Genomic DNA, 115,343 nt, shown 5'->3' with positions numbered 1-115,343 from the left:
CCAAAACGATAGCAATTAAACGGAATTGTAATGTTTGAAAGAACTTAGAAATTTTCATAAATACCTCAAATTTTTTGGTATTCAGATCGTGAAAAAGTGAACGCCACTATCTATTATATACTATTTCAATTTTTTTACAATTTTATTTTAAGTTTTTTAGAAAGGAATTTAAATATTTAAAATAAAAAAACCGCCCCTGTATTAAGGAGCGGCTACGCATAATCAGATATTAATTATTATGCTTCAGCAGAAGCTTCTTCTGTTGCTGGTGCTGCAGCAGCTGCTGCGGCTTTGCTAGCTCTAGCTTCTTTGCGTGCAATGTTCTTCAACTGAGCGTTGCAGAATTTGCAGATTTTTACAGTGTTTCCATCAATTTCTTTCTCATAAAGAACTTTGATGTTTTCGTTTCCACAGCGTGGGCATTTTCCACGACCGTGATTAGGTTCAGTGCGAACTCCAGTTCCACGATGTGCCTTAGACATACTTAACTCCTTATTTAGCTTCTTCAGCAGGAGCTGCTTTCTCTGCAGTCTTAGCCTTTGATGCAGCTTTCTTTGCAGGAGCTTTTTTAGCAGCTGGTTTCTTTTCTTCTTTATCAGCTTTCTTAGCCTTTGCTGGTGCTTCATCTTCGCTTGATGGCAACTTGTAGTCAACCAATTCAAGGATTACAACATCAGCGGCATCGCCCTGACGGAAACCGAGTTTAAGAATGCGTGTATAACCACCATTGCGATCCTTCATGCGAGGACCAATTTCTGTAAAGAGTTTGTTCAAGATTTTCTCGTCCTGAATAAACTTTGCAGCAGTACGGCGGTTGTGTACAGAATCTACTTTACTGCGTGTAATCAACTTTTCAGCAGCCTTACGAACTTCCTTAGCCTTTGCTTTTGTAGTTGTAATGCGCTCAAATCTGAAAAGTGAAGTAACCATGTTTCGCGACATTGCACGCTGATGAGCGGCAGTTCGTGAAAGTGGATTAAATCCCGTCTTATTTCTCATTGGATTCTTCCTTTTGTGCTGGCTTTGTCAAATTGACTGAGTTTTTCAAATGGCTGTAATCAGTCATTCCCAAGTTCAAGTTCCATTCGAGGAGCTTTTCCTTGATTTCTGTAAGTGATTTTTTACCAAAGTTTCGTGTCTTGGCAATATCATCTTCAGTTTTTCTAGTCAATTCGCCGATTGTGCGAATATTCGCATTTTTGAGACAATTTGATGAGCGAACTGAAAGCTCAAGCTCCTCTACAGGAGTGTTAAGCAACTGACGAATCTTTTCATCGCCTTCATCAAAATCATCACCACCAGAAATATCACTGTCATTGAAGTTTACAAAAACTGAGAAGTGATCTTTTGCAATTTTTGCAGCTTCAGCCAATGCATCTTCTGGAGCTATAGTTCCATCAGTCCATACTTCAAGAACAAGCTTGTCATAATCGTTACGCTGGCCTACTCGGCAAGGTTCGATCATGTATTTTACTTTTGTTACAGGTGTAAAGATTGCATCCATCGGAATTGTACCAACAACTTCGATATAATGCTCGTTTACTTCTGCAGGGACATAACCTCTTCCCAAATCAACCTGAATCTCAATTTCGACATGAGCACCGTCCATCATTGTGAAGACTGGTACATCTTTTGTAAGAACTTCAAGCTGTCCTTCTTTTGCGAAGTCATCAGTCTTGACTGTGCCAGGACCTTTGAAATCAAAAAGGATTGTATCCTGCTCAACGTCTTCCGGCAATCTCAAACGCATAAGCTTGAGACTGTTCAAGATTTCCAAAGTGTCTTCTGAAACGTTAGGAATTGTTTCAAATTCACTTGAAATAACATGCGGAACACCGTCAGGATCGTAAGATGTAATTCTTACTGAGGAAATTGCGTATCCCTGAATAGAAGAAAGAAGTACACGTCGGAGTGTATTTCCAATTGTAGTACCAAATCCTGTCTCAAAAGGATAAGCTGTAAACTTTCCGTAATTCGGGTTTGTTTCAAGAGGATCGAACTGAACGGTTTTTGGTTTTTTAAAACCTTTCAGCAAGTTTTTTCGAGCCATCTGAACTCCTTTTTCAAACTTAGAGCTCATACAGGAGCTACTGTTTCATTCAGAAGATTTTCACCCTCTGACTTCACAACTATCAGATAGTAACCATGCTTTTTAAAGCACAATAATTCACTAAGACAGGAAGAAACTCCTGCCTCGGTGAAATAAAGTTACATACGGCGTGTTTTGCGAGGACGACATCCGTTGTGTGGAATTGGTGTTGTATCAGCGATTGATTTTACTTTCAATCCCAAAGCACCAAGAGCACGTACAGCGTTCTCTCGACCCATTCCTGGACCTTTAACAAAAACATGGACTTCACGAAGACCATAGCTTACAGCCTTCTGAACTGCTGTTTCAGCAACAGTCTGAGCTGCAAATGGAGTTGATTTTTTTGCTCCACGGAAACCGAGTCCACCTGAAGATGCCCATGAAAGAGCATTTCCGTTCAAATCTGTAATAGTTACGATAGTATTGTTGAACGTAGCCTGGATATAAACATTTCCCTCGTATACGCTCTTCTTTTCCTTTCGCTTTTTTGCGGTTGCCATTAACTATTCCTCCGTCTAATTAGACTGCCTTTTTCTTGTTAGCAACAGTCTTCTTCTTACCTTTTCGTGTGCGTGCATTTGTGCGTGTACGCTGGCCACGGCATGGCAAACCTTTTCGATGACGAAGACCACGGTAACAACCGATGTCCATCAGACGTTTAATGTTAAGACCGATTTCTGAGCGAAGATGACCTTCAACCTTATACTCTGTGTCAATCAAAGTACGGATTTTAGCCAATTCGTCCTGATCCAAATCATTCATCATTTTGTTTGGATCAATCTTTGTCTTTTCACAAATTGTCATTGCTGATGAACGACCAATACCGTAAATGTAGGTCAATGCAACAAAGACATGTTTATTTGGGAGATCAACTCCCGCAATTCGAGCCATCTGTTACTCCTTAACCCTGCTTCTGCTTATGTTTTGGGTTTGAACAAATGATACGGATGATTCCGTTTCGTTTGATAACCTTACACTTATCGCAGATGGGCTTTACGCTGGTTCGTACTTTCATAAAAGTCCCCCTGGGGATATAGTATACTTCGCTTGAATCATGGCAGTTCGCAATGAACTACAATCCAAGTCCGATGAGTATACCATAAAATCCCTATCTTATTCTACAGGAAAACCAAGAAAATTCGGAAAATTCTTGCAAATTCTTTAGAATTTATTTTACAAATTTCTTGATCTCAATTTGCCTTTCTTAACAAGACCATCTGCATGGTGCATTTTAAGAAGAGCTTCAACCTGACTCATTGTATCCAAATCAACACCGACCAAAATCAAGAGCGAGGTGCCACCCATCAACATAGAAATTGACTGTGGGAAGCCAAACAGATTCTGGATGATTGTTGGAAGTACTGCGATTGCAGCGAGATAAAGTGAGCCTGGCAATACAAGTCTATTCAGAACTTTCTGCATATATTCTTCTGTTTTGTCTGTTCTGATTCCAGGGATAGAACCACCGTTCTCACGGATATTCTTTGCGATTTCAGTAGGGTTCAGTGTTACCTGAGTGTAGAAGTAAGCAAAGAAGATAATCAACAGAACGAGAAGGATATTGTAGAGCCAACCTGTTGGATTGAGCTTTGCAGAGAGCGAAGCGATCCAGCGAGCTGAATTCTGATTGTTACCAAGACTAGAAACAATCTGCAACGGGAAAGTCAAGAACGATGATGCGAAGATTACCGGAATAACTCCCGAAGGATTGATTTTGAATGGAATGTATGTGCTCTGACCGCCATACATTTTTCGACCAACTACACGCTTTGCATAGTGCACTGGAATTTTTCGTTCGCCAGACTGTTCGTAAACAACAAAAGCGATGATTCCGATGAACATAAGCAAAACAATGATTACGAATACCGGGTTGAGAGAGCCGTCTGCAACTCTGTTACGGAGCTCAAGAACAGCGTGTGGCAATCGGGCAACGATACCTGCGAAAATGAGCATTGAAATGCCGTTTCCGATACCGTGTGCTGTAATCTGATCACCAAGCCAGATTGTAATCATTGCGCCTGTTGTGACAGTGAGCATTGCGAGCAACTTAAATGCAAGCTGATTCTCAAGTGCGATTGCATTTGGAATACTTGCCGCATAAACAGTTACAGCCAAAGACTGAATCAGACATACAAAAACTGTACCGATTCGAGTCCAAGCTGCAACTTTGCGCTGACCGCCATCTTCCTGAGCTGCACGCTTAAGAGATGGGAAAATGATCAACGCAAGCTGCAATATAATCTGTGTTGATACATACGGCATTACACCGAGCATGAACACAGAAAAGTTAGAGAATGCACCACCGGCAAAAAAGTCCATGTAGCTGGCAAACGCGTTTTTGTTATGCTTTGCAAGTTCCTCGAAGTAATTTACGAGGACCTGAGCATTGATTCCCGGAATTGTAAGAACGCATCCGAGACGGAAAACTACGAGTACAACAAAAGTAAAGAAGAGGCGATCGCGCAATTCTTTAATTCTGAACATATTTGCAACTGGATTGTTTGCCATGAGTGTCTCCAAAGCCTACTTTTTTTATTTTGCTTCTTCAGCAGACTTTACAGAACCACCAGCCTTTTCGATTTTGGCTTTTGCAGAAGCAGAAACCTTATCTACATCAACTGTAAGGTTCTTAGTCAAGTCACCGTTTCCGAGGACTTTAACCAAGCTTTTTGCTGATCTAATCAACCCCTTTGAAAGGAGTGAAGCTTTGTCTACTGTTTCTCCAGCAGCGAATTTCTGCTCGAGAACTTCGACATTAATTACATCATACTCTTTCTTGAAAGGGTAGTTAGAGAAACCACGGTGAGCGATGCGGCGGTAAAGTGGCATCTGACCACCTTCGAAGCCTACATACGGAACAGCAGAGCCTGAGCGTGACTGCTGACCTTTGTTTCCCTTACCAGCTGTTGTACCGAGTCCAGAAGAAGAACCACGTCCTACTCTCTTCGGCTTTTTGTTAGCGCCCTCTGGTGCGTGCAAAAGAAAATCAGACATTATTCAGCCTCCTCTACTTTAACAAGGTGAGCAACAGCATTTACCATACCAAGAACGGCAGGTGTTGCTTCGTGAACAACTGAAGAGCTAATCTTTTTAAGACCAAGACTGCGGACAGTTGCCTTTTTCTCAGGTTTCTGACCAATAACGCTCTTTACGAGAGTAACTTTAATTTTCTTAGCCATAATTAACCCCACATATCCTGCAGAGATTTACCTCTGTTAGATGCGATCTCTTTAGCGTCCATAAGATTCTCAAGAGCGTTGAATGTAGCGCGAACTACGTTTACCGGGCTTGAAGATCCCAAAGACTTAGAAATAACATCAGTAGCTCCAATTGCATCCATGATAGCACGAACTGTACCACCAGCGATGATTCCAGTACCTGGACAAGCTGGTTTAAGAAGAATTGAAGAACTCTTATAGTTACCAAGCATCTCGTGTGGCAAAGTTCCGTTCTTTACTGGAACGAACATCAAGCTTCTCTTTGCCTTGTCAATGCTCTTTCGAATTGCCTCAGATACATCGTTAGCTTTGCCAAATCCGTATCCGACGCGGCCTTTTCCGTCGCCTACAACTGTAAGAGCTGAGAAAGACATACGGCGTCCACCTTTTACAGTTTTAGCAGTACGGTTCAGTCTTACGAGTTTTTCAACGAACTCTTTCTGTTCTTTTTCAAACTTATTCTGGCGTTCCATAGACTCTCCTAGAAAATGATACCTGCTTTGCGGGTTCCATCGGCAAGGGCCTTTACAACACCATGATACAGATAACCGTTGCGGTCGAAGACTACTGTTGTAATCTTTTTATCCTGCAAGCGTTTTCCGAATGCTTCACCAAGCTTTGCTGCGCCCTCAGTGTTTGGCTTGAGGTCAGCAAATTCTTTTTCCAATGTAGAAATTGAAGCAAGGGTGTGTCCCTTATCATCATCAATAACCTGCATATAAAGATTTGTGTTGCTTCGGTACACAGTCAGGCGTGGACGAGCAGCAGTTCCGTAGATTGATTTACGGATGTGAATCTTACGATGCATGCGTTTTCTTGCTTTATCATTCATCTTTTTAATGAACATTGTGTTACACCGCCTTATTTAACGCCGGTTTTACCGACTTTGCGTCTGATGACTTCAGTTTCATAGCGGATTCCTTTGCCTTTGTATGGCTCTGGAGCACGCAATTTACGAATCTGAGCGCTAAATTCACCTACCAACTGCTTAGAGATACCGCTGATAGTAACTTTACCAGCAGCGTCTGCTGTAACAGTAAGACCTTCAGGAATAACTGCGATGAAGTCAGATGAATATCCGAGGTTCATTACAAGTTCTTTACCTTTAACTTCTGCACGGTAACCAACACCTGTGATAACAAGTGTCTTTGTGAATCCAGTTGTAACACCTACGACCATGTTATGAATGAGGTTGCGGTACAAGCCGTGAGCTGCACCAGCATTTTTTGACTCATCAACTGGTTTTACCAACAACTCTGAACCGTTAACTTCAACAGTTACGAGGTTGTTGATTTTCTCTTTGAGTTCGCCTTTTGGACCTTTAACAGTAACAAGGCCCGGGTTTACAGTGATTGTAACTCCCGCTGGAATAGCAACAGGAAGCTTACCAATTTTTGACATACCTTCCTCCTATTACCAGACTTTGCAAACCAATTCGCCGCCGACCATCTTTTCGCTTGCTTTCTTACCAGTTGTAACACCAGCAGAAGTAGAAACAATCAATGTTCCCAAGCCATTGTAGATACGTGGCAAATCTTTGTAACCAGAATAAACACGGCGACCTGGTGTTGAGATTTTCTCTACACCGTGGATAACCGGATTATTTGAATCATCATACTTCAAGAAGATGCGGATGATGTTTTTTCCCTCTTCCTGAACTTTCTTGAAATTTTTAATGTAACCTTCTGTTTTCAGGATCTTAACAATTTCCAGCTTAAGTTTTGATGTTGGAACATCAACCTTTTCGTGGCGAGCCTGAACAGCGTTACGAACCTTAGTCAGCATGTCTGCGATTGGGTCTGATACACTCATTTCTATTCCTCCACTACCAGCTAGATTTTGTTACGCCTGGCAACAGGCCTTCACTTGCCATTTTGCGGAAGCAAATACGGCACATCTTAAACTTGCGCAAATAACCGCGAGGGCGACCGCAAATCTGACAGCGATTGTATTCTCGTGTCTTATATTTTGGTGTGCGGGCAGCCTTGATAACCATTGATTTCTTAGCCATGATTCCTCACTACTTTCTGAACGGCATGTTGAACTTAGTAAGAAGTGCCTTAGCCTCAGCGTCAGTTTTTGCACTAGTTACGATAGAAATATTCATACCAGCAATCTTAGTGATTTTATCAAAGTCGATTTCTGGGAAGATAATCTGTTCAGTAATACCAAGAGAGAAATTTCCGTGTCCGTCAAAACCAGTAGCCTTGATTCCGCGGAAATCCTTAACACGAGGCAATGCAACATTGATGAGGCGGTCCAAGAATTCATACATGTTGTTACCGCGCAATGTTACCATTACACCTACTTCGTTGCCCTCACGAAGCTTGAAGTTAGCAATACTCTTTCTCGCTCTAGTCTTTACAGCATGCTGTCCAGTAATCTGACTAATATCAGCTACTGCGGCGTCAAGGAGTTTCTTGTTAGTGAGAGCTTCGCCAACACCCATGCTGACAACAACCTTTTTGATGGCTGGAATCTGCATTACGGATGTGTAACCGAGTTCTTTGAAGAGCTCTGGGGCGATTTGGTCCTTATAGACTTTCTTAAGCCGTGGTACGTAATTATCCATTACAGTGCTTCTCCACATTTGCGGCAGACACGAATCTTTTTGTCGCCGTCGATTTTATAACCAACTCTAGTAGGGCCACATTTTTTGCAAACGATGGCTACATTAGAGATGTGCAACGGAGCCTCGACCTCGACGATTCCGCCCTGGTCCTGCTGGCTTCGCTTTTTCATTGCCTTTTTGACAATGTTGATTCCTGAAACGATAACTGCATCTTTTTTGCTGATAACGCGAACGATTGTTCCGCGCTTACCTTTGTCTTTTCCTGCAATTACCTGGACGGTATCGTCCTTATGGATTTTGAATTTCTTGTTCATTATTCAATTCTCCTTACAGAACTTCCGGCGCAAGTGATACGATCTTCATACAGTCCATATCACGAAGCTCACGGGCTACCGGTCCAAAAATACGTTTTCCTTTCGGGTTTTTGTCTGCATCAACGATAACGCAAGCATTGTCGTCGAAGCGGATGTATGTTCCGTCTGGGCGGCGGTATTCTTTCGCAACACGAACGATTACAGCCTTTTCTACTGAACCTTCTTTGATTGTAGAAGTAGGAATTGCTTCCTTAATAGCTACTACAACAACATCACCGATTCCGGCATATCGGCGGTGTGAGCCACCGAGTACCTTGATTACCTGAGCTCTTTTAGCTCCGGAGTTATCGGCAACTGTCAAATTTGATTGCATCTGAAGCATGTCTTTAACTCCTTAAGCTTATTTAGCTCTCTCGATGATTTCTGCAAGTCTCCAGCATTTATCTTTGCTGATTGGACTGCATTCTACGATGCGAACTGTGTCTCCAATGTGAGCTTCGTTCTGCTCATCGTGTGCCTTACACTTCTTTGTTCGTGTAACATATTTTTTGTAAAGGGTATCCATTTTTTTGGTGTTGATTGAAACAACAATGGTTTTATCCATTTTGTCGCTTGTTACAATCCCAACAAAAGCTCGTTTACCACCCTTTGTCTTAACCTGTTCTGCCACGGGTCAGCTCCTATTTGTTTTCTCCGGCAAGTTCTTTTGCACGGATGAAAGTGTTCAAGCGGGCAATGTCGCGACGCATTGTGCGCTTCTGCATAGGGTTATCTACATGGCCGATTACCATCTGGAATCGAAGATCCATGTATTTCTGTTTAAGTTCATTTCGCTGTGCAACCAACTCAGCGTAAGAAAGTTCTTTTACATTCTTTTTTGATTTCTTTGTATCAGCCATTTCTTACTCCTTAGTCTTTAGTTGGTTTGAAAGCGATTTTTGTTTTGATAGGAAGTTTGCTGGCAGCAAGCTCAAGAGCGCGCTCTGCAAGCTTAATATCAATACCACCGACCTCAAACAAAATTACGCCTGGCTTAATAACAGCTGCCCAGAACTCTGGAGCACCCTTACCTTTACCCATTCGAGTATCAGCAGGCTTTTTTGTTATCGGTTTGTCCGGATATACACGAAGCCAAACGTTACCTTTTCGTTCAAGCTTACGATTGATTGCAACACGGGCAGCCTCGATGTGCTTTGCGCTCAACCAAACTGGCTCGAGAGCTACGAGAGCAATCTCGCCGAAGTCGATTGTGTTGGCACGTGTTGCGTTACCTTTAATTCTACCGCGCTGTACCTTGCGGTGAATAACTCTTTTAGGACTAAGCATTTACTTTACTCCTTTGAAGCATTTGCCGCACGGGCAGGCTTTTTAGCTCTTGGTTTCTCACCATCACCAGAAGCCTGTGAGCGCTCATGGCGTGGCTTGCGAACAAGCTGACCAGCATCTTCGTTCTGCTCGTGACCATATTTCATGCCATTGAAAACCCATACTTTGATACCGATTTTACCGTATGTTGTATGTGCCTCGAATGTGCCATAGTCGATGTCTGCACGAAGAGTGTGGAGAGGAACGCGTCCCTCTTTGTGTTCTTCAGAGCGTTTCATATCTGCTCCGCCGAGACGACCTGACAAGCGAATCTTGATTCCCTGTGCTCCGCCTTTCATAGCGTTTGCAGAAGCCTGCTTGAGAGCCTTGCGGAATGAACCGCGGCCAGAAAGCTGGCGTCCAATATTCTGTGCGATGAGTGATGCATTGATGTCAGCGCGTTTGATTTCCTTGATCTTAATCTGAACTTTTTTAGTCAGTTTAGACTGGATCTCTGCGCTAATTTTCTCAATGTTAGCACCTTTTACACCAATAATTACACCTGGGCGTGCTGTATGAATAACAATTGTAACACGCTGCGGATGACGAACAATTTCGATTTCTGCAATGTCAGCATTCTGACATTCTGGCAGAGCTTTTACCATATTGCGGATTTTCAAATCCTCAATAACGAGGTCTGCATACTCACGAGGATTAGCATACCAGCGTGACTGCCATGTCTTGTTAATTCCAAGACGCAAACCGATTGGATTTACTTTCTGACCCACTTTATTCCCCCGCCTTCTCGTCAACAATGACGGTGATATGACACATGCGTTTCAAGAGTTGATCAGCACGACCGCGAGCGCGGAACCAAACTCTCTTGAGTCTCGGACCTTCGTCGATACGAATTTCTTTGACATAGAGCATATCTTCATCAAGCTTCTTGTTTGCGAACAGAGCGTTTGCTACAGCTGATTTAAGAGTACCTTTAATCAACTTTGCACCTTTCTGTGGCATGTTCTCAAGAATCGCCATAGCTTCTGAGCATGACTTCTGATTGATTACACGAGCAACAGGACGAACCTTTGTTGGTGATGCAATCAGGAATTTAGTAGTGGCTACATAACCTTTCTTTTCAGCCATAATATCCACCCTTACTTACCAGCTTTTTTGTCTGAACCGCCATGTCCCTTGAAGGTACGTGTCGGAGCAAACTCGCCAAGCTTGTGGCCTACGAGGTTCTCTGTTACGTAAACAGGAATCCATGACTTACCGTTGTAAACACTAATTGTGTTGCCAACCATCTCTGGAATGATTGTAGAGCAGCGAGAATATGTTTTGATCATCTTCTTGTCTGACTCTTTATTCATTTCAATAACTTTCTTGTAAAGACTCTTTTCAATGAAAGGTCCTTTCTTAACAGATCTTGACACCGTTAACTCCTATGCAACTACTTCTTGCGGCGTGAAATAATGAACCGGCTAGAAGTCTTTCTTCTGTTGCGGGTTTTGTAACCACGACATGGCTGACCCCAAGGAGTAACAGGAACGTGTCCTTTACCAGCGCCTTCACCACCACCAAGTGGATGATCGACTGGGTTCATTGCCATACCACGAACTGTTGGACGAATACCGAGCCATCGTTTGCGACCAGCTTTACCAAGCTGAGTATTCATGCGCTCTTCGTTGCCGACAATACCGATTGTTGCATAGCATTTGCCATGGATACGGCGTGTCTCACCTGAAGGAAGGCGGATGATTACGTAGTCACCATCTTTACCCTGAACGGTTGCACCTGCACCAGCAGAGCGAACAAGCTGTCCACCGCGACCGAGAGTGAGCTCGATGTTATGAATAGTGAAACCTGCAGGAATTACTTCGAGAGGAAGTGCATTTCCAACTGTTGGAGCTGCATTCTCACCAGCCATAATTTTCTGTCCTACGATAAGTCCTTTAGGAGCAATAATATAGCGTTTTTCGCCATCTGCATAAGCAATCAAAGCAATGTTTGCACTGCGGTTTGGATCATATTCAATTGTCTTGACTGTTCCAGGAATACCATGCTTATTGCGTTTGAAATCGATTACGCGATATTTTCTTTTGTGTCCGCCACCCTGGTGTCGTACTGTGATACGACCAGCAGAATTGCGTCCAGCTCGAGATTTTTGACCTGATACCAGTGTTTTCTCGGGTTTATCTGTTGTCAGTTCATCTCTTACCAAATCAATGCGAGTACGAGTACCTGCTGAATATGGTTTAAAAACTTTAAGAGCCATCTGGTTCCCCTTAATTCACGAAGGCTTAAACGCCCTCGAATACCTTAATGGTTTCGCCAGGAGCAAGGCGTACAATAGCCTTCTTCCAGCTGGCAGTTCTACCAGGTTTACCACGAACCCGTTTTTCCTTGCCACGAACGTTAATAGTTGTGCAGTTCACAACCTTTACATTGAAGAGCTTAGCTACAGCATCTTTAATCTGAAGCTTTGTAGCAGCAGGCGCAACTCTGAATACATATTTACCCTGCTCACGCAAAGCAGTTGCACTTTCAGAGAGCACAGGCTCAATAAGAATATCATGTAAATCAATCATTATTTAGCCTCCGCAGTTTTCTCTTCAACTTTATAGAATTCTGAAAGATTCTTTGCAGCACCCTCGAGGAGGATAACCTTTCTTCCGTAGAAGAGGTCATGTGCGCGAAGACGGTTGAACGACAAGAAGTGCAAGTTTGGAATATTTTTTCCAGCCTGGCGAAGCTTTTTGTCATCGTCTTTCAAAATAAGAACTGTGCGTTCATCTTTAGCGAAGTTGCTAAGGATTTTAACCAAGTCCTTTGTTTTTCCGCTTTCTACAGTGAAATCTTCAACAACTGTAAGACGGTCGCTCTGAGCCTGGAGACTCAAGATTGATTTCATTGCAAGGCGTTTTTCTTTCTTTGGAATTGAGTAGCTGTAATCGCGTGGTTTTGGTCCAAAGATTGTGCCGCCGCCAACATTGATTGGTGATTTTTTATCACCACGGCGAGCATGACCAGTACCCTTCTGTTTGTACGGCTTAGCATTTGAGCCATGAACTTCAGCACGAGTTTTTGTACAAGCAGTTCCAACGCGCTTATTTGCTAATTCATTTGTGATGGCATAGTAAATGACATCTTCGTTTACAGGAAGTCCGAACACTTTATCATCAAGATTGATTGTGCGGAGTTCTTTACCATCGACTGAATAGACTTTCTTTTCCATCTTATCCCTCGACCTTATTTCTTAACCGCATTCTTGATAATAAGAGTTGCGTTTTTATTTCCTGGCACTGCGCCACGAACCAATACAACTTTGAGTTCCGGATCGATTTTAACAACTTTGAGGTTCTGTACCGTAACTCTTTCAGATCCCATGCGACCAGCCATTTTAATATTTTTCATGCTGTGTCCAGGTGTTGTACAGTTTCCTGTACCACCAGCTTCACGATGGAATTTTGAACCGTGTGATGCACGACCACCATGGAAGCCCCAGCGCTTCATAACGCCCTGGAATCCTTTACCTTTTGAAGTTGCTGTAACATCAAGGAATGCAGTTTTTTCAAACAATTCAAGACCAATCTGGTCTCCAACTGCAACTTCTTTCTCGAAGTCTCTGAACTCTTTCAGATGACGTTTCGGTGAAACATTCTCTGGAAACTGACCTTTGTATGCTTTGTTGACTTTAGATTCTTTCAAATCTTCAAGACCAAGAACAACAGCATCATAACCGTGAGTTTCCTTGTTCTTTGTAGCAATAACTGTATTCGGTTCTACATGGATCACGGTTACTGGTGTCAGATTACCGTTTTCATCGAATACCTGTGTCATTCCTACTTTTTTTGCAATCAGACCTTTCATTCTGATATAACTCCTATAGAAGAAATCCTTTGTTTTTCTGTAAAAAACTCAGATTTTCTCCCTGTCGGCCGCCATCCTGGATCCACAGGACCGTTACCGTTTTTTAACAGTAATCCAGCTGCAACGCAGTTTAAGACTTACTGTTTGATTTCTACATCTACACCGGCTGGCAATTCAAGCTTCATCAATGAATCCATAACGTCTGTTGATGGATCGATGATGTCGATAAGGCGTTTGTGTGTTCTCATCTCAAACTGCTCACGTGACTTTTTGTTAACGTGTGGTGAGCGGAGAACTGTTACCTTATTGATTCTTGTAGGAAGAGGAATTGGTCCTGAAACCTTTGCCCCTGCCTTCTGAACAGTCTGCACGATGGCTTTTGCACTCTGGTCAATCAACTCTACATCAAATGCTCGAAGTCTGACACGAATTTTGCTGTTAGCCATTTTAATTTTACTCCATTAGAAGTTTTGTAAAAGAACTTTCAACAGAGAGCCATAAAAATGACTCCCTGTTATTGAATCGCTAGCCTAATAAAAGACTATTCGATGATTTTTGTAACCTGACCAGAAGCGATTGTGTGACCACCTTCGCGGATAGCAAGTTTAAGACCCTCGTCCATAGCGATTGGGTGGATAAGCTCACCAATGATCTTTGTGTTGTCACCAGGTTTTACCATGTCTGTTCCAGCTGGCAATTCAACTGTACCAGTGATATCAGTTGTACGGAAGTAGAACTGTGGGCGGTAACCTGTGAAGAATGGTGAGTGACGTCCACCTTCTTCCTTAGAAAGAACGTAGATCTGAGCCTCGAATTTTGTGTGTGGGTGGATTGAGCCAGGAGCTGCAAGAACCTGTCCACGAACAACGTCTTTCTTCTCAACACCACGGAGAAGGATACCAACGTTGTCACCAGCCTGTCCCTGATCAAGAGTCTTCTGGAACATCTCGATACCAGTTACAGTTGAAGAAGCTGTTGGGCGGATACCAACGATTTCTACTGGGTCGTTCATGTTGATTACACCACGCTCGATACGACCAGTAACTACTGTACCACGACCAGAAATTGTGAAGATATCCTCGATTGGCATCAAGAATGGTTTATCAGCGTCGCGAACTGGATCGTCGAACCATGTATCCATAGCCTCAAGGAGCTCATCGATACATTTTGTATCATCTGCAGAAGCACCGTCAGCCAAAGCTTTGAATGCTGAACCTTTGATGATTGGTGTGTCTTCTGAGAAGCCATACTCTTTAACTGTATCTTTTACCTCTTCAACAACGAGCTCGAGAAGATCTGGATCGTCAACGAGGTCAACTTTGTTCAAGAATACGATAATCTTTGGTACACCAACCTGGCGAGCGAGCAAGAGGTGCTCACGAGTCTGTGGCATAACTGAGTCTGGAGCAGAAACAACGAGAACAGCACCGTCCATCTGAGCAGCACCAGTGATCATGTTCTTAATGTAGTCAGCATGTCCCGGGCAGTCGATGTGAGCATAGTGACGTTTGTCTGACTGATACTCCAAGTGACGTGTGTTGATTGTGATACCACGCTCTTTTTCCTCTGGAGCGTTATCGATTTCATCATACTTGAGAGCCTTATCACCATACTTTTTAGCACAGTGCATAGTGATAGCTGCAGACAATGTTGTCTTACCATGGTCAACGTGACCGATAGTACCAACGTTCATGTGAGGTTTAGTTCGGACGAACTTCTCCTTTGCCATGTTTTTCTCCTTTGCCGTTCCTTTTACGGCAGATTAAAATTTATGTGTTGCACTTTAAGCCAGAATATGAACATTTTCAACTGAAAAAGCCACATTCGCAGACACACTAATTACCTATAATAATGATTTTGATTGAAGATAAGACGGAAGAAATCAACTAAAACACTCCATAATCTCGAAATGCTTTTACCGGAACCACCGAATCATCATCAAACAAACTCGACAACTGGTCTGGAATCCAGAAACTTTTGGGAAAACCTCCGGAACCAGAATGTTCTTTTTGACAGAGGTACGATAACCTGAAAGCGTTTTGCGCTAACTTTACGGCACCGTCAGACTTAACAGGAAATTGAAGTCTGCCCAACAATCTCAAAGAACCTATTATCATCTGCACATATGCAGATTGCAAGTTCTTTATTTATATAATATTTAAGATTTTTGTTCAAGTGACTTAAAAGAATTTTTGCAGAAAAAGCAAAGTTTTTCTAAAGTTTTCAGATAAAGCGGATTATAATCACGCCGGAAATTTTTACATATATATAGAAGAAATAAAAAAAACTCCCGCGCTAAACGGGAGCCTTGTAAGGATGCCGGGCAGAAAACCCGACATGATACATTCTACCAGCGGTAGTGAGCAAAAGCTTTGTTTGCCTCTGCCATCTTGTGTGTATCTTCCTTCTTTTTGTAAGCAGAACCTGTGTTGTTGAATGCGTCGAGCAATTCAGAAGCAAGTGTATCTGCCATACCGTGACCGCTTCGAGCGCGAGCAGCAGCGATAACCCAACGCATAGCGAGAGCTTCTTTGCGTGCATCACGGATTTCACAAGGAACCTGATATGTAGCACCACCAACGCGGCGAGATTTAACCTCTACCATTGGTTTTACATTGTCAAGAGCTTTGAGGAATACCTCGAGTGGATCTTTGTCAGTTTTAGCTTTGAGCTGATCCATTGCTTTGTATACAATTTTTGTACAAGCGTCTTTTTTTCCGTCCAACATCATGCGTGAGACGAATTTTGTAACAACCGGGCTATTGTATTTTACATCAGGCACAATAGGACGATTTACTGATTTCTTATGTCTTCCCATAGTAATTCTCCTTTATTAAATTATGCCTTTGGTCGTTTTGCACCGTACTTAGAACGAGCACGTTTGCGTCCGTCTACACCGAGAGTATCTTTTGTACCACGGATGATGTGATAACGAACACCTGGAAGATCCTTTACACGACCGCCACGGATAAGAACAACTGAGTGTTCCTGCAAGTTGTGTCCAATACCTGGAATGTATGCAGTAACTTCAATTCCATTTGACAAGCGAACACGAGCTACCTTTCGGAGAGCTGAGTTCGGTTTTTTTGGTGTAACAGTCATAACACGTGTACATACACCGCGTTTCTGTGGACAAGACTCAAGAGCAGGAGCTTTTGTAGTGTTTGCCAAAGACTGTCGACCTTTTCGAACAAGTTGATTAATTGTAGGCATCGCCTATTCTCCTATTAGTTTGCCGGTCAGCACTCCGGACAAAATTCTCGCATTAAAACCCAAAATGCGATAGGTCTATATATCTTATAGAATTCCGAAAATGAATTCAAGCGAATTTGCGATAAAATTTGAAAAAAAAATGTCCCGCTTTTTAGGGCGGGACACTTATTTAATTATTCCTGCTGAAGGATGCTTGAGTAGTCGTCTGACGGCGGCTCAACAACAGCGTGTGCCATTGCCATTTCAAGCTCTTTTTCTTCTTTACGACGCTGGAGGATTTCTTCCATCTGGATGTCCAAATCCTGATCAGAATCGTCGAAGAGTTTAACATCGCGGTAATCACGGATACCAGTTCCTGCCGGAATCATGTGACCGATGATTACGTTTTCTTTCAAGCCGTGCAATGTATCTGTTGAACCAGAAATTGCGGCATTTGTAAGAACGCGTGTTGTCTCCTGGAATGAAGAAGCCGAAATGAATGAGTCTGTTGCCAAAGCTGCTTTTGTAATACCCTGGAACATCGGGCGGGCAACTGCTGGCTGACCACCTTCTGCAACGACACGTTTGTTTTCTTCGTGGAAGTGATATTTATCAACCTGCTGACCGAAGATGAAACGTGTATCGCCAACTGAAACGACCTCAACTTTGCGGAGCATCTGGCGGACAATAACACCGATGTGCTTGTCATCGATTGCTACACCCTGTGCAGAGTAAACCGACTGGATTTCTGACATGAGGTAATCCATGAGGGCGTTTTCGCCAAGGATTGCAAGAATGTCGTGTGCACTTGGTGCGCCGTCACAAAGCTGCTCACCTGCCTCAACAATGTCACCGTCACGAACGAGCATGCGGCGTGTCATTGGAACGAGGTGCTCATATGTCTTGCCGTAAGCGTCTTCTACGATAACAATTCGTTTACCTTTTGTAACACCGTTGAATTTAACGACGCCGGAAATCTGTGCGAGAACACACGGAACTTTTGGCTTGCGGGCTTCGAACAATTCAGAAACTCGTGGCAAACCACCAGTAATATCGTTTGTCTTAGCAGCAGCAACTGGAAGACGAGCAAGTGTGTCACCAGCCTTAACCTGCTGTTTGTCATCAACGTCAAGGACTGCATCAGCCGGGAGGAAGTAAGAACCGAGTTCGTTACCAGCCTCATCAGTGATAAGGATTCGTGGCTGTTTAACATCAAGGTGCAAGTCAGAGATGTGGCGCTCGATGTTACCGTTATCAAGAATCTTCTCAACCAATGTTGAACCGAGGATGATGTCTTCGTAGTGAACGTATCCTGAAACTTCGGCAATGATTGGCTCTTTTGAAGGATCGAATGTACCGAGAACTTTTCCAGCCTCTACGATGTCGCCTTCTTTTACGACGATTGTTGAACCGTTCGAGATTTCAACTTTCTGCTCATTACCACAGAGATAGAGTGTATCGCCGAGGATGATGATTCGTCCGTTTTCTTTTGCAAGAACAGCCTTTTTGCCTGTTGTAAGAGGATTACCCTTAAGGATTCGTTTTCCGTCCTCTACATTTTCTGCAAGGTCGCCCTTTGAAACTTTGAGGGAATCGATGATACGAGTTACCATCATAGAACCCTTACGAGTGAAGAGCATGTTGCCGTCATCAGTAGGAACGTTTGTACCTGCGATTTTGCCTATAATGACCGGATATTTAAGAACGATTCGGTTATCTTCTGTTGCCTTAGACGCAGTACCACCGACGTGGAATGTACGCATGGTAAGCTGTGTACCTGGCTGACCGATTGACTGAGCTGCGATAACGCCGACAGCCTCACCGATTTCAACAAGCTTGTTGCGTGCAAGGTTCTTTCCATAACACTTAACACAAACGCCGTGCTCAGCCTCACAAGTAAGAACTGTGCGGAGCTTAACTTTCTCAACGCCAGCGTCTTCAATCTTTTTAGCAAGCTCGTCTGTGATGTAGTCATTTACGTCACAGAGCAATTCGCCAGTAACAGGGTGAATTACACGTTCGATTGTGAAGTGACCTGCAATTCGAGCTGAGAGCGGAGTGATGATTTCGTCACCGTTCTTGATAGCTGTGTAATCAATACCGTTGATTGTACCACAGTCGTCTTCGTTAACAACAACGTCCTGAGCAACATCAACAAGTCGTCGTGTCATGTAACCAGCGTCCGCAGTCTTCAAAGCAGTATCGGTAAGACCTTTTCGGGCACCGTTTGAAGAAATGAAGTATTCGATAACCGAAAGACCCTCTTTGAAGTTTGAGCGTACAGGGAGCTCGATGATGTCACCGTTTGGTTTAGCCATCAAACCACGCATAGCTGCAAGCTGAGAAATCTGTTTTTTAGAACCTCGCGCACCAGAGTCAGCCATCATGTAGATTGTGTTGAAGCCGTCTTTGTCAGCCTTGAACTGATCCATCATGATATCGGTAAGTTTTTCGTTTGTTCGCTGCCAAACGTCGGTTACTTTGTTGTAGCGTTCGTCTGCAGTGATGACACCCTTAGAGTACTGAGAAACAATTTCCTCGACGATTTTGTTTGACTCGTCGACCATTGCCTTCTTTTCTTCTGGAATGATGATGTCATCCATAGAAAGTGTTGCACCGAAGAATGTAGCGTTTTTGTAACCACAAGCCTTGATTGCGTCGAGCATTTTGATTGTGACCCAAGGACCTTTTACCTCGTAAACAGTCTTGATCATCTTCTTGAGGTCTTTGTCGCCCATACCAGTTGTAATCTTCTTTGCAAGGTCAGCCTCTGTGATGTGCGGGTTGATGTATCCAACCTCATCAGGCATTTCTGCATTGAAGCGGATTCGACCTGCTGAAGTAGAAATCAAGTCACCAGCCTTGAATTCGCCGTCTTTGAATGAATCTTTTGGAGCCGGAACTTTGATAAGTGCCTGCCACTCGATGAATCCATTCTCAGCAGCCATTGAAGCTTCGTCTGCGCTAGAGAATCGTTTGCCAGTTCCCTTTGCGTTAGGCTTGATTGAAGTCATATAGTAGATACCGAGAACCATGTCCTGTGACGGAAGAACGATTGGGTTTCCGTTTGCAGGGTCAAGAAGGTTTCGGGCAGAAAGCATGAGTGTCCAACATTCCATCTGAGCAGCCTGTGTCAAAGGAACGTGGATAGCCATCTGGTCACCATCGAAGTCGGCGTTGAAAGCCTTACATGCGAGCGGGTGAAGTTTGAGAGCTTTTCCTTCGACCAAAACAGGCTCGAATGCCTGGATACCCAAGCGGTGCAAAGTAGGAGCTCGGTTGAGCATAACCGGGTGCTCGCGGACTACTTCGTCGAGGATTGCGTAAACTTCAGGAGCTTCCTGCTCAACAAGAAGTTTTGCCTTTTTGATATTGAATACAACGTCTTTGTCGACAAGCTTTTTCATGATGAAAGGCTTGAAGAGCTCAAGAGCCATTTTTGTAGGAAGACCACACTGCCAGAGTTTGAGCTCCGGACCAACGACGATAACCGAACGTCCTGAGTAATCAACACGCTTACCGAGCAAGTTCTGGCGGAAGCGTCCCTGCTTACCTTTGAGCATGTCAGAAATTGATTTGAGCGGACGGTTTGAAGCACCCTTAACAACACGCTTGCGCTTTGAGTTGTCGAAGAGGGCGTCAACTGCTTCCTGCAACATTCGTTTTTCGTTGCGGATGATGATGTCAGGAGCAGAAAGCTGCATCAATCTCTTGAGACGGTTGTTTCGGTTGATTACACGGCGGTACAAGTCGTTCAAGTCAGATGTTGCGAAACGGCCACCATCGAGCTGTACCATTGGTCGCAAATCAGGCGGAATGACAGGGATAACGTCGAGAATCATCCATGAAGCTTTGTTTCCAGAAGAGCGGAAATCTTCGACAATCTGAATGCGTTTGAGCAGGCGTTTGTCTGATTTTGCGCCCTTTTCAATCATTTTAGCGCGAAGCTCTGCTGCCAGTTCATCGAGGTTGAGGTTTTCGAGAAGAGTTTTAACTGCTTCTGCACCCATACCTGCTGTGAATGACTGACCGTAGCGGTCTTCTGCTTCCATGTACTCGTCTTCTGAGAGGAGCTGGAGTTTTTTAAGGTCTGTGTCGCCCGGATCGATAACGATATATTTCTCATAGTAGAGAACTGAGCGGAGAGCTGCAACCTGAAGGTCGAGCAAGAGACCCATGCGGCTTGGAACTGAGCGGTAGTACCAGATGTGGCTTACCGGAGCTGCAAGCTCGATGTGACCTGTACGCTCACGGCGAACCTTGAAGTGAGTAACCTCAACGCCACAGCGGTCACAGATTACACCCTTGTAACGGATAGACTTGAATTTTCCGCAGTAGCATTCCCATTCCTTTGTAGTACCGAAAATGCGCTCACAGAAGAGACCGTCTTTCTCCGGACGGAGTGTACGATAGTTGATTGTTTCTGGCTTCTTAACCTCGCCGTAAGACCAGGCGCGGATATTATCCGGTGAAGCCAATTTTATTTTGATTGAGTCGAAATCCTGAATATCACGCATCTTCATTCTCCTTGTCGAAACCAGAATTAGCCTTGTCGATCAATTCCTGGTCACGTTCGGTAAGAGCAATTCGTTTGCCCTTTGCGTCATAAATTGTGAAGTCCAAAGCAAGACCGCGCAATTCCTGAACCATAACGTTGAATGACTCTGGAACGCCAGCTGGAGCTGCCGGATCACCCTTAACGATAGACTCGTAAATCTTTGAACGACCGTTCATATCGTCAGATTTAATTGTCATCATCTCCTGCAATGTGTTTGCAGCACCGTAAGCCTCGAGTGCCCAAACCTCCATCTCACCAAGACGCTGACCACCGAACTGAGCTTTACCACCGAGTGGCTGCTGAGTAACGAGTGAGTAAGGACCTGTTGAGCGGGCATGCATCTTATCATCAACCAAGTGGTGAAGTTTGAGATAGTAGATGACACCTACGAAAATCGGATTGACGAACGGTTCACCTGTGCGGCCGTCGCGTACAATCTGTTTAGAATCTGGTGAAAGACCAGCTTCCTTGAGTTTTTCTGCAATCATTTCCTGAGAAGGAGTCTGGAATGCAGGACACTCGAAATACTGATTGAGGTAGCGGCCGGCGATACCGAGCTCAGATTCCATAATCTGACCGATGTTCATTCGAGAAGGAACACCAAGCGGATTCAAGCAGACGTCAAGCGGAGTACCGTCTTCGAGATATGGCATGTCTTCCTCTGGAAGGATTCGGGCAACGACACCTTTGTTTCCGTGTCGACCAGCCATTTTGTCACCTTCGCGGAGTTTTCGTTTGTTAGCGATAAGAACTTTAACAACTTCGTCAACGCCTGGGTTCAAGTCGTCGCCTTCGCTTCTCTTGAGTCGCTGAACGTCGATTACAACGCCTTCAACGCCATGTGGAACGCGGAGTGAAGAATCACGAACTTCCTTAGCCTTCTCACCGAAGATTGAGTTAAGGAGCTTGAATTCTGGAGTTGTTTCAGTTTCTGATTTTGGTGTGACTTTTCCGACGAGGATGTCGCCAGAGCGGACTTTTGCACCAACGCGGATGATACCTTCAGCATCGAGATTATCGAGAGTCTTTTCTGCTGTGTTTGGAACATCGCGAGTAATTTTTTCTGGACCAAGTTTAGTCTCACGGATTTCAACCTGGAACTCTTTAATATGGATAGAAGTGTACATGTCTTCTTTAACTACGCGGCGGCTGATAAGAACAGCGTCCTCATAGTTGTATCCATTCCAAGGTACGAATCCAACGAGAAGGTTGCGGCCGAGAGAAAGCTCACCGTTAAATGTAGCAGGACCGTCAGCAAGGACAGCGCCTTTTTTAACCTTTTCGCCACACTGAACAGTTGGTCGCTGGTGATAACATGTATCCTGGTTAGTTCTCTGATATTTGAGCAATGGATATTCATCAAGGAGACCATCTTCGTCACGCTTGATTTTTACCATGTCGCTTGTAACCCAGACAACTTCACCGTCATGCTTAGCCTTAACGAGAACGCCTGAATCATAAGCAGCCTTCTGCTCCATACCTGTACCAACATATGGTGGCTCCGGGAAGAGCAAAGGAACGCCCTGACGCTGCATGTTACAGCCCATGAGAGCACGGTTAGCGTCATCATGCTCCAAGAACGGAACGAGAGAAGCTGAAACAGAGATAACCTGACGTGGTGAGACGTCCATGTACTGAATGTCTTTTGCAGCACGGGTTGTATAGTCGCCTGTGTGGCGGACAGAAACCATTGTGTCCGGACCGTTTGCAAAAGAACCATCCTCTTTCATGCCTTCAGCAACCTGACCGATGTAGTAGCGGTCTTCGTCCATAGCAGAAAGATATTCAACTTTGTCGGTTGCCTTTCCGTTCTCAACCTTGCGGTAAGGAGTTTCAAGGAAGCCGTAGTCGTTGATTTTTGTGTAAATAGCGAGAGAAACGATAAGACCGATGTTCGGACCTTCAGGAGTCTCGATAGGACACATGCGTCCGTAGTGAGTGTAGTGTACATCACGAACTTCGAAGCCAGCGCGGTCACGAGAAAGACCACCAGGTCCCAAAGCGTTAAGACGTCGTTTGTGTGTAAGCTCTGCAAGAGGGTTTACCTGATCCATGAACTGAGAGAGCTGTGAAGAACCGAAGAACTCTTTGATAGCCGCAACGATCGGTTTGATAGAAATCAAATCCTGTGGCTTCATTGTCTCAGTCTCTTTGAGGCTCATGCGCTCTTTTGCGATTCGCTCCATACGAGAGAATGCAGTTTTGAGCTGGTTTGTCATCAACTCACCAACAGATCGGATTCGACGATTGCCCAAGTGGTCAATATCGTCGATTTTTTCGTTTCCGTTGTAAACGTTGATAAGGTGCTTCATTGTCTGGATGATATCGTCTTTTACAAGAGTGAAATCCTCGTACTCAGAACCATTCAATTCTTTGTAGTTGAATTTTTTGTTGAGCTTGTAACGACCAACACGACCCAAATCGTAGCGGCGGATTGAGAAGAACATGCTTGTCAAATCTTTCTCAGCGTTCTCCACAGTCATTGGCTCGCCAGGCATAAGAACTGCATAAACTGCGCTAAGAGCATCTTCTTTTGTTGGCTCTTCGTTCTCTGCACCTTCTTTTGTGTATTTGATGTCCTCGCGCTCGAAACAGTTGATGATCATCTCGCTGTCGAGTGAAGGATTCCATTCATCTTTGTCGCCGGCATTTTTGCGTGCGTCAAATTTGATTACGCAGATTTCTTTGATGTTCTGAGCAAGCAAATCATCGATGTCATGCGGATGAAGTTTTGTACCTGCACGGAACAATTTCTTTTCTTCGTCGCCGTCTTTAATGATGACAGCTGAAGCAAGAACTTTGTCAACCAAAGACTCTTTTTTTGCTTCGTCAACAGTGATATTTTCTGTCTGGTAGAAGCAGCGGATAATTTCTTCGCGGCTAGAATATCCCAAAGCACGAAGGAAAATTGTGCCGAGGATTTTCTTTTTGCGGTCGATTTTTGCATAAATGAGTTCTTTTTTCTGATCGATTTCGAACTCAAGCCAAGAACCACGATACGGAATGATTCGGCTTGAATAAACGCCTTTTTCGTGGTTGAAAATTACGCCTGGAGAACGGTGAATCTGTGAAACAACGACTCGCTCTGCACCATTGATGATAAAAGTTCCCCGGTCAGTCATGAGCGGAATATCGCCCATGTAAATGTCTTTCTGCAAGATTGCGCCTGATTTGAGGAAGTTGAGGTTAATTCTTGCTTTGAGAGGAACTGCGTAAGTCTGTCCTTTCTGCTTGCACTCAAGCTCTGTGAATTTGATGTTTTCTTCGTCGAGCTCATAGAACTCATATTCGAGAGTCATCTCGCCATCCGGGCTTTCGATTGGGAATGTAGATGTAAATGCTTCCTGCAAGCCCTCGTTGAGCAATGGCTGTTTGTGGTCTAATCTGTCTTTCTGAAGGAATGTTTCGTAAGACGATGTCTGGATGTCGATGAGGTTAGGAATCTCCATGAAGTTGTGGATATCCTTACCGTAATACTGACGATTGATTGTTCTGCTTTTAGCGAACATTCATCACTCCTAGGTGGGATTTGCCTCGCTTATCTGCTACATCACAGTTCTATTTGTATGACATACAAGGAGATAAAGGACAGCACAGGATAAGGATGCGATTATGTAAAAAAACTAGTACCAAAATGCACAAAAAGCCTACTCATACGAATCGCTCCGTACAAGTAAGCTTTCTTTGCCACACAGAAGTTTTTTCCTGTGTGGCTCTATTAATTACGCCGCTACAAACGGCATAAAGTTATTTCTTAGAAGCTTTTCCGCCTGCTTCTTCGATCTTCTTGATGATCTCGTCAGCATCTGCTTTAGAAACACCCTCTTTGAGTACTTTTGGAGCACCTTCAACGAGAGCTTTTGCTTCACCAAGGCCGAGACCTGTGATTTCGCGAACAACTTTGATAACTGGGATCTTTTTAGCTGCGTCGAATGACTCGAGAGAAACTGTGAACTCAGTCTGCTCCTCGCCACCTGCTGCTGCACCGCCAGCTGCTGGACCTGCTGCAACTGCAACTGCTGCTGTTACGCCGAATTTCTCTTCCATTGCTTTAACGAGTTCTGAAGCTTCGAGAACTGTCATAGAAGCGATTGCGTCAAGAATCTGATCATTTGTGAGAGCTGCCATATTATCTTCTCCTAAATAGGCATGTTCAATCTTTTGATTGAACTGAAATTTTTGCGCGGGCGGAACAAACTGAACCGAATTTCCGCACTTTATATTGTTGCAAGGACAGTCGACAGCACATGAAGCCTGACCTTGCCAGCTAAAGGGCTATATTAGTTAGCACCTTCTGCTGATTTTTTATCAACATATGCCTGCAAAGTAGCAGCGAGCTTCTGTACAGGGCCATTGATTGTAGACATGAGCATAGCGATAAGCTGTTTTTTGCCTGGGACTTTTGAATAAGCCTCAATTTTAGCCTGATCGTAAATCTCATTCTGGATGTAACCGCCCTTGATAACAAGAGCCTGGTTGTCTTTTGCGAAGTCGAAAAGAACTTTTGCAGCTTCGTTAGAATCCTCTTTAGCCATTACAACAGCTGTAGGTCCTTTAAGATAGTCTGCAACATTCTCGATTTTGAGTTCTTCGAAAGCAACACGAGCGAAGTTATTTTTAACAACCTTGAGTGGTGCCTCGTGCTCACGGAGCTTGTTACGGAGAGCTGTAATCTGCTCTACTGTCAAGCCACGGTACTCAGCGAAGATGAAGTCATTATATTCAGAAAATGTCTTTTTTGTTTCTTCGATAGCCTGTGTTTTAGCAGGCTGGAGTGCTTTTGCCAAGATAGCCATAGATTATGCCTCCTCCTTTGTCTCTACCCAAACACCAGGGCCCATTGAAGAGCTTACTGATACTGAGCGAACGAAATCAGCTTTTGCATCTGCAGGCTTTTTGCGATCCAATTCTGTAAGAAGAACTTTTACGTTCTCTGCAACTTTTGCAGCGTCCATAGAAACTTTACCTACAGCGATGTGGATGATACCTGTTTTGTCTGCGCGGAATTCTGTACGACCTTTTTTGAGCTCGTTGATTGCAGATACGATGTCATTTGTTACAGTGCCTGTTTTTGGGTTTGGCATGAGACCTTTGCGGCCCAAAACCATACCAAGACGACCAACATCTTTCATCATGTCTGGAGTAGCAACTGCGATATCGAAATCAAGCCAGCCGCCCTTTACTTTGTCGATGTACTCTGCAGCACCTGCATAAGCGGCACCTGCATCGAGAGCCTCTTTAGCGCGCTCTTCTGGACAGAATACGAGAACTTTCTTCTCTGCTGTGAACTGATTTGGGAAAACCAATGTATCACGAACAGTCTGGCTCTTGCCGAGTTTGAGAGCTACGTGGAGCTCAACAGTCTCGTCAAATTTTGCAAAATGAATGTCTTTTACAATCTGGCAAGCTTTCTCAACATCATAAGCCTGTGTAGAATCAAACTTTTTGAGAGCGTCAGTATATTTCTTACCGTGTTTCATTAGTTAGCCTCCACTTCTACGCCCATTGAACGAGCAGTTCCGGCGATGATTTTTTTAGCTGCCTCAAGGTCGTTAGCGTTAACATCAGGCATCTTTGTTTTTGCAATTTCTTCAAGCTGAGCCTGTGTAAGTTTACCAACCTTGTCGCGGAGAGGATTTCCAGAACCCTTCTCGAGTTTGAGTGCTTTCTTGATAAGAACAGCAGCTGGTGGAGTTTTGAGGATGAAGGTGAATGATTTATCCTGGTAAACTGTGATTACAGCTGGGATAACCAAACCTTTTTCCATGTTCTTTGTTCGTTCATTGAACTGCTGACAGAACTGTGGTGCAGAAACACCTTTAGGTCCGAGAGCTGGTCCAATCGGTGGAGCAGGAGTTGCAGCTCCAGCTGGCGCCTGAATTTTGAACACTTCAACAATTTTTTTTGTAGCCATTTTATAGCTCCTATATTGGTATGAAAACTGAATCAGTTTTCTAGCGGAATACAGAGATCCAACGGACTTATATTCCTCCCAAAATTAAAAAGCGCACCAAAAATTTGATGCAGCTCAATTTTACTAAGAAATCAATTTTTCAACTTGTGTGATGTCAACTTCAACTGGTGTAGCACGGCCGAAAATCTGAACCATAACACGAAGCTTACTCTTATCAGGGTAAATCTCTTCGACAGAACCGCTGAATGAAGCAAATGGTCCTTCGTTGATTTTAACCTGATCACCGATAACGTAAGCCTGCTTGATTCGAACAGCCTTTTCACCCTTGATGTCGCCAGACTTCATGAGAATGTTTCGGGCTTCATCATTTGAAATTGGTCGTGGTCGCTGATTAGGATTTGTTCCGACAAAACCTGTTACACCCTGAATGCTTCGGATTGAAGAACAGATTGCCTTCCAGCCAATATCAGGAAGATCCATTTCAAGCATGATGTAACCAGGAAGGAATTTATTTTTGCGTGAACGCTTTTTGCCGTCTTTAATTTCGATAAGTTCTTCAACAGGAACTTTTACGTCCGAAATGACAGAAGAATCGATTTCGCCTTCTTCAAGCTTCATTCGGATTGTTCTTTCAATCTTGTTTTCGTAACCAGTGTATGTATGAACGATGTACCAGCCTTTTGCCATACAACGCCCCTATGCCTTGAAAATGAGACTCATTCCAGCGCTGAACAAGAAGTCAAGAGCGCCAAGGATAATAGCAATAACAATTGTAGAAACGAGAACAACCTTTACTGATGCAACTACATCATCGCGTGTTGGCCAAGTAACTTTCTTGAGCTCTACACCGCATTCTTTGAAAAATCCGAAAACTTTTGCCATGACAAAACCCCAATAAACAAAAGGCTTTTCAGAGAAAGCCTTCGACTTAAAATATCAGGCCCGGCAGGACTCGAACCCGCGACACTCGGTTTTGGAGACCGATGCTCTACCAACTGAACTACAGGCCTATTTATATCAAGCTGCCAGAACTGACAGCCTAATTATCTTATTTTAACAAGGCTTATTTTGCCTTTGTTTCTTTGTGCAAAATCTCTTTGCGACAGAAAGGACAATACTTGTTCTTCTCAAGTTTTCCCTGAATATTCTTGCGGTTCTTTGTAGTTGTGTAATTTTTGCGTTTGCACTCTGTACACTGAAGAGCAATAATATCAATCGATGTCTTTTTCTTGCTACCCATTCTATTTACTCCTAAATTATTTTAGAATTTACAGCTCCCGAGCGGAATCGGACCGCTGACCTCAGCACTACCAATGCTGTGCTCTACCAACTGAGCTACAAGAGCACACAAAGATGTGTTTGAAAAATATATCTAACAAGATAATTTGTGTCAATAGTGCAGAGCGATAAAAGAGCAATAAATTAAAAGAATTGTAGTATTTTCTTTTGATTTATGCTAGTCTTTTTGAACAAAAAGGAAGCGAAAATGTCAGAAAATATGTGCATAGATTCACTTGTAAACAATATCCTCCAGTCTTACGAAGAAGACGGGGGCATAAACAAGGCCGGAAACGAAAATTTCCCAAACAGAGAGAACGTCGTATCTATTTTGAACGACATCCAGTGTCTGATTTTCCCTGGTTACAAAAAGGCGGAGGAGCTCGACAACATGAACCTGCGCTATGTAACCGGGCAGAGAGTCAACAGAATAATCGTCATGCTCACAAAAGAAATTCAAAAAGCCCTTACCTACAAGTCAATCCAGCACGACGAAACTTCCCAGGTCAGGCAGTCACACTGCTTCGGACTTGCGGAAAAGGCAGCCTTCGCCATGATTGAAGCCATTCCCCAAATCCGCAAGATGGCCATGCTGGACGCAATCGCAGCCTATAACGGCGACCCTGCGGCAAAGAGCGATGACGAGGTAATCGTTTCTTATCCGGGCCTCCAGGCTATCATCGTCTACCGTATCGCACATTTCCTTCATGAGTGTGGAGTTCCTGTAATTCCACGAATCATGAGCGAGCACATTCACTCAAGGACAGGCATCGACATTCATCCGGGCGCAAAAATCGGCAAGAGTTTCTTCATTGACCACGGAACAGGCGTCGTTGTCGGCGAGACATGTGTAATCGGCGATAACGTCAAGATTTATCAGGGCGTCACTCTGGGTGCCCTCAGCGTCAAAAAATCCCTGCAGAATAAAAAACGCCATCCTACAATCGAAGATAACGTTACCATTTACGCAAACGCAACGATTCTTGGCGGAGACACTGTAATCGGAAAGGGTTCTGTAATCGGCGGAAACTCTTGGATTACGGAATCTGTCTCAAATGGCAGATAAAACCGCCGTTTGCTTACGAGAAAACCTATGGTTTTCTCGTAAGCAAACGCAAGAGCCTTGGAAATAAAAAAAACAAGGCTTCCTTGAAGTGACACTTTAAGGAAGCCCTGCCGTCCAGCAAGCTGGACATCGGAGAGAGTTTATCAGCTTTTTACAAGCTGAGATAAATATAATATCTGTGATAAAAATTGTCAAGATTTTTCGGTGGATACATGGCAAAAAGTAAGTCAAAAACAACAGTTTATAAATGTACGGAATGCGGCTACACTCAATCACGATGGCTGGGCCGCTGTCCCCAGTGCGGAGAATGGAACACTCTTGAGGAAGCCATTCTGGATCCCAATTCAAGCGCGGCAGCTTTTGGAAGCCCCACGACCGAAAAAATAAAGCCAATTCCTCTGGCTCAGGTTTCAGCACAGGAAAATTCCCGGCTCAAAACAGAGATTTCAGAGCTTGACCGGGTTCTTGGCGGCGGAGCGATGAAAAGGAGCGCAATCCTTCTGGGCGGAGAGCCCGGAATCGGAAAGTCAACCCTGATGATTCAGGCCTGTTCAGCCATTCACAAAAACACAAAGGGAAAGATTCTCTACGTTTCAGGCGAGGAAAGCGCGGGTCAGATTAAGGGTCGTGCCGACAGGCTTGGTCTTGATACGGACGGAATTGAAATCCTCTGCACCATGCGGCTTGAAGACATAAAGGATGCCCTTCTTGCCCTCAATCCCCTTTTCGTCATCATCGATTCGATTCAGACGGTTTATTCAGTTGAAGCCGGAATCGTGCCCGGAACCGTAAATCAGCTTAAATACTGCGCAAATGAACTGATTGGCTGGGTAAAGGAGAGGGACTCGGTTCTCGTAATGAGCGCCCACGTCACAAAGGAAGGAACCATTGCAGGCCCGAAGAGCCTTGAGCACATGGTGGACACGGTAGTTTCCTTTGAGCGAAATGACGATGAAGTAAGATTTTTGCGGGCCATTAAAAACCGTTTCGGAAGTGTGGACGAACTTGGAATCTTTGCCATGACTGAAAAAGGCTTGGAAGGAGTGGGGGACCCCAGCACCATGTTCATCACAAAAAGAAGCGGGGACATTCCTTCGGGAATTGCAAATTCATGCGTTTTTGAAGGAAGCAGGGCCTTTCTGGTCGAGATTCAGGCTCTTACGGTTCCGGCTAAGGCCAGCATCAGCCGGGTTTATTCAGAAAAGATTGACTCAAACCGTGTCGCACGCGTGGCAGCCGTTCTTGAAAAAAAGACCAGACTTAAATTTTCTGACCAGGACATCTATGTAAACGTAGCAGGCGGCGTAAAGCTCACAGAAAGCGCAATAGACGCAGCTTTGGCAGCTGCCCTCTACTCTGCCCGCACAGACCTGCCCCTTTCAAACAGCAACGTGATTCTTGGGGAAATGAGCCTTGCGGGAGAAATTCGCCCTATAGCACGATTAAAGCAGAGAATCAAAACAGCCCGCGAGCTGGGCTTTAATCAGATTGCAGCCCCGGAAAAAGAAGACGGTGCCCAGAAAGTGAGCACCGTCGGTGAAATGATAAAAGTCGTATTCGGAAAGTAAAAAGCGGCTTAGACCTTGAACTGGTCAATCTGGTTACCGATTCGGTAGATTGAGCCGTTGATTGACGTAGTGATATTGAGAAGGGAGTTGTCCGAGTCTTCCATCTTCTGGATGTTGCCCGACATATCCTCAATCTGAGTCTGAACGATATCAGAAGAAGCCTTAAGCGAGCCGATGTTACCGATAATGCCCATTCTTGACTGGTCAACGCCGTCGCTGGCAGTACGAACCTGAGCCGTAGCATCGTTCATATAACTGAGGGCGTCACCAATCTGCTTAGAACCTTCGCTCTGCTCTTCCATTGCATGCCTGATTTCGCGGACGAGATTTCCCGTGCCCTGAATCTTTTCGGCAACGGCAGTGAATGAACGGTCAGCAAGGCTTGAAGCCTCAACAACGCCTGAAATTGCTCCCAGAATGCCTTTGAGCTGGGCAGAAATCTTCTTTGACTCGGCGGCAGACGTTTCTGAAAGCTTACGGATTTCATCTGCAACTACAGCGAAGCCCTTACCCGCATTACCAGCATGGGCAGCCTCAATTGCGGCGTTCATGGCAAGAAGGTTGGTCTCCGAAGCGATTGACGAAATGACCTTGTTTGCCTCGTTAAGCATCTTTGACTGAGACTCAATTTCCTGAATCTGAGTGTTGACTTCATGCTGCTGTGAAATACCCTTGTCAACGTCTGTCTGAAGGTTTTCAAATTCTCCTGCCATTTTTTCGACGGAATTCGAAACGGAACCGATGTTTCCAATCATCTGGGTGACGGCCGCACTAGCCTGCTCAACGCCATGCTCCTGCTTTTGAAGGACATCGCGCAAGGTTTCTACAGAGCGGGAAATTTCGTCTGCGGCGGCTACTGAGTCATCAACCTTGAGGTGCTGGTTGGCAATCTCACCGTTTACGCCCTTGATTGAATTTACCATCTGACCAAGGAAGTCCGCATTGTCCTGAACCATTTTGCCCAGCTGCTCGCCGTATATATGAAGGTCGTCTTTTGAGCCCTTGAGCTCGGAAACGATTGAATTGAGCTTTTCAGTGAATTCGTTGAAGCCGGAAGAAAGGCGGCCGATTTCATCTTTTGAACCTACCGGAAGTCGCCTTGTCAAATCCGCATCACCACTTGCAATTTCCTTGATTGCAGAACCGACCTTGTTGAGAGGCTTGATTGCCATGTTGACGACAAAGAAACCTACGATAAAGGCGATTACCAGAGTGATGAGGGCGATACCAATCATGCTGTGGAAAAGAAGTGTGATTCCGCTGTAGAAGTCTGAATATGGAGCGCGACAAATTACAACCCAGTCAGAATCATAAACAGGATAATAAGCTACGGAAAACTTTTTGTCTGCAATTTCATCGTAGTAAACGCCGGTGCCGACGTCCTCACCGTTACAGACCCTGTCGATAATCTCCTTGAAGCCGTCGGAAATGCCGTCATAAACTGACTGGCCTTCCATGACAGGATCAATGTCGTATGTGGCGACGTATTTTCCTGTGCGGACGTTAATTACAAAAGGATGGTCGTAAACACCGACAGTGATGTTCTCAACCGTGCGGCAAAGTTCCGTGGAATCAAGAACTGAAACAACCTCGGCAATCTGCATTCCGTCTTCGTCATAAACCGGTACGGCATAGAATGTTGAAAGCTGGCCGTTGATTGATGACATGATAGGATCCATTATGGCCTGCTCGCCGCCCATTGAAACCTCAAGATACTCCCGCTCATGAAGGTCCTTGTATTCTTCGGTGGTTGTCCAGCCAACGCCGTTTTCATCATAAATCGCCATGCCGATATAGCCGTCGACGTCCCTGATACAGCTGTTGATGAGCTCCCACTTGTCGTGCAGGTCAACTTCCGGGTCACGGATAACTGAAAGCTTACTCAAAGCCTGAAGCTGCTTGAATTCGCGGTCATTTACGTTAAAGACGTCGGAAGCCGTGGCTCGGGCCAGAGCCATGTTGCCTGTATCAACGGCAGTCTTTAACTCGCTGGAAGATTTTCTATATGAAAAAAGAACAATTCCCGCAGAAGCAAGAAAAATTACGCTCAAAAACGCAAGATTGATTTTTCCTTTTATACCCAACATTTTTTAATCCCCTTGATTACTTTTCTGCAGCCCTGAATGCTGACTGAAGTTTTTCTGTGTTTTCGTTCAACACAATCTGATAAATTTTCTGATTTAGAATCTTCTCCGTGTCTTTATCCAAATCCGGCGTGTCATCACGTTTGATGAACATGAAGATACAGAGGTCCCTGTCATTCATAGTTCGCTTCATGATGAGGACAGCATCGGAAACAAATGAGATGCCGTTTACAGTAAGGCTGACGTCACGGATTTTTTCGAAAATATCGATTGTGCTGGTGTTTTTCTGCAGGTCACAGCGAAAATAAGATATGTTTATGTCCAGAAGGTTTGCCGTGCAGCTTTGACCCTTGCGCTCAAATTTTACGCAGCTTGATGAATCACAGAAAGCGCGGACATGATTGCGCCGGCCTCGTGCTCCCGCATTTTCGAGGACTTTAAGGATTGAATCAAAATTGTTGTGGTTATGTGCCGACAGGGCGAAACAGCCTGCCTTAACACGAATGTCGTCCACATAAAGTTTTTTGATTTTTTCTTCGTCCTGAGGATTTTGACGTGAAAGATAGAAAATTCCGATAAGAATTTCGTGCCCCAGGTATTCCTGGAGTTCGGAAATGTAGCTCTTCCAGTCGATGCCGTCAATTGAAGCATCGATGTTAAAATATAGAATTGAGTCTGGATAAAGCCGGGTGATTTCCCGAACCTTCGTTTGCATGGGACAAACATAATCATCATTGATTACATAAGCCTGATACCCCAAAAGCATGAATTCTTCCAAATAAGCCTTTGGAATCAATGAGGTGTCAGGAGCGATGAAAAATGTCTTCCGTCCATAAAGTTCAACTTCTGATGATGCCATAGTAGACATTATAAACCGAAAGTTCGAGAAAAGCGAGAATTTTAATAACAAATTTAAAAATTTCTTAAGAAAGGGGAAGTCTCCCCCTGCGGTCGCACTTCGTTGCGCCCTACCCCCTCGCCTAAGGGCACGGTTCAGGCATAGCCTTCACCGAGACTCCTAAAACCCAGTCAGCTCTCTGGCCTTTGCTTCGACTTTTTCGGCGAGTTTTGCAGCATCATTCTTGTTTTCGGTGATGATTCTGACGAAAACTGAACCTGCGACGATTGCCTCAACCGAGCTTGCAAGGGCTTTTGCCTGCTCTCCGTTTGAAATTCCAAAGCCGCCGTAGACTTTTGAACCGCCCTCGCTTACTTTTTTGAGGAAAGTAAGGGTTGCATCGTCGATTTTGGTGTCAGTTCCGGTGATTCCGACCCGAAGGGCTGCGTAAATGTAGGGGAAGCCTGCGTGTGCCAGCTTGTGAAGGCGCTCTTCGCTCATGCTTGGAGCTGCGACAGGAATGTTTACCATCCCGTTTGCCTTGCAGGCTGCGGTAAGTCCTTCGTCAAAGTCAAATGGCAGGTCAGGAATAATCATGCCCTTTACGCCGGCCTCTGCGGCTTTTTTGCAGAAATTTTCTACGCCAGGTGTGTAAATCAGGCTTCCGTAGCTCATGAGGTAAATCGGAACCTCAGGGAATTCCGAGTGAATCTGGGCTATGAATTTAAGTCCGTCGGCTGTGCGGTAATTTCTGTTCAGAACTTCAGTACAGGCAGTCTGAATTGCAGGGCCGTCCGCGCTCGGATCAGAAAATGGCAGCTGGATTTCAAGTATGTCGGCACCACCCTTGATTAAGGCGCGGGCAGCGGTAAGTGCAAGTTCATCGGTCGGGTAGCCTGCAACGAGGTGGCTCATCAGTTTTATTTTGTTCATTTTCTTTCTCCCATTACTTTTGCATCGTGAATGTCTTTGTTACTTTCCAAACGTTCGATTTCGGCGTGAAGGAACTGGAGCCATTCTGCAGGGCGGAAAACCGGGCTTGTGATGAAGACGTCCTTGTCACCGCGGCCGCTCATGTTGATGATTACAGCCTGGTCAGGCGGGAGCTCTTTTGCGATTTTCATTGCGGCAGCTCCGGCGTGGGCAGATTCAAGGGCAAACATGATTCCTTCGTTTTTTGCAAAGAAACTTACGGCTTCCAGGGCATCCTTGTCGAGGACTGAAGTGAACTCAACGCGTCCGCTTCGTCCAAGGGCTGCAAGCTGAGGGCCGATTCCGCAGTAGTCGAGTCCGGCTGAAATTGAGCGGGTCGGCAGGGCCTGTCCGTCTTCGTCGAGAAGGAAGCGGCTCTTGTAGCCCTGCATGATTCCGTCGCGGGCAGCGTTTCCCGTCATGCGGCTTGCGTTTTCGCCAACGTTCGGGCCGATTCCGCCAGCCTCTGCTCCGATTAAGCGGGGTTCCTTTTCATTGATGAAGGGCTCGAAAAAGCCGATTGAGTTTGAGCCGCCGCCTACACAGGCAACCATGGCTCCGATTTTGATTCCGCGCTCGGCAGCCTGTTTTTTGACTTCGCGGCCGATTACGCTTTGGAATTCGCGGACAATATCTGGGAAAGGTGCAGGACCAAGGGCTGAGCCTAAAACATAATGCGTAGTGTCTGGATTTGCAGCCCAGTCGCGCATTGCTTCGTTTACTGCGTCCTTGAGGGTGCGGCTTCCCGATGTAACCGGGTGAACCTTTGCCCCGTAAAGCTCCATTGCGGCAACGTTAGGCTGCTGACGGCGGACGTCAACTTCGCCCATGTAAATCGTGCAGTCAAGGCCAAGTTTTGCACAGGCAGCGGCAGTTGCAAGACCGTGCTGACCGGCTCCTGTCTCGGCTATAATTCGCTTTTTGCCCATTCTTTTTGCAAGAAGGCACTGGCCGATTGCGTTGTTGATTTTGTGGGCACCGGTGTTTGCAAGTCCCTCAAGCTTGATGTAGATCTGGGCACCGCCAAGCAGTTTTGTCGCCGTTGGGGCAAAATAAAGAGGGGTTTCGCGGCCAATGTAGTCGCGGCGGATGATTTCAAGCTCGTCAAGGAAGGCTTTGTCAGCCATTGCTTCCTTAAAGGCGACCTCAAGCTCGTCAAGCGGGCGGCGTAAAACTTCCGCTACGTATTTTCCGCCGAAATTATCAAAAAATCCTTTATCACTCATAAAAAGCTCCTGCATTTTTTATCAATTCTTTTACTTTATCTTCGTTTTTGATTCCGTTTTTGTCCTTGTCCTCGACTCCGCCTGAAACATCGACCAGCTCAGGCTTGTATTTCTGGACAAGTTCTGCGACATTTTCAGGACTGATTCCGCCTGCAAGCCATTTTGCCTCGTAAACAAAGCCGCTTGAGCGCGCATCACCTGTAATTTTAGAAAAATCTCCGTCTCCGTGCAAATCAAGAAGAACCCGCATTTCGCCTTTTGAGACGAGTTTTTCGTATTCCTCAAGGCTGTTTGTCGCAAAATAATGGGGCAGTTCCAGAAGCTCCGGGCTTACGTCCTCGTAACGGACTTTGTGGAACTGAATCAAATCGAGCATTCCGTCCTTTACAAGCTGAATTGCTTTTTTTGCCTCGGAAGAAGTTACATCGACAATGACGGCAACTTTTTTTGCCTTGATTTGAGAGAAAGCCGGAAGAAGTTTTTCAAGCCGTCCTTCCTTTGTAAGGCTTCTGGGGAAAGCGTCTGCAAAAACAAAGCCTGTGAAAGCCGCTCCAAGATTCTGGGCAAGAACGGCGTCTTCGAGGCGGGTCAGGCCGCAGATTTTGATTTTTGGGCCAGCCTGCACGGCAGAGCAAGCATAGTTTTTCCAGAATTCTGAATTCTTTGTTGCCTTTGAGTTTACGAACGAGTCTACAAGATTCTTTCTTATTGAAGGATTTTTTGCAGCCGCCTCGCCGAGTAAAAGGCCCGAAAAGCCCATTGCGGCGACGGAAGCGGCACATTCTGTGTTTGTGACTCCGCTCTCAAAAACGATTCTCGCATCACTGCCTACAGCCTGGCGGATTTTTTCTGTCATCATGCTGGGGTGAAGAAGGTCAATCTTGAAGGAAGCAAGGTCCCGGCTGTTTACGCCGAAAACGAAATTGCCCTTTGAGCCGGAAAGTCCTGCAAAATCAGGCTGGGAGAAAACAAAGGAAAGCTTTTCCAAATCTTCCTGAGCACGGACTTCGACCAGAGCCGACATGCCGAACTTTACCACAGTCCGGGCCATATCAAGCAAAAGGTCTTTTTCAAGGATGCGGGCAATCAAAAGGACTGCATCAGCGCCGGCCCGGTAAGCGACTTCAACTTCATCGGCACTCAAAAGAAAATCCTTGCGTAGAACGGCCGGTGCAGGCATTCCTGTCTGGGCCTCAAAATCATCAACCGCACGGCAAACCTTCATCAAATCAGCTAAAGTGCCTTTGAAATAATTTGTCTCGGTGAGGCAGGAAATCGCGCGGGCTCCGGACTGGGCGTAGGAAAAGGCAGTCGCATAGGAATCCAGATCCGGTGAAATATCGCCCTTGCTTGGAGAGGCTCGCTTAACTTCGAGGATTACGCCTTTTTGAGCGAGAAAGGGATGAAGGGCGCGCTCTCGCCTTGCAGGAAGAGAAAATCCAAAATCAAAACCGAGCCGGGAAATGTCAGCACGACGTTTTTCTATAATTGTATCAAGAATGTTCATATCAATCTCGCTGGGGTTTTGGGGACTTAAACAACCCCCTTTTTTACGTTTCTATTTATAGTATCAAAATTTTAACGTTTCTGTCAATAGTAACGCTAAAATTTTGATACTCAGATTTTGTTGCAGAAAAATCACAGGTTTTGCCAAAGTTGGGATTTTAAGGGCTTGCCCTTAGGAGATGGGGGTGTGTGAGCAATGAAATGCGAACCAGGGGGAAGGCTTTCCCCCTCTTTTTTAAAGGCGAAAATCCTACCAAAATAAAGCGGATATACGCCAAGCACTAAAATCAAGTTCCGGTTAAAATAGTCTTGCTATGCAAAGAAATATATTTAAATCGGTTCTTTTAGTTTCGTTTGCTTTTTTTTCTGCATGTACGCTTCCTTCCAATGAAAATGAAAAATCAAAAGAATCTCAGTCTGACTATTACGAATGGACCGGCGACAAAAACTACAAAAGCCCGGTCGCTCTTCCCGAAATCACAAATCAAAGTGAAAATCTAAGCGCAAACTGGTGGAAAACTTCTGCATTTTACCACATCTGGATTAAGTCTTTCAAAGATTCTGATTTGGACGACTGCTCAAAAAACTGTGGCGACTTCAGGGGAATCGAAGACAGCCTCGACTACATTCAGAATGATTTGGGCTGCGACGCAATCTGGCTCAGTCCGTTCTGGGATTGCTGGTACAAAGGCGGATCAAATGCCGAAAGTGCCGGAATCAACATGCACGGCTATGACGTCAACGACTTTTACAAGGTCAATAAATTCTTCGGAACTGGCGACGGCTCGAATGCCGAAGCAGAACTTGAATCGCTCATTGAAGCTTGTCACGCACGAGGAATGAAAATCATATTCGACTTCGTTCCTAATCACACTTCACATGAAAATAAGTGGTTTCTGGACAGCTCGAACGGCAAAAACGGAAAGTCAAACTGGTATTTGTGGAGCAACAGCCCGAACAACTGGAAAAACACCTGGGGTGCAGACGCATGGCACTACAAGAACGGCAGGTATTACTATGCGGCATTTGCAGATACACAGCCCGATTTGAACTACCGGAATTACGAAGTCCGCGAGGAAATGAAAAACGTAGTCCGCTACTGGCTCAACAAGGGTTTTGACGGCTTAAGAATTGATGCGGTGCGTTATCTTATCGAAAGCAAGTCTTCTCAGACGGACACAAGCGAGACTCACGAGTGGTTCCAGGAACTTCGCAAGGTCATTGATGAATATGAAAGCCCAAAATTCATGGTCTGCGAGGCATGGATTGAATACAACCGCAAGCTGCTCAACGATTATTTCGGCACGGAAGCAAATCCTGAATTCAACATGGTCCTTGATTTTGATCAGGGCAAGACATGCATTACAGACGTCAGAAAGTGGTGGGATGATAATCTGACTTCAAGTCTTTTTACGCCTGCAAAAAGCGAATGGTCTTACGGAACATTTTTGGGAAACCATGACGAATATCAAGGGCGGCTGGCAGACACCTTCGGCGAAGGCTCTACAAAAGGCGCAATTCTGGCGACAGAACTTTCCCTTCTCCGCCCGACAGTTCCCTTCATTTATTACGGAAACGAAATTGCACAGAAATCTGGAAGTCAGGACGGGGATTTCAGGCTCAGGCAGCCATTTAAATGGTCGATGGCAAATTCTCAAAAGACAGAGGAAAATTCCATTCTGAAGGTCAACAAAAAATTGCTGGAACTCAGGCAGAAAGATGAATACAAAAAGCTTTTTGCAAAGGGAAAGGTACAGGCCCTTTACAGCGACATGATTGATAACGCCACAAGAAATCACTGGAAAGGTGCCGTAGCCTACACGATTTCATACGAAAGCCAGAAAATTTTAGTCGTAGCGAATTTGACAGGAAAAGAACAGCTGAAATTCTGGTTTGAAGACTTCGGACTTTCAGACAGCAGCAAGTGCAAACTGATTTTTGGCGATGAAAATTCTAATTATAAGATAGATTTTGAAAGATTCGAAAACGGAGCCAAGAACCTGGTTTTCAAAAACTTCGCTTCTTACGAAATCCGTGTTTATGATTTAGGAAAATAATATCAGCCAAAACGCAAACCTTGATTCCGCATGATTTGCGTTTTGGCAAATTTTCTATAATCTATGCGTTATGCGCTCAGGGCCTGGCTTACGTCCTGGATTTCCTTCAGTTTTGCGAGGGTTTTTCCAGAATCGATTGCTTCAAGAGCCATTGCGTAACCGTCTTTAAGGGTGCGGGCTTTTCCGCAGAGGTAGAGGACTGCTCCCGCATTGAGGCCGACTGCATAACGGATTGTCTTGCGGCCGGCTCCGTTCAAAACTTCCATTGCAAGCTTTGCATTGTCCGGACCGTTTCCGCCGTAAAGCTCATTTTCGTCTGCGCCAGAAATTCCAAAGTTTGCAGGATCAATCACATACTGATTTTCGTTGCCCTTTTCATCAATCTGATAGACATAAGTTTTTGCACATGGAGAAATCTCGTCGTATCCGTCTTCTGAATTGACGACCATGACTCGCTTTGCACCCAGGGATTTTGCCGCATGAGCGTAATCCTTGAGCAAATCCTTTGAATAGACGCCCAAAACTTCATATTCTGCGTTTGCAGGATTCAAGAGAGGGCCCAGGACGTTGAAAATCGTTTTGATTCCCAGTGCCTTGCGGATTGGAGCCGCAAAACGCATTGCAGAGTGGTAGACCGGAGCCATGAGGAAGCCGAAGCCGGTTTTTTTGACAAGTTCGGCAGTTTTGTCTGGAGCCGCCATGATGTTGACTCCAAGGGCCTCAAAGAAGTCCGCAGCGCCAGATTTTGAAGAGACAGCCCTGTTTCCGTGCTTTGCCATAACCTGACCGCAGCTTGAAGCCACGAGAGCCGACATCGAAGAAATATTGAAGCTGCCCTTTCCGTCGCCGCCAGTTCCGACGATTTCTGCCAACCCATGATTTTCCAGCGGGAATTTTGTCTTTTTGGCAAGCATTACGCCCGCAGCTCCTGCCATTTCGTCCGCAGTCGGTAAGCCACGCGCCGCCATTGCGGTAAGGACTGAAGAAGCAACTTTTTCGTCCATCGTACCGTCAGTAAGCTCACTGATAAAACTTGCGGTCTGCTCTCGTGAAAGAGGTTCTTTTTTGTCAATCAGCTGGTTCAAAAGCAGGACTGATGAAATGTTTTCGCGGCTGTAATTCAAGAATGCCTTGAAAAGATTGTCGCCCTTTTCGCTTGCGATTGATTCCGGGTGGAACTGAACGCCCTCGATTACGAGCTCCTTGTGGCGGATTCCCATGATGTCGCCGTCTTTTGCCCGGGCAGAAACTTCAAATTCCGGTGGAAGAGTGCTTTCATCAACGACAAGCGAGTGATAGCGGGTGAAGCTGCCTTTAAGTCCGATGTTTCGGAAAATTCCGCGTCCGTCAGTCTTAATTTCCTCGACGATTCCGTGGCGGATGTATTTTGCTCCAACGATATTTGCCCCGAAAGCCGCACCGATTGCCTGATGTCCCAAGCAGATTCCCAAAATCGGAAGTTTTCCGGCAAAATATTTAATTGCTTCTATAGAAATGCCTGCCTCAGCCGGAGTTCCAGGTCCAGGTCCTACGACGATATGACTTGGCTTTGCGGCCTCAATTTCAGCCACAGTGGCTTCCTCAGAACGGAAGACGCAAACCTTGTCTCCAGAAACCCGCTCCAGGCTCTGAACGATGTTAAATGTAAAACTGTCTTTGTTATCGATAAATGCAATCATATTTTTCTCCTACTTTCTAACTTCAAAAACGCTTCTGAGCGCACCCAGCTTTTCGTTGGTTTCTTCCCATTCGCGGTCTGCGTTTGAGTCGTACACGATTCCACCGCCCGCCTGCAAGGTCCAGACCTTGTCCTGCTTGAGGGCACAGCGGATTGCGATACAGAAATCCAAATCGCCGTTTGACTGAATGTAGCCGACTGCCCCCGCGTAGAACCTTCGCTTGATTTTTTCCAGGCGGCTCAAAATCTGAATTGCACTGATTTTTGGAGCGCCTGAAACCGTTCCAGCCGGGAAGGCAGCGCGCAAAACCTGAATCGGCTTAAAGCCTGCTGCAACTTTTCCCTGAACATCAGAGACGATGTGCATTACATGGCTGAATTTTTCGACTTCCATAAAGCGTGTGACTTCAACGCTTCCGTTGGCACAGACTCGGCCCAAATCGTTTCGGGCAAGGTCAACGAGCATCAAATGCTCAGCCCGCTCTTTTCCGTCGTTCAAAAGCTCAGTTTTAAGAGCTTCGTCCTCGGCATTGTTCTTTCCACGGCGGCGGGTTCCTGCAATCGGGCGGATCGATGCGACACCCTCACGGACACGCACAAGGCTTTCCGGGCTTGCACCAATCAGCTGTCTCTCGCCAAAGTCAATGTAGAAAAGATATGGGCTTGGATTTATTGCCCTCAGTCTTCGGTAAATTTCCAGAGCCGAATTGTCACATTCAAGCTGGAGGCGGCGGCTCGGAACTGCCTGCAGGAGGTTTCCGGCTATGATTTCCTTTTTGATTGCCTCGACCTTTTCCTTGTACTCACGCTCGCTCTGCTCAAGGTTTGTGATTGTGCGGACTTCGCAAGGCTCTTCCGGTGCCGAAAGATAAGAGAAGTCCATGTCGTTGAGGCGTTTTTTCAAATCAGCAACTGCCTTGTCCAAATCAATCTGGTGCTCGTTGTAGTTGAGGGCGAAAATGTGGAGTTTTTCAGTAAAGTGGTCAAAAACGACGTAAATGTGGCCTGCAACGAATTCGCTTTCCGGGATGTGAAGCTCGTCTGTCTGAGGAGCCATCATGATTGTGTCACAGCGGGCAGAAAATTCGTAGCTAAGATAGCCCAGGCCGCTGGTCGGAACAGGAATTGCATTGGGACTTTCGCTTCCGTCCTCGTTGTGGACAACGCTTGTGTCGTTCTGCTGGGCGACATACAAAAGTGCATCCAGAATGTCAGGAGTGTGAAGAACGCGGCTTCCAGGTGCGATTGTCTCGCCGGTCGTGTTCTTTTCTTTATAAGGAAGTCTTCGGCCGTCAATCAAAAATGCAACGCCCTCTTCGTCCTGAACGATACGGAAGGCCGGTTCAAGCAAGAGGATTGAATATCTTTCCTTGCCGCGCGCAAAACTCGCACTTTCCAGAATTGCCGAAGCTCCGATTTTTCGTGCCAGTGAAAACGGCGTGTATCGGTCAGAAGGAAGTGAAAAATATATTGAATCTGTTCGTGTCATAACTGCCTCTTTCTAATTGTTACTGTTTATAGAAACAGAATATCATGTCTTCATGTTACTGTCAATAGAATCATATAGATTTTTTTTTATTGATATTGTATTATTTAGCCATGTCAAAACCATTGATCTGTCTTTGTCTTACGGCATCAACCGTAGAAAAAGACCTTGCTCTTATCGAAAAATATCGTAAATACATTGACCTTGTTGAACTCAGGGTCGATTTGCTTGAAGATGACGAAAGGCTTAACATCCGCGATTTTCCTGCAAGGGCCGGACTTCCCTGCATCCTTACAATCCGACGAACTGTTGACGGCGGCAAATTTTCAGAAGGCGAGGCTTCACGCTCCATGCTTTTTGCGCGCGCCCTTGCTTTTGCCAGCGAAGATTCCGCAAAAAACTTCGCCTACGTTGACTTTGAGGAAGACTTTCACATTTCTTCCCTTCAGGATGCGGCAATGGCCTACGGAACAAAAATCATCCGTTCCTTCCATGACATGAAAAATCCGGTCGAGAACATCAGCGAAAAACTCCGTTCAATGCACGGGTCTCGCTTTGAAATCCCAAAAATCGCTTTCATGCCCCACAGCCTCAAGGACGTCACAAACCTTTACAGGGAAATGCAGGATTTCAAGCATTCTGACCAGATTGTCTGCGCGATGGGTGCGGTCGGTCTTCCAACAAGAATTCTTGCAGAGCGCTTCAATTCTTACCTCAGCTACACTTCACCGGCAGACCTGGATTTGAGTCTTTCGGATATCGGTCACACTGATCCAAAAACCCTCGAAGAAATTTACCATTTTCACGAAATCAATTCGGACACCCAGCTTTTTGGAATCACAGGCTGGCCGCTTAAATACACTTCGAGCCCAAAGATTCACAACGAGCGCTTCCTTCATACAAAGCAGAACGCCGTTTACATTCCTTTCAGGTCCGAAAAAGCAAGCGAAGCCTTTGAATTTGCAAACGAGCTTGGAATCAACGGATTTTCAGTCACGATTCCCCACAAGGAAGACATCATCAAAAATCTTTTCTCTGTGGACAAAAAAGTCGAGGAAATCGGAGCCTGCAACACGGTAATCAACGAAAACGGTCTCTGGATTGGCTACAACACTGACTGTACAGGCTTCACAAAGGCCCTCTTAAAGTTCACTGGCCTCAAAAACCTCAAAAAAACTAGGGTTGCGATTATCGGTGCCGGTGGTGCCGCAAAGGCAATTGCCTACGCCGTCAAAAAACTCGGCGGAAAGGCCTGTATTTTCAACAGAACTATTGCAAAGGCCCGCACTCTGGGCAAGCAGTACGGATTCGACTACGCCCCTCTTGGAGCTGAGTCAATCATCACCCTCAAAAAATACAACGACCTTATCATCCAGACAACGTCAAAGGGCATGGGAAGCACGGAGCTTTCAAATCCCGAAAACGATCCGCTCTGGTTCTACGATTTTGCCGGCACAGAAATGATTTACGACATCGTTTATGAACCGGAAGTCACACCGATCATGGCAAGAGCCGAAAAAGCAGGCTGCAAAGTCCACAACGGCTACACCATGCTCCAGTATCAGGGCGAAGAACAATACAGATTATTCAAAACTGTAAAACAGTAAAATAGAGGAAATTATGGCACTTACACAAAGCGAACAGAAGACTTTGGCGGCAAAAACCGCAGTTGACACTTTGATCGAGCAGAAAAAAATCTTTTCTGGAATGAAAATCGGTTTGGGCACAGGAAGCACGGCTCTTCCGGCAGTCAAAAGACTTTCAGAGCGAATCGAAGACGGTACCCTGCATGACATCAAGGCAGTCGTAACAAGCTTCCAGACTGAAAATTACTGCAAGGACCTGGGAATCCCGGTTTACACCCTCAATGACCGCGAAATCGACGGCCAGCTTGACCTTGCAATTGACGGAGCCGACGAAATCGACCCGGAAAATCACCTGATTAAAGGCGGTGGAGCTGCTCACCTTCTCGAAAAAATCGTTGAGTACAATTCAAAGGAACTCGTAATCGTAGCTGATGAATCAAAATCAGTTGCCCACGTTGGAACAAAATTTCCTCTTCCGGTAGAAATCGTTCCTGGAGCAAGAAGGGCTGTTGAAAAAGAGCTCAAAAAGCTCGGCGCAAAATGCGTTCTCCGCGAGGGCGTCAGAAAATGCGGCCCTGTAATCACGGACAACGGCAACCAGATTCTGGACTGCACATGGGAAAGCCCGGTAAACCCGGTCGAAATGGAAGACAAAATCGACAGAATCACAGGCGTTGTTGAGGTAGGATTCTTCACAAAGCTCAAGCCAACGGCATTCATAGCTCACGCCGACGGAAGCGTGGAAATTCGATAATTAGCCTGAATCTGAATGTCGAGTTTTGCAAATTTCCGGATATTGCAAAAAAAACGGCGCGAAGGAGTGAAACGGCTTACGAAAACACTCGTTTTGTGCTGCCGCGCAAGCGGCAAACGTATATAGTTACAGGCACAAAACGCGTGTAGCAGGCTAGCCTGCGGTTTCGATAAGCCGTTATCACGACTGGAAGCCGTTTTTTTGACTCAGCCAATTAATTTGTAAAACTACTTCAAAAGTTTATTCAGCGTGGCGTCGCGCTGGCGCCAGTTTTTATCTACTTTTACCTGCAAGTCTAAGTCTATTTTGTAGTCGAAAATTTTTCGGAGGGCTTTGATGCTTTCTACGCGGATTGTTTTAATCATCTGGGCGCCTTTTCCGATTACTATTCCCTTCTGGCTTTCTTTTTCTACGCAGAGGAAGGCACGGCACCACATTTTTGTGGGAGACCGCATTTCCATGTCTGCAATCTGAACGTAAACGGCATGAGGAACTTCCTGATCGAGACGGTTGATTGCCTGCTCTCGGATTACCTCTGCAATTCGGAAATCAACTTCCTGGTCAGTGTAAAATTCTTCGCTGTAAAGATGAGGACCCTCTTTTGCCATGTCAAAAAGGGCTTTCAAAACCTCATTGATTCCCTGGTCATTTTTAGCTGAGATTTCAAGAATGCGTTTTTCCGGCACCTTCGGCAGATTTGCCTTGATGAATTTGCGGGCATGCTCACGCAATGGCTGGGGAGCATCGATTTTATTGAGGGCGATGACGACTTTGTCCTGATGTGCTTCCAAAAGCTCGGCGATAAGACGCTCTTCTTCGGCACAATTTCGCGTGCTGTCTATGATGTAGAGGATTAAATCAGAATCTTTGAGCTGATCGGCGACGATTCCACGCATCTTGAGGTTCATTTTCTTTTCGGAATCGTGGTAGCCCGGTGTATCGACAAAAACGAGCTGGCCTAGCGAAGTATTTACGATTCCGCGGATTGCGTTTCGTGTAGTCTGAGGCATTGCGCTTACGATTGAGACAGGCTCACCTGCCGCCGTATTCAAAAAAGTTGATTTTCCGCTGGACGGACGGCCGATAATTGTTACAAGTGCTGTTTTTGGGCCTACAGGCGGCTGAGAATTTTCAGATTCAGTTTCGATGATATTTTCTTCCATAATTTGATTTTAATGGAAATGAATTTATTTTTAAAGAGAAAAAAATACCGCTTCACAGAGGGCAGGGAGCCATCCATTAACTGCCAATCAAGTCTTTACCCCACTTGAATAAAAAATCTTTTCATACTAAATTACTAGGTAATACAAAAATCGGAGGCACTTGCATGAAAAAATTTGCACTTCTTTCAATTCTCGCAGCACTTTCTTTCCTCGGCTGCACAAACAATCAGTCTCAGGAACTTCGCGTTTACTCAATCATCCACGACGAAGAAACAGAGGCCCTTACAAAACTTTTCACAGATAAAACAGGAATTCCAGTCAGCTATCTTCGAGCAACAACAGGCGAACTTGTAAACCGAGTCATCACTGAAAAAAATGACCCGCAGGCTGACATTCTTCTCGGCGGAGCTTCAAGTTACCACATTCAGGCTGACAAAGAAGGTGCTCTCGAAAGCTACACTTCACCGCTCGCAAAAAATCTTCCTTCTTATGCAGTTGCCAGCGACAACACATGGACAGGCTTCTGCGTACTCACACTCGGAATCGGCGTAAACACAAAGCGCTTTGCCGAAAAATTCCCGAACATACCTCTTCCAAAAACATGGGAAGATTTGCTCAATCCGGCTTTCAAAGGCGAAATCATTTTGAACAATCCTTCGGCTTCAAGTACAGGCTATATTTTCGTTCAGAACCAGCTGCAACGACTGGGAGAGGAAAAGGGCTGGGAATATCTTCTTGCCCTCACAAAAAACGTCGGTCAGTTCCCGGATTCAGGAAGCGCTCCTGCAAAACTCCTTGGAACCGGCGAATATGCTCTTGGTGTTTCATACCTCCACGCACTGGCAAAATACAATGCACAGGGCTTCAATGTTCAGCCAATCGCACCGCCTCAGTCAGCAGGAGACGTTGACTGCGTTTCAATCATGAAGAATTCAAAAAATCTTTCTGCTGCAAAGAAATTCGTAGATTTCATGCTTTCAATTGAGGCTCAGGAACTCATGAGCGAGTTCACTTTCACAGCTCCGGTAAATCCAGAGGCAAAGGCCATCAAGGGAAGCATCTCGGTTTCAGACATCGATTTAATCGACTACGACGTTCAGAAAGCCGCTTCAGAAAAAGCAAAAGTTCTTTACACTTGGGCTAAGGATGTCAAATAACCGGCAGCCAGCGGGGGGAAAGCCCCCTGCACGAATCAAATTTTCTTCTATAAATGCACTCTACCTTGCCGTGATTTTTCTGCTCACGGCTTTTGTTGTTTTTCCGCTTGCCTGCGTTTTAATTTCACCACGCACAAAAGATTTTGTTTCGGTTTTCACTTCAAGCGTCTGGCGGGGAGCCATGCTCAACACCCTGCTTGAATGCCTCTGCTCAACCACGCTTTCAGTTCTTGTCGGCTACCTTTTTGCCTACGCCGTCATCAAGGCTGACATTCCTTTTAAAAAGTTTTTCGGCTTTATTCCGATTCTCCACCTGATGACACCACCTTTCGTCGGCGGTCTTTCCTTCATCCTGCTTTTCGGCCGCCAGGGATTTTTCACAAAGACACTTTTGGGCCTCGACGTGAGCCTTTACGGATTCCGGGGACTTTTGATTGCCCAGGTTTTATGCTTTTTCCCAATTGCCTATTTAATTTGCGCCCAGGTTTTAAGACGGGTTCCTCCAAGCTTAGAGCAGGCGGCAAGGGCTATGGGAGCATCAAAGGCCAAAATCGCCCTCACAATCACCCTTCCCCTCTGCGCAAACGGAATCCTTTCGGCTGCCCTTTTTATTGCAGTCTCAGTCCTCAGCGACTTCGGAAACCCAATGATTGTAGCGGGCCGTTTCCGGGTTCTTGCCGTTGAAGTTTACACTCAGCTGACTGGCTGGGTCAGTGCGGGCACAAGCTGCGTTCTCGGAATAATCCTCGTGCTGCCCTCGGTCGCCCTTTTTATCGCACAGAACCACTTCATGAAAAGGCAGAATGCAAAATTCGCAACGGTCGGCTCAAAATCTTCAGCCCTGCCGGAAAAAAAATCTTCTCTTGTGACCCGAATTTTTCTCTTCATTTTCTGCGCTTTTATTTCACTTTTGATTCTATCCCAGTTCGCTTCAATTTTAATCGGCGCCTTTCAAAAACTCTGGGGAATCAACACCGCTTTCACCACCAGTCACTTCAAAATGATGGGAAAATACAGCCGGGAGCTTTTCAATTCAATCACTTTCGCATTCATAGCCGCAATTTTCAGCACCCTTCTTGCAAGCCTTTCGGTTTTCTTCGTTAACCGCACAAGCCTGCCCTGCAAAAAATATCTCGACATCTGCGTTCAGATTCCGGCGGCTGTTCCGGGCTCACTTTTCGGTCTGGCACTTTCTCTTGCATCAAATCTCCTGCACATCCACGCATCAGCATTCATGATAATCGTCGCAATGACCGTGGCTTTCATGCCCTTTTCATACAGAATCATTTCAACGGTCTTCTCGCAAATCAAAAGCACCCTCGACGACGCATCCCTCTCTCTGGGAGCCAACAAAATCCAGGTTCTCAGCACGGTTTTGCTCCCCTTGAGCAGGGGCGGAGTTTTTTCTTCTTTCATCTATGATTTTGTTCGCGGAGTCGGTACAATCAGTTCGGTAATTTTCCTCGTCTCTTTCAAAACGCCGCTTGCTTCAATAAAGATCCTCAACCTTGCAGAGCAGGGAGAATGGGGAAAAGCCGCTGCCCTGGCCACAGTTCTCACGACACTGACCTTTGGCCTGCTCCTTATCGGAAAGGCAGTAATCAAATTCAAAATAAAGGGAAGCAGATGATTTTATGAAAAAAGGTCTGGTAATGGAAGGCGGAGCAATGCGGGGAATGTTCACTGCCGGCGTCTGCGATGTTTTGCTTGAAAACGGAGTTGACTTTGACGGTGCGATCGGAGTTTCTGCGGGAGCAACTTTCGGCTGCAATTTTAAATCCAGACAGATTGGCCGGGCCATCCGCTACAACAAAAGATTTTCCCACGACTGGCGCTACTGCTCTTTGCGCTCCCTCATTTTGACCGGCGACCTTTACGGAGCTGATTTCTGCTACAATGAGCTTCCCAACCGACTCGACCTTTTTGACTATGAAACTTACCGCTCAAATCCCCTTAAATTTTACGCCGTCGCCTCGGACTGCCGCACGGGAAAACCTGTCTACAAGGAACTTGCTACCTGCGACGAAAATGATTTAACCTGGATGCGGGCCAGCGCCAGTATGCCCCTTGCTTCCCATGTGGTAAAAATTGACGGCTACGAGCTTTTGGACGGCGGCATGACTGATTCAATTCCCCTCAAGGCTTTTGAAGACCTGGGCTACGAAAAAAATCTCGTGATTCTGACCCAGCCGCGCGAATACGTTAAAAAAGCGTCATCCGCCCTCAAACTGATTAAATTTTCCCTGAGAAAATACCCTAAAATTTATGAGGCAATGCTTCACCGCCACGAAGTTTACAATTCCCAGAAAAAATATGTTTTCGAACAGGAAGCGGCCGGCAAATGCTTTGTAATCTGCCCGCAAGAAGGACTTGGAATCGGCCGCACCGAAAAAAATCCCGACGAGCTTCAGCGGGTCTACGACATAGGCCGGCTGACAATGCAGGAAAATCTTACGAAAGTCATGGAGTTTTTGAAATGAAATCAAAGCTTGAACTGAAAAACCTCTCATTCTCCTTCGGAAATTCACTTACCGTAAACGACATTTCCCTCAAAGTCGAGGAAGGAAGCTTTACTACGATTCTGGGCCCGTCCGGCTGCGGAAAGACAACCCTTCTCCGCCTTATCTCAGGATTTTTAGAGCCCCAGTCAGGCGAGATTCTTATTGACGGCGTAAATCAGGCTGGTGTCGAAGTAAACGAACGCAAAGTCGGCATGGTCTTTCAGGATTACGCACTTTTTCCCCATCTTTCGGTGGCTCAGAACATAGCATACGGCCTAAAACTCCAGAAAAATCTCTCAAAGGCAGAAATAAATCAGCTGGTATCAGAAATTTCGCTTTCACTTGGAATCGAAGAACTGCTTTCACGCTATCCCAACGAGCTTTCAGGCGGCCAGCAGCAGAGGGTTGCCCTTGCCCGGGCCCTTGTCCTAAAACCAAAGATTCTTCTGATGGACGAGCCCCTTTCTTCCCTGGACACAAAACTCCGCTCAAAAGTCCGTGAAGAGCTCAAGGAAATCCAGCAGAGGCTTAAAATCACGACCATTTACGTAACCCACGACCAGGAAGAAGCCCTCTCCCTTTCCACAAAAATCGCAGTCCTCAACGAAGGAAAGCTTTTGCAGGAAGGAAGCCCGCGAGAAATCTACTTTGAGCCGAAAAATAAGTTTGTAGCGGACTTTGTCGGCAAGGCAAATTTCATCAAAAAAGACGGCAAGACACTGATGATCCGGCCGGAATGGTTCAAGCTTGCCCAGGGCTCCCTAAAATCTGACCAGAATCTTGTCCCGGCAGATGTAATCTTGGTCGGCGGAAGGATTTTGTCCGAAGAATTCCTTGGCAGCAAGACCCGCTTTGTGATTCAGACCAGCACGACCGAAAGCAAGGAAATTGTAACGGCGGATTTTGAGACGATTTTCTGCGATAATCTGCGGATAGGCGACACGATTCTCCTTGAAGCCGCAAAAAAGTGGCAGATATAAATAATACCGCGAAATATTCCATACAATAGTGAATAATTCAAGATTATTCACATTTATTTCATTTTACAGTATTATACTCGCCTATGAATATTACTGAAATCATCACAGAGCTGGTTTTTCAGCTTGCAATCATAATTTTTATGGCCCGCATTTTCGGCAGGATGGCTGCCCGGGTCGGAATTCCTTCTGTTTTAGGCGAGCTTGTCGCAGGCATTTTAATCGGACCTTTCGCGCTCGGCGGAATAGCCCTTCCCGGCTTTCCCCACGGACTTTTCGGCATAACAGACTCGCTTGCAGGCGCCGTTTCCCCGGAACTTTACGCATTCGCCCAGATTGCTTCCATTATCCTGCTTTTTGCTTCCGGCCTTGAAACAGACCTTTCACTTTTCATCAAATATTCTGTCTCAGGCGGAATCATCGGTTTGGGTGGAGTCGTTATTTCATTCTTCTTCGGTGCAGTCTGTGCCTATTTCATTCTCCCGGTTCTCGGAATCGAGTGTGCAGGCCTTTTTGACGTAAAATGCCTTTTCCTTGGAATCATGTCCACTGCCACATCAGTCGGAATCACGGCCCGCATTTTGAGCGACAAAAAGAAAATGGATTCTCCGGAAGGCGTTACAATTCTTGCGGCGGCAGTTTTCGATGACGTACTCGGAATCGTCCTTCTCGCCGTCGTCATGGGAATCGTCTCGGCCCTGGGAACAGGCAAAGCCCTTTCCGGCGGCGACATCGGAATCATCGCCCTCAAGGCATTCGGAATCTGGCTCCTTGCAACAGTCGCATTCATCCTTCTTTCCAAAAAAATTGCCCGCTTTGTCCGCTGCTTCGGCGGTGCAACAGATTTTTCAATTGCAGCCCTGGGCGTTGCCTTCCTTCTGGCAGGATTTTTTGAAAAAGAACACATAGCCATGATTATCGGAGCCTATACGACAGGCCTGGCCCTTTCAGGCACAGATATTGCCCCGGTCATTCAGGAAAAAATTCACTCCCTCTACAAATTCTTCGTACCGATTTTCTTCGCAGTCACAGGCATGAGCGTCGATGTTACCAAACTTTTCAGCCAGAATGTCCTGATTTGCGGCGGAATCTACACACTGGTCGCAGTTCTTTCAAAGCTTTTAGGCTGTGGACTTCCGGCACTGGGCCTGGGCTTCAACCTCAAGGGCTGTTTCCGCATCGGTTCGGGCATGATTCCGCGAGGCGAAGTCGCTTTGATTATCGCGGGAATCGGTCTTACGGCTCATGATGCGGCAGGACTTCCAATCATAAATCAGGATTTGTTTGGCGTCGTCATTTTGATGACACTTGTAACAACCCTCGTTTCTCCGCCAATCCTCAACATTTCACTCTCAATCAAGGGACGCGGCACCAGAAAAGAAATCGCAAACGAAGAAAGCCAGATTTTCGAATGGGACTTCAACAATCAGGAACTCACACACCTGGTCATGGATATTCTGCACCGTGACTTGCGGGCAGAAGGCTTCTACGTCCAGATGATGAACATCACCGACGGAATCTGCACGGCCCGACGCAGCGACACGGCAATTTCACTCCGCGAAGAGGGCACAAAACTCATCATAGAAACCGACGAAAAGGACATGGGCTTCATCAAGGGCGAACTTTACGAAATCATGATTCGCCTCGACAAATCAATGCGCTCACTCTCAGCCCTTAAAAACACAGAAACCCTGCAATACGGCTTTGCCTGCCCTGAAAACCGGGTCACAAATTCGCTGACAAGATTTTTGAAGGCAAACTGCATTTCATGTGACCTCAAGGGCAATACAAAGGACGAAATTCTCGAAGAAATGCTCACACTTTTAAGCCAGTCGGGCAATGTCGAAAACCGGGCAATGGTCATGGCAGCCCTCAAGGAACGTGAAAAATCAATGAGCACAGGAATCGGCAAGGGAATAGCAATCCCCCACACCAAGACAAAGGGCGTAACCGAAACCTGCGTTGCCATCGGAATCAAAAAAAGCGGCGTAGATTTCGGCTCCCTCGACGGTCAGCCGGCAAAAATCATAGTCATGCTGGTCTCTCCTGTCGAAGGTGCAAATCCCCTCATGCGGGCAATGGCGGCTTTCTCAGGCTCCCTCATGCACGAAGAAGTCCGGAATGCCCTGCTCCAGGCAAAAAATGCGGATAAAGTGGTAGAAATTCTAAAAGATTCAAAGAAGATGTAATATCTTCAGGCTCCCCAGTCCACCTTTCTTCCAAAAGCTCCATACTTTCTGTTATACTTTTCTCATGATTAAAAATGAATTGACCTCATCGCTCTTGGAGCGCTTTTTGCGCTATGTTCAGGTTTGGACTACTTCGGATTCTAATTCGGCTGGCAGGGGAAATCAGCCTTCTACTAAAAATCAGTTTGACCTGGCTGGCATCCTCGAATCAGAACTGAAATCACTCGGTCTTGAAGACGTTCAGGTCACGGACCACTGCTATGTTTACGGCCGTCTCACTGCTTCTAAAGGGCTGGAAAAAATCGAGCCCTTCTGCCTGCTTGCCCACATCGACACGGTTGAGGAAGTCAGCGGAAAGGACGTTAAGCCTCAGATTCACAAAAATTACGGCGGAGAAGATATTGTCCTCAAATCAGGCGACATTCTTTCCCCGCAAAAAGACCTTGCCCTGGCAGAAAGTGCCCGAAATCAGGAGACAATCATCACAAGCGACGGAACCACTTTGCTGGGAGCCGACGACAAGGCTGGAGTCGCTGAAATCATGACTGCCCTCGAATATTTTTCAAAAAATCCCCAGGCTAAGCACGGCCAAATCGAAGTCTGCTTCTCCCCGGACGAAGAAACAGGCCACGGCATGGACAATGTTCCCCTCAATCTGATTAAGTCAAAATACGCCTACACCGTTGACGGGGGCCACATCGGCGAGCTTGAGACAGAGTGCTTCAACGCATTCAAGTCAGAGGTCACTTTTACAGGCGTTTCAGTTCACACCGGCACGGCCCGAGGAATCCTTGTAAACGCAATCACGATGGCCAGCAATTTTGTCACAAATCTTCCACGCCACGAATCCCCGGAAACGACCAGCGGCTACGAAGGATTTTACGCCCCCATGTCAATCGAAGGCTCAATCGAAAGCGCCAAAGTCGTAATCTTCCTGCGCGATTTTGATTCTGAAAGCATGGAAAAGCGAAAGGCACTTGTGGAAACTCTCGCAAAAGCAAGCGCGGCCTCTTTCGGCGGCAAGGCAGAAGTCTGCCACACCCAGCAATACCTCAACATGAAGGACGGTTTCAAAAATCGCCCGGACGTTATCGAAAATCTCGTTGCAGCCTACAAAAAAGCCGGAGTCCAGCCGGTCTTTACGCCAATCAGGGGCGGCACGGACGGTTCTCGCCTCACGGAAATGGGAATTCCCTGCCCAAACATCTTCACGGGCGGCCACAACTATCACTCTCGCACTGAGTGGGCCAGCCTTGAGCAGATGGAAAAAGCCATGACCGTGCTCGTGAATCTGATTGAAAAGTAAATTCCGCGCCGGGATTGGAAGCCCGAAGTTGCCGGAAAAGCTGGAAACTTTTCCGGCAATGAGCGTGAGCGAAGGCTGGAAAGCCCCTAGGAAGTAGATTGCGCCAAAAATAATACTATTTTTATAATAATAGCTACTTTTAACTATAGTTTTCTGATATTTCAGGGAATATACTTTTAATCATGATTAATAAATTCAGATTCGGTAATCCGATTATCCAGACCGACGCAGTCGTAAATGACCTTTCTTTGAGCACAAATTCTCTCAGCCAGGGAGCTGTAAAATCAGACTGGCCTTTCGCTTTTGAATACAAAATGGCCAAAGAGGACATGATTTTTGGTCTCGGCGAAAATGTCCGCGGAATCAACAAGCGGGGCTTCCACTACACAAGCTGGTGCTCAGACAAGCCGGGCGGAAACGAATCTGACTCATCACTTTACGGTGCCCACAATTTCATCGTCATTTTTGGCGAAAAAATCTCCGGCCTTTACTTTGACACTCCTGGCAAAATCGAATTCGACATAGGCTGGACAGACTACGACACCCTTACAGTCAAGTGCGATGTCGAGGGCATTTTCCTCTACGAAATCACAAGCAGCGAGGGCGAAAAATCAGCAGCCCTCAAAGACATAGTCCACCAGTTCCGCCAGATGATTGGTCAAAGCTACATTCCGCCTTTCTGGGCTTTCGGCTTCCAGCAGAGCAGATGGGGCTACCGCACTGAAAAAGACGTCCGCGAAGTCGTAAAAAAATACAGGGAAAACAAGCTACCCCTCGACAGCGTCTGCCTGGACATCGATTATATGGAAGAATTCATGGATTTTACCGTGGACAAGGCAAAATTCCCGGCCTTCAAAAAGCTCAATGAAGACATGGCAAAAGAGGGAATCCACCTGATTCCAATTATCGATGCCGGAATCAAGCAAAAAGAGGGCTATGAAGTTTACGAGGAAGGCAAAAAAGCCGGATATTTCTGCAAAAAAGCAGACGGAAGCAATTTTGTCGCCGCAGTCTGGCCTGGAAAATGCGTTTTCACAGACTTTTTCCGCGAGGATGCCCGAAAATGGTTCGGAAGCAAGTACAAGGCCCTTACTGATGCGGGCGTAGAAGGCTTCTGGAACGACATGAACGAACCTGCCCTTTTCTACACGGAAGAGGGACTCAAAGAAGCATTCGACAAATTCGAGTCTTTCAAGGGCAAGGAACTCGACATCAACACCTTCTTTGAATTTACCCCGGTTTCAGGAAGCACATGCAACCGATTAAAGGACTACCAGAGTTTCTATCACGAAGTAATGGATTTGAATGGCAAGAAAGTGAGCGTAAGCCATGACAAGCTTCACAACATGTACGGTGCCCTCATGACAAAGGCAGCCCGCGAAGGCCTGAACGAAATCAAAAAAGACAGGCGCACGCTTCTCTACTCACGCGCTTCTTGCATCGGCTCTCACCGTTACGGCGGAATCTGGATGGGCGACAACCTTGCCTGGTGGAACAATCTGGAAATGGAGCTGAAAATGCTTCCTTCCCTCAATATGTGCGGATTCTTGTACACAGGTGCTGACATCGGTGGTTTTGGCGATTCAAGTTCCCGCGATTTAGTTCTCCGCTGGCTCGCTTTTGGCGTTTTCACACCGCTCATGCGAAACCATGCAGCCTGGAACACAAGAAATCAGGAATGTTATGCTTTCGGCCAGAGTGAGGATTTCAAGAGCGTGCTCTCACTCCGCTATGCCCTTCTTCCATACATTTACAGTGAATTCATCAAGGCCAGCCTTAAAAACGACATGATGTTCCGCCCCCTCTCTTTCGATTACCCGGAAGACAAAATTGCCCGCGACATCGAAGACCAGCTTATGCTTGGAAATGAAGTTCTTGTTGCCCCGGTTTACAGGCAGAACGCAAAAGGCCGCTTCGTCTATCTCCCGGAAGACATGATTCAGGTCACTTGGAAAAACTGTCAGGCAAGTCAGGCTCCGATCGAAAAAGGCGGACACTACATCGACATTCCTGAAGACACGGTTGTTTTCTTCATCAAAAAGGGGAAATCAATCCCTCTTTGTGGAAAAATCGCCCAGACTTCAAGAGACGTGGACTATTCTTCCATTATAAAGCTGGGAGATTCAAGCGCAGGCTACGAGCTTTACAGTGACGACGGATTTACGACTGAGATCAGCCTGAAAAATATCCGGACAATCTAAAACTCGACTTTAGCCATTTTTTCTGCTATAATTTGATTTATGCATAAATACAGAATCGAAGGCGGTATTCCAATTCGCGGAACAATCGCCGCCAGCGGAAACAAAAATGCGGCCCTGCCTTGTATCGCAGCCACACTTTTGAGTGAAGAACCAGTAATTTTACGAAATATTCCAGAAATAGAAGACACAGGCGTAATGCTTTTGATTTTGCAGGCACTCGGAGCCAGCGTTGAGAAAATCGGCGAACACGAGTGGAAAATCGACGCTTCCCTTATCCGGAGCTCGGACATTCCTGCAGCCTTAAGCAAAAAAATCCGTGCTTCAATCCTCTTTGCAGGTCCTCTTGTAGCCCGAACAGGCAAGGCTGTTATGCCGCCACCGGGTGGAGATGTCATCGGCCGCCGCCGCGTGGACACTCACTTCCTCGCATTGCAGGAACTTGGTGCCCGAATCGAAGTCGAAGGCCCCTTTACTTTCACGGCAAACAAGCTGGTTGGAGCCGACATATTCCTTGACGAAACATCCGTCACCGCCACAGAAAACGCTGTAATGGCGGCAGTCCTTGCAGAAGGACACACAATCATCAATAACGCCGCCAGCGAGCCTCACGTTCAGGATCTGTGCAACATGCTCGTCGCAATGGGCGCAAAAATCACCGGAATCGGAAGCAACATCCTTAACATCGACGGAGTTAAAAAGCTCCACGGCACGGATTTTGCAATCGGCCCTGATTTCATGGAAATCGGCTCATATATCGGTCTTGCAGCAGCCACAAAAGGCTCAATCACAATCACAGGCGTAAATCCTAAGGACATGCGGCCTCTCCGCGTAGCTTTCGGCAAGCTGGGCATCCGCTGGACAATCGAAGGAGACGCCCTCACAGTAGCCCTCGGTCAGGAAATGAAGGTCAACACAGACTTGGGCGGCATGATTCCAAAAATCGACGACTCTCCGTGGCCGGGCTTCCCGCCAGATTTGACATCAATCATGACTGTCGTTGCAACTCAGGTTGAGGGCACAGTCCTCATTTTCGAAAAGATGTTTGAAAGCCGCATGTTCTTCGTAGACAAGCTCATTTCAATGGGAGCAAGAATCACCCTCTGTGATCCTCACCGGGCCGTAGTTTCTGGTCCATGCACACTCCACGGCGACAAGCTCGTTTCCCCAGATGTACGAGCAGGCATGGCCATGGTAATCGCAGCCTTAATCGCACACGGCGAAAGCGAAATCAGCAATGTCTATCAGATTGAACGTGGTTACGAGAACCTGGTCGAAAAACTCCGCTCTCTTGGAGCCAGAATCGAACAGGTCGAAATCGAAGATTAGTAAACGAAAAAGGGAAAGCTTTTAGCTTTCCCTTTCTTTTTAGTCCGCTGTTCTTGATACGAAGTTAAAGCAGACGATTATAAAAATCAAAACCAGGACGGACAGGCTCACATACACGGCGCCCGCCCCCAGCATCACCACCAGAGCATAATTCAACATGCGGCAGATGTAGAGTCCGCACTCCAGAACAAAATACAAGATGAAGGTAATTGCCGGCATGAGGAAAATCCACTTGAACTTGAAGAGCTGGGAATTCTTGAGCCTGTAGTTCCAGGCCATGCAGGCCATGAAAATACAGCAAATCAGCATTACCAGAGGATAAGAAATTCTGTGAATAAAGTCAGAATTGTAAACCTCGTAAGAATAGCCGTACTGCCTTGTCTTGGGCAAAAACTTAATCAGGGCAATCAAATTCATCTTGAGGGAACCGGCCGTCGTATCGCACAAAAGGTTAAAGTCCTTCATCGGCAGGCCAAGAACGAAGTAATTGCTCAGGAATGGCTCGTTCTTTTTTACATAATCCGCATCATATTCATAAACCGGCGAAATTCTTTCACTACGGTCGTTTTTCGAGATGCTTTCCAGCATGAGGTAAGGAACATTTTTGAATTCCTCTTTGATTCCAAAGGCAGCTTTTGCGCTAGAGTCGAACATAGAAGCTTTTTCTGAAAGCATTTTGGCATATGGAACGAAAATCGAGCGCTGGAAGCGACCTTCCTTTGAGTAAGTAAAGAGGGTAAAGCCACGGACATACTGAATGGTTCTGCCGGAGTTTTTGACAGGCGTTATTCCGCGGATATAAACAATGTCCTTTGAGCCGTCATCATGAGGTACAGCAAAGTAAATATTATTGTATGCCTCAAAGCGGCGGAGATTTTCAACTTCCTCGACAAAGAAGCACTGGTTTTCTACACGTTCCCTTGCAATCTCCAGGAATTTTGAAACGTCCGGGTCGCGGGCAGCCACGTCAGAGAAAGCGGCAATCTCCAAAAACTGATAATAAGCCTCAATATTGTCACCGCTGATGAAAGTCTTGTAGGCCTCACGCTTTTTCCGGAACAAAATCTGTTCGTCAGTCTCTTTAATCACAGTCGGGTCAAAAAGATGATTCCAGGCCTCGCTTGCCAGTCGGTTCGCATCATCAAGATTAAGGTCCTTTTCGCTGCCAACTTCAACAGCAAGATAAGCGTAGTAATGGGCATCAAACCAGTTTTCTTTTTCGGCGGCTTCCTTTGCCTTTTTGAGCAGGGAAGTAATCGTCTCGCCCTGAGTTTCCTTGATCGGAGTAAAGACGAATTTGGGCTCTTCCGGCCGGTCAAGCACCATCTTCAATGAATTCAACTCAGCGCCTGAATGTTCATTGATATAAAGGGCGTCCTTGTCCTTGGGATTTAAAAGAAGCGCATTGTAAGAATACTCAAAAGCCAGGTTCATCTGCCCCTTGTCGAAATATTCATGGCTCAGGCTCATAAATTCTGCAAAAAGAACCGGCTTAATCCGGGCCTTGGCCTGACGCTGCTCAAAATAAGGCACGAAAACTTCGATAAGAAGGGAAACAATGAAAACGATTACAATAGAAGAAATCATCATGCGCCTGAAATGAGACATAATCAGCGGCGAATACTTGATTCTAGCCTTTTCAGCATTCTTTCCGTAGGCAATGGCACAGCCAATCAAAAAAGCACTGAAAACCAGAGACGGCAGGAAGCGGCAGAAAAAGAGAAAGGCACGGGAAATGATGTAAGATTTTTCTTCGCCCGGAAGCAAAACCGGAAGATTTTTCATCAAAAAAGAAATCAGCAGACAAATTGCAAAGGCAAAAACTGCATAAACCAAAACTATAATGCTTGTCTTTTTCATTCTTCGCTCTCCACGCCCTTAAGACGGTAAATTCCCATGAAAATTCCAATGCCGATGCAGAGCAGGGAAATAATCAAATTGATAAGGACAATCAAAGGATCCTTGAGGCCGGTAAAATTTGAAAGCTTCCCGGCGAGTTCCTTAAAAATTCCAGGCATGATGTTCATGTAATAAAGATAGTTGATGACCAAAACCGCGACCGCTGAAATAATCACGCAGGCTACGTTAGCCAGCTTCCATGAACTTAAAAACTGAGTGCCGTAAACTGCAAGCAGGGCCAGCCCCATCGAAGCAAAGGCCAGCCAGGCCAAAAAGCCCAGGGAAGCGCTGTATTGAGCCGCCGTAAGAAGAGCGTTATAAACTGAAAGAGGATAAGTGACCAGCTGACTTGGCAGCAGGGAATTTTTGATGAGGATGTCAGAATAAGGGAAGGCAGATTCGTTTTTGACCGGCAGATTAAAGAGAGGAACTACAGAACCTTCCTGACCGAGATAGCCGCTTGTGTCAAAAAAGAGGCCGTCGGCACAGCCGTCCTCACCAATCCGGGTGTAATAGTAAACACCGTTGGCTTCCTTTCGGAAAACTCCAGTCGAAGAAGTCTCAACCCGGGTCAAAAGGTCATCGGACTCGTATCGGGAAATAAGCTTTAAATCCATCGGAATGAGGAAAAGCCATGAAAGCAGCCCGAAAACTGAGTACATAATCAGGGAAATCAACTGACACTTTGGATGCCTGACAAGATACAAAATAAGAAGGATTTGAATCAGAATGCAAACCAGAGGAATTGAAAGGAGAACGCCCGTCATAAAAAAATGAAGGGAAAAAAATGATACTGGCAGCCCCGTAACGAACATGTTTAAATTGCAACTGAACATAAAAAGAGTTGCAAAGATGAGGGTACCGACCAGCATTGCTGCCAGATAAATTATGGCAAAATATAAAGCACGTTTCATTATACTATAAGAATAACACGAATAGATAAAAAAAACCACTTCTTTTTGAAGTGGCCTTAAAATATTCTGATTAAATTTGCCCTAGCCCAGGAAAACCTGACCGTGCTGATCGATTGCAAGAATTGATTTGCACTCTGAACAGCGGAAGCGGCCTGCACGGGTAGCCTTGAGGCGTTTTGAACAAACCGGGCAGCTGAAAATCTTTGGGAAGATGCTTTCTGAAACAGGAGCGCCCTGCTTGAAGAAATTGATTGCATCCGGCAAAGAATCTTTGATATTGAAGAACTGAGAGAATCCCAAAAGCTGGAATACCTCGTATACCTTTGGCTGAATTTCGAGAAGAACGATGTCTCCCCCCTTTGGCTTAATGAGTTTGAGGAATGCAGTGAAAGAACCGATACCAGTTGAAGAAACGTAGTTAAGGGCTGAACAATTGAAAATCAGGTTAACAAATCCGCTTTCTACAACTTTGGAAATTCTCTTTTGGAAGAAACTTGAGTTGTAAGTATCGATATATCCGTTTAAATAAATAACGAGACCATTATCAACATCATTAATTTTTTCAAGGTTAATCTTGAGACTATCGTCTTTTTCGTCATTGAATCCCGGAACAAGATCATTGTTGTTGCTCATGCTACCTACCTCAATTAAAACTTTTATAACAAAGCCATTATATGATACACCAAAAATCAGTGTTTAGTCTAGTTTTTTTTTATTTTAAAGTCATTTTAACGCAAAACGCTGCAGAAGTGCTCTTTAAAACTTTTTTATAAAACGATTATAGCATAAATCCTTCAAAAAAAGTAGACTGTTTTTATGAATTTTTCAAATGTCGTAATAATTTTGTGCCGCCCCGAAGAAAGCCGGAACGTAGGAGCCGTCTGCCGGGCAATGGCAAATAATTCCCTTAAAACCCTCAGAATCGTGGGCAAAAAAGAAGATTTCGACGAGGAGCGGGTGCGGATTCTTGCAATTCACGCCGCTTCAATTTGGGAAAATGCCCAGTTTTTCGACTCAATTACCGAAGCATCAAAAGATTGTACGATTGTAGCAGGAACGACCCGCCGCCGGGGAAAAAAGCGGGGTAAACTTCTGCTGCCTGAAGAATTCGCAGAAAGCGCTGACAGTCTTTCAGCCAGTGGAAAAGTTGCCGTTGTATTTGGAAATGAGAGGACAGGTCTCGAAGAAGAAGAACTGGACGAGTGCACCATGGGCGTAACGATTCCTTCCAGCGACGAATTCGGCTCCCTCAACCTTTCTCACGCCGTTCAGATTATTTCCTATCACATTTTCAGAAAGTCTCTTGAAGGCAAAAATAAATTCTCGCCGGGCTACACTCCGGTTTCACTTGAAAGACTGGGAAAAACGGTGACTGAAATCGCCGACAACCTGCAGAAAATCGGCTTTTTCAAGCTGGCAGGCCGGCCCGACATGGAAAAATTCTGGACGGACGTCCTTTCAAGAGCCGCCCTCAGCGAAAGCGAAGCAAAATATATAGAAAAGATTTTCGACAAGGCAGCAGGTCTGGCAAGCAAGCGGCAGGCAGATAATTAAGGAGGGGAAAGCCTTCCCTAGGGAGCCGGTCGCCAAAAGTCCCTCTACAGCTTTATATCTTTTGGCTCAATAACGTCGCCTTCACAGTGAACGACTGCGGCCGCACAGAGGCATTTTTCCAGCTGGCGGACGTTACCCTTCCAGTGAAAGGTCTGCAGCAGGCTGATTGTTGTGTCAGAAATTTCCTTCTTTATCTTTTGATTCTTTAAAATCATCCGGCAGAGTTCAGGAATGTCTTCCAGTCTCTCACGCAAGGGCGGAAGCCTGAGGACTATATCATTTATCCTGTAATACAAGTCTTCCCGGAAAGTTCCCTCAAAGATTTTCTTCTCAAGATTCGCGTTAGTCGCATAAATCATTCTATTATCGACAATTATGTCCTTTTGCGAGCCGATTCTGTTGATTTTGTGCTCGCTTGAAACCTGCAGCAATTTTGTCTGGATATTCATGCTGGTTTCACCGATTTCATCCAAAAAGAGACTGCCTCCATTGGCTTCCTCATAGACTCCGGCAGAATCAAGGGCACCGGTAAAAGCCCCCTTTACAGTGCCAAAAAGCTTTGCCTCAACAAGCGTTTCATTTGAATTTGAAAGAACGCAATCCCTGTAGGGCTTGTCACGGCGGGCAGAAAGGTCGTGAATTGCCCTTGCGACAGTCGTTTTTCCTGTTCCGGTCTCGCCCAAAATCAGGACTGCAAGGTCACAGGAAGCAATTTTAAGTATTTCCCGGCGGAGTTTTTTCATTGCCGGAGAAGAGCCCACAAGATTTTTAAAAGCCGGCAGATTTTGGATTGAAGAGTCATCGACAGACTCCGAATCTGTTTTTCCGGCCGGCTCAGATAAATAAGGGCAGATTTCTTCGATTTTCTGATATTCGAAAAAGTTAAAAGATTTTTGCTTTACATAGGAAAGGAATTTTGAATCAGCGAGCTTTTTGGAAACGAAGATTTTCTCGGCGCCAAATTTCTCGCAGATTTTTTCAAGCATGGCAAAATCAGATGCAAAACGCAGCTGCAAGTCAGAATTCTCGCGAAGAAAAGTAAAATCTGAGGTTTCATCTGAAAAAAGAAGAATCACGAAGGATTTTCCGCCTTTTTTTCCATGCTCTCAACATGATAGATTCCAGACTCACCTTTTACCTTGGGTTTGCCGTCTTTGCGGAACAATCTGTAGAAAAGCAGCAGCAATTTATATCGCATGTAAGGGAAAATCAGGAATACCTTGAAAGGGCTGTGACCTATTTCGTTCCAGATTTCCTTGCCTGCGTCGAAAGTCTTTTCGCTTACCCGGCGTATTCGGCCTGCAAAAATACCTATGCAGTCCCGGTAATAGAGGAAGATGCTCGATGAAAATTTGTCGCGGCGGTGATAGGCCCAGAGATTTTTCTCCTTGATACCCTCACTCAAAATGACCAGGGAAGGAGAAGCCTTGTAAATCGCCTGAACGACATCGGCCTCAGAAGATTTTGGAAAATATCCGACGTAGCGGCCGACGATTCGAAGACCTTTGAAAGTGTCGTGAACGTTGTGCTCGGCTTTTTGAAGGGTCTTTTTGCGGGCTCCGAGAAGATAAAGCGACTTATAATGATGGTCGAGGGCGTTGAGAATCTGGATGACCGCGTTAAAAGGATTGTAGCGGACAGGAACATCAAGCTTGAGGAAGCGGGCGCCTTTTAAAATGCTTTTTGAGATTGGAAGAATCAAATCCGCATTGCGCAGACAGTCACCGAAATCCTTTTTTTTATTCCGGGCTTTGAGCAAATCCCATACCGTAAGGAAAACAATCTGTTTGGTGCCAGGCTTTTCAAGGATTTTCATGATTTCTTCTTCAAGATTTTCCGGCCGGCACACATCCACCGGCACGCCCAACAATTCGATTCTAGTCATTTTGATTCTCTATTCTAAAATTAATCAAAGATTAACATAAAATTAAGCGTATTACAATAAGCAGGCAGGAATCTTCCCTATCTGCTCGTTTCCACCTGGATTGCGGCAATGCCGTAAAGGGCGGCAGTTTCACAGCGGAGGATGTTTGTTTTCAGATGGACGGCCGTAAAGCCTGACTGGCAGAGGGCTTTTACCTCATCCGGGGAAATTCCGCCCTCGCTTCCGCAGAAAAGGGCGATTTTTTTGAGATTTTCTTTTTTTCCGCAGGCTTCCGGGATTGGGACCGTGGAATCGTTCCGCTCGTAAAGGACCAGGGCCAGTTTTTCTGAGTCAGGCAAGTTTTCGGTCTCCCTTTCCCAGATTTGGCAGGCTTCGTTTAAAGTAACGCAGTCTTCGATTCTGGTGCTGACCGGGCTTCCGCTCTGCTGGCGGGCTTCCTTTATGATGCGTTCAAACCTCTCGCCGCGGAAGTTCATTTTTTCGCCGCCGGTCTGAGAGAATTCGGTCTGAACTGGAATGATTCTAGCCAAGCCGCACTCCGTCGCCTGACGGACAATCAGGTCAAATTTTGAGGATTTTGGAACTGCCATGAAAAGAGTGAATTCCGTTGATTCAATTGACTGGGTTTCTTCCGGCTGATTTTCACCCTCTTCCCCTTCAAGAGTGTCGCAGGCCTGCAAAGTGATTTTTTTGGTCTTTTCGTCAATCTGGCAGACGGTCATGGGCTGCAATTGGCCGCTTGCAAGGCGCACATGAATCATATCACCGGTCACAAGGCGCAAGACATTGCGCAGATAGCGATAGTCCTTGCCGATTATCGTGAGAAGTCCTTTTGAATCAAGATTTTTCTGAGAGATATATTGCCGCATTTCTTTTTTGCCAGACTTGCGTGGCAGTTTTTATTTCTTTTCGTCAAGAACAGCCAGATCCTGAAGTTCCTTGAGGGTCTTTGTGTTTTTAATCAGTGTGACAAAGTCTTCTTTTTGCAGAATTGAAATCGCTTCGTTGAGCTGGATGTCGTAGTCCAGATCGTAGAGCATGGTTCCCTTTGTTTTGTTGACTTCATTTCGAACCAGTTTGCGCAAGCTTGCGTCATCAATTTCCGGGTACTTTTTCTTTAATTTCTTTGCAAAATCAGAAATCTGCTTTTCGGTCAAGTCAGAGCGGCCGTCAACAAAGTCAGCAATTTCAGTAGACTTGTAGAGCTCGAGATACTGCTTTTCGCCGTCTTCGCTCAAAACCGGGAAGAGGACTTCCCTGTCAGGCGGAATTCCGATTTTATCGATATTTACATCGCTCGGAGTGTAGTAGCGGGCCATGGTAATTTTAATTCCGTCAGATGATGAAAGAGGCAAAACCTGCTGAACGGAACCTTTGCCGTATGTTCGCTGACCGACCAGGTAAGCCAGGTGATTGTCTTTGAGGGCACCGCTGACAATTTCTGAAGCAGATGCACTTCCCTTGTTGATGAGGACGACAATCGGCATGTTTCGGACTGTGGTCTTTTTTGGTGTTGCAGTAAAGACTGAGTTTTCAAATGAAAGACGGCTTTTTGTTGAGACAATCGGACCGTTATCGATGAATTTGTCTGCGATGTCAGCCGCGCTTGTAATCAAGCCGCCCGGATTATTTCGCAAATCGATAATCAGGCCTGTGGCTCCGTTTTTCTGGAATGAATCAAGGGCTTCCTGAGTGCGCTCAACCGTGTGGGGAGTAAACTCAATCAGGCGGACATAGCCGATTTTTGTTCCTTCGATCATGCCGTATTTTACGACCGGAACTTCGATAATGGCACGGACAAGAGTTACAGGGAATTCCATGTTCTTGCCGCGGCGGATAATCAGGTCAACGCTTTCACCGACCTTTCCGCGAAGCATATCAAGAACCTGCTCCATCGTGATTGTAGAGGTGTCTGTTCCGTTGATGGAAATAATCAAATCACCAGCAAGGATCCCGGCCTTAAAGCCAGGAGTGTCCTCGACCGGGGAAGCGACTTCAACAAAGGCCGGCTTTTCCGGGCTGTTTTCAACCGGTTTTGAAATCTGCAAGCCGACGCCGCCAAATGAGCCTGAAGTGGTGTCATTTATATTTCTGAAACTTGATTTGTCGAGGTAGACAGTGTATGGGTCTTTGAGGGCTTCGAGCATACCTTTGAGGGCACCTTCATAAAGAACCTGGGGATCAATCTCATCAACATAGTTACGCTGAACGAAATCAAAAACGCCGTTCATCAATTCCATGCACTGGCGGGATTTTGAAGTTTTTTCAGTGGCAGAATTTGAAGCGGACTGAGCAAAACACTGAGAAGCAAAAAGGGCAATTATAAAAATCAAAAGAATAGAATTTACACGTTTCATAATAGAATCAAAATTTTTCATATTAATTCTATTTTATGTTTCTATAAGAGAAAAATCAATCTTTATAAAGAAAGAAAAGTGTGATATAATCAATTTTATGCAAATTATTCCAGTAGCAAGCGGTAAAGGCGGAGTTGGAAAAAGCCTTCTTTCCGCAAATTTAGCAATCGCACTCGGTCAGGCGGGCAAAAAAGTCATTCTCGCAGACCTTGATTTGGGAGCATCCAATCTTCATCTTGTTATCGGACAGAATTCTCCCAAAAAAGGAATCGGCACTTTTCTGACAGGCGAGTCAAAATTCGAAGAAATCATTACACCAACTGACTACAAGAACGTCAGTTTTATCGCAGGAGATTCAGAAATTCCCGGACTGAGCGCACTCAAAGTAGCTCAAAAAAATTCCCTGATTAAAAAATTCCATAATGTTGACGCAGATTATCTTATCGTCGATTTGGGAGCGGGCACACATCTTACGATTCTTGACCTCTTCCTCATTTCTCCACAGGGAATTATCGTCACGGCGCCTACAGTTACGGCAACCTTGAACGGCTATCTTTTCCTTAAAAACGCAGTTTTCCGCCTCATGGCTGCCACTTTCAAAAAGAATTCAAAGGCAGCGGACTACATCACAAAGCTCCGAAACGATTCAGCTTCCCTGCAAAGGCTTTACATTCCAAAACTGATTGAAAAAATCACTGAAATCGATCCGGAAAGCGGAGAAAAGTTCAAAAAACGACTGGCCCAGTTCAGACCCCGTCTGATTATGAACATGATTGACGAGCCAAAGGATGCGGACAAGGCACAGAAAATCCGCCGCTCATGCCAGCAGTATCTTGGTCTCGACGTTGAATCCCTCGGCGTAATGTACCGCGATTCAATGCAGGACAAGGCCCTTTCTTCAAGCCTGCCGGTCACTGTCTACAAGCCAAATTCCGTGCTTGCCCAGGCTATTTTCCGCATCGCAGAAAAAATCATGCAAACAGAGTCCTTGAGCTTCGACGAAAGCTTTGAGCAGGCCTCGGAAGAAGCCAGCGACGATTACTCAGCAAAAATGTCTTACGTTGAGGATTTGGTCGGAAGCGGCGCCTTGAACGTCGGTGAACTTGCAGAAATGATTAAAACCCAGCAGTACGAACTCAACCAGCTCAAAAACGAAAACATCATGTTAAAGTCACGGCTGGTCAAAGCGGCAAAACAAGGATTCAAGTTATGATTCTTCCATTATACATCAATTATCCTTCCTGGATTCACCCGGAAATTTTTCCCGGACTGCCCCTGCTCGGCCTTTTGCGCTGGTACGGTCTCATGTACATCTTCGCATTTGGAACGGCTTTTTTAGTCCTCAAGAAATTGCTGCGTGAAGGAGCCCTGGACGGCCTCAATGCCGACGGAACCATGCGCAAGGCAAGTGAAGACGATATTTTCAGCTTTATTGCGACAGGAATCGTATTTCTTTTGATTGGAGCCCGCGTTTTTTCAACACTGATTTACGACACTTCCGGAATCTATCTCAAAAAGCCCTGGCTTATTTTCTGGCCCTTCCAGAACGGCCGTTTCACAGGACTGGCAGGAATGAGCTATCACGGAGGCTTCATCGGCGGATTCGTCGGAACAATTTTCTGGTGCTGGAAGAACAAGGTTTCATTTTTGAAATGGACAGACTCAATGGTCACGGCAATTCCGCTGGGCTACACTTTCGGCCGAATCGGCAACTTCATGAACGGCGAGCTTTACGGACGAATCACCACAGCTCCCTGGGGCATGGTCTTTCCTCACGCCGAAAAATTCTCAGCATCAAAGGCCTGGGTTCAGGACTTCATGGCTAAAATCGGCATGGAAGCCAGCACAAACCTGGTAAATCTTCCCCGCCACCCAAGCCAGCTCTACGAATCTTTTTTTGAAGGTCTGGTTTTGTTCTCAATCATCTGGTTCTTCCACAAAAGAAAGCCCTTTGACGGTTTTTTAATCGCCCTCTACTCAGGCGGTTACGGCATCTTCCGCTTCTTCATCGAATATTTCCGCGAACCGGACGCAGACATAGGCTACAGATTCGCCACCGAATCCAACGCCCCCCTCTACATGAACACCAGCCTGCTGAACATCTCCACCGGCCAGATTCTATGCTTTTTAATGATCCTGGCAGGAATCGGCTTCGCACTCACCGGCTGGCTAGTGAATAAAAGAAAATCTAAGTAAGGAAGATTTTTCCACAAAGGTGAAGAAATAAATATCCGGAAAATTTAAGCTAAGCTCATAAACGCAAAAAAAGCAGGCGTGAAGGAGTGGGACGGCTTACGAAAACACTCGTTTTGTGCTGCCGCGTAAGCGGCAAACGTATATAATTACAAGCACAAAACGCGTGTAGCAGGCGAGCCTGCGATTTCGATAAGCCGCTTCCACGACTGGAAGCCTGCTTTTTTGTTTTATCTAGTTAATTCTTAATTTAACCGGTATTTTTATTTCTTCAACATCTCTGCAAAATCAGCTGCTGTGAAATGGAAGAACTCTGCAACTTTCTTGGCCGGGCCAGATGTGCCAAAGTTATCCAGACAGAAGCAGTTTTCTTTGCTTGTGAACTGGAGCCATTCCATGCTGATTCCGGCTTCTGTACAAACGATGCGTTTTGCATTTCCGATGATTGCGTCACGGTCAGCCTTTGAAAGCTGAGAGAACTTCTTCAAATCTGGAACTGAAACTACGCGGATTGTTTTGCCAGAAACAAGTTTTGCTGCATCCAAAGCCATGCTGACTTCTGAACCGCTTGCAAGGATTGTGATGTCAGGGCTTGCGTTTCCTTCGAGAACGACATAAGCACCTTTTTCTGCCATGTTTTTCTTCCAGTTTTTGTCAGCCTTCTCGTAAACAGGGAGAGCCTGGCGGGTAAATGCCATACAAACCGGATGATCTTTTGAAGCGTAAGCGATTTTCCAAGCCTCAACTGACTCTTCTGGGTCGCCCGGGCGGATTGCCTGAACGCCTGGAATAGCGCGCAATGAAGTCATTGTCTCGATTGGCTGGTGTGTAGGACCATCTTCGCCAACGTAGATTGAATCGTGTGTGAATACATAGATTACAGGCTGTTTCATCAAAGAAACAACGCGCAAGCTTGCACGAAGGTAATCAGCAAATACAAGGAATGTAGCGCAGAATGGGCGCAAGCCGCCGTGCAAAGAAATACCTGCACAAACAGCGCTCATTGCGAACTCACGGATACCGTACTCGATTGTGCGGCCCTTGCGGTTTGCAGGAGAGAATGTTCCCTCGTCGCAAGCCTTGAATGCAGTTTTGTTTGGTCCCATCAAGTCAGCTGAACCACCGACGAGGTTTCCGTAGCGGGCAGCGATCATGTTGAGGCCTTTGCCTGATGCGTCGCGTGTAGCACAAGCATCACCGACTTTGTACTCAACATCAGCAACTTCTGCTGTAGCAGCGTCTGAGTGGAATGCATCCCACTGTTTTTTGAGCTCTGGATTTTCTTTTGCCCAAGCTGCGAACTCAGCGTTCCAGTCAGCCTCAGCCTTTGCGAAATCCTTTGCCTTTTCCTTGAAGAAGTCGTATGCAGCTGGCTCTACGTAGAAGTCTTTGTCTTCCGGCAAGCCGAGTGCTTTTTTGGCAGCCTTAACGCCGTCAACACCGAGAGGTGCTCCGTGAACGTCAGCTGTGTTTTCTTTTGGAGCGCCCTTTCCGATTACAGACTTGAGCATAATCAAAGACGGTTTGTCTGAGCATGCTTTTGCTTCATTGATGAGCTTAACCATGCCCTCAACATCGTACATGTCACCTTTGAGAACCTGCCAGCCGTAAGCTTCGTAGCGTTTTGCGATGTCATCAGTGAATGTGATGTCTGTGCATCCGTCGATTGAAATTTTGTTCTGATCGTAAAGAACGATGAGTTTACCGAGTTTGAGGTTGCCGGCGAGAGAAGAAGCCTCAGAAGCAACGCCTTCCTGGAGACAGCCTTCGCCAACCAAAGAATATGTATAGTGGTCTACGATTTTGTGGTTTGCAGTATTGAAACGTGCGGCAAGCATTGACTCAGCAATTGCCATACCGACAGCCATTGAAACACCCTGACCGAGCGGACCTGCAGTACATTCAACGCCGTCTGTTTCACCGAATTCAGGATGACCTGGACATTTTGAACCAACCTGACGGAAGCTCTTGATGTCGTCCATTGAAACTTTGTAGCCAGCAAGATGAAGGATGCTGTAAAGAAGCATTGATCCGTGACCAGCAGAAAGAACGAATCGATCGCGGTCTACCCATTTTGAATTTGCCGGATTGTGCTTTAAAACTTCGCCATAAAGAACGGCTGCTGCTTCGGCAGCTCCCATTGGCAAGCCCGGATGACCTGAATTAGCCTTCTGAATCGCATCCATAGAAAGACTGCGAATCGACTTTGCAACAGCTGCAATACCTACACTGTTCATAGTAAAACCCTACCTTTTAAGAGTAAATTTTTTGAATCTCTGAGATTTCCTGATTGGATTTTCAGAGATAAATTAATGCTCTTGCCCAGATTTTGTCCGACTGAACGCCATCTGCTAGATAACATTAAATCTATTCTTTTTGACCTTATCCAAGGCCGAAATTAATAGCGGTTTTATGTCCTCGAAGTTCATCTCCATGCCCTCAAGGGAAAGCTCCATCGCACACGCCTCTTCTTCTTCACATTCAGAATCCTCAGATAAAATCTCCAGGATCCGTGATATATGCGTGTACAACTGGGAAAGCGTGACAAGTTCCTGCTGAGGAAGCATGTCCAGTTCTTTATTATCGCAGTCAAGTTCAAAAACAAGAGAACCAACTTCTCCAAAAAGCTTGAGCGCACGATGACGGAGTGAACCATTCGCAAAGTCTGCAAACCAGTTATATTGCTTGCGAAGTATAGCATTTCTATTCTCTATTTGCAATGCGAGCATGTCCTTTTCTTCTTTTGATATAGGCAGCTCTTTTGGAATGATTTTTTCGATGATTTCCTTGATGTCGTCCTTTTTTTCGTACATCTGATCCTTGATGTAGCAGTCGATTACAAAGTCCGGAAGGGCGAAGAATGGAATTGCCCTGCCCGTTTCCTCGTACAAGCCCTGATTCCACTTGCCGACAGCCGGAACGTCCTTGCCCTTAAACCAGAGGCGGGTTTCAACACCGAAAAGCTCCATGCCAACCTTTTTTGAAATTTCGAGGAATTCATGAATGGAACCGCAGTTTGGCACGCAGAGTTCCTTGCGGTTTTCGTAGAAGACGTTTGCCAGCTGCTCTTCGATGCCCGAACATGGCCCCATGCTGTCAAAACTGGCAATCAAGGCCTTTTCGAGATTTTCGTACCACTTGTGGCGCTCCATGTCGTCAGCGCTGATTTGGAAAGGATTGAGCTTGTGCTCAAGAATCGGGATGACTTCGATGACGCCCTTGTCCCAGTCATAAACCCGGCACAAAATTCTGTCGCCATATTTGAAGTCAACCTTATCAAAAATCGGCTCAAGGGAAACGCCGGTGAGGTTCATTTTTAAAGGAAGCTCGAAATCCCGCTCCGCTATGTGCAAATCCCTGCAAGCCGGGTCTGAACTGATATATTGAGCAGAAAATTCGTCACCGTAGAGGCAGAACATGTCCCTGGCTGTATTGCAGTCAGTTGCGAAGAGTTTATGAGGAAGAGTCTGTCCCATAAATTCGAAGGTGAGTGAAAAGGATAAAAGATCCAGATCTACGAAAGGCATGCAGCGGTCGCCTGGAACAAAAACCTTCTGCTCAACTTCACGCTGGGTGGGAACGAAACTGAAAAGCTGGCCGGTAAATGCTCCGGCACGGGTTATGTACATTTTTTTCTGCAGGGCGAAAGCACGCACATCGTTATCAAGGAAGTCAGTCAGTTCGGCAAGCGTGATTTTATGTCCAAGCCCACACAGCATTGCCAGCAATTCCTTGGCGGAAAATGGCATGGGATAGGTTCTGAGGAAATTAGTTAAAAAATTTTCAATTGAAATTGCCACGATATAAAGATACCAAAAAATCAGCGAAAAGGCAAAGTGAAACATAAAAAAAGATAAGTCTTAAAGAAAGTGAGTAAAATTGACACAGTTTTACAGGAAATTTTGACACAGTGAGGAATATTTATCCAAGAGTTAGGGACTGTAGTGGCATAAGTTACCGAAGGTAATGGAGCGCGGCTGCGCGGAACCACGAAAGGCCCGACCGCGAAGCGGGAACTCCCCGAAAACCTAAAAACAGAACAGAATTTTCTCGGTAGAATCAAAATTACAGGAGGTATTTTTGATTCTTGGCACGCTTTCTGCTATATCTTTAGTGTCAGACGAAAATCTGATACGGGAACGGAAGATTCCCGGAAACTAAACTAAATTACAAACAATTGCTCCTTCAACGCTGTTAGCGCGGAGCTAATCATAGGAGGTTTTTTATGAACGCACTTTCACTTTTTAACGACTGGCTCAACAACGATTTTTATGGAACTGAGGGACTTTGCAACAGCTCTAATGTTCCTGATGTTGACGTAACTGAGAACAAAGATTCTTATGTCCTCGACATGGATTTGCCTGGCAGAACTGAGAATGATGTAAGCCTTGAGCTTAACGATGGCGTACTTACAATCTCTTCTGAAAAAGCAGCTGCAAAACAGATTGAAGACAAGAGCGACAAGCACGAAAAACATGAGGATAAAGAGGAAAAACCACAGTATCTTCTCCGTGAGCGTCGCCGACCTTCATTCCGTCGAAGCTTCACATTGCCGAAAGACATCGATGCTGAGGGCGTAACAGCAGGATTCAAAAACGGCGTCCTGACCATTAAGATTCCGCGAAAGGCAGAAGCCGCACCTCGCAAGATTCAGATTAACATTGCGTAAGTCCATCAAAAAACAGGCTCCCATCTGGAACCTGTCCCGAACATCGCAGTGAGCAAAGCTCAGGCGATTTCGTGCCAGAACCCAGATTCCGCCTGTTTTCTTGCTATTCAGAATCGGCTTATGCAAAAAGGAATTCAATCGTAAAGCCTGCACCGTGGGGAACCATGTTGCGGGCTTTTATTTTGGCGTTTAGGGCCGTGCACAAAGTTTGTGCGATTGCAAGTCCCAGACCGGATCCCGCGACTTTTCTTGTGTGGGATTCGTCTCCCCGGTAAAAACGCTCGAAAATATGGGGAAGAGTTTCCTTTAAGAAGCCCGGGCCGTCATCGTTTTCTTCTATAATAATCACGTTTTCTTTTTTATAGGCCGTTAAATTGATTCTGCATGTCTGACCGGCGTATTTTATGCTGTTTGAAATCAGAACCGTTAAAACCTGATGGAGCATTTCTTCGTCCGTGGAGATGACGATTCCGTTTGCCTCGGAAATAATTTCTGCCCTTGGTGCAATCTCGCTGAATTCTTCGGTCAGCCAACTGAACATATCCGCCAAAGAAACCTGTGAAATCTGAGGCTTGATTCTGCCGCTTTCGATCCGGGAAATTTGCAGGAGATTGGCTATGATTGCCTGCATGGTCTTGGACTCAGTTTTGATTGCGTTCAGTGACTTTTCCAGCTGCTCAGGACTATCCTTGCCCCAGCGCAGAAGAAGGTTCGTCTGCCCCGAAATTACCGTAAGAGGCGTGTTAAGTTCATGGGAAACATCGCTTGAAAACTGGCGTTCCCGGTCAAAATCCTGCTTGAGCCTAAGGAAAAGCGAGTTGAAGGTCTCGGAAAGCTCGTCGATTTCGTCGTCATTGCCGGAAAGAGGCAGCAAATCAGAAAGATTTTCGATTGTTACCGACTGGGCAGCCCTTGTGATCTTGACGACCGGACTGATTATTTTTTTGGTGATGAAAAATGAAATCAAGAAGGAAAGAAGAAGGATTGGAATCGCCATGAAAAGCAGGGCAAATGGCAAATTCGAAAACATTTTTGCCATCGTGTTGAAATCCATGTTTATCGCGACGGCTACGATAATTTCATTCTGGGACTCGGCGTGTTTTTCTGCATAGTAGATGATGTTCAAGTCTCCGTCGAAAAAGTAATTCTTTTCAAAGTAATGATTTACCTTACCTTTGGAATCTTCGAGATAAGGCAGGAAGGGATCGTTTGTGGCAAGAAGGGTAAAATCCTTTGCATCGTAAATGATGTAAGTTATGTAATAAGGAAGGGCCTGAATTGAGCCCAGGGACTCGCCCAGTTTTGAGCCGAATTCACTCGTTAAGCGGGCTTCTTCCAGTTTTTCAAAAACGACATCTTCAGCAACCATGAGCTCCATATTCTGATTTTTATCAACGAGAGACTGGACAAAAAAGAGAAAGGCAAGAGAAAGGAAAACGACAGCTCCGGTCATGATGAACATGAATCGGAGGGAAAGTCTGACTGAAAATGAATTAAGAAATTTTGGCTTCATCAGAATCGCTTGAGCCTATTCCATGAGATAGCCGACTCCGCGCACGGTTTTGATGAATTCTTCTTCGGAAACTTCGGAAATTTTTGAGCGGATATAGCCGACATAAACGTCAACCGTATTTTCGTCGATGCAGTGGCCTTTGCCCCAGATTACATCGATAATGTCCGTGCGGGAAAGAACCTTGCCCTGATTTTCAATAAAGCACTTGAGCATGAGGAATTCTGTTTTGGAAAGGACGATTTCATGCTCGCCGATGCTGCAGCTCATCCTGCTTACATTGAGGGAAAGTCCGCGTACAGAAAATTTTTCTTCGGCAGGCTTGAAGGAATTGATTCTTCGGAAAAGGGCGTTGATTCGGGCCAGCAGCTCTTCGATTTCAAAGGGCTTGGAAATGTAATCGTCGGCACCAGCATTGAGGCCAGTGATTTTGTCGATTGTTTCGCCGCGGGCAGTTTCGAGGATAATAGGAACATTTGAAACGGCACGAATCCTGCGCAGGACTTCAAATCCGCTGAGTTCAGGCAGCATGACATCAAGGAGGATTAAATCCGGCTTTTCTGTCTCAAACTTTTCGAGCGCCTGACGTCCGTTTTCAGCAAGGCAAACGACAAAGCCTTCGTATTTGAGCTCAGGGATGATGAAATCGGAAATTCCCTTGTCATCTTCTACTACTAAAACCTTGATGCCTGCATTTTTTTCGCTATTCATTTTTGCCCCCGGCCTTCTTGAGATTCTTCACCGTACTCCCCGCATTTATGTTCTTTAACTCAACTGGATTTATTTTTTTACCGCCAAAAGACTCGACATTTTGCACCAGAAGAGAAAAACTTTTATTTTCAAATGGAACGGATATCTTTAAGGTATCGCCCTTTTTATTGAAAACCAGTTTTGCTTCATTACAAATATTTTCACCGTCAAGAATAATAGATTCGTCTTTAAAAGACAATGGATTTACGCTCTGATTGAAGCGAATCTCAAGAGTGAGCATGTCATCATCTGAAAGGTTGCTTTTTATGCTCTGAAGGGAAAAATCTTTTTTATTTGCGGCAGTTCTTGTACCGCGATAGTTCATTATTTCGTAGTCGGGTAAATTTGATGGAGCTGAATGGCCAGGAGTATGCGAATTGGGAGCGGAAGGGGCTGAAGGAGAAATGTGGCCTCCAAAATCACCTGCATGGGCTGAAGCAATGCCTGCTATTGAAGGACCGCCAGAAGGAGCACGGCCGCCGATACCTGGACCTGAAGGACCAGCAGGGCCACCGGAAAAACCGCCTGCAGGGCCGCCAAAGCCGCCAGAATGACCAGGACCTCCGGAAATACCAGAAGGCTCAGCAAAAATATGCGCTGACAGGAAGGGCAACAGCAAAAAAACAATGTAACTTTTCAAAACTCTCATACCTACTTACTTTTATTATACAATTAAGTATAACACACTTTCTCAGCAAATCAATTTGAGAGTATTTTTTCTTAGTGTTTTCTTATAGAACTTCCCGCATTGAATAATCAATATCCTCATCAATCATACGGAGCATGACGTTGGCGATGTCCGGGTCAAAGTAAGTGCCTCGACAGCGCTCGATTTCCGCCCTGACTACTGCCTGGGGTCGGATTTCTGAATAAGCCCGCTTGCTGGTCATGGCATCGTAGACATCGGCCACGGCGATAATTCGGGCAACTTCCGGAATCTGATAGCCTTTGAGGCCGTCCGGGTAACCTGAGCCGTCAAAGTGCTCGTGATGATATTTTGCTCCCAGAGGAAGATTTGGAAGGACTGTAATTGTTTTGAGGATTTCGTAGCCTGCCATGGGGTGTTCCTTGACTTCTTCAAATTCGTCTTCGGTGAGGCGGGCATTTTTGCGGATTATGCTCCCTGCGACTCCGATTTTTCCGATGTCATGAAGGAGTCCCATGTAATAAATTTCCTCCTGCTCTTTGGGTGACTTTCCCATGCGGCGGGCGATTTCTGCCGAATAATTTGCAACCCGCTGTGAATGGCCCCTGGTGTAATGGTCTTTGGCATCGACGGTTTTTGCAAGGGCTTCGGTAATTTCTCGGGTAAGGACTTTGATTTGAAGGGTCTGCCGGTTGACTTCTTCCTGAAGCTTTTTCTGAAGCAGGGTAAGGGCCAGGGTATTTTTGACACGCTGAAGGAGGACTCCGGGAACCAGAGGATTTTTTGAAATGAAATCTATTGCTCCGTCATGCAGGCTTTGTATTTCTGTTTCGTTATGCTCGTCTCCGGTCAAAAAAATTACCGGAATCAAATTTGTCTCCGGATTGCTTTTTAAACGGTGTAGAGTTTCCAGTCCGTCGATTCCCGTCATGTGAAAATCAAGGAGAATCAGATCCGGTATGTGTGACTGCACGAATTCAAGGCATTCTTCGCCAGAAGCAACAGCATGAACGATGTAGGTTTTATCAAGAATCCGGCGCATCAATGAAAGAATCATGCTCGAATCATCAACGACCAGAACTTCAGCCTGACTGCCAAAAACAACTTTTTCCATGGAGTTAAGCCTATCTTAAATAAAAAAACATGTCAATTTGAGAAAGTATTAAAGAAATGTCCGCAATTTGCCATTATTTGTCTTTTCTATCCCGCGGATTTCAAAAAGTTTGGGCACGGTCACAAATTCATAGCCCTGGGACTTCAAAAGAGGGATGGCGCGTTCAACCACCTTGAGGGTCTTGGTGTTGCCGTCGGTTACATGAAGGAGGAAAATCGTTCCGTCCTTAACGCCGTCGAGCAGCATCTTGAGTCTGTCTTCCACGCCAAAATCATCTTCCCAGTCACGGCAGTCTTTTCCGCAGATGAAGGGGGTTTTTATTGAGTCGAAGACAGTCTGATTCACGGAAATGTAGGGCGGACGAAAGAATTCCGGGATTTTACCGGTGACTTTGCTGATTGCCCGGTCAGTTTTTTCGTATTCTTCGATTATCTGGGCGGCCGTCAGCTTTGTCATGTCCGGGTGGGTCCATGAATGATTTTCGATGTCGCAGCCCATTTCGAGGGCCCGCTTTATGACAGGAATATTTTCCTCAGAGATTTTTTCCCCAATCAAAAAAAATGAGGCCGGAACACCCTGCTTTTCAAGAATATCAAGCATGTCGCTCATTGTTGAATCGCCTGCGAGGTTGGGGCCGTCATCAAATGAAAGGGAAAGATATTTTTTCATAATTATTCGAAATACATTTTGGCGAAGTTGTAGAAAAGCACCGGATAAACGTCAAAACCGCGGACATCCTTTCGAAGCAGGACTGTGTTGTTTGGGTCAGCGATGAAGACAGCCGGAGCTGATTTTGCCAGCAATTCCTGACAGTACTTGTAATATTTGATTCGCTTGTTCAAATCTGTCTCAAGCCCTGCCTTTGTGAAGGTCTCGTCGAAAACAGGATTGTTGTAGCGGGTAAAATTGCGCTTGTAAGAAGAAAAATATCTCTGCAAGACTTCGCCCGGCTCAAGTTTTCCGCCAAAGGCAATAATCGTGGCCTGATAATCAAATTTGGTGTAAACCTGATCAAGCCAGTCAGCCCAGTCAACCGGCTTGATGTTGCAGCGGATTCCAATCTGCTCAAGCTGCCTTGCGACAATCTGAGCTGTATCGACGTGAATGCGGTAGTTGATTGGAACAGTGATTTCCAAATCAAAACCGTTGCCGTAGCCTGCAGAAGCGAGAAGACTTTTTGCAGTCGCCGCATCATTTTTGTAGATTTCTGAAAGGCGGTCGTTGTAATATTCGCCCAAAACCGGAGAAAAATTGCTGTAGAGCTTTGTTCCGAAACCGTCCATGGCGCCGTCAATAACTTCGTCCTTGTTTATAGCCATTGTGATTGCCTGGCGGACAAGGGGATTGTCAAAAGGCTTTACTGAATTGTTGAGGCCAAGAACCTGAACCATGTTCTGAGGGGCAGAAAAAAGCCGGAATTTCTTTTCGAGGGATTTTGCGTTTTCAGCTGAAAGCATCTGACCGATGTCCAGTTTTTTTGCCTGCAAGGCCGAAAGAATTGCCTGTTCGTCACTCATGACATAGATTTCTATGCGGTGGATTTTGGGCTCATTTTCAGAATTCCAGTAATTTTCGTTCTTTTCCAGAACGACTTTCTCATGGGGCTGGTATTCCACGAATTTGTAGGCACCTGTTCCGATCGGATTTTCAGCGTGATTCGTGTAGCCAACAGGCAGAATCGGACAGATGTTGAGGGCAAGAAAACCGCCCAAAGGATTTTTGGTCTTGATTACAAAAGTGTATCTGTCAGGGGCTTCGATTGATTCAATCGAACTTGCCATCATGTCAGATTTAACGGCCTTTCCATTTAAGCCTGCAAGATTTTCGTAAGTGTAGAAACAGTCAGTGCTGGTAAAATCAGCACCATTGTGGAATTTAACGCCCTGACGAAGACGGAAAGTGTAAGTCAGCTTGTCGCTTGAAATTTCATAGGATTCGCAAAGGGCCGGATGAATTTTGCCCCTCTCGTCAAAAGAGAAAAGTCCGTCAAAAATATTGTAATAAATTGCAGCCGTATCAGCCGCCGCAGACTCCCAGGGAAAAAAAGAATCTGGCTCGGAAGCAACGTTGATGCGCAAAACATCTTTGGACATTTTTTGCTCACAAGAAGAGAAAATTAGAGAAAAAAGCGTAACAAGAGAAAGAAAAGCAAATTTTTTCATACAAATAAAATACTAGCATGTGGAAGAGATTTTAACAACACGCTAAAATACTCTTAATGAAAATCGTAATTGTTGGCGCAGGATTCACAGGAACTCAACTTGCAAAGCGTCTTATTAATGGAAAGAATGATGTCGTTCTCATCGACAATGACGAAACTACTGTCCGGCACGCATCCAACAGACTTGACTGCAATGTAATTCAGGCCGACGGAAACAACCTCGACACTCTTGAAGAAGCCGGAATCGAAGACGCGGACGCCCTTGTCTGTGTAACTTCAAACGATGAAGTAAACATGATTACCTGCTCTCTCGTTGATTCCGTTTATCCGAATGTTCTCAAAATTGCCCGGGTACGAAATTACGCATATTACATGAACACAAGCACGGCCACCCAAAAGCACGCCACCAAGCTTTCAACCGAAAACCGTCACCTCTACGGAATTGACTTTATGGTTCACCCTGACGTTGAGGCGGCTGAGGCCATTGTTGCGGCAGTTGAGCACGGAGCCATCACGGATTCCCTTCAATTTGACAATTCTTCTTACGAACTGATCCGCGTGACCGTCGAAAAATCAAGCCGGCTGGACGGAATTGCCCTTCAAAACATGCGTAAAATGACTGAAAAGCAGTTTCTGGTCGGCTACGTCGAAAGCAACGGCGAAACAGAGCTTCCAAGCGGCGGCACGATTTTGCACGGCGGAGACTGCCTGGGTCTTCTCATGCGCCGCTCTGACTTGCCGGAAATGCTGGCCCTCTGCGGCTCAAAGCTCAAGGATGTCAAAAAAATCGCTCTTGTGGGCGCAAACCGAATCGGCATGATTGTCGCTGACAGGCTGATTAAAAAAGAAAGCTCAAGCCGAATCAAAAAACTCTTCGGCTTTAAGTCACGCATTTCCCAGGATTTCGTGATTGTCGATACAGATGAAGTCAACGCAAAGGCAGCCAGTGAAAAATTCCCAAACACAAAGGTTTTCTGCGCGGACATCACCGAAGAAGGCTTTGTTGAGGAAGAAGGAATCGACAAATTTGACCTGGTGATTTGTGCCACCCAAAACTACGAAATGAACATGGTCATGGCGGCCTACATCGAGTCACTTGGCGTAGAAAATTCAATCGCCCTGGTAGCAAACTCGGCCTTTGGTGAAGTTGCCCGCAAAATCGGAATCGAAGTCGCAGTCCCAATCCGGGATTCAGTCATCGACAGCATCATGAGTCACCTTCGCGGAGACAGCGTAACCGGAATCCACTCGGTCAACGGCGGCACCCTCGAAATCGCAGAAATCAACATCCCCGAAGAAAGCGAAGTCAAAGGCAAGGCCCTCAAAGACATAGCCGAAAATGGAAAATTTCTGGTCCTTCAGGTTCAAAAGAAGGGAGAAGAATCTTTCTCAATCCCAGGCGGAAATACAGTTCTCGAAGCAGACGACAAAATCATTTTGATCATCAATGCAAACGAAAATGACCACGTAATGCACAAATTCGGAGCGGAACAATAAATGCAGATATTCGTCTTCGCCCGGCTCATCTTTATCATTCTCGCAATCGTCGGTCTTTCACTCCTTTTCCCGATTTTAACGGCCCTTTCCTGCGGCGAGCTCAGCGTGATTCCAAGCTTTGCCATCCCGCTCGGAGCTTCACTCTTAATCGGAATAATTTTTTACTTTGCTGGCAAAAAGACTAAAATCAAATTCTCAATCAGGAGCGTTTTTGCCTTTGTTGCCCTGGCATGGCTTTCAATCAGCGTCTTCGGCTCAGTTCCCCTTTTGCTTTCCGGCGTAATTCCGAATTTTCACGACGCCCTTTTTGAAAGCGTTTCGGGCTTTTCAACGACAGGAGCCACAATCCTTGGCGATGTCGAAGCCCTTCCCCGCTCAATAAATTTCTGGAGATGCCAGATGCACTGGCTGGGCGGCATGGGAATCATCGCCCTCACCGTAGCCCTTCTTCCCCTTCTGGGAGTGGGCAGTTTCCAGCTGATAAAAGCCGAAAGCACAGGCCCGGAAAAGGGTCAGATTACGCCAAAAATGGCAAATACGGCAAAAACCCTCTGGCTTTTGTATGTTGGCTTCACTCTGGCTCACGCAATCGCCCTTAAAATCTGCGGTCTGGACCTAATCGATTCAATTTGTCACGCTTTTTCAACGCTGGGAACAGGCGGATTTTCTTCAAGAAATGCCAGCATTGGAGCCTATAACTCCCTGGCCGTCGAAATAGTCTGCACGGTCTTCATGTTTCTGGCGGGCGTAAACTTCAGCCTTTATTTTTATGTGATTACCGGCAAATTCGATGAAGTCAAAAAGAATTCCGAATTAAAGGCCTATATTTCCCTCTTTTTGATTTGTATCGGAGTCATTACCCTGGTTTTGATTCCACATTACGGCTCTTTTGCAAAGGCACTCAGATATTCAAGCTTTCAGGTCGCTTCCGTCATGACTACCACGGGCTACGCAACCGACGACTTTACGACATGGCCAAGCGCGGCTCAGTTTTTCATCTTTTTGCTCTTCTTTACAGGCGGCTGTTCAGGCTCAACTTCGGGCGGATTTAAAATCATACGCTGGGTCGTGCTCAAAAAGCAGGCCTGGAACGAAATGCTCAGAATGCTGCACCCCCACGGAGTTTTCACGGTCAGCATCAATAAAAAGGCAGGGCGAAAGGATTTGGTCTTCAACGTAGCGGCATTTACTTTTGTCTATTTCATGCTTCTTTTTATCAGCACCATGGTCAGCACATTCTGCGGGCTGGACATTTTCACCAGCTTCACGGCAAGTCTTTCCATGATTGGAAGCATCGGACCGGCTTTCGGCCAGCTCAATCCAAGTCAGAATTTCGGAATAATCTCACCCTTCCTGAAATACTGGTATTGCTTTGTCATGATTGCAGGCCGTCTGGAACTTTACAACCTGATTATCTTCCTCTTCCCTGATTACTGGAAAAAGTAGTCCTAAATCCTGATTCCGCTCAGGTCGTTCTCGCTTTTCGAAAATTCTATGTCGCGGAATAAAGCTGCGTCGGCAGTCATAATGATTCCGTCGGCGTTTACCTTTTTCTGAATCGTGGGGAAAAATTCCTTCAGCTCAAAGACCTTCTGGAAGCCAAGCTTTTCGTAGATTTTAATGGCTGGAGCCCATTCTGAATCGACAAGAATCACTACTTTTTTGATTTGGGAGTCAGCGGAAGACAGGGCGGCGACTGAATTCAAAAAGAATTTTTCGCCGTATCCCTTGCCCCGGTAGTCTTTTAAAAGGGCAAATGACGAGACATACAAAAAGCAGCCGTTGGTCTTGTGGGTAAGAAGAGGATTGTGGCCCAGGGCAAAGCGCTTTTCGATTTTTTTGAGGGAAGATTTCTTCTCTTTTTCGTCCATTCCGCTCAAGGCACTGAAATCAGGCAGAAAATCCCATTTTTCGGCACAGAGATATCCGCATACTAGGGCAACCTTGTTCTTTAAGACAGTCTCCTCGCTGCAATCAGCAAGGGCAAGAAATCCCTGGGGAAAGACCTTGAGCCGCTTTTCAAAAACCCGCTTTTTTTCCTGAATGGCCGGAATGAAAGACTGACGTTCAATATTCATAATCTGAAAAATATCAAAAGGTTGTGCCGGACAAATAATCATGGCTTTATTATAACTTCTGTGCTATAATTTTTAAACACATTTTAAATAAACGGAGCACATTATGCAGCTTTCTGATTCAATCAAATACATCGGTGTCGATGACCACAAAATCGACCTTTTTGAGGGACAGTTCGACGTTCCAGCCGGAATGGCTTACAATTCATACATCATCCTTGACGACAAAATCGCAGTCATGGACACGGTTGACGAAGATTTCGGCGAGGAATGGCTTTCAAACATCAAAAAGGCTCTGGCCGGCAAAAATCCTGACTATCTGGTCGTCCAGCACATGGAAATGGACCACTCATCAAACATTCAGAAATTTGTCGATGTCTATCCAGAGGCAAAAATCGTCTCTTCAAAAATGGCTTTCGTAATGATGAAGAGCATGTTCGGCACTGACTTTGCAGACAAGCAGGTCGTAGTTGCAGAGGGAAGCAAGCTTGAACTGGGCAAGCACACCCTCAATTTCATCGCCGCTCCAAACGTTCACTGGCCGGAAGTCATTTTCACATACGAATCAAACGAAAAAGTCCTTTTCTCAGCTGACGGATTCGGAAAATTCGGCGCAAATGACGTTGAGGATCCGGAAGGCTGGGCTTGTGAGGCTCGCCGCTACTATTTCGGCATCGTCGGCAAATTCGGAGCAAACGTTCAGGCCGTACTCAAAAAGGCTGCTGCCCTTGAAATCAATACAATCGCACCATTACACGGCCCGATTTTGACCGGAGCCGATGCAAAAGAAGCAGTCCGACTCTACGACATCTGGTCAAGCTACGGAGTTGAGAGCGAGGGAGTCTGCGTCCTTTACACGTCAGTTTACGGCCACACAAAGGCAGTCGCAGAAAAGTTCGCCGAAATCCTCAAGGCAAAGGGCTGCCCGAAAGTCGCAATCAGTGACCTGGCCCGCGAAGACACTTACGAGTGCGTAGAAGACGCCTTCCGCTACGGCAAGCTTGTTCTTGCAACCACAACCTACAACGGCGGCATTTTCCCAATCATGAAGGACTTCATCGGCCACCTCACGGAACGAAATTACCAGAACCGAAAGCTGGGCTTGATTGAAAACGGAAGCTGGGCACCAATGGCAAACAAGGCAATGGCAGCCGCTTTCGAACAGAGCAAAGGCATCACAATCTGTGAGGCAAAAGTTAGCGTCAAAATCTCAATGACAGCAGAAACTACAAGTCAGCTCGAAAAACTTGCCGACGAGATTTTGAACTAGAGGCTTTAGAATGAAAAAATTACTCTCTTTTATCGCTCTTTCTTCTATTATATTGCTTTCATCTCTCTTTGCTCAGGAATATCCTGTCAAAGTTGCTTCCCCAAGCGGTGCCCCGGCTCTTGCCCTGGCCTCGCTCGCTGAGCAGAATCCAGAAAATTACACCTACATCGCAGCCGAAACGATTGCCGCAGAATTTGCAGGCAACAAGGCTGACTTTATCATCGCACCGATTAACGCCGGAGCCCGCCTTTTCAAAATGGGCAAGTCCAGCTACAAACTGGCAGCGGTAGTCACCTGGGGAAACCTCTATTTCGCTTCACAAAAAAAGAACTTCAAGCTCAAGGACATCAAAAAATCTGAAGTCACTTTGTTTGGCGAAAATACAATCAACGCTTCGGTTGCACTGGCTACCCTTCAAAACAACAAGCTGACTCCAAAAAGCGTGGCTTATCTTGGAAGTGCGGCGGCAACTCAGGCCCTTCTTCTTTCGGATGCGAATGCAGTCGTTCTTACAGCCGAGCCGATTCTTTCAGCCGCAAAAATGAAGAACAAGAACATCACTTCATACGCCCTCAACGATTTGTACAAAAAATCAAGCGGCTTTGACGGCTTTGCCCAGGCAGGTCTTTTCGTCCGCGCAGAAACAATCGAGCAGCACCCGGCAGAAGTAGAAGCTTTCCTCAAACTCGCAGAAGAATCTTGTGCAAAGTGCGCGAGCAATATTCCGGCAGTCGCAAAGGCAGCGGCCAAGCTTGAAATCATGCCCAACGCAAAAATCGCTGAGTCAGCAATTCCAAACTGTGCCATCCGCTTTATGAGCGCAAAAGAGGCTAAAGCTCAGGTAGAAAGCACGGCAAATCTCGACATCAAGCAGTACGGCGGCGCCCTTCCAGCCCCGGAATTCTATTATGGAGAATAAGGCAAAGAATACTTTTATTTTTTGTCTCGGAATTATCTTAATCGGCCTGCTGATTAAGATTTTAGGGAAGGTCAAAGGCGATTCTTTGGTCTTCCCAAGCATTTTCGTAATCTTAAGGGCATTTTTCCGTCTTCTGGCAAGTGCCCGCACCTATCACCTGATTTTCACAACCCTTTCCCACGTCTTTATTTCGCTGATTATTTCCACAGTTCTGGGAATTTCAATCGGCATGGTCGAAGGACTTTCCTGCTTTTTCAAAAAACTCCTCAAACCGCTGATGACCATGCTCCGTTCCATCCCGATGATTGTGCTTGTCGTGATAATTATGGTGCTCACAAAGTACAAGAACGTTCCCTATATTGCCGCAAGCCTCATTCTAGTTCCCCTGATTAGCGAGGCAACGGCAGAGGGCTGCAAGAGAATCGACGGCGAGCTCATAGACGTTTACCGGCTCAACAGCAGCTTTACGCCAAGAATTTTATTTTCGGTTTACATTCCCTTGATGGCGGGCTATCTCAAGCAGGCCTACATCAACGCGGTGGGAATGGGAATCAAAATCGTAATTACGACCGAATATCTCGTGCAGACAAAAAATTCACTGGGCAAGGCTGTATTTTCGAGCACCTACTTCAACGACTACGACGAAATCTACGCCTGGGCACTGATTATGATTCTTCTGGTCTTGCTTTTGACCGAAGTGCCCATGCTTATAATGAAAAAAATCAGATAATTAAAGAAATTAAAGACTTCGGATAGCCTTCATTTCCTTTTTGCGGGCATACATTGCCTTGTCAGCCCGGCGGAAGACAGTCTGAACGCTTGAATCAAGATTTTTGTCATAGAGGGCATAGCCGAGTGCCGCCGAAACCTGCTCCCAGGGCTGCAAATCTTCGTTTTTGGAAAGGGCGTCTATCTGAATGTTGAAATTCATGCAGAGCATGTCGATGTCCTTATAATCAGTTTGCTCCAGAATTACGACAAATTCGTCGCCGCCAATCCGGAAAACAGGCGAATGCTTGAAAACCTGGCAGACAAGCAGACAGAGCTTTTTGATGGCGGTGTTTCCCTGCTCATGACCGAAAGTATCGTTTATCCTTTTGAGGAAGTTCAAGTCAATCATTGCGATTCCAAAGTCGATGTTTCCTTCGGCAATACGCCATTCCAGCCTGCGAACTTCATTATCATAGGCCGTTTTATTGCGAATTCCGGTGAGGGCGTCACGATTTGCAAGGGCGTCCATCTTTTCAGCCCGGGCCTGAGAGGCCTTGAGTTTTTGGGAAGTGTCCAAAAGGCTCTTGATGTAGTCCTCGATTCTTAAAATGAGGGAGGCAAACTGGCTTGAAAGGGAATCAATCTCGTCGTTGCCCTTGATTTCAGCCTCGATTCTCTGGGCAATAAAGGGATCCTTTTCTTCTGAGTATTCAATCAGATTGGCTTCGAGGCGGACGATTTTCTTGATGTAGTTTCTGTTGATGAAAATCAGGAGGATTATGATACAGATGATAAGAACCACGCCGACACCGAAAGTCTGGACGATGGCGTTCCTTAAGATTTCCCTGTTTACGTCAGCAACCTGGAATTCTGCACCGATGAGGCCGAGTTTCTGCCCCTTGATGATAAGGGGAACGTAAAATGCGTAAGTCTTGCCCCACTCGTTGTCCCAGTCCTGGAATTTCTTCTGCTTTTCGCCGGTGAACCAGGTGTCCCACTGAACAGGACATTTTTCGTAAGGGTCATGATATTCATCACCAAGATAGAGGTAAGGACCTTTGGAACTTTTCTGACCGTTAAGCCCCCTCGGAGTGCGCTCACCGTCAATCATGTAGACCATGTTGTAAATATCTTCTTTGGGAACCAGATAATATGTATATGGAAGATTAAAAGCCTTGCGGGCATTTTCAAAAGTGAGCAGCCAGTATTCATGAATGTAGATGAAGTAGGCCATTTTCGCTTCTTCGGTGAATGAGTCAAAATTGAAGTGGGTGTTTTCGTCTTTTTTGAGGCCCATTTCCGAAAGAAGCTTCTCGTAATTACGCTGAGCCGTGTGATATTCCGTAAAATTGAATGGAATTCTTGCCTCTGAAAAATGCTCCATGTAATACTTTTGATAAATAACGAAATCATCACCCGATTCTTGAATCAGCTGTTCCAGATAGTCACAAATACACCTTAAATTCTCAAGAGCCGCTTTATGATAAGATTTTGTCTGACTGATATAAGTCATTATGCTGCCAAGAAACATAGCGACCATGGCAAAGACGGTGAAAATAAATGCAAATTTAAAAAGTAGTTTTTCTCTGCGTTTTTTCATCTAAACCCTCAGGTTGTTTAACTTACTCTTAAAATTATAACACTCTCGGGGAGATTTTTAAACCTTTTTGAGGGCTTTTAAACTATTTTAGTTGCTTTTTTCGATTAAAGATGTCAGAAGTTCATGAAAGGCCGGATAGTCCTTTTTAATCATGATGATTCTTCCGGCTTCATTTACGAAGCAATGCTCGCTTTCACCGTTGCAGCAGACTTCGCCCTTTTCGTTGGTCATCGTGTATTTGAGGCGGAGTTTGATTCCGCTGTACTCGGCGACCGCAACTTCAATCGTAACAGTGTCGGCAAATGTGGTGGAATGTTTGTATTTACAGCTCACTCCCACGACCGGCGAAATGATTCCCTCGGATTCCAGGCGGGCGTAATCCCAGCCAATCTGCTTCAAAAAGTCAACGCGGGCTTCTTCCATCCAGCGGACATAATTTGAGTGATGGGTGATTCCCATCTTGTCGGTTTCATAATATTGAACGTAATGTTTGTATTTTTTAATTTCCATTTTAAAACCTTCTTAGCGGGCATTCCGATAATTTAATTTTGTCGCAAAGCTCTGACATGCCTGTTGAAGCAAAATAGTCGGCAAGCACGTCCTTTGTAACACGCGCCTGTGGTCCGATGCAGATTTGTGTGAAAAGTTCGTGGTAGGGAATTGAAAGGCTCTCGCAGACTTCGCGTAATTTAAGAATATAGTATTTTTTGATGTTTGTCTCTTCCACAAAAAAATGCGGCTCCCCAAGATATTCGCTCACATTATATGGAAGGGAGACCAGCCTGTATTCCTTTTCGCTGATAAAAGATGGATGCTTGAAAAGCGGTGAGCTTGTGACAAGCCTGTTAAAGACCTCCCTGCACTCTGGCGCATCATTTTTGCAGTCCGAGCGGGCAAGCCTTGCGATTTCCGAAACGATTTCAAGGCCATCGCAATTTTCAGAATAGTTGACCTTGCAGAGGGGAGCGTGACCGGCAAGTCCGATTTTTTCCAAAAGCTCTTTGTTGAAGGCTATGCAGACTCCCATTCCGTTTTTGGCGTAACGTGCCCACTGAGCCGCATCGTCGGAATATTCACTGAAGCAGCTGGCATAGCTTGAAAGCTTGTTGAAATCCTTGAGGTTTTCGATGAAAAGACATTCCAGCTTGGCATATTGCTCAGGCTCAAGAGTTTTTTTGACGGCAGCTTTGAGTTCCTTGATGAAGTAATTCATTTCCTGGCTGTCGTTCATGCGCCTCAAATTCCAGAGCCAGATTTCGCCATTTGTAATGATTCCGCGCATGGCGTTAAAGTCAGTGTAGTGATAGAGACTTACCATAATTCATTTTATAGATTAAAATAATTTGTTGTCAAACAATTTTGGAGAGGTTTATGAGTTTTTTTAAGTCGATTATTCTGTCATTCAGTACCTTTTCTGCGATTCCCATGCCCCGGATCGAGTGGAATTCAAAAAACATGCGCTACATGATGTGCACTTTTCCCCTGGTTGGAGCCCTTATTGCCCTTTTCTGTGCCGCATTCGTTATCTTTGCCCAATATCTGACTGGGATTCACAAAAATCTTTCTCCGACTCTGCTTGCCTTAATTTTCACCCTGATTCCGGTCTTCATTTCAGGAGGAATCCATCTGGACGGCTTTATGGACACCTGCGACGCCCTTGCAAGCCATGCCAGCCGCGAAAAAAAGCTTGAAATCCTAAAGGACAGTCATTCGGGTGCCTTTGCCATCCTCGGCTGCGTCCTTTATTTCCTCAGCTATTTCGTGCTTTCACTTGAAGTTTTCAGGCGACCCCTTCATCTGATTAGTCTTCTTCCGCTCTTCAGTATCTTTATGATTTCAAGGATTTTAAGTGCCTTTGCCGTCTCGACTTTTCCAATTGCAAAAGACAGCGGCCTTGTCCACACATTTGCATCTGCCACCATCAAGAATTTTACGGCCCTCTGGTGCAGTTTCTGGCTGATACTGATTTCTATGCTGCTCATCTATTTCTTTAATTTTCTTGGAATTGCTCTGGTTGCAACAAGCCTTTCCATTTTCTGCCTTTATTTTCTTGTGGCGGTCAGGAATTTCGGCGGAATCACCGGAGACACGGCCGGCTGGTTCGTCCAGATTTGTGAGATTTCAGCCCTGGCAGTCTTCGTGGTCATGGTCTGCGTAAAATAAGCATTTCGCCCGCTTGAATCAGCCGGGGTCAGCTTAAAAATTTGATTGAAAACTCCTTTAAATTGTGCTAAAGTCTTTTAAATCTATTCAATCGAGGTAAAAAATGGCGAAAGATTTGGACTGGGCAAACTTGCCTTTCGGTTACATGGAAACAACCAAGAGCTTCGTTGCAAACTACAAAAACGGAGCCTGGGACGAAGGAACTCTCACTAGCAACCACTCAATCACAATTTCTGAGTGTGCTGGAGTCTTGCAGTATGCACAAACTTGTTTTGAAGGTCTCAAGGCATACACAACAGCAGACGGAAAAATCGTCACATTCCGCCCTGATTTAAACGCTGACCGCATGAAGGACAGCTGTGAACGTCTCGAAATGCCTGTCTTCCCAAAAGACCGCTGGATTAAAGCCGTCATCGATACAATCAAAGCAAATATCGAATGGGTACCTCCTTTTGGAAGCGGAGCAACTCTCTACATCCGCCCATACATGTTCGGTTCAAGCGCAGTTATCGGCGTTAAACCGGCAGACGAATATCAGTTCCGCATTCTGGTTACACCGGTCGGTCCATACTTCAAGGGTGGCGTAAAGCCAATCACAGTCCGCCTTTCTGACCTTGACCGAGCCGCTCCACACGGAACAGGCGACATCAAGGCTGGTCTCAACTACGCAATGAGCCTTTACAACATCGTTGACGCTCACAAAAAAGGTTTTGCCGAGAACATGTACACTGACCCGGCAACACACACATATATCGAAGAAACTGGTGGAGCAAACATCCTCTTCGTCACAAAAGACGGCAAACTTGTAACACCAAAATCAAACAGCATTTTGCCATCAATCACACGACGCTCACTCGTTCAGGTTGCACGCGACTATCTCCACATGGAGGTCGAGGAGCGACAGGTCAACAAGAACGAGCTCAAAGACTTCGTTGAGGTAGGCTTGTGCGGTACTGCTGCTGTAATCAGCCCAATCGGCTGCATCGATGACCACGGCACAAAAATCAATGTTCCGAGCGGCATGGATGAAATCGGTCCGGTTCTCAAAAAGCTCCGCGAAACTCTCACAGGAATCCAGATGGGCGAAATCAAAGCGCCAGAAGGCTGGGTCTACGAAATCAAGTAAATTGAAAGTTTAAAACTGAAAGCAAGCCGCCTTCTTCTTTGAGGGCACGGCTTGTTTTTTTTCCTTTAATCCAACCAAAATTTCCCTTAAAATTTTATTGAGAATTGCTGTAAGTAGTTTTATAATATAGGAATGAAAAAGTGTTTTTTTGCGGTGATATTCTTTGTCACCCTGCATTTTGGATTTTCTCAAAAAACTTATCTAGACAACTACGTTTATCAGACATGGACATCCTTTGGCGGACTCACAGGCACAATGGCCACTGACATTCTCCAGACCAAAGACGGCTACATCAACATCGGCACCTACGAAGGCCTGGTCCGTTTTGACGGCGTAGGATTCAATACAATCCGGCGGGCCAGGACAAACGACTATAAGTTTTCTTCCGTGCGGGCAATCCTTGAAGACTCCAACGGCAACCTCTGGCTGGGCTCAAACGACGAGGGTGTCCACAAAATCATGCCGGACGGTTCCAGCAAAAGCATCACCACGCAGAACGGTCTTCCAAACAATTCCGTCCGCGCCCTTTGCGAAGACCGCATGGGCAACATCTGGATTGGAACGGCGGCCGGAGTCGTTTACCTCACTCCAAAAGGCCATTTAATTACGCCGCAATTCCAGGCTGGTACGGTTTCCAAGGGAATCATAGCCGTAGAGCTTTACTGCGACTCAGCCGGCAGGGTCTGGCTCATCACTTCCAACGAAGACGGGCTTTTCCTTTTCTCGGACGGCCTCTTCCACACAATTCCCCAGATTGACAAGCATTTCGACAGCTACTTCGCCACTTCGATTATTCAGGATTTGAGCGGCAATTTCTGGATCGGCATGGGCGACCTCGGCATAGTCTGCCTTGAAGACAACGAGTTCAAAAAAATCAAAACCAACACGATTCTTGATTCCATCCCAACCTGGTCAATGTATGTGGCCCCTGACGGTACCATTCTTTTTGGAACTGAACACGGAGTCGTTTCCTTTTACAAGGGGCGATTTGAAGAATCCCACAACAAAGACCTGTCATCTGCCAAAATCAACAGAATCATCCGCGACCGCGAAGGCAACATCTGGTTTGCCAGCGACCGAAACGGCATCGGAAAGCTCACCCACGGCAAATTCCAGGTCACAAAGCTTGAGACAACGGTCAACGCAATCGCCGAAGACAATGTCGGCCGAATGTGGATTGCCACTGACAGAGGCGTAAGGTGCTTCGTCGGTGAAAAGGAAATCAAAAACAAGCTCACTGAGTTCACAAAAGATTTAAGAATCAGGCATGTAGGAATCACTTTTAAAAGTGAGATTCTTGCAACTTGCTACACAAAGCCGGGCCTTATCCTTTACGATCCGCGGGCAGCCACAATAAAAAACTGGACAACCGATGAAGGTCTTGCAGGCAACAAAGTTCGTCTCGCAATTGAAACAAATCCCCGCGAATATTATGTCGGTACCACGACAGGCTTAAGCATTATTCACAATGACGGAACAATCAAAAATTTCAAGCAGGCTGACGGTCTCGAAAACGAATACGTCATGTGGATTCACAAGGACACAAACAACGTGGTCTGGATTGGAACGGACGGCGGCGGAATCTACCTCATGAAAAACGAGGCAATAATCGCCCACATCACTTCCGACGACGGTTTAATCGGAAACGTAATTTTCAAAATCTCACAGGACAGCGAGGGAGCCTACTGGATTTGTACCGGCAGCGGAATCAGCTACTGCAGGCCCTTTGACTCAGCCCACACAGTCCCATCTGCTTTCGAAAACATGAATTCCGACAACGGACTGGGCACGGATTCAGTCTTCCAGGTAATCCCGGACACTTCAACAGACATGTGGATTACAAGCAACTACGGTGTCGCATCAGTTAATAAGGAAGAATTGCTGCAATCGGCCCACACAGGCGAAAAGGTCTTGTCCCTTCAGTATTATTCCCGCAACGACGGACTTGATTCAGACGGCCCCACTTCCACTTCTCTGAGCATTTGTGACCTGCACGGAAGATTGTGGTTCACCATGATTGACGGATTTGCAGTCTATGACCCGATTAAAATCCGAGAAAATCCGGTTTTGCCGCTCGTTCATATCGAAAGCGTCACGATTGACAACACAAAGTTCGATTTCAATTCAAAAGCTCATGAGTTTATTTTAAAACCTGGCACCAAGCGAGTAGAAATTCAATTCACAGGTCTAAGTTTTGACGCCCCGGAGCGAATCCAGTTCCAGCACCAGCTTACAAATTTTGAAGAAAAACTCAGTCTGCCGAGCAAAAGCCGCACAGTATCATACACGAATATAAGCCCGGGAAGGCACACATTTCTGGTCATGGCCATAAACGGCGAGGGCGTTCCTTCCGAAGAAGCCTGTGCAATGCTCTTTGTGCAAAAACCCTACTTCTATCAGATGCCGATTTTCTGGGTCATCACGATAATTATTTTTATAAATTTAATTATCGCACTCTTCTATTTTAAGCAGCGCAAAATCAAGCTTGAAAATATCCGCCTCGAAGGAATGGTCCAGGTGCGTACTCGGGAACTTGCCGCCGAAAAAGACAAATCCGAGCAGCTCCTGCGTGCAATTCTTCCAGACAAAATCGCAGACGAACTCAAAGACAACGTTCATTCCGTTGCTGAAGCTTTCACGGACGTTACCCTTCTCTTCTCTGACATCGTAAGTTTCACAAAAGTTTCAAGCAATCACTCCGCAAGCGAAATTGTCTCAGCCCTCAACGATCTGTTCACAAGATTTGACGAGAGGGCCAAGGAAATGGGTGTCGAAAAAATCAAGACAATCGGTGATGCCTATATGGCGGCCTGTGGTGTTCCAAGTCCAAACGAAAAACACGCCCGTATTATGGTAGAATTCGCAAAGGGCATGTACAAGGATTTGGAAGATTACAACCGATGTGGTAAGATACAGTTCAATATGCGAATCGGACTAAACAGCGGTCCTGTTACGGCTGGTGTTATCGGAAAAACGAAATTCGTATATGATGTATGGGGAAATACCGTCAACGTCGCCAGCCGAATGGAAACAGCCTGCAGCCCTGGAAATATCCGCGTAAGCCAGACCGTTTTCGAGCATCTTAAAGATTCAGACGTCAAATTTACAGAACCAATCGAATGTGAAATCAAAGGCAAAGGCAAAATGGTCACATACGAAGTAATTCAATAGGAGATGAATATGAAAAAAGTCACAATGGGAATAGCCGGAATTGCACTTTCAGCACTTCTTCTCGCATCATGCAATCAAAAAAAGCCTGAAACTGTCAAAGTAGGCCTTCTGCACTCTCTTTCGGGCACAATGTCTATCTCTGAGACAGCCGTCCGAGACGCAGAATTACTGGCAATTTCAGAAATCAACGAGAACGGCGGAGTTCTTGGCAGGCAGATTGAGGCTATTCAGGCCGACGGTGCCAGTGAGCCGCAGGTTTTCGCTAAAAAAGCCCGGGAGCTTTTGCAGGATGAAAAGGTCGTAACTGTCTTTGGCTGCTGGACAAGTGCTTCCCGCAAGGCAGTCAAACCGATTTTCGAGGAACTTTACGGTCTTTTGTGGTATCCGGTTCAGTACGAAGGTATGGAAGCCAGCCCCAACATCATGTACATGGGCGCTTCTCCAAACCAGCAGATTGTTCCGGCCGTTGATTACTGTGCCAAGAACATAGGCAAAAAAATGTTCCTGGTCGGAAGTGACTACGTTTTCCCCCGCACGGCAAATAAAATCATCAAAGCTCAGATTGCCCAGCTCGACGGAGAATGTGCGGGCGAAGAATATCTTCCGATGGGAGCCACGAATTTCAGCGAAGTGGTTGCCAAAATTCTCGCCACAAAACCAGACGTAATCCTCAACTCCCTCAACGGTGACTCAAACGTCTCTTTCTTTGCGGCCCTGGCAAAAGCAGGCATCACTTCAAGCACAATTCCTGTCATGAGTTTTTCAATCGCCGAGGAAGAAGTCGCCAAAATGGATCTGGATAATCTTGCAGGTCACCTGGTTTCATGGAATTACTACGAAACGACACAGACTCCTCGCAACGAAAAATTCGTCTCTGATTACAAGGAAAAGTACGGTGAAGACCGCATGACCGGAGATCCGATTGAAGCGGCTTACATCGCGGTTTACATGTGGGCTGCGGCCTGCGAAAAAGCCGGCGGTTTCGAGGTTGAGGCTGTCAGAGTGGCCGCAAAAGGACTCAGCTTTACGGCTCCGGAAGGAACGGTAACAATCGATGGCGGCAACCAGCATTTGTACAAACAGGTAAGAATCGGTAAAATTAACAACAAGGGCTTGATTGACGAAGTATGGGCAACACCATCCGCAGTCAAACCAGACCCATATTTAAGCACATATCCGTGGGCAAGAGGGCTGTAGGGGGAGGTCTCCCCCTCGCTGCAAAGCTTCGCTTTTACGCTACCCCCTCTGCGGGAGCTCCCGCAACGCCCCGAATTTTTCTAAGGAAGAATTTATGACACACTTAATGGAAGAACTCCGAAAAAAATCTCTGGAGAACGGCCCGCTCTGCGTTGGTCTGGATACTGATCCGTCTTATCTGCCGGAGTCGGTTTTGAAGGCATTTGATTCACCGGTTGAGGCCATTCTTGCCTACAACAAGGAAATCATCAAGCGCGTGACCAGTGACAAATCTGCCTGCTGCTTTAAGATTCAGATTGCTTACTACGAGGCAATGGGAATCGAGGGCTTAAAGGCTTATATTGAAACGATTAAGGCTGTTCATGAGGCTGGCTTTATCGCAATCAGCGACATCAAGCGCGGCGACATTGCAGATACGGCAAAGGCTTATGCCCGTGCCCACTTTGCTTCTGGCAGCGATTTTGAAACAGACATCATCACAATCAATCCATACATGGGCTTTGACACACTCAAACCATTCACAGAATACTGCAAGCCAAACAGTCAGGCTGGAGGCAAGGGCATTTTCGTACTCTTGCGCACTTCAAATCCGGGCATGGTCGATATTGAGCAGCAGGAACTCAAGGCTGGCGGCCGGGTTCTCGATAAAACAGGCGATGAACTTGAAAAGATTTCCGCTGAGTTCAAGGCTCTTTATCCTGAGCAGAATTGTTCACCGGTTGGAGCTGTAGTTGGCTGCACCGAAGAAAGCGATGCCCGCCTGCTCCGCGACGCATATCCTGATATTTTCTTCCTGATTCCAGGCTACGGAGCTCAGGGCGGAGCTGCCCGAATTGCGGCTACCCTGCTCGACAAGGCTGGTGGCACTGTAAATTCAAGCCGCGGCATTTTGTGCGCATGGAAAAAGGACGAATCCCTTGCTGATTCACGCGAAAAAGGCATTCTCTGCCTCAAAGATATTGCAGACGCAGCAGGCAAAGCTTGCCGCGATTCAACCGCAGACTTGCTTAATGCAAAAAAGGAACTTGGATTGTAATATGAAAGAAGTGACTGATTGTAAAGGCGAACCATTGCCAGTTTTTGGAAAAGGCGTTGTAACTTACTGTGATGTTGAAAAGGGAGCAGTTCCTTTTGACAGTGTATGGAATCTCAAGGTTTTGATGCTGGTCGATTTGTCGAACGGCTCAACCGATGTTCCGGTTCCTGCGGCAGGCCAGTTTTATCTTCTCCGCTCTGCAAAATCAGGCCTTCTTCTCGGTCGCCCAATCAGCATTTATATGTCACGAAAGGCCGGTGAAGCAGCTCATCTCGAATTCCTTATTCTCAAAAAGGGAAAGGGAACTGAAGAACTTTGCTCACTCAGCAAAAATGACGAAATCGAGCTCATCGGCCCTCTCGGAAACACTTTCCCAGCTCCAAAATTCGGCGACAAAGTATGTATCGTTGGCGGCGGAATCGGAATCGCACCGGTTGCAGGCTTTGCCACAACTTTGCCCGAAAAATCTTATGACTTCTTCGCATGTTTCAAAAGCGGCTCTTACGGCTTAGATTACATTGCACCAAATGAGCTCACAATCACAACTGATGACGGTTCTGCAGGCATTAAGGGAATGTTACCGGCAGCCCTCACAGCCAAAATCCTCAAAGAAAAGGGCTACACTAAGGTTTATGCCTGCGGCCCTACTCCGATGCTCGCCTACTTACAGAAAATCTGTAACGGAGCGGGAGTTCAGTCTTACCTGAGCATGGAAAACCGCATGGCTTGTGGCGTTGGAGCCTGCCTTGGCTGTACAATCACAACCACCGAAGGAAACAAGCGCTGCTGCAAGGACGGCCCTATTTTCAAGGGCGAAATCCTGCAATTCGAGCCGCCAAAAAACAAGGCTCTTTTCGGAAGCGCAAAGGCTCAGGACGGTACAATCGCTGAATTCGAGCCTGATTTGAGCGTTGAAGTTGCCGGAGTCAAATTTGAAAACCCGGTAATTGCGGCCAGCGGCACTTTCGGCTATGGCTCAGAATATTCAAGCATTTTCGACGTAAACAAGCTGGGCGGAATCTGTTCCAAAGGCCTCACCCTGCAGGCCCGTCCCGGCAATACAGGCACCCGCCTTGTCGAAACTCCATCGGGCTTAATAAACTCCATCGGTCTTGAAAATCCTGGAATCGAGCACTTTATCGAGCATGAGCTTCCTGGAATGCTCGCTCTCAAGCCGGTCACAATCGCAAACCTTTCAGGCTCTTCTATTGAAACTTATGTTGAGGGAGCAAAACTTCTCGACAAGACAGACGTTCCTATGATTGAGCTTAACATCAGCTGCCCGAACGTAAAGGCTGGCGGCATGGGCTTTGGAATGGCCCCGGAAACAGCCGCAAACGTAACAAAAGCCGTGCGCGAAGTCACTAAAAAGCCCCTCATGGTCAAGCTCACGCCAAACGCTCCTGATTTAATAGGAATCGCAATGGCTGTTCGCGAGGCTGGAGCCGATGCCCTCAGTCTTGTAAACACCTTCCAGGCAATATCAATTGATTTGAACACAGGCCGGCCGGTCTTTGACAACATCCGCGCGGGATTCAGCGGTCCGGCCGTAAAGCCAATCGCCCTCCGCATGGTCTACGATCTGGTTCAGGCCATGAACAAGCTTCCTGAAAATGAGCGAATTCCTGTCGTTGGTCTGGGCGGAATCTCATGCTGGCAGGATGCAGTCGAGTTCCTCATGGCAGGAGCAGAGGCAATCCAGGTTGGAACTGCAACTTTCGCAAATCCAAACACGATGATTGAAATCGTGCAGGGGCTTCGAAGCTACATGAAATCTCGCGGATTCAAGTCAATCGCAGAATTCAGGGGAATTGCCCAGTAAAACAACTATTAAATATTGAAAAAAAAAGCTCCCGATGCAATTTCACTTAGCACCGGGAGCTTTTCTATTTTGGAATCATGAGGCAATATTAGTCGATTGCAGTCATATCGGTGATGTCTTTCTCGTAGTCAACGCCGTCTACTGCAAAACCGTTGATGTTGAGGAAGTCCTTGCGGATTCCTTCGAGGTCGATGTGCTCTTTGAGGTTTTCCTGAGTGATTGCCTCCATGTGCTTGTCGAGCTCTGCCTGAATCTCCGGCTTCATTTCCCAGTCGTCGATTCGGATGCGGCCCTGCTCGTCAACAGGAACTTTTTTGTCAGCAGTATAAAGGCGCTCAGCGAAGAGGCGGTCAATCTGCTCCTTGCAGCCTTCGTGTGTTCCGGCAGCCTTCTGAACCTTGAAGAGACAGCCCAGGTAAAGCATGATTACAGGAATTACCGAGCTTGAGCGTGTAACGAGAGCCTTGTTTACAGAAACGTAAGCTGCACCGCCGATTTTTTTGAGCTGTGCATCGATGTTCTTTGCGCGGGCTTCCAAATCCTTTTTAGCCTCACCGATTGTTCCCTCGCGGTAGATTGGCTGTGAATATTTTGGTCCGATGTAAGAATATGCAACTGTGCGGCAGCCTTCAGCGATGAGGCCTGCGTCTGAAAGATATTTCATCCAGCGCTCCCAGTCTTCGCCACCCATTACTTTGACAGTGTTAGGAATGTCGTCGCCCTCTGCAGGCTGTGCTTCGAGGCGGTTGAGTTTTTCTGTCATCATGTCGATTGCATATCCGCCGTATGGCTTTCCGACCGGCTTGATTACTGACTTGTAAAGGACTTTTGTGTCAGGATCTGTGCGGACAGGTGAAGCAAGTGAGTAAACGATGAGGTCGAATTTGATTCCCCATTTTTTTGCTTCGTCGATTACAGCCTGACGGCATTCATCGCTGTATGCGTCCATGTTGAAAGTTGTTGATTTGAGTCCTGCTTTTGCAGCGGCACGGTCAAATGCCTTGTTGTTGTACCAGCCAGGTGTGCCGCCCTTTGTTACAGTCGGCTCTTTTTCAAAAGAAACACCGATTGTGTCAGCTCCGTATTCAAAAGCTGCTGTGATTCGGCTTGAAAGACCATATCCAGTTGAGCAGCCGAGGACGAGAACGTTCTGTGGAGCGTATCCGCCTTCTTTTGCAGTTTTGATTCCATGTTTTGCCTTCTGGGCAATTGCATATTCAATCTGATTCTCAGTATCGCGGGCACATCCAATCGGGTGAGCGTTGATACAAATGTTTGAGCGAACCATTGGTTTAATTACAGCCATTATTTTCTCCTATAAAAAGCCCAGACAAAAACAGAAGGGCATTATTTATAACTCTATCCTATCTATTTTGACAAAAATAGTCAATTTGTCGAAATAAAATTGTCGGCCAAAAAAATTGCCCCGCTGTCTGCGAGGCTCTTTCAAAAGTGACTACTGATTGTTTACAGTAATTACCAGGTCATTCTTTGCAACATTGACTGTGTATTTGTAGTCTTTCTCTTCACGTGAAATGATTTTTACATATTTGAAGAGGTTGTATTTCTGACCTTTAGCAGTTGTTTTGAAAACTTTTGTGTCCTTTGGCTTTGTAAGGATTGCGATTGTACCAGACTTCTCTTCGTCAGCCTCATCATTGTAAACGAGGATTCGGAAAGAAGCTGCTGAGCGAAGGTTTTCACCGGCTACAACGCGGAGATTGTCTGTGAAAGTCGGGAGCATTGAAAGGTCGAATACCTTGAAGTGAGACTCGTCGATTTCACGGTCATCATAAATCCAGACGTTCAAGTCGTTGTTTCCTTTTGCAACGCTGTAAGTGAAAGGATTGTCAGCAGAAGGTTTGATTGCAAAATATTTGTAGTTTGCAAGCTTCATCATTTTTTTGTTGATTGATTTGATTGTAGCAACATCGCCCAAATCCTTGATGTGACCTTTTCCAAAAATCATCCAGCCCTTTGACTCTTCATCATAAACGAAAATTGTGATGTCGAAATTTGCAGCCAAAGAAGAAACGTTTGTGACAACAACATTATCCTTCATATTGCCTGGAAGAACTGATGCGTCAACAACGTAAGCTGTCTCATCAGTAAACTCAGGTACGTCTGCAAACAAGCTGGCTGTAAAAGCAAGACCTGCGACCAAAATAGCAATAAGTTTTTTCATTTTTTTCCTCCGTATGAAAAACTTGTCTTTACCGGATTTGCCCGATAATCTATTTAATTTTCTTAAAAATAAGACTTGTATTAATTCCACCGAACGCAAAATTATTGTTCATTACGTATTCAGTGTTTATCTCACGGCCGTCACCAGTGATGTAATCCAGAGGCGCGCATTTTGGGTCCACCTCAGAAAGATTCAAATTCGGCAGGAACCAGCCCTCGTTCATCATATTTATTGTAAGCCATGATTCAATTGAACCGCAAGCACCAAGTGTGTGGCCGATATAATTTTTGACCGTTGAAACCGGAACAGCCCGTTTGAAGACGTCGAAGGTTGCCTGGCTTTCCGTGATGTCGCCGGAAGTTGTTCCTGTTCCGTGGGTGTTTATATAGCCAATCTGATCCGGAGAAAGCTTTGCGTCTTCCAGGGCAAGCTCGAGTGCATGTGCGATTGTCGGTCTGTTAGGCGAAGTGATATGGGTTCCGTCTGTAGTTGTTCCAAAGCCGACGATTTCCGCATACATTTTAGCTCCGCGGGCTTTTGCATGCTCGTATTCCTCAAGAATCAAAGTACAGGCTCCCTCACCCAAAACAAGGCCGTCGCGGTGAAGGTCATAGGCGCTTGGTGTAAGCTCAGGAGTGCTGTTCTTGGTTGATGTTGAGAAGAGAGTATCGAATGTGGCAGTGTCCATCGTGCAGAATTCTTCGGCACCTCCTGCAATCATCATGTCCTGCTTGCCTGACTGAATCGTTTCGTAAGCGTAGCCGATTGACTGACTGCCGGAAGTACAGGCAGTGTTCGTGGTGATTATTCGTCCCGTAAGATGATAGTAAACTTCGAGGTTGCAGGCACAGGTCTGAGGCATGGCCTTAATGTAAGTTGTTGAACTGACCTTGCTTGTATCGTTTATTACAAGCATTGAGTACATTTCCATGAGAGGGTCAACGCTACCAATTGAAGAACCGTAAGCGATTCCAGTGCGTCCCTGAGTGATTTCCTCGCTGCCCAACAAACCGGCATCTTCGAGAGCAGCATCTGTTGCGACCAGAGCCATCTGAGAAACCCGGCCCATTCCGCGGATTGCCTTTCGGGGATATTTTTCTTTATCGATTGCAAAATCAACCGGGGCTGCAAGGCGTGTGTTCATGAGGGGATACTTTTCGTCCCAGTCCTTCATGTATTTTACGAAATTCTTTTTGGCTTTGAGGTTGGCGAGAATTGTATTCCAGTCACTTCCAAGAACACTGACAATTCCACCACCAGTAATAACTACACGTCGTTTTTCCATAACAATAAAAACCCTAACTATATAAGATTATTTTATAATTTAAATAAAGATTTCTCAACCGATTACTTTGCGAAAGAAGAGGCAGATTTTATATAAGCCCGCCATTGACAGAAATTACCTGCCGCGTAATGTAACTTGCCCCTTCGCCAAGCAAATACACCGCAAGTGAAGCAACTTCTTCAGGCTTGCCCGCACGCCCCATCGGAATTGTGGAAAGCATTTGCTCAAGAGGCAACTCCTTTACCATGTCAGTTTCGATAAGGCCCGGTGCGATGCAGTTTACGGTGATTTTCCGGCTGGCAAGTTCCGTAGCAAGGGCTTTTGTGGCACCGATGATGCCCGCCTTGCTGGCAGAATAGTTTACCTGGCCGCGGTTTCCGATGATGCCCGAAACGCTGGCAATCGTAATGATACGGCCCCGCTTTTTCCGGCACAAAGGCATTACCAGAGGCTTTAGGACGTTGTAGAATCCGTCAAGATTTGTGTGGACTACCTCGTCCCAGTTTTCATCAGTAAGGGCTGGGAAAACATTGTCGCGGGCAATTCCGGCATTCAAAACGATTCCCCAGAAAGCACCATTTTCCTCGCTCCATTTTTCAAGCTTTTCGGCACAGTCAGCCCGGTCAGAAATATTGAACTGAAGAAGAGAGCATTCCCCGCCCAAAGATTCAATTTCTGCCTTTAGACTTTCGGCCTTTTCTTTTCCGTTATTGTAGTGTGCGACAACTTCATATCCAGCCTGAGCCACAGCCAAAGCAATAGCCCTGCCGATTCCACCAGAACTGCCTGTCACAAGCACCTTTTTACCATTATTTTCGTTCATCATAGTATTTCCATTACAGTGAGTTTTCCTTTGCCACAAGGATTTCCATCAATCCAAAGCTCCGCGCGGAAAGAATAAACGTTATCAAGAACAGATTCGCGCAGGGCCCTTGCCTTTACAGTCTGTCCGGGCTTTATTATATCAAAATCAAAGCTGAGATTCGACACGCTGAGGATAAATCCCATGTTGGGCGGAAGATTATTTTCGCGGGCATAAAGACCTGTGAGGGCTGAAACAGTCTGAGCGATTATCTCAAAGCAGGCGTAATTCGGAACTCCGTCCACGGCTTTTTCGTAGAACATGAAGTCAGGAGTGATTTTTGTCTCGCTTTCGATAATCCAGTCCTTTGCGTTAGCCTCGGTAATCCGGTCAATGATGAACATTTTTCCTTTGTGGGGAACAAGTTCCGCAAGTTCTTCGTGCTCTATCGTCATTTTATTTTCCTTATAATGAGGCTTGCGTTACAGCCGCCGAAAGCAAAAGAATTGCTCATGCAGCAGCGGATTGGCTTTTGGGGAAGAGAAGATTTTTCCGTCACAAGATTCAGGCGGGGGATTTCCGGGTCCTGAACTCCGTCCCAGACATGAACAGGGATTTTCTGGCTTTTTATCGCGTAAAAGCAGGCCGCAAGCTCAAGACTTGCTGCCGCTCCGAGAGTGTGCCCGGTCAAAGGCTTTGTCGATGAGCAGGCAAGATGATTTTCTGAGCCGAAAACAAGATTTACTCCGCGCCCTTCCATGCTGTCATTGAGGTGGGTTCCGGTTCCGTGCAGGTTCACATAATCCACATCTTCCGGTTTGAGACCTGAGTCTTCCAGGGCTGCTTTCATGGCCTTTTCCGCCCCGCTTCCGTCTGCAAGGGGAGCCGTCATGTGGCTGGCATCGCTAGATTCACCGCTTCCCGCAAGAACTATGCCCATTTCGTCCAAATCATCTTTTGAAAGAAGGAATACGCTGGCCCCTTCTCCAAGATTGATTCCGTTTCGATTTTTTGAAAAAGGATTTGTCTTTTCGTGGTCGATTGCCTCAAGGCTGTCAAAACCAAGAAGAACGGTGTCGCTTGCAACGTCAACTCCGCCTGCAATCACGGCATCGCAAATTCCCGCACGAATCAATTCCTTGGCCTTAACAATCGCGCTGGCAGAAGAAGAACAGGCTGTAGAAAAAGCAAGGCAAATCCCCCTTGTACCGAATTTTCTGGCTGTAAAAGTTGCAGGATAGTCCGCTCCCTGAACCTTCAAATCGTAGTCAGCTGGGAAAGCCCCTTCCGTAAAAAAAGCCTTGTGGCCTGCAAAAGAAAGGGCGCTTCCGTTGTCGCAGGAACCCATGCAGACTCCGACCCTCTCAGCCCCGTAAAGAGAAATTGCCTTTTCAACAACGTTTTTAATAGAAGAAAGTGCAAAATCCAGAATCTGAAGGACCCGCATGTCAAAGGCATCGCCAGTCGACTTAAGCTTTGAGTCATCGATTTTACCGACGAAGAAAGATTTTACTCCGCCCTCACCGACAAGTCCGCAGTCAGTTTTTTTGATTCCATCGCGATTGCCAGAAGCAAGATTTTCGACAAAGGATTCGGGATTTTCAGAATCACCCGCCGCGCAGATGAATCCCGGATTTGAGAGAAAAATGTTTTTAAGCTCTACTCTCATTCAGAAACTCCAGTCAGTTCATAAGAATATCCGCGAAGAAAATTCTCGTATTTTATAGATTTTAACTCATCAGCACCAGTTTCCGAGTTTTTTTCGAATTTTTTGGTGACTTTTGAAATGATTTTATATTTTTGACTCAAAATTCTGGTCTCAGTGAAAGTTCCGTCTTTTCCGGCCTCAGAAGAAACTTTTAACTCCAAACCGATTTCTTCCAGCCGGGGCTTTAAAATCTCCTCGTCATAAAGGCAGAACTGAAAATCAGCAACAATGTATTCGGGCTTGAATTTTTTGGGGAAAAGAGTGGACTCAAAATCAAGATTTTCGTCGTCATAAAAAAGACTGGCCACAGTAGTTCCGAATTCGCTCATCAAAATCATCGAAAGCTGGTCTTCGTTTGCAATCACATAAATGTCGGCCTCAATATGATTCTTACCGAAAAAGGCTTCCATCCGCTGAAGTTCCTCAATCGAACCACTCATGGCAGTCGGCGGTAAAAGTTCATATTTTGAGGAATTGGTCACAAAAACAGGCGAAAATTTTGATTCAATCTTTGTAGTCGTGCAGGAGAAAAAAAGCGTAAATACGAAAATCGCGGCCAATAACTTAAATTTCATAATTTCCGACAATTCTAACATTTTTTTTTTATTGTGAAAATCGCCAAATTCTTATACAATTTTAAGATATGAAGAAGTTGTTTGCTGTACTCATGCTTGCCTTCCTTCTCTTCCCCAGCCTTGCACAAGAACAGCTCAAAACAGAAGAAAACTCAGAAACTCTCATCATTTCTAAAATCAATTTTTCAGGACTCAGAAAAACCCGGGATTCTTACGTTCAGTCAAAAGTCAAAAAATTTCTGGGAAATCCCCTCACCGACGAAGAACTGCATGAACTTGAAACCACAATCCAGCTGGAAGGAATTTTCAACGAAATCAAAATCGAAAGCGAGCAAATTTCCGGCACAGAAGCGCAAATCAACGTCTCGGTCAAAGAAAAAATCACCTTCATTCCCCTTCCTTTCGCAATGTATTCAAATTCGGGCTATCTTGCAGGCGGAATCGTCCTCGACACAAACGCTTTCGGCCGCAAAGACATGTTCATGCTGGGCGGATTTTTGACAAACACGGCAAAAACCGGCATGGCTTCATTTTCAAAACAGGCAAAAGGCCACGGAATTCCCGGTTTCTCACTCTTCTTCTCTGGTTCCAAGCGTGCCCCGGAATATCAGAACCTCGACAAAAAAGTCGTACTCAAATACAATGACGTTCTTTTCAACTTTGTCTTTGCCTTAACCGAAAAAATCGGCGAGCACTTTTCATTCACCAACGATTTCAAATTCGTCTCAAGCACAACCGACGACCACTCGGATTTCCCGGGAGCAAACCCGGAATCAATAAAGCTGGGCGCAACTTCACTTTCATTCGGCTACTCAAATTCTGACTGGAACGGCATTTTCATGTCCACAAATTCAGCCTCAATAAGTACGGAATTCAGCCTGACGAACTCAGATTTTTCAGAATTCCGCCACCCAATCAGTTTTTCATTCTCAATCGGCGAGCAGCACACAATTTTTACGGACAGACTCCGCTTCTATCAAAAATATTCAGGATTTTACGCAAAAGACTACAATATCGCCATGTTCAAGGAACAGAACGCGGGCTCAGTCAACATTCTGCCGGGCGATTTCTCAACTGACAGAATCATCGGCGGCAACATGGGCTTGGAAGTTGCCCTCAAAAAATTCAGCTGGGGCATGCTTTCACTTTACGGAGACTATCAGCTGGTCTACACAAGGGACACCGACCAGGAATACAAATTCGAGCACGGTCCCAACGCAGGAACAAGAGTCTACCTGGCAAAAATCGCCTTCCCGGCCCTTGCAATGGGACTGGCCTACAACGTTCCCCACACCCGCTGGCAGTTCAGTGCCGCAATGGGCATGAATTTTTAAGAAATTTCCAAAAGTTGATTGAAATCTAAATCACCCGCCAGTCGGCGCCGTTCTGACCGACGAAGACCTTAACCTTACATTTCTGTTTTCCGCAGTTTTCCGTAAAGAATTCGATGTCTGTTCCGTACTCGCTCATAACGTCGTCCGGATGATAGTGTGTCGTAAAAGTTGATTCCGAGCCATCGAAAGTACAGCGACCGAGGGCGGCGTGCATTCTGATTAAGTCTTCTGCAGCCGGGAAATAGCGGTCGAGTTTTTTCTCGTGGAAGCGCTTCTGGATAAATGAAAGCTGGAGTTCCTCGATTTGAGAGGCGTTTTCTTCGGCAGACCAGTCGCGGACGGAGCCAGTCGAAGCCTTTGCAGTGAGCCCCCTTGCGCTCAGTTCCTCAGCAAACTTTTTAAGGAATACGCTGGGCTTTTCTCGAAGCACGTAAAGCACGGAATTGAACCAGGCGACGGCCCGCCCCTTTGTGTAAAAGAGGTTGGTTGCAAGCGAGATTTTTTCGGCTTTTTCAAGATCTTTTTCGCTGAACTGGGGAGTGCGCAAAACGTGATAGGGCGGCTTGCTTTCCCATTCAAGGCCGAAACCCTTTGCAGAATCGTGCAAATCCGTTCCCGGAAGTACGCTCAGGCAGAAAAGCTCAAGATTGTTGGGATAAAGAGCCAGGGCAAAGTCGATGCTCTCGCAGAAGCCATTGTAATTGTCGCCCGGAAGACCATAAATCAGGTCGAAGCCGAAAGTGACTCCTTCCTCGTTCAAAAATCCTATGTTCTTGGTGAATTTCTTTTTGTCCAGAGTGCGGTGGACGTTTTTTAAAACCTCCGTGTTTGCACTCTGTAAGCCGATTTGAAGGCAGCAGGGAATGCGGGCAAAGGCACGGGCCAGCTCTCGGTCGATGAATTCAGCGCGGGCTTCAAAATAGAAGAACATTCCCGGAGCCTTTTTTTCGATGATTTTGAGCATTTTGATTGCCCGTTCTTTGCTTGCGTTGTAGGTCGGGTCAAGAACGAAGACCTGGGAAATGTTTTTCTTCGCAAAAAGCTCGATTTCCTTTTCAAGCCGCTCCATCGGAAAGTAGGCGATTTTCTTTTCGCCCTTTGACTCGTAGCAGTATGAGCATTTGAAGGGGCAGCCGCGGGCAAGTTCCCAGAGGGCACCGCCGTATTTTGCAACATCGAGGGTGCCGTCAAGATAAGGAGAAGCCGTCATGTCAGGAGGAAGCGGACAGGCCCGGATTATCGGTAAGTCGCGCTGGCTGGCAGACGAAGAGTTTCCGTCAGTCTGATTTGCATATACACCCTGCACGCCGAAAGCAAAGCCGGCTTCATTGGAATCCGTGTCAATTTGCGCATCTTGGGCCAGTTTGTCTAAAAGCTCCACCATTGCCTTTTCGCCCTGACCTGCAATCATGTAGTCAAAACTTTCAAAGGAAAGGGGATCAGCCGTAACCTCCGGGCCACCCGCAATGCAGATGCAGGAAGGAAGAAGTTTTTTAAGCTCAAGGCAGGCTTTTTCAAGAATCACGCGGTTCCAGACGTAAACGCTGAAAGCAAGAAAATCCGGCTTTTTGGAAGCAAGTCGCCTTGCAATCAGGCCAGCAAGGCCAGAATCCCCGGATTTTTTGCGCTCAGCGACGATTTCAGGCTCTTCAAGTGAAAAATCCAGAAGAGAGACTGAAAATTGTCCGCTCGTGCGTGAATCAGCCTTAACGCTCGAAGCAATACAGGCCGCCCCGAGAGGCAGCCCTTGTGGAGAAGTTTCAACTAAAAGTGTGGTACAGATTAAGTTTTTCAACTATTTGTTTTTATTAATAATCCGCTCTTCGTATTTGCCGCTTGCGATGTCGATGAAGCGTACGAAAAGTGAAACCTTGTTTTCTTCGTTGAGGCTAGACCAGATTTTGTCTGCGAATTCGTCGATTGTACCTTTGATTTCAACTTTTTCAGGCTCACCTTCAAAGCTTGGGAGTGGATTTCCGTTTCCCATGTATGTGTGTATGAAGTGACCTTCGCCCTTCTGAGGATTATCGTAAGTGTATGTGAAGCGCAGGCAGTTGTCGCCGTTGCCGTTATCGCTCTTCAAGATTGAAATTGCGTAGTCGTATTTTCCGCCCTCGACGTTGAGCAGGGAAGAAATGCGCGGAGTGAAGTTCGGGGCATCGTGCTCGTATTTGCGTACTCGAAGTGACTGCTCGAAAGTCTCGCCTTTTTTGAGGCCCTCGAAGATTGTGTCAGTCTGGTCGCCGTTTGTAACGATTGTTTTGGCACCCAGCTGGCGGACAGCAGCGTAAATAATGAGGCTTGGGTCACCTGCAATCAAAGACTCGTCAAATGCCTTTGTGCGGACAACTTCTGTTCCGTCTTCTGTTTCTGTTACGAAAACACGGTTGCGGCTTCCTGCGCTTCGGCCCATTGTCCAGTAAGCAGAAACGGCATATTTTCCGTCGCTAGACAAGCCGGCAACGATTCCGCGTCCAGGATACTCGTTAGCCTTCAAAATTTCTTCAAGTTTCTTGATTTTCATTTTATTCTCCATGTATAACAGTTTTTAGTTTTCAGACTCACCCTCTTCCGCATCTTCTACAGAATCAGGAATAATTACTTCCGGCCGGCTCTTCCACTGAATTATAACCAGGCCAAGACCAATCACGAGAAGGATAATTCCGAAAAGCCTGATTAAAAAGTGACCGGCAACCTGGGCAGGAATGATGAAAAGCACGAGGGCAAGAACAAGGGATGAAGCAGCCTCAATCATCGACTGGCGGATCATGATTCCGTTACGATGAAGTTTGGTGATTGTGTAGACCTGCATTCCAACAGAAAGAAGCAGATAAACGGCCAGGGTGTAAGCCATTGCCTTCCAAACGACAGCCGCAACTGCAATCGGAAGGACCACAGCCAGAAGGCCGACCACAAGGCTCAAGATTCCGCGAACCGTGACAATCAGCTTGTACTGGGGGTCGATAATCAAATCGCGGGTGGCCGTAAGAATGAAGATTCCGTCGATAATAGCCGCCAGACCAAGCAAAATCACAAAGAATGAAATGAAGGTATCCGGCGAAATGAGCAAAAATAAGCCTAGGGCAGCCGTCATGAATCCAAGAAAAAGCTTATTCTTATCCATATTGTTCTCCTGACTTGATTAAATTATCTGTTAAAATAACCGCTGTCAACAAAATTTGCAATCATGTATTCACTCTGCAAATTCTGAATGCTGACCAGGAAGGTAATCGTGTCCTGAAGGGCGTCAATATCCTCGTTGCTGACACTGACCGTAAAATCGTATTTCTGGGAAATCGGAAGGATCTGCTCTTCCTTGATGCTCAGGGCCTTTGAAAGTTTTGAAAGCATCTGCGGGTCGAGGTTTGGAATTTTTTTGACTGCAAGGGCATACTGATTTAAGATTTCGGAAATTACGTCACCGTTGTCAGCGATGTATTCGTCACGAACGACAAAGCCATTTGTACCGCGAAGATTTGTCTGGTCTCCCTGGGCAACGATTTTTGCAAGCCCCTTATCCAAAAGACGGGTGATGTTTGGTTCCCAGATTGCAACGGCATCGGCAGTTGAATTGGAAAGAATCAGTTCTGCACTCGAAGCCTGAATGTTTACGAATTCGATGTCATCAAAAGTTAGTCCGGCCTTTTCAAGAAGCTTTTTGATAAAATTGTGGCCGGTTGAACCAAAGACAGTGGCAATTTTCTTGCCTTTTAAATCCTTGTATGAATTAAAATCAGTATTATCTGCCCGGGCAAGAAGGGCGTAGGCGTTTGGGCCGCTTGCAGGAACACCGACCAGTCGCATTTTTGTGGCACCGCCAAGCGCACGGACTGTAGGAACGTCACCAATTACACCGATATCAGTTAAATCAGCAGCAAGGGACTCGTTCATCGGCGGACCTGACTCAAAATCCTGCCAGACGACAGTAACGTTTTTGGGAGCAAGTGCATTCTCAATCTGATTTGAAAAACGGGCTATATAAAGTGGAATAAAAGCCGCAGACGGCTGAATTGCGATTCGTACAGTACGGGCAGGTTCCTTTTTTCCTTTGCAAGAAAAAGCAGAAATCACTGCAAGAGAAAGAAAAATGAGAAAGACGATCTTATTAGATTTTTTTTCCATACAGTTGCTAATTATATGATAAAACGAAAAGTATTTAAAGAAATTCTTTGTGCAATTTTAAATTCGGTAGTAAAATTCAAGCTATGGGAATAAAACTGTCATCTCGTAACACAAAGATAATTCTTCTGGTTTTTGTTCTTGTCGCCCTTGTAACGGCTTCTCTTTTCGTCTTCCGTTTAAAGACCCTGAATATTATGTCCAACACTTCCCTGCAGAATATTTCTGAAATCCAGGCCATGTACGCCCAGACCCTGCAGACAAAATTTGCCGACCAGATGAGCATGCTCGAAGCCCAGGCCCGCTATTTCGAAAACATTGATTTGAACAACGACGAGGCCCTCAAAAAGACAATCGTCCGCACCAAAGGTATCGGTGACTTCAAAAAAATCGGCATCGTAAACAAATCCGGCGCAACGACAAGCACAGAGGGAAAAAACCTTTCAAACATCTACAACAAGCCCTATTTTTTCGACGCGATAAAGTCCGGCAAGCCTCAAATTTCAAACCGAATCGAAGTTGACGAAAATCTTGACCCCATCCTCACCTTAATCTATCCAATCAAGCAGGAAAATTCGGTAAAAGCCGCAATCAAAGGCACCCTTTCCTACGACGTCCTCAAAAATCTTTTTGCGGTCTCGCTCTTTTCCGGCGAAAGCTACATGTACATCATTTCAGCGGACGGAAACGTAATCCTCTGCAACCGTGACAAAAAACGAAATCTTTACAATATCAACATTTACGACTTAATCAAAAATGCCGCAAAAGGTGAAAGCGAATATGTCAGCAGCAAGATGAGGGCCGACATCCTCAAAAGCCACTCGAATTTCATGACCTTTAGCGCCAAGGATTCCTACAAACTTTTCGCTTATTCTCCGCTGGGAATCAACAACTGGTACATAATTTCAGTCATTCCATATTCTTACATCGTTCAAAAGCAGGCCGCCATTGTATTCTGGGTTTACGTCCTTCTTGGAGTAATCGCCTTTACAATCTCAATGTTCATTTTCCTTCTCTACGGGCTTTTCAAAAAGAACACTTCAATCGAAAAAGACAACGAAAGGCTCACGATTGCAAACGCCCAGGCCCAGACCCTGATTTTCGAATACGACGTTCCCCGCCACCAAATCACTTTCTCAGGCGACACACAGTTCATCCTGGGAACCGAGCAAAAAGTATATCCGATTGATTTCATCCGGGCAGAGTATTACAAGAGGATTCACAATGACGACAAAAAAGTCATGACCGAGCTCAAAAGGACAATCGAAAACGCCCTTTCAGAGTTCACCGGCGAATTCCGCTATAAAAATTTCACTGACAATGAATATATCTGGCTGAGGATTTCAGGCAGCCTGATCGACAAAGAAGACGGAAGCGGCAAAAAATTCATCGGCACCATCACAAACGTAAATTCCCAGGTTCTCCACGAGCAGGAATTAAAATCAATCGCAGAAAGGGACAAGCTCACCGGTCTTTTAAACAAAGCCGCAATGGAGCAGCACTCGCGCAACATCCTCACAGGCGACAACAAACAGCGGTCTGTTCTTTTCATCATCGACCTGGACAACTTCAAGAAAGTCAACGACACTCTGGGCCACCTTATCGGCGACATGGCAATCGTTGACGCGGGCAAAAAGCTTTCCCTCATCTTCTCCGAAAAAGACTTTATCAGCCGCTTCGGTGGCGACGAATTCTGCATTCTCATGAGATTCAGCAAAAACCTCAGCGACGAAGAAATCAGCAGAATCATCATCGAAAAAGCCCAGAACCTATGTATCTTCCTGCGCGAAGATTATTTCGACGAAAAGACCGTCATCAGCGTAAGCGCCAGCGTAGGAATCGCCTTCTACCCGGAAAACGGCAGCAATTACGAGGAACTTTTCGCCGCCGCAGATTCGGCCCTCTACAAGGTCAAGGAAAGCGGCAAAAACGGCTACAGATTTTTTGGAAAAAATGAATAAATTTTCAAAAAAATTTTCTAAAATCTGTTGACACAAAATTGGAAATGGCGTATATTATTTAAGCATCAATTATCTGGAGCGATGGCAGAGAGGCTGAATGCACCGGTCTTGAAAACCGGCATACCGCAAGGTATCGGGGGTTCAAATCCCTCTCGCTCCGCTTTTTTTTTGATTGCAGCCTGGAGGTGTGGTAGAGCGGTAATACAACGGATTGCTAATCCGTCAGTTCCTTATCGGGCTGGGCAGGTTCAACTCCTGTCGCCTCCGTAAAGAACAAGCATTCTCCAAGTCTTGTTATGAGATTGTAGCTCAGTTGGATTAGAGCGCCACCCTGCGGAGGTGGAGGTCGCACGTTCGAATCGTGTCAGTCTCAAAGTTAGGTTCATCAAGGGATGAACCTTTTTTTATTTTAAATCCCCTCTTTTAAAAAACTGCGAAATGTTGTAAAATACGGCAAAGGATGGAATTATGAATATCAAAACATTTGTTTTTCTGCTGCTGATTACAACACCACTTTTCGCACAAAAAAATATCGCTTTTCCTGCTGCAAACCTTCCTGAAACTTACTTAATCGAAAACCCGGCTTACACAGTTGCTTTTGCAGGAAATTACGGAATCCCAATCTGGGAAATGCACACTCTTGCAACAAAAGTCGCTCCCGCAACCTCAAACGACAATGAAGTATGGAAGACTGACAACCGCGTAAAGGGCTACCGCCTCACTCCAAAAGATTTCGAAGGCTCAAAGCTTGAGGTAGTTCAGCTTTTCCCAAAAGAGCACGCCGGTGATAATCAGGAATACAGGGAATCATCTTTGCTCACGTCAAATTTAGTCTTCATGAACAAGCTCAGCAAGGAAATGGTCTGGGACAAAATCACCAATTCCTTTCAGATTATCGCATCACGAATGAAAAGCGCCTATCTCTACGCCGGCCCGATTTTCGACAAAAACCAGATGAAAATCAAATACGCCATGAACAATAAGGTCGCCGTTCCTTCATATTTCTTCCGCCTTGCCCTTTATTACGAGGACGGAAAGCCAGCCTACAAGTGCTACCGAATCCCAAACCGCGTTCCAACAGATTACGAGCGCAGCTGCAACATCGATGAATACGAATACAATCTTTATCAGCTTGAAGCAGACACAGGAATAGATTTTTTTGAAAGGGAAATCGACGCAAACTTCCGCCAGGACAAGCTCAAGTTCCTTGAAAGACAGGTACACTAAGGGCAATAAAAAAGGTCAGGGAGACCATGCACAACTCTAATCTTCATAGTGCTGCTGCTTCCGCCCTGACACGGTTTTGAAGAAAGAATTTGCTGGCGCCTGACCAACGAAGTTAATTTAGCATAAATCGCAATTAGAATCAACTATCGCAAAGCCGCGATGCGCTCCAGGAGAGGCGGGTGATTGTAATTGAAGACGCTGTAAATCTTCGGAACCTGGATTTCGCTCAGATTTTCCTTGTTAAGTTTGATTAGTGCAGTGCAGAGAGGCTCCCCGCTTCCACAGATTTTCTTTGCAAAGGCATCAGCCTGGAACTCGTCGCGGCGGCTCAAGAAATTAAAAATCGGGCGGAACAAGTCCATCCATTCGCCAAAAACAAGGCTAATCAAAAAGACTCCGATAAACATCATCTGATAAGGGATAAAATCTCCGACATCAAAGCCAAATCCAATGTAAAGGTCAGGCAGCTTTATGAGCAGGCTGGCAGCGAAAAGGGCTGCAAAAACGCCCGGAATCATAAAAAGCATCTTTTTGAGGATGTGGTGATGCTTGTAGTGGCCGAGCTCATGGCCCAAAACCGCCTCAATTTCGTCTGTCGTAAGCTGATTAATCAAAGTGTCATAAAGAACGACCCTCTTTGACTTGCCGAAACCTGTAAAATATGCGTTTGAGTGGCCGGAACGTTTTGAAGCGTCCATGACGAAAAGACCGCTTGCCTTGAAACCGCATTTTTTGAGCAACTCCTCAAGCCTTGTCTTAAGCTCGCCATCTTCGAGCGGAGTAAATTTGTTGAAAATCGGTGCGATAAAAATCGGATAGATGATTGATATTCCGAGACTGAAAGCAAGGTAAACGCAGCCCAGCAGAATCCACCACCAGTTCGATGCGTACTTGAAAAGGCCGATCATTGCCAGAAGAAGTGGCGCCATGATGACAAGATTAATCAAAAATCCCTTTATTTCATCGCCGATCCACATGCCCAAAGTCATATTGCTGAAGCCGAAGTGTTTTTCGATTCCGAATTCTGAATAGAGGGCAAAAGGAACTGAAAGGATTGCACCAGGGATTCCGCCCAGAACTATAAAGAGAACGGCAACGAAGAAAGAGTTTTCCGTCCAGCTGCATATTCTCTCCAAAAGAGCCGGGTAAAAGAAGCAGTAAACAAGATAAAGGGAAAGCACCAGCTCAAGAATGCTGCTAGGAATCCAGATTTTGTATTTTGCGTCCTCGTAAAGACATGTTTTTTCCAAAGTCTGGGCATCGACATGGTCCTTCAGGATTTCCGGGATTTCGCGTCCGTGCTTTTTGCGGAAAGAAAAATCAACCCGCTCAAGAATCATGTTGAAAAGGAAACTGAATAGATTTCCACCGATAAAAATTAAAACAAAAATGTCTGAAAGATTCATAAAGTAAATTTAACATTTTTTTCAAATAAAAAAAAGGCATGTGGAAAACATCGGAAATTTGAAAATATCTGTATGTTTTTTAACGGATTGAGGAACTATACTTAAAGTGCATTATAAATGGAGGATTTCTTTTTATGAAAAAGATTATTGCTGTTCTTGCAGCGGCTTTTATGTTCGGAACTTTTGCTTTTGCAGAAGGATATATCTGTGCAAACGACCTTGAAAAGGGGCCGATTAATGCTGAGAGAAACGAAGAGGACGGATTCGTTCTTTACGCTTCAGCAGAAAAACCAATGGAAGTTAAGAAAAATGATGCCAAGACTTACGGCGAAGACACTTTCACACAGGTAATCTCAACAAAAGGTTCTGGAAGCGTCAAAAAAATGGAGCGCATCATTACTTTCCCAGTTAAAGCCGGCGAAAAAATCACAATCTGTTGCAATAATTCAGGAAAGAACGGCTCTCGCCCGCTTCACCTTGTAAACGTAGATACACAGGCTGAAATTAAATTAATTCCGGCAACTTCTATGTACGAAGACGGTGTTTAT

Annotated in this window: 112 protein-coding genes, 5 tRNA genes and 1 other RNA gene (2 of these 118 only partly in view); 35 read left to right on the top strand and 83 right to left on the bottom strand. The window is 45.8% G+C overall.

What is annotated here, in order from left to right:
* The 43 genes from HNP76_RS12135 to HNP76_RS11925 all read right to left on the bottom strand — a co-directional run.
* Positions 1–58 carry the 5' end (the start) of a methyl-accepting chemotaxis protein gene (locus HNP76_RS12135; protein WP_184660878.1) on the bottom strand. 2,036 nt of this gene lie to the left of the window's left edge, so only the first 58 of its 2,094 coding nucleotides appear in the window; it begins with the start codon at positions 56–58; the stop codon falls past the left edge of the window.
* 178 nt (positions 59–236) lie between these two features.
* A complete protein-coding gene (locus HNP76_RS12130) occupies positions 237–482 on the bottom strand; it encodes a hypothetical protein (RefSeq protein ID WP_184660877.1) in 246 nt (81 codons plus the stop codon).
* A 10-nt stretch (positions 483–492) separates the two neighbouring features.
* Positions 493–999 carry a 50S ribosomal protein L17 gene (gene rplQ, locus HNP76_RS12125; RefSeq protein ID WP_184660875.1) on the bottom strand — a complete coding sequence of 169 codons (507 nt, stop codon included), beginning with the start codon at positions 997–999 and terminating at the stop codon, positions 493–495.
* On the bottom strand, positions 989–2,050 hold the full coding sequence (locus HNP76_RS12120) for a DNA-directed RNA polymerase subunit alpha (protein WP_184660873.1): 1,062 nt from the start codon (positions 2,048–2,050) through the stop codon (positions 989–991). Before HNP76_RS12120 ends, rplQ begins: the two co-directional genes overlap by 11 nt.
* A 158-nt stretch (positions 2,051–2,208) precedes the next feature.
* Positions 2,209–2,589, bottom strand: coding sequence for a 30S ribosomal protein S11 (gene rpsK / locus HNP76_RS12115; protein WP_184660871.1), 381 nt, complete (start codon positions 2,587–2,589; stop codon positions 2,209–2,211).
* 19 nt (positions 2,590–2,608) lie between these two features.
* Complete coding sequence (gene rpsM / locus HNP76_RS12110; RefSeq protein WP_184660869.1) at positions 2,609–2,980, bottom strand: 30S ribosomal protein S13; 372 nt, start codon at positions 2,978–2,980, stop codon at positions 2,609–2,611.
* A 10-nt stretch (positions 2,981–2,990) separates the two neighbouring features.
* The gene (gene rpmJ / locus HNP76_RS12105) at positions 2,991–3,104 is read right to left on the bottom strand and encodes a 50S ribosomal protein L36 (RefSeq protein WP_184660867.1); all 114 of its coding nucleotides are present in this window, start codon (positions 3,102–3,104) and stop codon (positions 2,991–2,993) included.
* Between the two features lie 158 nt (positions 3,105–3,262).
* Positions 3,263–4,597, bottom strand: coding sequence for a preprotein translocase subunit SecY (gene secY / locus HNP76_RS12100; RefSeq protein ID WP_184660865.1), 1,335 nt, complete (start codon positions 4,595–4,597; stop codon positions 3,263–3,265).
* 24 nt (positions 4,598–4,621) lie between these two features.
* Complete coding sequence (gene rplO / locus HNP76_RS12095) at positions 4,622–5,083, bottom strand: 50S ribosomal protein L15 (protein ID WP_184660863.1); 462 nt, start codon at positions 5,081–5,083, stop codon at positions 4,622–4,624.
* On the bottom strand, positions 5,083–5,268 hold the full coding sequence (rpmD, locus tag HNP76_RS12090; RefSeq protein WP_184660861.1) for a 50S ribosomal protein L30: 186 nt from the start codon (positions 5,266–5,268) through the stop codon (positions 5,083–5,085). Before rpmD ends, rplO begins: the two co-directional genes overlap by 1 nt.
* A gap of 2 nt (positions 5,269–5,270) precedes the next feature.
* Positions 5,271–5,780, bottom strand: a complete 510-nt coding sequence (rpsE, locus tag HNP76_RS12085; protein WP_184660859.1) for a 30S ribosomal protein S5 — start codon at positions 5,778–5,780, stop codon at positions 5,271–5,273.
* A gap of 8 nt (positions 5,781–5,788) precedes the next feature.
* A complete protein-coding gene (gene rplR, locus HNP76_RS12080; protein WP_184660856.1) occupies positions 5,789–6,154 on the bottom strand; it encodes a 50S ribosomal protein L18 in 366 nt (121 codons plus the stop codon).
* Between the two features lie 14 nt (positions 6,155–6,168).
* A complete protein-coding gene (gene rplF, locus HNP76_RS12075; protein ID WP_184660854.1) occupies positions 6,169–6,708 on the bottom strand; it encodes a 50S ribosomal protein L6 in 540 nt (179 codons plus the stop codon).
* Positions 6,709–6,720: 12 nt separating this feature from the next.
* Positions 6,721–7,119 (bottom strand): 30S ribosomal protein S8, encoded by a 399-nt coding sequence (gene rpsH / locus HNP76_RS12070; protein WP_184660852.1) that lies wholly within the window; start codon positions 7,117–7,119, stop codon positions 6,721–6,723.
* A gap of 13 nt (positions 7,120–7,132) precedes the next feature.
* Positions 7,133–7,318, bottom strand: a complete 186-nt coding sequence (locus HNP76_RS12065; RefSeq protein WP_184660850.1) for a type Z 30S ribosomal protein S14 — start codon at positions 7,316–7,318, stop codon at positions 7,133–7,135.
* A gap of 9 nt (positions 7,319–7,327) precedes the next feature.
* The gene (gene rplE / locus HNP76_RS12060; protein WP_184660848.1) at positions 7,328–7,879 is read right to left on the bottom strand and encodes a 50S ribosomal protein L5; all 552 of its coding nucleotides are present in this window, start codon (positions 7,877–7,879) and stop codon (positions 7,328–7,330) included.
* A complete protein-coding gene (rplX, locus tag HNP76_RS12055) occupies positions 7,879–8,193 on the bottom strand; it encodes a 50S ribosomal protein L24 (RefSeq protein WP_184660846.1) in 315 nt (104 codons plus the stop codon). The genes rplE and rplX overlap by 1 nt, the downstream gene beginning before the upstream one ends.
* A 13-nt stretch (positions 8,194–8,206) precedes the next feature.
* Positions 8,207–8,575, bottom strand: a complete 369-nt coding sequence (rplN, locus tag HNP76_RS12050) for a 50S ribosomal protein L14 (RefSeq protein WP_184660844.1) — start codon at positions 8,573–8,575, stop codon at positions 8,207–8,209.
* 18 nt (positions 8,576–8,593) lie between these two features.
* Complete coding sequence (gene rpsQ / locus HNP76_RS12045; RefSeq protein WP_184660841.1) at positions 8,594–8,863, bottom strand: 30S ribosomal protein S17; 270 nt, start codon at positions 8,861–8,863, stop codon at positions 8,594–8,596.
* A 10-nt stretch (positions 8,864–8,873) separates the two neighbouring features.
* A complete protein-coding gene (rpmC, locus tag HNP76_RS12040) occupies positions 8,874–9,092 on the bottom strand; it encodes a 50S ribosomal protein L29 (RefSeq protein WP_184660839.1) in 219 nt (72 codons plus the stop codon).
* A gap of 10 nt (positions 9,093–9,102) precedes the next feature.
* Entirely contained in the window at positions 9,103–9,519 is a 417-nt protein-coding gene (gene rplP, locus HNP76_RS12035; protein WP_184660837.1) for a 50S ribosomal protein L16, read from the bottom strand.
* A gap of 5 nt (positions 9,520–9,524) precedes the next feature.
* A complete protein-coding gene (gene rpsC / locus HNP76_RS12030; protein ID WP_184660835.1) occupies positions 9,525–10,286 on the bottom strand; it encodes a 30S ribosomal protein S3 in 762 nt (253 codons plus the stop codon).
* Between the two features lies 1 nt (position 10,287).
* The gene (gene rplV / locus HNP76_RS12025) at positions 10,288–10,644 is read right to left on the bottom strand and encodes a 50S ribosomal protein L22 (protein WP_184660833.1); all 357 of its coding nucleotides are present in this window, start codon (positions 10,642–10,644) and stop codon (positions 10,288–10,290) included.
* Positions 10,645–10,655: 11 nt separating this feature from the next.
* Positions 10,656–10,934 (bottom strand): 30S ribosomal protein S19, encoded by a 279-nt coding sequence (rpsS, locus tag HNP76_RS12020; protein WP_184660831.1) that lies wholly within the window; start codon positions 10,932–10,934, stop codon positions 10,656–10,658.
* Positions 10,935–10,951: 17 nt separating this feature from the next.
* A complete protein-coding gene (gene rplB / locus HNP76_RS12015) occupies positions 10,952–11,776 on the bottom strand; it encodes a 50S ribosomal protein L2 (RefSeq protein ID WP_184660829.1) in 825 nt (274 codons plus the stop codon).
* 25 nt (positions 11,777–11,801) lie between these two features.
* Positions 11,802–12,086, bottom strand: coding sequence for a 50S ribosomal protein L23 (locus HNP76_RS12010; protein WP_184660925.1), 285 nt, complete (start codon positions 12,084–12,086; stop codon positions 11,802–11,804).
* Between the two features lie 2 nt (positions 12,087–12,088).
* Positions 12,089–12,736, bottom strand: a complete 648-nt coding sequence (rplD, locus tag HNP76_RS12005; protein ID WP_184660826.1) for a 50S ribosomal protein L4 — start codon at positions 12,734–12,736, stop codon at positions 12,089–12,091.
* A gap of 14 nt (positions 12,737–12,750) precedes the next feature.
* Positions 12,751–13,371, bottom strand: coding sequence for a 50S ribosomal protein L3 (gene rplC / locus HNP76_RS12000; RefSeq protein WP_184660824.1), 621 nt, complete (start codon positions 13,369–13,371; stop codon positions 12,751–12,753).
* A 137-nt stretch (positions 13,372–13,508) separates the two neighbouring features.
* Complete coding sequence (gene rpsJ / locus HNP76_RS11995; RefSeq protein ID WP_184660822.1) at positions 13,509–13,817, bottom strand: 30S ribosomal protein S10; 309 nt, start codon at positions 13,815–13,817, stop codon at positions 13,509–13,511.
* A 95-nt stretch (positions 13,818–13,912) separates the two neighbouring features.
* Positions 13,913–15,100, bottom strand: coding sequence for an elongation factor Tu (gene tuf / locus HNP76_RS11990; RefSeq protein WP_184660820.1), 1,188 nt, complete (start codon positions 15,098–15,100; stop codon positions 13,913–13,915).
* Positions 15,101–15,718: 618 nt separating this feature from the next.
* Positions 15,719–16,189 (bottom strand): 30S ribosomal protein S7, encoded by a 471-nt coding sequence (gene rpsG / locus HNP76_RS11985; protein ID WP_184660818.1) that lies wholly within the window; start codon positions 16,187–16,189, stop codon positions 15,719–15,721.
* A gap of 20 nt (positions 16,190–16,209) precedes the next feature.
* Positions 16,210–16,584 (bottom strand): 30S ribosomal protein S12, encoded by a 375-nt coding sequence (gene rpsL, locus HNP76_RS11980; RefSeq protein WP_184660816.1) that lies wholly within the window; start codon positions 16,582–16,584, stop codon positions 16,210–16,212.
* Between the two features lie 173 nt (positions 16,585–16,757).
* Entirely contained in the window at positions 16,758–21,080 is a 4,323-nt protein-coding gene (gene rpoC, locus HNP76_RS11975; RefSeq protein ID WP_184660814.1) for a DNA-directed RNA polymerase subunit beta', read from the bottom strand.
* The gene (rpoB, locus tag HNP76_RS11970) at positions 21,073–24,630 is read right to left on the bottom strand and encodes a DNA-directed RNA polymerase subunit beta (RefSeq protein WP_184660812.1); all 3,558 of its coding nucleotides are present in this window, start codon (positions 24,628–24,630) and stop codon (positions 21,073–21,075) included. The genes rpoC and rpoB overlap by 8 nt, the downstream gene beginning before the upstream one ends.
* A gap of 238 nt (positions 24,631–24,868) precedes the next feature.
* The gene (gene rplL, locus HNP76_RS11965; RefSeq protein WP_184660810.1) at positions 24,869–25,249 is read right to left on the bottom strand and encodes a 50S ribosomal protein L7/L12; all 381 of its coding nucleotides are present in this window, start codon (positions 25,247–25,249) and stop codon (positions 24,869–24,871) included.
* Positions 25,250–25,401: 152 nt separating this feature from the next.
* The gene (gene rplJ / locus HNP76_RS11960) at positions 25,402–25,917 is read right to left on the bottom strand and encodes a 50S ribosomal protein L10 (protein ID WP_184660809.1); all 516 of its coding nucleotides are present in this window, start codon (positions 25,915–25,917) and stop codon (positions 25,402–25,404) included.
* Between the two features lie 3 nt (positions 25,918–25,920).
* Positions 25,921–26,601, bottom strand: coding sequence for a 50S ribosomal protein L1 (gene rplA / locus HNP76_RS11955; protein ID WP_184660807.1), 681 nt, complete (start codon positions 26,599–26,601; stop codon positions 25,921–25,923).
* Entirely contained in the window at positions 26,601–27,035 is a 435-nt protein-coding gene (gene rplK / locus HNP76_RS11950; protein WP_184660805.1) for a 50S ribosomal protein L11, read from the bottom strand. Before rplK ends, rplA begins: the two co-directional genes overlap by 1 nt.
* 123 nt (positions 27,036–27,158) lie before the next feature.
* The gene (nusG, locus tag HNP76_RS11945; protein WP_184660803.1) at positions 27,159–27,722 is read right to left on the bottom strand and encodes a transcription termination/antitermination protein NusG; all 564 of its coding nucleotides are present in this window, start codon (positions 27,720–27,722) and stop codon (positions 27,159–27,161) included.
* A 9-nt stretch (positions 27,723–27,731) separates the two neighbouring features.
* Complete coding sequence (secE, locus tag HNP76_RS11940) at positions 27,732–27,917, bottom strand: preprotein translocase subunit SecE (RefSeq protein ID WP_184660801.1); 186 nt, start codon at positions 27,915–27,917, stop codon at positions 27,732–27,734.
* Positions 27,918–27,972: 55 nt separating this feature from the next.
* Positions 27,973–28,045: transfer RNA gene (locus HNP76_RS11935), tRNA-Trp, on the bottom strand.
* A 53-nt stretch (positions 28,046–28,098) separates the two neighbouring features.
* A complete protein-coding gene (gene rpmG / locus HNP76_RS11930; protein ID WP_184660799.1) occupies positions 28,099–28,275 on the bottom strand; it encodes a 50S ribosomal protein L33 in 177 nt (58 codons plus the stop codon).
* Positions 28,276–28,307: 32 nt separating this feature from the next.
* Positions 28,308–28,380, bottom strand: a tRNA-Thr gene (locus tag HNP76_RS11925).
* 141 nt (positions 28,381–28,521) lie between these two features.
* Here HNP76_RS11925 and epsC point away from each other — a divergent pair.
* Together epsC and radA are read left to right on the top strand one after the other, a co-directional pair.
* Positions 28,522–29,379, top strand: a complete 858-nt coding sequence (gene epsC / locus HNP76_RS11920) for a serine O-acetyltransferase EpsC (RefSeq protein ID WP_246462695.1) — start codon at positions 28,522–28,524, stop codon at positions 29,377–29,379.
* A 212-nt stretch (positions 29,380–29,591) separates the two neighbouring features.
* On the top strand, positions 29,592–30,947 hold the full coding sequence (gene radA / locus HNP76_RS11915) for a DNA repair protein RadA (protein ID WP_184660797.1): 1,356 nt from the start codon (positions 29,592–29,594) through the stop codon (positions 30,945–30,947).
* A gap of 8 nt (positions 30,948–30,955) precedes the next feature.
* Here the strand turns inward: radA and HNP76_RS11910 are convergent, their stop codons facing one another.
* The 5 genes from HNP76_RS11910 to HNP76_RS11890 all read right to left on the bottom strand — a co-directional run bounded on the left by HNP76_RS11910 (position 30,956) and on the right by HNP76_RS11890 (position 37,574).
* On the bottom strand, positions 30,956–33,034 hold the full coding sequence (locus HNP76_RS11910) for a methyl-accepting chemotaxis protein (RefSeq protein ID WP_184660795.1): 2,079 nt from the start codon (positions 33,032–33,034) through the stop codon (positions 30,956–30,958).
* Between the two features lie 16 nt (positions 33,035–33,050).
* The gene (locus tag HNP76_RS11905; protein ID WP_184660793.1) at positions 33,051–33,890 is read right to left on the bottom strand and encodes a hypothetical protein; all 840 of its coding nucleotides are present in this window, start codon (positions 33,888–33,890) and stop codon (positions 33,051–33,053) included.
* 159 nt (positions 33,891–34,049) lie between these two features.
* Positions 34,050–34,802 carry a tryptophan synthase subunit alpha gene (gene trpA / locus HNP76_RS11900; protein WP_184660791.1) on the bottom strand — a complete coding sequence of 251 codons (753 nt, stop codon included), beginning with the start codon at positions 34,800–34,802 and terminating at the stop codon, positions 34,050–34,052.
* Positions 34,799–36,067 carry a tryptophan synthase subunit beta gene (gene trpB, locus HNP76_RS11895; protein WP_206173253.1) on the bottom strand — a complete coding sequence of 423 codons (1,269 nt, stop codon included), beginning with the start codon at positions 36,065–36,067 and terminating at the stop codon, positions 34,799–34,801. The genes trpA and trpB overlap by 4 nt, the downstream gene beginning before the upstream one ends.
* Positions 36,060–37,574 (bottom strand): bifunctional indole-3-glycerol phosphate synthase/phosphoribosylanthranilate isomerase, encoded by a 1,515-nt coding sequence (locus tag HNP76_RS11890; protein WP_221301077.1) that lies wholly within the window; start codon positions 37,572–37,574, stop codon positions 36,060–36,062. Before HNP76_RS11890 ends, trpB begins: the two co-directional genes overlap by 8 nt.
* A 313-nt stretch (positions 37,575–37,887) precedes the next feature.
* On the opposite strand from HNP76_RS11890, the gene HNP76_RS11885 reads away from it, so the two are divergent.
* Positions 37,888–39,630, top strand: a complete 1,743-nt coding sequence (locus HNP76_RS11885) for an alpha-amylase family glycosyl hydrolase (protein ID WP_184660787.1) — start codon at positions 37,888–37,890, stop codon at positions 39,628–39,630.
* A 68-nt stretch (positions 39,631–39,698) separates the two neighbouring features.
* Here HNP76_RS11885 and HNP76_RS11880 read toward each other — a convergent pair whose 3' ends face one another.
* The gene (locus HNP76_RS11880) at positions 39,699–41,309 is read right to left on the bottom strand and encodes a bifunctional anthranilate synthase component II/anthranilate phosphoribosyltransferase (RefSeq protein ID WP_184660785.1); all 1,611 of its coding nucleotides are present in this window, start codon (positions 41,307–41,309) and stop codon (positions 39,699–39,701) included.
* 9 nt (positions 41,310–41,318) lie between these two features.
* A complete protein-coding gene (locus tag HNP76_RS11875; protein ID WP_184660783.1) occupies positions 41,319–42,797 on the bottom strand; it encodes a chorismate-binding protein in 1,479 nt (492 codons plus the stop codon).
* Positions 42,798–42,907: 110 nt separating this feature from the next.
* Here HNP76_RS11875 and HNP76_RS11870 point away from each other — a divergent pair, with 110 nt between their 5' ends.
* Together HNP76_RS11870 and rpiA are read left to right on the top strand one after the other, a co-directional pair.
* Positions 42,908–44,401, top strand: coding sequence for a bifunctional type I 3-dehydroquinate dehydratase/shikimate dehydrogenase (locus HNP76_RS11870; RefSeq protein ID WP_184660781.1), 1,494 nt, complete (start codon positions 42,908–42,910; stop codon positions 44,399–44,401).
* Positions 44,402–44,414: 13 nt separating this feature from the next.
* Positions 44,415–45,134 (top strand): ribose-5-phosphate isomerase RpiA, encoded by a 720-nt coding sequence (rpiA, locus tag HNP76_RS11865; protein ID WP_184660779.1) that lies wholly within the window; start codon positions 44,415–44,417, stop codon positions 45,132–45,134.
* 227 nt (positions 45,135–45,361) lie between these two features.
* Here rpiA and era read toward each other — a convergent pair whose 3' ends face one another.
* On the bottom strand, positions 45,362–46,297 hold the full coding sequence (gene era, locus HNP76_RS11860; RefSeq protein WP_184660777.1) for a GTPase Era: 936 nt from the start codon (positions 46,295–46,297) through the stop codon (positions 45,362–45,364).
* 164 nt (positions 46,298–46,461) lie between these two features.
* Between era and HNP76_RS11855 the strand changes: the two genes are divergently transcribed.
* From HNP76_RS11855 to murA, 8 genes are all read left to right on the top strand, one after another.
* Positions 46,462–47,454 carry an ABC transporter substrate-binding protein gene (locus HNP76_RS11855; protein WP_184660775.1) on the top strand — a complete coding sequence of 331 codons (993 nt, stop codon included), beginning with the start codon at positions 46,462–46,464 and terminating at the stop codon, positions 47,452–47,454.
* A complete protein-coding gene (locus HNP76_RS11850; RefSeq protein ID WP_184660773.1) occupies positions 47,444–49,084 on the top strand; it encodes an ABC transporter permease in 1,641 nt (546 codons plus the stop codon). Before HNP76_RS11855 ends, HNP76_RS11850 begins: the two co-directional genes overlap by 11 nt.
* A gap of 4 nt (positions 49,085–49,088) precedes the next feature.
* Positions 49,089–49,934 (top strand): patatin-like phospholipase family protein, encoded by an 846-nt coding sequence (locus HNP76_RS11845; RefSeq protein WP_184660758.1) that lies wholly within the window; start codon positions 49,089–49,091, stop codon positions 49,932–49,934.
* Positions 49,931–50,935 carry an ABC transporter ATP-binding protein gene (locus HNP76_RS11840; RefSeq protein WP_184660757.1) on the top strand — a complete coding sequence of 335 codons (1,005 nt, stop codon included), beginning with the start codon at positions 49,931–49,933 and terminating at the stop codon, positions 50,933–50,935. Before HNP76_RS11845 ends, HNP76_RS11840 begins: the two co-directional genes overlap by 4 nt.
* Before the next feature lie 83 nt (positions 50,936–51,018).
* Positions 51,019–53,121, top strand: coding sequence for a fructose PTS transporter subunit IIA (locus HNP76_RS11835; RefSeq protein WP_184660756.1), 2,103 nt, complete (start codon positions 51,019–51,021; stop codon positions 53,119–53,121).
* A 64-nt stretch (positions 53,122–53,185) separates the two neighbouring features.
* Complete coding sequence (gene pepT / locus HNP76_RS11830; protein ID WP_184660755.1) at positions 53,186–54,427, top strand: peptidase T; 1,242 nt, start codon at positions 53,186–53,188, stop codon at positions 54,425–54,427.
* Between the two features lie 182 nt (positions 54,428–54,609).
* Positions 54,610–56,628 (top strand): glycoside hydrolase family 31 protein, encoded by a 2,019-nt coding sequence (locus tag HNP76_RS11825; RefSeq protein WP_184660754.1) that lies wholly within the window; start codon positions 54,610–54,612, stop codon positions 56,626–56,628.
* A 39-nt stretch (positions 56,629–56,667) separates the two neighbouring features.
* A complete protein-coding gene (gene murA, locus HNP76_RS11820) occupies positions 56,668–57,954 on the top strand; it encodes a UDP-N-acetylglucosamine 1-carboxyvinyltransferase (protein ID WP_184660753.1) in 1,287 nt (428 codons plus the stop codon).
* 39 nt (positions 57,955–57,993) lie between these two features.
* Here murA and HNP76_RS11815 read toward each other — a convergent pair whose 3' ends face one another.
* The 3 genes from HNP76_RS11815 to HNP76_RS11805 all read right to left on the bottom strand — a co-directional run bounded on the left by HNP76_RS11815 (position 57,994) and on the right by HNP76_RS11805 (position 61,400).
* Entirely contained in the window at positions 57,994–59,814 is a 1,821-nt protein-coding gene (locus tag HNP76_RS11815) for a hypothetical protein (RefSeq protein WP_184660752.1), read from the bottom strand.
* On the bottom strand, positions 59,811–60,767 hold the full coding sequence (locus HNP76_RS11810) for a hypothetical protein (RefSeq protein WP_184660751.1): 957 nt from the start codon (positions 60,765–60,767) through the stop codon (positions 59,811–59,813). The genes HNP76_RS11815 and HNP76_RS11810 overlap by 4 nt, the downstream gene beginning before the upstream one ends.
* Before the next feature lie 81 nt (positions 60,768–60,848).
* Positions 60,849–61,400, bottom strand: coding sequence for an STAS domain-containing protein (locus HNP76_RS11805; protein WP_184660750.1), 552 nt, complete (start codon positions 61,398–61,400; stop codon positions 60,849–60,851).
* Positions 61,401–61,583: 183 nt separating this feature from the next.
* On the opposite strand from HNP76_RS11805, the gene HNP76_RS11800 reads away from it, so the two are divergent.
* Complete coding sequence (locus tag HNP76_RS11800; RefSeq protein WP_184660749.1) at positions 61,584–62,321, top strand: RNA methyltransferase; 738 nt, start codon at positions 61,584–61,586, stop codon at positions 62,319–62,321.
* 44 nt (positions 62,322–62,365) lie between these two features.
* On the opposite strand, the gene HNP76_RS11795 is transcribed toward HNP76_RS11800, so the two are convergent.
* From HNP76_RS11795 to HNP76_RS11780, 4 genes are all read right to left on the bottom strand, one after another.
* Positions 62,366–63,397: a sigma 54-interacting transcriptional regulator gene (locus tag HNP76_RS11795; RefSeq protein ID WP_184660748.1), complete on the bottom strand. Its 1,032-nt coding sequence runs from the start codon at positions 63,395–63,397 to the stop codon at positions 62,366–62,368.
* Positions 63,394–64,206: a WecB/TagA/CpsF family glycosyltransferase gene (locus HNP76_RS11790; RefSeq protein ID WP_221301076.1), complete on the bottom strand. Its 813-nt coding sequence runs from the start codon at positions 64,204–64,206 to the stop codon at positions 63,394–63,396. Before HNP76_RS11790 ends, HNP76_RS11795 begins: the two co-directional genes overlap by 4 nt.
* A 77-nt stretch (positions 64,207–64,283) precedes the next feature.
* Complete coding sequence (locus HNP76_RS11785; RefSeq protein ID WP_184660747.1) at positions 64,284–65,075, bottom strand: RsmE family RNA methyltransferase; 792 nt, start codon at positions 65,073–65,075, stop codon at positions 64,284–64,286.
* 30 nt (positions 65,076–65,105) lie between these two features.
* Positions 65,106–66,584: a S41 family peptidase gene (locus tag HNP76_RS11780; protein ID WP_246462694.1), complete on the bottom strand. Its 1,479-nt coding sequence runs from the start codon at positions 66,582–66,584 to the stop codon at positions 65,106–65,108.
* A gap of 76 nt (positions 66,585–66,660) precedes the next feature.
* On the opposite strand from HNP76_RS11780, the gene HNP76_RS11775 reads away from it, so the two are divergent.
* Positions 66,661–67,776: a P-loop NTPase gene (locus tag HNP76_RS11775; protein ID WP_184660746.1), complete on the top strand. Its 1,116-nt coding sequence runs from the start codon at positions 66,661–66,663 to the stop codon at positions 67,774–67,776.
* Positions 67,773–68,759 (top strand): prolipoprotein diacylglyceryl transferase, encoded by a 987-nt coding sequence (gene lgt / locus HNP76_RS11770; protein WP_184660745.1) that lies wholly within the window; start codon positions 67,773–67,775, stop codon positions 68,757–68,759. The genes HNP76_RS11775 and lgt overlap by 4 nt, the downstream gene beginning before the upstream one ends.
* Positions 68,760–69,019: 260 nt before the next feature.
* Here lgt and tkt read toward each other — a convergent pair whose 3' ends face one another.
* Positions 69,020–70,993: a transketolase gene (tkt, locus tag HNP76_RS11765; protein ID WP_184660744.1), complete on the bottom strand. Its 1,974-nt coding sequence runs from the start codon at positions 70,991–70,993 to the stop codon at positions 69,020–69,022.
* A gap of 114 nt (positions 70,994–71,107) precedes the next feature.
* Positions 71,108–72,475, bottom strand: a complete 1,368-nt coding sequence (locus tag HNP76_RS11760; RefSeq protein ID WP_184660743.1) for a hypothetical protein — start codon at positions 72,473–72,475, stop codon at positions 71,108–71,110.
* Positions 72,476–72,981: 506 nt separating this feature from the next.
* Between HNP76_RS11760 and HNP76_RS11755 the strand changes: the two genes are divergently transcribed.
* Complete coding sequence (locus HNP76_RS11755; protein ID WP_184660742.1) at positions 72,982–73,425, top strand: Hsp20/alpha crystallin family protein; 444 nt, start codon at positions 72,982–72,984, stop codon at positions 73,423–73,425.
* Positions 73,426–73,543: 118 nt separating this feature from the next.
* Here HNP76_RS11755 and HNP76_RS11750 read toward each other — a convergent pair whose 3' ends face one another.
* From HNP76_RS11750 to HNP76_RS11725, 6 genes are all read right to left on the bottom strand, one after another.
* Complete coding sequence (locus HNP76_RS11750) at positions 73,544–74,938, bottom strand: sensor histidine kinase (RefSeq protein WP_184660740.1); 1,395 nt, start codon at positions 74,936–74,938, stop codon at positions 73,544–73,546.
* A 15-nt stretch (positions 74,939–74,953) separates the two neighbouring features.
* Complete coding sequence (locus HNP76_RS11745) at positions 74,954–75,646, bottom strand: response regulator transcription factor (RefSeq protein ID WP_184660738.1); 693 nt, start codon at positions 75,644–75,646, stop codon at positions 74,954–74,956.
* Positions 75,639–76,334 (bottom strand): hypothetical protein, encoded by a 696-nt coding sequence (locus HNP76_RS11740; protein WP_184660736.1) that lies wholly within the window; start codon positions 76,332–76,334, stop codon positions 75,639–75,641. Before HNP76_RS11740 ends, HNP76_RS11745 begins: the two co-directional genes overlap by 8 nt.
* A gap of 82 nt (positions 76,335–76,416) precedes the next feature.
* Positions 76,417–77,445 carry an HD domain-containing phosphohydrolase gene (locus HNP76_RS11735; protein ID WP_184660734.1) on the bottom strand — a complete coding sequence of 343 codons (1,029 nt, stop codon included), beginning with the start codon at positions 77,443–77,445 and terminating at the stop codon, positions 76,417–76,419.
* Positions 77,446–77,493: 48 nt separating this feature from the next.
* Positions 77,494–78,114, bottom strand: coding sequence for a polysaccharide deacetylase family protein (locus HNP76_RS11730; RefSeq protein WP_184660732.1), 621 nt, complete (start codon positions 78,112–78,114; stop codon positions 77,494–77,496).
* A gap of 2 nt (positions 78,115–78,116) precedes the next feature.
* Positions 78,117–79,607: an ABC transporter substrate-binding protein gene (locus HNP76_RS11725; protein ID WP_184660730.1), complete on the bottom strand. Its 1,491-nt coding sequence runs from the start codon at positions 79,605–79,607 to the stop codon at positions 78,117–78,119.
* Positions 79,608–79,663: 56 nt separating this feature from the next.
* Here HNP76_RS11725 and HNP76_RS11720 point away from each other — a divergent pair, with 56 nt between their 5' ends.
* Positions 79,664–81,103 carry an NAD-binding protein gene (locus tag HNP76_RS11720; RefSeq protein ID WP_184660729.1) on the top strand — a complete coding sequence of 480 codons (1,440 nt, stop codon included), beginning with the start codon at positions 79,664–79,666 and terminating at the stop codon, positions 81,101–81,103.
* A complete protein-coding gene (locus HNP76_RS11715) occupies positions 81,104–82,549 on the top strand; it encodes a TrkH family potassium uptake protein (protein WP_184660727.1) in 1,446 nt (481 codons plus the stop codon). It begins immediately after the preceding gene.
* A gap of 2 nt (positions 82,550–82,551) precedes the next feature.
* Here the strand turns inward: HNP76_RS11715 and HNP76_RS11710 are convergent, their stop codons facing one another.
* Positions 82,552–83,181 (bottom strand): GNAT family N-acetyltransferase, encoded by a 630-nt coding sequence (locus HNP76_RS11710; RefSeq protein ID WP_184660725.1) that lies wholly within the window; start codon positions 83,179–83,181, stop codon positions 82,552–82,554.
* A 103-nt stretch (positions 83,182–83,284) separates the two neighbouring features.
* Here HNP76_RS11710 and HNP76_RS11705 point away from each other — a divergent pair, with 103 nt between their 5' ends.
* From HNP76_RS11705 to HNP76_RS11695, 3 genes are read left to right on the top strand one after another with little or no spacing between them, the layout of a single operon-like run.
* Complete coding sequence (locus HNP76_RS11705) at positions 83,285–84,448, top strand: FprA family A-type flavoprotein (RefSeq protein WP_184660723.1); 1,164 nt, start codon at positions 83,285–83,287, stop codon at positions 84,446–84,448.
* A 10-nt stretch (positions 84,449–84,458) separates the two neighbouring features.
* A complete protein-coding gene (locus HNP76_RS11700; RefSeq protein WP_184660721.1) occupies positions 84,459–85,367 on the top strand; it encodes a substrate-binding domain-containing protein in 909 nt (302 codons plus the stop codon).
* Positions 85,357–86,097 (top strand): ABC transporter permease, encoded by a 741-nt coding sequence (locus HNP76_RS11695; protein WP_184660720.1) that lies wholly within the window; start codon positions 85,357–85,359, stop codon positions 86,095–86,097. The genes HNP76_RS11700 and HNP76_RS11695 overlap by 11 nt, the downstream gene beginning before the upstream one ends.
* 9 nt (positions 86,098–86,106) lie before the next feature.
* Here HNP76_RS11695 and HNP76_RS11690 read toward each other — a convergent pair whose 3' ends face one another.
* From HNP76_RS11690 to HNP76_RS11680, 3 genes are all read right to left on the bottom strand, one after another.
* Entirely contained in the window at positions 86,107–87,678 is a 1,572-nt protein-coding gene (locus HNP76_RS11690; RefSeq protein ID WP_184660718.1) for a GGDEF domain-containing protein, read from the bottom strand.
* Positions 87,679–87,765: 87 nt separating this feature from the next.
* The gene (locus HNP76_RS11685) at positions 87,766–88,188 is read right to left on the bottom strand and encodes an acyl-CoA thioesterase (RefSeq protein WP_221301075.1); all 423 of its coding nucleotides are present in this window, start codon (positions 88,186–88,188) and stop codon (positions 87,766–87,768) included.
* A 1-nt stretch (position 88,189) separates the two neighbouring features.
* A complete protein-coding gene (locus HNP76_RS11680; RefSeq protein WP_184660716.1) occupies positions 88,190–88,996 on the bottom strand; it encodes a DUF2971 domain-containing protein in 807 nt (268 codons plus the stop codon).
* Positions 88,997–89,049: 53 nt separating this feature from the next.
* Here HNP76_RS11680 and HNP76_RS11675 point away from each other — a divergent pair, with 53 nt between their 5' ends.
* The 6 genes from HNP76_RS11675 (at position 89,050) to HNP76_RS11650 (ending at position 98,193) form a co-directional block, all read left to right on the top strand.
* A complete protein-coding gene (locus HNP76_RS11675; RefSeq protein ID WP_184660714.1) occupies positions 89,050–89,841 on the top strand; it encodes an adenosylcobinamide-GDP ribazoletransferase in 792 nt (263 codons plus the stop codon).
* A 103-nt stretch (positions 89,842–89,944) separates the two neighbouring features.
* Positions 89,945–90,967, top strand: a complete 1,023-nt coding sequence (locus HNP76_RS11670; RefSeq protein ID WP_184660712.1) for a branched-chain amino acid aminotransferase — start codon at positions 89,945–89,947, stop codon at positions 90,965–90,967.
* Between the two features lie 132 nt (positions 90,968–91,099).
* On the top strand, positions 91,100–94,138 hold the full coding sequence (locus HNP76_RS11665) for an adenylate/guanylate cyclase domain-containing protein (RefSeq protein ID WP_184660710.1): 3,039 nt from the start codon (positions 91,100–91,102) through the stop codon (positions 94,136–94,138).
* 9 nt (positions 94,139–94,147) lie between these two features.
* A complete protein-coding gene (urtA, locus tag HNP76_RS11660) occupies positions 94,148–95,335 on the top strand; it encodes an urea ABC transporter substrate-binding protein (RefSeq protein ID WP_246462692.1) in 1,188 nt (395 codons plus the stop codon).
* A gap of 94 nt (positions 95,336–95,429) precedes the next feature.
* Positions 95,430–96,371, top strand: coding sequence for an orotidine-5'-phosphate decarboxylase (gene pyrF / locus HNP76_RS11655; RefSeq protein ID WP_184660707.1), 942 nt, complete (start codon positions 95,430–95,432; stop codon positions 96,369–96,371).
* 1 nt (position 96,372) lies between these two features.
* Entirely contained in the window at positions 96,373–98,193 is a 1,821-nt protein-coding gene (locus HNP76_RS11650) for a dihydroorotate dehydrogenase (protein WP_184660705.1), read from the top strand.
* Between the two features lie 88 nt (positions 98,194–98,281).
* On the opposite strand, the gene fabV is transcribed toward HNP76_RS11650, so the two are convergent.
* The 7 genes from fabV to HNP76_RS11615 form a co-directional block, all read right to left on the bottom strand.
* Positions 98,282–99,499 (bottom strand): enoyl-ACP reductase FabV, encoded by a 1,218-nt coding sequence (gene fabV, locus HNP76_RS11645; protein WP_184660703.1) that lies wholly within the window; start codon positions 99,497–99,499, stop codon positions 98,282–98,284.
* A gap of 150 nt (positions 99,500–99,649) precedes the next feature.
* Positions 99,650–100,378, bottom strand: a complete 729-nt coding sequence (locus tag HNP76_RS11640; RefSeq protein ID WP_184660701.1) for a hypothetical protein — start codon at positions 100,376–100,378, stop codon at positions 99,650–99,652.
* Positions 100,379–100,427: 49 nt separating this feature from the next.
* Positions 100,428–101,663: a beta-ketoacyl-ACP synthase gene (locus tag HNP76_RS11635; protein ID WP_184660699.1), complete on the bottom strand. Its 1,236-nt coding sequence runs from the start codon at positions 101,661–101,663 to the stop codon at positions 100,428–100,430.
* A gap of 88 nt (positions 101,664–101,751) precedes the next feature.
* A complete protein-coding gene (gene fabG, locus HNP76_RS11630; protein WP_206173250.1) occupies positions 101,752–102,489 on the bottom strand; it encodes a 3-oxoacyl-ACP reductase FabG in 738 nt (245 codons plus the stop codon).
* Positions 102,486–102,920, bottom strand: coding sequence for a hotdog family protein (locus HNP76_RS11625; RefSeq protein ID WP_184660696.1), 435 nt, complete (start codon positions 102,918–102,920; stop codon positions 102,486–102,488). The genes fabG and HNP76_RS11625 overlap by 4 nt, the downstream gene beginning before the upstream one ends.
* A complete protein-coding gene (locus HNP76_RS11620; protein ID WP_184660694.1) occupies positions 102,917–104,134 on the bottom strand; it encodes a beta-ketoacyl synthase N-terminal-like domain-containing protein in 1,218 nt (405 codons plus the stop codon). The genes HNP76_RS11625 and HNP76_RS11620 overlap by 4 nt, the downstream gene beginning before the upstream one ends.
* The gene (locus HNP76_RS11615; RefSeq protein ID WP_184660692.1) at positions 104,131–104,748 is read right to left on the bottom strand and encodes a DUF3261 domain-containing protein; all 618 of its coding nucleotides are present in this window, start codon (positions 104,746–104,748) and stop codon (positions 104,131–104,133) included. The genes HNP76_RS11620 and HNP76_RS11615 overlap by 4 nt, the downstream gene beginning before the upstream one ends.
* A 68-nt stretch (positions 104,749–104,816) precedes the next feature.
* Here HNP76_RS11615 and HNP76_RS11610 point away from each other — a divergent pair, with 68 nt between their 5' ends.
* Positions 104,817–106,082: a POTRA domain-containing protein gene (locus HNP76_RS11610; protein ID WP_184660675.1), complete on the top strand. Its 1,266-nt coding sequence runs from the start codon at positions 104,817–104,819 to the stop codon at positions 106,080–106,082.
* Between the two features lie 25 nt (positions 106,083–106,107).
* Here HNP76_RS11610 and HNP76_RS11605 read toward each other — a convergent pair whose 3' ends face one another.
* From HNP76_RS11605 to HNP76_RS11590, 4 genes are read right to left on the bottom strand one after another with little or no spacing between them, the layout of a single operon-like run.
* Complete coding sequence (locus HNP76_RS11605) at positions 106,108–107,877, bottom strand: B12-binding domain-containing radical SAM protein (protein WP_184660673.1); 1,770 nt, start codon at positions 107,875–107,877, stop codon at positions 106,108–106,110.
* Positions 107,878–108,606, bottom strand: a complete 729-nt coding sequence (locus HNP76_RS11600; protein WP_184660671.1) for an IMP cyclohydrolase — start codon at positions 108,604–108,606, stop codon at positions 107,878–107,880.
* 24 nt (positions 108,607–108,630) lie between these two features.
* Complete coding sequence (locus HNP76_RS11595; protein ID WP_184660669.1) at positions 108,631–109,206, bottom strand: DUF308 domain-containing protein; 576 nt, start codon at positions 109,204–109,206, stop codon at positions 108,631–108,633.
* Positions 109,207–109,229: 23 nt separating this feature from the next.
* Positions 109,230–110,204, bottom strand: coding sequence for an ABC transporter substrate-binding protein (locus HNP76_RS11590; protein ID WP_184660667.1), 975 nt, complete (start codon positions 110,202–110,204; stop codon positions 109,230–109,232).
* An 83-nt stretch (positions 110,205–110,287) separates the two neighbouring features.
* Between HNP76_RS11590 and HNP76_RS11585 the strand changes: the two genes are divergently transcribed.
* The 5 genes from HNP76_RS11585 to HNP76_RS11565 all read left to right on the top strand — a co-directional run bounded on the left by HNP76_RS11585 (position 110,288) and on the right by HNP76_RS11565 (position 113,389).
* Entirely contained in the window at positions 110,288–112,162 is a 1,875-nt protein-coding gene (locus tag HNP76_RS11585) for a sensor domain-containing diguanylate cyclase (RefSeq protein WP_184660665.1), read from the top strand.
* A 75-nt stretch (positions 112,163–112,237) separates the two neighbouring features.
* A tRNA-Ser gene (locus HNP76_RS11580) sits at positions 112,238–112,322 on the top strand.
* A gap of 21 nt (positions 112,323–112,343) precedes the next feature.
* Positions 112,344–112,429, top strand: a tRNA-Ser gene (locus HNP76_RS11575).
* Positions 112,430–112,460: 31 nt separating this feature from the next.
* Positions 112,461–112,535, top strand: a tRNA-Arg gene (locus HNP76_RS11570).
* 95 nt (positions 112,536–112,630) lie between these two features.
* Positions 112,631–113,389, top strand: coding sequence for a DNA/RNA non-specific endonuclease (locus HNP76_RS11565; RefSeq protein ID WP_184660663.1), 759 nt, complete (start codon positions 112,631–112,633; stop codon positions 113,387–113,389).
* Positions 113,390–113,399: 10 nt separating this feature from the next.
* Here the strand turns inward: HNP76_RS11565 and ffs are convergent.
* Both ffs and HNP76_RS11555 read right to left on the bottom strand, forming a co-directional pair.
* Positions 113,400–113,494, bottom strand: an RNA gene (ffs, locus tag HNP76_RS11560) — signal recognition particle sRNA small type.
* Between the two features lie 38 nt (positions 113,495–113,532).
* On the bottom strand, positions 113,533–114,795 hold the full coding sequence (locus tag HNP76_RS11555; RefSeq protein WP_184660661.1) for a M48 family metallopeptidase: 1,263 nt from the start codon (positions 114,793–114,795) through the stop codon (positions 113,533–113,535).
* Positions 114,796–114,929: 134 nt separating this feature from the next.
* Here HNP76_RS11555 and HNP76_RS11550 point away from each other — a divergent pair, with 134 nt between their 5' ends.
* On the top strand, positions 114,930–115,343 hold the 5' portion of the coding sequence (locus HNP76_RS11550) for a hypothetical protein (protein ID WP_184660659.1). Its footprint extends 93 nt past the window's final position; 414 of the gene's 507 nt are visible here — the first part of the coding sequence; the start codon lies at positions 114,930–114,932; its stop codon lies off the right edge, out of view.

The organism is Treponema ruminis (assembly GCF_014201975.1).
In the GTDB taxonomy this organism is placed as follows: Bacteria; Spirochaetota; Spirochaetia; order Treponematales; family Treponemataceae; genus Treponema_D; species Treponema_D ruminis.
The sequence above is the reverse complement of the archived record's forward strand: the minus strand, read 5'-3'. Positions and strand labels throughout refer to the sequence as shown.

Coding starts and splice junctions, on each gene's coding strand:
- HNP76_RS12130 (WP_184660877.1), bottom strand. CDS start 482: ATGTCTAAGGCACATCGTGGAACTGGAGTTCGCACTGAACCTAATCAC.
- rplQ (WP_184660875.1), bottom strand. CDS start 999: ATGAGAAATAAGACGGGATTTAATCCACTTTCACGAACTGCCGCTCAT.
- HNP76_RS12120 (WP_184660873.1), bottom strand. CDS start 2,050: ATGGCTCGAAAAAACTTGCTGAAAGGTTTTAAAAAACCAAAAACCGTT.
- rpsK (WP_184660871.1), bottom strand. CDS start 2,589: ATGGCAACCGCAAAAAAGCGAAAGGAAAAGAAGAGCGTATACGAGGGA.
- rpsM (WP_184660869.1), bottom strand. CDS start 2,980: ATGGCTCGAATTGCGGGAGTTGATCTCCCAAATAAACATGTCTTTGTT.
- rpmJ (WP_184660867.1), bottom strand. CDS start 3,104: ATGAAAGTACGAACCAGCGTAAAGCCCATCTGCGATAAGTGTAAGGTT.
- secY (WP_184660865.1), bottom strand. CDS start 4,597: ATGGCAAACAATCCAGTTGCAAATATGTTCAGAATTAAAGAATTGCGC.
- rplO (WP_184660863.1), bottom strand. CDS start 5,083: ATGTCTGATTTTCTTTTGCACGCACCAGAGGGCGCTAACAAAAAGCCG.
- rpmD (WP_184660861.1), bottom strand. CDS start 5,268: ATGGCTAAGAAAATTAAAGTTACTCTCGTAAAGAGCGTTATTGGTCAG.
- rpsE (WP_184660859.1), bottom strand. CDS start 5,780: ATGGAACGCCAGAATAAGTTTGAAAAAGAACAGAAAGAGTTCGTTGAA.
- rplR (WP_184660856.1), bottom strand. CDS start 6,154: ATGTTCATTAAAAAGATGAATGATAAAGCAAGAAAACGCATGCATCGT.
- rplF (WP_184660854.1), bottom strand. CDS start 6,708: ATGTCAAAAATTGGTAAGCTTCCTGTTGCTATTCCAGCGGGAGTTACA.
- rpsH (WP_184660852.1), bottom strand. CDS start 7,119: ATGAGTGTATCAGACCCAATCGCAGACATGCTGACTAAGGTTCGTAAC.
- HNP76_RS12065 (WP_184660850.1), bottom strand. CDS start 7,318: ATGGCTAAGAAATCAATGGTTATCAAGGCTGCCCGCACACCAAAATAT.
- rplE (WP_184660848.1), bottom strand. CDS start 7,879: ATGGATAATTACGTACCACGGCTTAAGAAAGTCTATAAGGACCAAATC.
- rplX (WP_184660846.1), bottom strand. CDS start 8,193: ATGAACAAGAAATTCAAAATCCATAAGGACGATACCGTCCAGGTAATT.
- rplN (WP_184660844.1), bottom strand. CDS start 8,575: ATGCTTCAGATGCAATCAAATTTGACAGTTGCCGATAACTCCGGAGCT.
- rpmC (WP_184660839.1), bottom strand. CDS start 9,092: ATGGCTGATACAAAGAAATCAAAAAAGAATGTAAAAGAACTTTCTTAC.
- rplP (WP_184660837.1), bottom strand. CDS start 9,519: ATGCTTAGTCCTAAAAGAGTTATTCACCGCAAGGTACAGCGCGGTAGA.
- rplV (WP_184660833.1), bottom strand. CDS start 10,644: ATGGCTGAAAAGAAAGGTTATGTAGCCACTACTAAATTCCTGATTGCA.
- rplB (WP_184660829.1), bottom strand. CDS start 11,776: ATGGCTCTTAAAGTTTTTAAACCATATTCAGCAGGTACTCGTACTCGC.
- rplD (WP_184660826.1), bottom strand. CDS start 12,736: ATGGAAAAGAAAGTCTATTCAGTCGATGGTAAAGAACTCCGCACAATC.
- rplC (WP_184660824.1), bottom strand. CDS start 13,371: ATGAAAGGTCTGATTGCAAAAAAAGTAGGAATGACACAGGTATTCGAT.
- rpsJ (WP_184660822.1), bottom strand. CDS start 13,817: ATGGCTAACAGCAAAATTCGTGTCAGACTTCGAGCATTTGATGTAGAG.
- tuf (WP_184660820.1), bottom strand. CDS start 15,100: ATGGCAAAGGAGAAGTTCGTCCGAACTAAACCTCACATGAACGTTGGT.
- rpsG (WP_184660818.1), bottom strand. CDS start 16,189: ATGGGAAGACATAAGAAATCAGTAAATCGTCCTATTGTGCCTGATGTA.
- rpsL (WP_184660816.1), bottom strand. CDS start 16,584: ATGCCTACAATTAATCAACTTGTTCGAAAAGGTCGACAGTCTTTGGCA.
- rpoC (WP_184660814.1), bottom strand. CDS start 21,080: ATGCGTGATATTCAGGATTTCGACTCAATCAAAATAAAATTGGCTTCA.
- rpoB (WP_184660812.1), bottom strand. CDS start 24,630: ATGTTCGCTAAAAGCAGAACAATCAATCGTCAGTATTACGGTAAGGAT.
- rplL (WP_184660810.1), bottom strand. CDS start 25,249: ATGGCAGCTCTCACAAATGATCAGATTCTTGACGCAATCGCTTCTATG.
- rplJ (WP_184660809.1), bottom strand. CDS start 25,917: ATGGCTATCTTGGCAAAAGCACTCCAGCCTGCTAAAACACAGGCTATC.
- rplA (WP_184660807.1), bottom strand. CDS start 26,601: ATGAAACACGGTAAGAAATATACTGACGCTCTCAAAAAGTTTGATTCT.
- rplK (WP_184660805.1), bottom strand. CDS start 27,035: ATGGCTACAAAAAAAATTGTTGAAGTGTTCAAAATTCAGGCGCCAGCT.
- nusG (WP_184660803.1), bottom strand. CDS start 27,722: ATGGCAAAAGGCTGGTACATCGTTCATACATACACTGGTTACGAAAAC.
- secE (WP_184660801.1), bottom strand. CDS start 27,917: ATGGCAAAAGTTTTCGGATTTTTCAAAGAATGCGGTGTAGAGCTCAAG.
- rpmG (WP_184660799.1), bottom strand. CDS start 28,275: ATGGGTAGCAAGAAAAAGACATCGATTGATATTATTGCTCTTCAGTGT.
- epsC (WP_246462695.1), top strand. CDS start 28,522: ATGTCAGAAAATATGTGCATAGATTCACTTGTAAACAATATCCTCCAG.
- radA (WP_184660797.1), top strand. CDS start 29,592: ATGGCAAAAAGTAAGTCAAAAACAACAGTTTATAAATGTACGGAATGC.
- HNP76_RS11910 (WP_184660795.1), bottom strand. CDS start 33,034: ATGTTGGGTATAAAAGGAAAAATCAATCTTGCGTTTTTGAGCGTAATT.
- HNP76_RS11905 (WP_184660793.1), bottom strand. CDS start 33,890: ATGGCATCATCAGAAGTTGAACTTTATGGACGGAAGACATTTTTCATC.
- trpA (WP_184660791.1), bottom strand. CDS start 34,802: ATGAACAAAATAAAACTGATGAGCCACCTCGTTGCAGGCTACCCGACC.
- trpB (WP_206173253.1), bottom strand. CDS start 36,067: ATGAGTGATAAAGGATTTTTTGATAATTTCGGCGGAAAATACGTAGCG.
- HNP76_RS11890 (WP_221301077.1), bottom strand. CDS start 37,574: ATGAACATTCTTGATACAATTATAGAAAAACGTCGTGCTGACATTTCC.
- HNP76_RS11885 (WP_184660787.1), top strand. CDS start 37,888: ATGCAAAGAAATATATTTAAATCGGTTCTTTTAGTTTCGTTTGCTTTT.
- HNP76_RS11880 (WP_184660785.1), bottom strand. CDS start 41,309: ATGATTGCATTTATCGATAACAAAGACAGTTTTACATTTAACATCGTT.
- HNP76_RS11875 (WP_184660783.1), bottom strand. CDS start 42,797: ATGACACGAACAGATTCAATATATTTTTCACTTCCTTCTGACCGATAC.
- HNP76_RS11870 (WP_184660781.1), top strand. CDS start 42,908: ATGTCAAAACCATTGATCTGTCTTTGTCTTACGGCATCAACCGTAGAA.
- rpiA (WP_184660779.1), top strand. CDS start 44,415: ATGGCACTTACACAAAGCGAACAGAAGACTTTGGCGGCAAAAACCGCA.
- era (WP_184660777.1), bottom strand. CDS start 46,297: ATGGAAGAAAATATCATCGAAACTGAATCTGAAAATTCTCAGCCGCCT.
- HNP76_RS11855 (WP_184660775.1), top strand. CDS start 46,462: ATGAAAAAATTTGCACTTCTTTCAATTCTCGCAGCACTTTCTTTCCTC.
- HNP76_RS11850 (WP_184660773.1), top strand. CDS start 47,444: ATGTCAAATAACCGGCAGCCAGCGGGGGGAAAGCCCCCTGCACGAATC.
- HNP76_RS11845 (WP_184660758.1), top strand. CDS start 49,089: ATGAAAAAAGGTCTGGTAATGGAAGGCGGAGCAATGCGGGGAATGTTC.
- HNP76_RS11840 (WP_184660757.1), top strand. CDS start 49,931: ATGAAATCAAAGCTTGAACTGAAAAACCTCTCATTCTCCTTCGGAAAT.
- HNP76_RS11835 (WP_184660756.1), top strand. CDS start 51,019: ATGAATATTACTGAAATCATCACAGAGCTGGTTTTTCAGCTTGCAATC.
- pepT (WP_184660755.1), top strand. CDS start 53,186: ATGATTAAAAATGAATTGACCTCATCGCTCTTGGAGCGCTTTTTGCGC.
- HNP76_RS11825 (WP_184660754.1), top strand. CDS start 54,610: ATGATTAATAAATTCAGATTCGGTAATCCGATTATCCAGACCGACGCA.
- murA (WP_184660753.1), top strand. CDS start 56,668: ATGCATAAATACAGAATCGAAGGCGGTATTCCAATTCGCGGAACAATC.
- HNP76_RS11815 (WP_184660752.1), bottom strand. CDS start 59,814: ATGAAAAAGACAAGCATTATAGTTTTGGTTTATGCAGTTTTTGCCTTT.
- HNP76_RS11810 (WP_184660751.1), bottom strand. CDS start 60,767: ATGAAACGTGCTTTATATTTTGCCATAATTTATCTGGCAGCAATGCTG.
- HNP76_RS11805 (WP_184660750.1), bottom strand. CDS start 61,400: ATGAGCAACAACAATGATCTTGTTCCGGGATTCAATGACGAAAAAGAC.
- HNP76_RS11800 (WP_184660749.1), top strand. CDS start 61,584: ATGAATTTTTCAAATGTCGTAATAATTTTGTGCCGCCCCGAAGAAAGC.
- HNP76_RS11790 (WP_221301076.1), bottom strand. CDS start 64,206: ATGACTAGAATCGAATTGTTGGGCGTGCCGGTGGATGTGTGCCGGCCG.
- HNP76_RS11785 (WP_184660747.1), bottom strand. CDS start 65,075: ATGCGGCAATATATCTCTCAGAAAAATCTTGATTCAAAAGGACTTCTC.
- HNP76_RS11780 (WP_246462694.1), bottom strand. CDS start 66,584: ATGAAAAATTTTGATTCTATTATGAAACGTGTAAATTCTATTCTTTTG.
- HNP76_RS11775 (WP_184660746.1), top strand. CDS start 66,661: ATGCAAATTATTCCAGTAGCAAGCGGTAAAGGCGGAGTTGGAAAAAGC.
- lgt (WP_184660745.1), top strand. CDS start 67,773: ATGATTCTTCCATTATACATCAATTATCCTTCCTGGATTCACCCGGAA.
- tkt (WP_184660744.1), bottom strand. CDS start 70,993: ATGAACAGTGTAGGTATTGCAGCTGTTGCAAAGTCGATTCGCAGTCTT.
- HNP76_RS11760 (WP_184660743.1), bottom strand. CDS start 72,475: ATGCTGTGTGGGCTTGGACATAAAATCACGCTTGCCGAACTGACTGAC.
- HNP76_RS11755 (WP_184660742.1), top strand. CDS start 72,982: ATGAACGCACTTTCACTTTTTAACGACTGGCTCAACAACGATTTTTAT.
- HNP76_RS11750 (WP_184660740.1), bottom strand. CDS start 74,938: ATGAAGCCAAAATTTCTTAATTCATTTTCAGTCAGACTTTCCCTCCGA.
- HNP76_RS11745 (WP_184660738.1), bottom strand. CDS start 75,646: ATGAATAGCGAAAAAAATGCAGGCATCAAGGTTTTAGTAGTAGAAGAT.
- HNP76_RS11740 (WP_184660736.1), bottom strand. CDS start 76,334: ATGAGAGTTTTGAAAAGTTACATTGTTTTTTTGCTGTTGCCCTTCCTG.
- HNP76_RS11735 (WP_184660734.1), bottom strand. CDS start 77,445: ATGGAAAAAGTTGTTTTTGGCAGTCAGGCTGAAGTTCTGGTCGTTGAT.
- HNP76_RS11730 (WP_184660732.1), bottom strand. CDS start 78,114: ATGAAAAAATATCTTTCCCTTTCATTTGATGACGGCCCCAACCTCGCA.
- HNP76_RS11725 (WP_184660730.1), bottom strand. CDS start 79,607: ATGAAAAAATTTGCTTTTCTTTCTCTTGTTACGCTTTTTTCTCTAATT.
- HNP76_RS11720 (WP_184660729.1), top strand. CDS start 79,664: ATGAAAATCGTAATTGTTGGCGCAGGATTCACAGGAACTCAACTTGCA.
- HNP76_RS11715 (WP_184660727.1), top strand. CDS start 81,104: ATGCAGATATTCGTCTTCGCCCGGCTCATCTTTATCATTCTCGCAATC.
- HNP76_RS11710 (WP_184660725.1), bottom strand. CDS start 83,181: ATGAATATTGAACGTCAGTCTTTCATTCCGGCCATTCAGGAAAAAAAG.
- HNP76_RS11705 (WP_184660723.1), top strand. CDS start 83,285: ATGCAGCTTTCTGATTCAATCAAATACATCGGTGTCGATGACCACAAA.
- HNP76_RS11700 (WP_184660721.1), top strand. CDS start 84,459: ATGAAAAAATTACTCTCTTTTATCGCTCTTTCTTCTATTATATTGCTT.
- HNP76_RS11695 (WP_184660720.1), top strand. CDS start 85,357: ATGGAGAATAAGGCAAAGAATACTTTTATTTTTTGTCTCGGAATTATC.
- HNP76_RS11690 (WP_184660718.1), bottom strand. CDS start 87,678: ATGAAAAAACGCAGAGAAAAACTACTTTTTAAATTTGCATTTATTTTC.
- HNP76_RS11685 (WP_221301075.1), bottom strand. CDS start 88,188: ATGGAAATTAAAAAATACAAACATTACGTTCAATATTATGAAACCGAC.
- HNP76_RS11680 (WP_184660716.1), bottom strand. CDS start 88,996: ATGGTAAGTCTCTATCACTACACTGACTTTAACGCCATGCGCGGAATC.
- HNP76_RS11675 (WP_184660714.1), top strand. CDS start 89,050: ATGAGTTTTTTTAAGTCGATTATTCTGTCATTCAGTACCTTTTCTGCG.
- HNP76_RS11670 (WP_184660712.1), top strand. CDS start 89,945: ATGGCGAAAGATTTGGACTGGGCAAACTTGCCTTTCGGTTACATGGAA.
- HNP76_RS11665 (WP_184660710.1), top strand. CDS start 91,100: ATGAAAAAGTGTTTTTTTGCGGTGATATTCTTTGTCACCCTGCATTTT.
- urtA (WP_246462692.1), top strand. CDS start 94,148: ATGAAAAAAGTCACAATGGGAATAGCCGGAATTGCACTTTCAGCACTT.
- pyrF (WP_184660707.1), top strand. CDS start 95,430: ATGACACACTTAATGGAAGAACTCCGAAAAAAATCTCTGGAGAACGGC.
- HNP76_RS11650 (WP_184660705.1), top strand. CDS start 96,373: ATGAAAGAAGTGACTGATTGTAAAGGCGAACCATTGCCAGTTTTTGGA.
- fabV (WP_184660703.1), bottom strand. CDS start 99,499: ATGGCTGTAATTAAACCAATGGTTCGCTCAAACATTTGTATCAACGCT.
- HNP76_RS11640 (WP_184660701.1), bottom strand. CDS start 100,378: ATGAAAAAACTTATTGCTATTTTGGTCGCAGGTCTTGCTTTTACAGCC.
- HNP76_RS11635 (WP_184660699.1), bottom strand. CDS start 101,663: ATGGAAAAACGACGTGTAGTTATTACTGGTGGTGGAATTGTCAGTGTT.
- fabG (WP_206173250.1), bottom strand. CDS start 102,489: ATGATGAACGAAAATAATGGTAAAAAGGTGCTTGTGACAGGCAGTTCT.
- HNP76_RS11625 (WP_184660696.1), bottom strand. CDS start 102,920: ATGACGATAGAGCACGAAGAACTTGCGGAACTTGTTCCCCACAAAGGA.
- HNP76_RS11620 (WP_184660694.1), bottom strand. CDS start 104,134: ATGAGAGTAGAGCTTAAAAACATTTTTCTCTCAAATCCGGGATTCATC.
- HNP76_RS11615 (WP_184660692.1), bottom strand. CDS start 104,748: ATGAAATTTAAGTTATTGGCCGCGATTTTCGTATTTACGCTTTTTTTC.
- HNP76_RS11610 (WP_184660675.1), top strand. CDS start 104,817: ATGAAGAAGTTGTTTGCTGTACTCATGCTTGCCTTCCTTCTCTTCCCC.
- HNP76_RS11600 (WP_184660671.1), bottom strand. CDS start 108,606: ATGAAAATCAAGAAACTTGAAGAAATTTTGAAGGCTAACGAGTATCCT.
- HNP76_RS11595 (WP_184660669.1), bottom strand. CDS start 109,206: ATGGATAAGAATAAGCTTTTTCTTGGATTCATGACGGCTGCCCTAGGC.
- HNP76_RS11590 (WP_184660667.1), bottom strand. CDS start 110,204: ATGGAAAAAAAATCTAATAAGATCGTCTTTCTCATTTTTCTTTCTCTT.
- HNP76_RS11585 (WP_184660665.1), top strand. CDS start 110,288: ATGGGAATAAAACTGTCATCTCGTAACACAAAGATAATTCTTCTGGTT.
- HNP76_RS11565 (WP_184660663.1), top strand. CDS start 112,631: ATGAATATCAAAACATTTGTTTTTCTGCTGCTGATTACAACACCACTT.
- HNP76_RS11555 (WP_184660661.1), bottom strand. CDS start 114,795: ATGAATCTTTCAGACATTTTTGTTTTAATTTTTATCGGTGGAAATCTA.